Source organism: Pseudomonas sp. JS425, assembly GCF_018223845.1.
Taxonomy (GTDB): Bacteria; Pseudomonadota; Gammaproteobacteria; order Pseudomonadales; family Pseudomonadaceae; genus Aquipseudomonas; species Aquipseudomonas asiatica.
Genome location: NZ_CP073661.1, coordinates 4,375,961 through 4,490,730 on the forward strand (window position 1 = coordinate 4,375,961; position 114,770 = coordinate 4,490,730).

Annotated in this window: 106 protein-coding genes and 1 pseudogene (2 of these 107 running past the window's edge); 31 read left to right on the forward strand and 76 right to left on the reverse strand. The window is 62.3% G+C overall.

The genetic code is table 11. The annotated features are described in order from the left end of the window. From xdhB to guaD, 3 genes are all read left to right on the forward strand, one after another. Positions 1–1,244, forward strand: the 3' portion of a protein-coding gene (gene xdhB, locus KDB76_RS20255; protein ID WP_038410025.1) for a xanthine dehydrogenase molybdopterin binding subunit. Its footprint begins 1,156 nt before the window's first position; the window shows 1,244 of its 2,400 coding nt (coding positions 1,157–2,400); its start codon lies beyond the left edge, outside the window; the stop codon is at positions 1,242–1,244. A 118-nt stretch (positions 1,245–1,362) separates the two neighbouring features. Continuing rightward, a complete protein-coding gene (xdhC, locus tag KDB76_RS20260) occupies positions 1,363–2,208 on the forward strand; it encodes a xanthine dehydrogenase accessory protein XdhC (RefSeq protein WP_038410026.1) in 846 nt (281 codons plus the stop codon). 10 nt (positions 2,209–2,218) lie between these two features. After that, positions 2,219–3,523 (forward strand): guanine deaminase, encoded by a 1,305-nt coding sequence (guaD, locus tag KDB76_RS20265; protein WP_038410027.1) that lies wholly within the window; start codon positions 2,219–2,221, stop codon positions 3,521–3,523. Here the strand turns inward: guaD and aqpZ are convergent. Both aqpZ and KDB76_RS20275 read right to left on the reverse strand, forming a co-directional pair. Continuing rightward, positions 3,520–4,218 (reverse strand): aquaporin Z, encoded by a 699-nt coding sequence (aqpZ, locus tag KDB76_RS20270; RefSeq protein WP_013973527.1) that lies wholly within the window; start codon positions 4,216–4,218, stop codon positions 3,520–3,522. The genes guaD and aqpZ overlap by 4 nt on opposite strands. A 232-nt stretch (positions 4,219–4,450) precedes the next feature. Further along, complete coding sequence (locus KDB76_RS20275) at positions 4,451–5,206, reverse strand: GntR family transcriptional regulator (RefSeq protein ID WP_003259493.1); 756 nt, start codon at positions 5,204–5,206, stop codon at positions 4,451–4,453. A gap of 312 nt (positions 5,207–5,518) precedes the next feature. On the opposite strand from KDB76_RS20275, the gene KDB76_RS20280 reads away from it, so the two are divergent. Next, on the forward strand, positions 5,519–6,838 hold the full coding sequence (locus KDB76_RS20280) for an NCS2 family permease (protein WP_153671158.1): 1,320 nt from the start codon (positions 5,519–5,521) through the stop codon (positions 6,836–6,838). A gap of 41 nt (positions 6,839–6,879) precedes the next feature. On the opposite strand, the gene KDB76_RS20285 is transcribed toward KDB76_RS20280, so the two are convergent. After that, on the reverse strand, positions 6,880–7,263 hold the full coding sequence (locus KDB76_RS20285) for a hypothetical protein (protein ID WP_200873961.1): 384 nt from the start codon (positions 7,261–7,263) through the stop codon (positions 6,880–6,882). Here KDB76_RS20285 and KDB76_RS20290 point away from each other — a divergent pair. Next, a complete protein-coding gene (locus KDB76_RS20290; RefSeq protein WP_038410028.1) occupies positions 7,262–8,242 on the forward strand; it encodes an IS5-like element ISPa16 family transposase in 981 nt (326 codons plus the stop codon). The genes KDB76_RS20285 and KDB76_RS20290 overlap by 2 nt on opposite strands. Before the next feature lie 283 nt (positions 8,243–8,525). Here KDB76_RS20290 and KDB76_RS29935 read toward each other — a convergent pair. After that, positions 8,526–8,762: pseudogene (locus tag KDB76_RS29935) on the reverse strand (RHS repeat-associated core domain-containing protein); the annotation flags it as partial. Between the two features lie 179 nt (positions 8,763–8,941). After that, complete coding sequence (gene uraH / locus KDB76_RS20300) at positions 8,942–9,295, reverse strand: hydroxyisourate hydrolase (RefSeq protein ID WP_003259496.1); 354 nt, start codon at positions 9,293–9,295, stop codon at positions 8,942–8,944. Between the two features lie 398 nt (positions 9,296–9,693). Here uraH and puuE point away from each other — a divergent pair, with 398 nt between their 5' ends. The 7 genes from puuE to KDB76_RS20335 all read left to right on the forward strand — a co-directional run bounded on the left by puuE (position 9,694) and on the right by KDB76_RS20335 (position 16,705). Then, a complete protein-coding gene (gene puuE, locus KDB76_RS20305; protein ID WP_013973531.1) occupies positions 9,694–10,620 on the forward strand; it encodes an allantoinase PuuE in 927 nt (308 codons plus the stop codon). Next, positions 10,620–11,135 carry a 2-oxo-4-hydroxy-4-carboxy-5-ureidoimidazoline decarboxylase gene (uraD, locus tag KDB76_RS20310; RefSeq protein WP_013973532.1) on the forward strand — a complete coding sequence of 172 codons (516 nt, stop codon included), beginning with the start codon at positions 10,620–10,622 and terminating at the stop codon, positions 11,133–11,135. Before puuE ends, uraD begins: the two co-directional genes overlap by 1 nt. Before the next feature lie 56 nt (positions 11,136–11,191). Beyond that, positions 11,192–11,695 carry an ureidoglycolate lyase gene (locus KDB76_RS20315; protein WP_003259500.1) on the forward strand — a complete coding sequence of 168 codons (504 nt, stop codon included), beginning with the start codon at positions 11,192–11,194 and terminating at the stop codon, positions 11,693–11,695. A gap of 59 nt (positions 11,696–11,754) precedes the next feature. Then, positions 11,755–13,083, forward strand: a complete 1,329-nt coding sequence (locus KDB76_RS20320; protein WP_013973534.1) for a urate hydroxylase PuuD — start codon at positions 11,755–11,757, stop codon at positions 13,081–13,083. Positions 13,084–13,292: 209 nt separating this feature from the next. Continuing rightward, on the forward strand, positions 13,293–14,648 hold the full coding sequence (locus KDB76_RS20325) for a nucleobase:cation symporter-2 family protein (protein ID WP_013973535.1): 1,356 nt from the start codon (positions 13,293–13,295) through the stop codon (positions 14,646–14,648). Between the two features lie 137 nt (positions 14,649–14,785). Further along, a complete protein-coding gene (locus tag KDB76_RS20330) occupies positions 14,786–15,571 on the forward strand; it encodes an outer membrane protein OmpK (RefSeq protein ID WP_013973536.1) in 786 nt (261 codons plus the stop codon). A 351-nt stretch (positions 15,572–15,922) separates the two neighbouring features. Continuing rightward, positions 15,923–16,705, forward strand: coding sequence for an outer membrane protein OmpK (locus KDB76_RS20335; RefSeq protein ID WP_003259506.1), 783 nt, complete (start codon positions 15,923–15,925; stop codon positions 16,703–16,705). A gap of 138 nt (positions 16,706–16,843) precedes the next feature. Here the strand turns inward: KDB76_RS20335 and KDB76_RS20340 are convergent, their stop codons facing one another. Continuing rightward, positions 16,844–17,758: a DUF808 domain-containing protein gene (locus KDB76_RS20340; RefSeq protein WP_038410029.1), complete on the reverse strand. Its 915-nt coding sequence runs from the start codon at positions 17,756–17,758 to the stop codon at positions 16,844–16,846. A 132-nt stretch (positions 17,759–17,890) separates the two neighbouring features. On the opposite strand from KDB76_RS20340, the gene KDB76_RS20345 reads away from it, so the two are divergent. Next, a complete protein-coding gene (locus tag KDB76_RS20345) occupies positions 17,891–18,502 on the forward strand; it encodes a TetR/AcrR family transcriptional regulator (RefSeq protein WP_013973538.1) in 612 nt (203 codons plus the stop codon). Positions 18,503–18,624: 122 nt separating this feature from the next. Here KDB76_RS20345 and KDB76_RS20350 read toward each other — a convergent pair whose 3' ends face one another. Further along, positions 18,625–19,065 carry a heme-binding protein gene (locus KDB76_RS20350; RefSeq protein WP_038410030.1) on the reverse strand — a complete coding sequence of 147 codons (441 nt, stop codon included), beginning with the start codon at positions 19,063–19,065 and terminating at the stop codon, positions 18,625–18,627. Positions 19,066–19,322: 257 nt separating this feature from the next. Between KDB76_RS20350 and gcl the strand changes: the two genes are divergently transcribed. The 8 genes from gcl to KDB76_RS20390 all read left to right on the forward strand — a co-directional run bounded on the left by gcl (position 19,323) and on the right by KDB76_RS20390 (position 29,099). Next, entirely contained in the window at positions 19,323–21,098 is a 1,776-nt protein-coding gene (gcl, locus tag KDB76_RS20355; RefSeq protein ID WP_015271168.1) for a glyoxylate carboligase, read from the forward strand. Positions 21,099–21,166: 68 nt separating this feature from the next. Further along, the gene (hyi, locus tag KDB76_RS20360) at positions 21,167–21,949 is read left to right on the forward strand and encodes a hydroxypyruvate isomerase (RefSeq protein ID WP_003259508.1); all 783 of its coding nucleotides are present in this window, start codon (positions 21,167–21,169) and stop codon (positions 21,947–21,949) included. Positions 21,950–22,129: 180 nt separating this feature from the next. After that, entirely contained in the window at positions 22,130–23,023 is an 894-nt protein-coding gene (locus KDB76_RS20365) for a 2-hydroxy-3-oxopropionate reductase (protein WP_003259509.1), read from the forward strand. A 243-nt stretch (positions 23,024–23,266) separates the two neighbouring features. Further along, positions 23,267–24,541, forward strand: coding sequence for a glycerate kinase (locus tag KDB76_RS20370; RefSeq protein WP_015271169.1), 1,275 nt, complete (start codon positions 23,267–23,269; stop codon positions 24,539–24,541). Further along, the gene (gene pyk / locus KDB76_RS20375) at positions 24,538–25,953 is read left to right on the forward strand and encodes a pyruvate kinase (RefSeq protein ID WP_013973542.1); all 1,416 of its coding nucleotides are present in this window, start codon (positions 24,538–24,540) and stop codon (positions 25,951–25,953) included. The genes KDB76_RS20370 and pyk overlap by 4 nt, the downstream gene beginning before the upstream one ends. A 187-nt stretch (positions 25,954–26,140) precedes the next feature. Beyond that, positions 26,141–27,013, forward strand: coding sequence for an urea transporter (locus KDB76_RS20380; protein WP_013973543.1), 873 nt, complete (start codon positions 26,141–26,143; stop codon positions 27,011–27,013). 45 nt (positions 27,014–27,058) lie between these two features. Then, entirely contained in the window at positions 27,059–27,880 is an 822-nt protein-coding gene (locus KDB76_RS20385; RefSeq protein WP_013973544.1) for an ion transporter, read from the forward strand. 217 nt (positions 27,881–28,097) lie between these two features. Continuing rightward, positions 28,098–29,099: a sulfate ABC transporter substrate-binding protein gene (locus KDB76_RS20390; protein ID WP_013973545.1), complete on the forward strand. Its 1,002-nt coding sequence runs from the start codon at positions 28,098–28,100 to the stop codon at positions 29,097–29,099. A gap of 124 nt (positions 29,100–29,223) precedes the next feature. On the opposite strand, the gene KDB76_RS20395 is transcribed toward KDB76_RS20390, so the two are convergent. Together KDB76_RS20395 and KDB76_RS20400 are read right to left on the reverse strand one after the other, a co-directional pair. Continuing rightward, the gene (locus tag KDB76_RS20395; RefSeq protein ID WP_024087446.1) at positions 29,224–30,150 is read right to left on the reverse strand and encodes a class I SAM-dependent methyltransferase; all 927 of its coding nucleotides are present in this window, start codon (positions 30,148–30,150) and stop codon (positions 29,224–29,226) included. Positions 30,151–30,295: 145 nt separating this feature from the next. Next, positions 30,296–31,192, reverse strand: a complete 897-nt coding sequence (locus KDB76_RS20400; protein WP_024087447.1) for a DMT family transporter — start codon at positions 31,190–31,192, stop codon at positions 30,296–30,298. A 134-nt stretch (positions 31,193–31,326) separates the two neighbouring features. Here KDB76_RS20400 and KDB76_RS20405 point away from each other — a divergent pair, with 134 nt between their 5' ends. The 3 genes from KDB76_RS20405 to KDB76_RS20415 all read left to right on the forward strand — a co-directional run bounded on the left by KDB76_RS20405 (position 31,327) and on the right by KDB76_RS20415 (position 34,599). After that, positions 31,327–31,764 (forward strand): Lrp/AsnC family transcriptional regulator, encoded by a 438-nt coding sequence (locus tag KDB76_RS20405; RefSeq protein WP_003260363.1) that lies wholly within the window; start codon positions 31,327–31,329, stop codon positions 31,762–31,764. Between the two features lie 557 nt (positions 31,765–32,321). Next, on the forward strand, positions 32,322–33,854 hold the full coding sequence (locus KDB76_RS20410; RefSeq protein ID WP_013973549.1) for an NCS1 family nucleobase:cation symporter-1: 1,533 nt from the start codon (positions 32,322–32,324) through the stop codon (positions 33,852–33,854). 16 nt (positions 33,855–33,870) lie between these two features. Next, positions 33,871–34,599 (forward strand): aspartate/glutamate racemase family protein, encoded by a 729-nt coding sequence (locus KDB76_RS20415; RefSeq protein ID WP_013973550.1) that lies wholly within the window; start codon positions 33,871–33,873, stop codon positions 34,597–34,599. 203 nt (positions 34,600–34,802) lie between these two features. Here the strand turns inward: KDB76_RS20415 and KDB76_RS20420 are convergent, their stop codons facing one another. The 16 genes from KDB76_RS20420 to ccmA all read right to left on the reverse strand — a co-directional run bounded on the left by KDB76_RS20420 (position 34,803) and on the right by ccmA (position 47,392). Then, positions 34,803–35,462 carry a hypothetical protein gene (locus KDB76_RS20420; protein WP_013973551.1) on the reverse strand — a complete coding sequence of 220 codons (660 nt, stop codon included), beginning with the start codon at positions 35,460–35,462 and terminating at the stop codon, positions 34,803–34,805. Positions 35,463–35,700: 238 nt separating this feature from the next. Continuing rightward, the gene (locus KDB76_RS20425) at positions 35,701–36,207 is read right to left on the reverse strand and encodes a hypothetical protein (RefSeq protein WP_023661660.1); all 507 of its coding nucleotides are present in this window, start codon (positions 36,205–36,207) and stop codon (positions 35,701–35,703) included. A 289-nt stretch (positions 36,208–36,496) separates the two neighbouring features. Next, positions 36,497–36,835, reverse strand: a complete 339-nt coding sequence (locus tag KDB76_RS20430) for an FKBP-type peptidyl-prolyl cis-trans isomerase (protein ID WP_013973553.1) — start codon at positions 36,833–36,835, stop codon at positions 36,497–36,499. A gap of 112 nt (positions 36,836–36,947) precedes the next feature. Continuing rightward, positions 36,948–37,355, reverse strand: coding sequence for a GFA family protein (locus KDB76_RS20435; protein WP_024087448.1), 408 nt, complete (start codon positions 37,353–37,355; stop codon positions 36,948–36,950). 93 nt (positions 37,356–37,448) lie between these two features. Next, positions 37,449–38,237 (reverse strand): PhzF family phenazine biosynthesis protein, encoded by a 789-nt coding sequence (locus KDB76_RS20440; RefSeq protein ID WP_023661667.1) that lies wholly within the window; start codon positions 38,235–38,237, stop codon positions 37,449–37,451. A gap of 50 nt (positions 38,238–38,287) precedes the next feature. Continuing rightward, positions 38,288–39,226 (reverse strand): 2-hydroxyacid dehydrogenase, encoded by a 939-nt coding sequence (locus KDB76_RS20445; protein ID WP_038410031.1) that lies wholly within the window; start codon positions 39,224–39,226, stop codon positions 38,288–38,290. Positions 39,227–40,040: 814 nt separating this feature from the next. Further along, complete coding sequence (locus KDB76_RS20450; RefSeq protein WP_013973557.1) at positions 40,041–40,457, reverse strand: hypothetical protein; 417 nt, start codon at positions 40,455–40,457, stop codon at positions 40,041–40,043. A 12-nt stretch (positions 40,458–40,469) separates the two neighbouring features. Beyond that, positions 40,470–41,660, reverse strand: a complete 1,191-nt coding sequence (gene ccmI, locus KDB76_RS20455; protein ID WP_013973558.1) for a c-type cytochrome biogenesis protein CcmI — start codon at positions 41,658–41,660, stop codon at positions 40,470–40,472. Further along, positions 41,653–42,141 carry a cytochrome c-type biogenesis protein gene (locus KDB76_RS20460; RefSeq protein ID WP_003257333.1) on the reverse strand — a complete coding sequence of 163 codons (489 nt, stop codon included), beginning with the start codon at positions 42,139–42,141 and terminating at the stop codon, positions 41,653–41,655. The genes ccmI and KDB76_RS20460 overlap by 8 nt, the downstream gene beginning before the upstream one ends. Then, on the reverse strand, positions 42,138–42,674 hold the full coding sequence (locus KDB76_RS20465) for a DsbE family thiol:disulfide interchange protein (protein ID WP_013973559.1): 537 nt from the start codon (positions 42,672–42,674) through the stop codon (positions 42,138–42,140). The genes KDB76_RS20460 and KDB76_RS20465 overlap by 4 nt, the downstream gene beginning before the upstream one ends. Further along, positions 42,671–44,644: a heme lyase CcmF/NrfE family subunit gene (locus KDB76_RS20470; protein ID WP_015271186.1), complete on the reverse strand. Its 1,974-nt coding sequence runs from the start codon at positions 44,642–44,644 to the stop codon at positions 42,671–42,673. The genes KDB76_RS20465 and KDB76_RS20470 overlap by 4 nt, the downstream gene beginning before the upstream one ends. An 11-nt stretch (positions 44,645–44,655) precedes the next feature. Continuing rightward, the gene (gene ccmE, locus KDB76_RS20475) at positions 44,656–45,111 is read right to left on the reverse strand and encodes a cytochrome c maturation protein CcmE (protein ID WP_013973561.1); all 456 of its coding nucleotides are present in this window, start codon (positions 45,109–45,111) and stop codon (positions 44,656–44,658) included. Beyond that, complete coding sequence (ccmD, locus tag KDB76_RS20480) at positions 45,108–45,284, reverse strand: heme exporter protein CcmD (RefSeq protein ID WP_013973562.1); 177 nt, start codon at positions 45,282–45,284, stop codon at positions 45,108–45,110. The genes ccmE and ccmD overlap by 4 nt, the downstream gene beginning before the upstream one ends. Then, entirely contained in the window at positions 45,281–46,048 is a 768-nt protein-coding gene (locus KDB76_RS20485) for a heme ABC transporter permease (protein WP_012273476.1), read from the reverse strand. The genes ccmD and KDB76_RS20485 overlap by 4 nt, the downstream gene beginning before the upstream one ends. 46 nt (positions 46,049–46,094) lie before the next feature. After that, positions 46,095–46,763, reverse strand: coding sequence for a heme exporter protein CcmB (gene ccmB / locus KDB76_RS20490; RefSeq protein WP_012273477.1), 669 nt, complete (start codon positions 46,761–46,763; stop codon positions 46,095–46,097). Beyond that, on the reverse strand, positions 46,760–47,392 hold the full coding sequence (gene ccmA / locus KDB76_RS20495) for a cytochrome c biogenesis heme-transporting ATPase CcmA (RefSeq protein WP_013973564.1): 633 nt from the start codon (positions 47,390–47,392) through the stop codon (positions 46,760–46,762). Before ccmA ends, ccmB begins: the two co-directional genes overlap by 4 nt. Positions 47,393–47,799: 407 nt before the next feature. Here ccmA and KDB76_RS20500 point away from each other — a divergent pair, with 407 nt between their 5' ends. The 4 genes from KDB76_RS20500 (at position 47,800) to KDB76_RS20515 (ending at position 53,802) form a co-directional block, all read left to right on the forward strand. Further along, entirely contained in the window at positions 47,800–50,667 is a 2,868-nt protein-coding gene (locus KDB76_RS20500) for a DUF6543 domain-containing protein (RefSeq protein ID WP_024087450.1), read from the forward strand. A 177-nt stretch (positions 50,668–50,844) separates the two neighbouring features. Next, entirely contained in the window at positions 50,845–52,401 is a 1,557-nt protein-coding gene (locus KDB76_RS20505) for a flagellar hook-length control protein FliK (protein ID WP_013973566.1), read from the forward strand. Then, positions 52,398–52,739, forward strand: coding sequence for an EscU/YscU/HrcU family type III secretion system export apparatus switch protein (locus tag KDB76_RS20510; protein WP_013973567.1), 342 nt, complete (start codon positions 52,398–52,400; stop codon positions 52,737–52,739). Before KDB76_RS20505 ends, KDB76_RS20510 begins: the two co-directional genes overlap by 4 nt. A gap of 91 nt (positions 52,740–52,830) precedes the next feature. Further along, positions 52,831–53,802, forward strand: a complete 972-nt coding sequence (locus tag KDB76_RS20515; protein ID WP_023663289.1) for a helix-turn-helix domain-containing protein — start codon at positions 52,831–52,833, stop codon at positions 53,800–53,802. A 10-nt stretch (positions 53,803–53,812) separates the two neighbouring features. Here KDB76_RS20515 and KDB76_RS20520 read toward each other — a convergent pair whose 3' ends face one another. The 6 genes from KDB76_RS20520 to KDB76_RS20545 all read right to left on the reverse strand — a co-directional run bounded on the left by KDB76_RS20520 (position 53,813) and on the right by KDB76_RS20545 (position 58,973). After that, complete coding sequence (locus KDB76_RS20520) at positions 53,813–54,739, reverse strand: dienelactone hydrolase family protein (RefSeq protein ID WP_038410032.1); 927 nt, start codon at positions 54,737–54,739, stop codon at positions 53,813–53,815. 71 nt (positions 54,740–54,810) lie between these two features. Further along, the gene (locus tag KDB76_RS20525; RefSeq protein WP_023663288.1) at positions 54,811–55,038 is read right to left on the reverse strand and encodes a hypothetical protein; all 228 of its coding nucleotides are present in this window, start codon (positions 55,036–55,038) and stop codon (positions 54,811–54,813) included. Further along, positions 55,031–56,296, reverse strand: coding sequence for an aminotransferase class I/II-fold pyridoxal phosphate-dependent enzyme (locus tag KDB76_RS20530; RefSeq protein WP_023663287.1), 1,266 nt, complete (start codon positions 56,294–56,296; stop codon positions 55,031–55,033). Before KDB76_RS20530 ends, KDB76_RS20525 begins: the two co-directional genes overlap by 8 nt. A 50-nt stretch (positions 56,297–56,346) precedes the next feature. Next, positions 56,347–57,576: an MFS transporter gene (locus KDB76_RS20535; RefSeq protein ID WP_024087451.1), complete on the reverse strand. Its 1,230-nt coding sequence runs from the start codon at positions 57,574–57,576 to the stop codon at positions 56,347–56,349. A gap of 23 nt (positions 57,577–57,599) precedes the next feature. After that, complete coding sequence (locus KDB76_RS20540) at positions 57,600–58,322, reverse strand: iron-containing redox enzyme family protein (RefSeq protein WP_013973572.1); 723 nt, start codon at positions 58,320–58,322, stop codon at positions 57,600–57,602. A gap of 75 nt (positions 58,323–58,397) precedes the next feature. After that, positions 58,398–58,973 (reverse strand): GNAT family N-acetyltransferase, encoded by a 576-nt coding sequence (locus tag KDB76_RS20545; RefSeq protein ID WP_013973573.1) that lies wholly within the window; start codon positions 58,971–58,973, stop codon positions 58,398–58,400. 234 nt (positions 58,974–59,207) lie between these two features. Here KDB76_RS20545 and KDB76_RS20550 point away from each other — a divergent pair, with 234 nt between their 5' ends. Together KDB76_RS20550 and KDB76_RS20555 are read left to right on the forward strand one after the other, a co-directional pair. Beyond that, positions 59,208–61,961 (forward strand): DUF6543 domain-containing protein, encoded by a 2,754-nt coding sequence (locus KDB76_RS20550; protein WP_023663285.1) that lies wholly within the window; start codon positions 59,208–59,210, stop codon positions 61,959–61,961. Beyond that, positions 61,958–64,822, forward strand: a complete 2,865-nt coding sequence (locus KDB76_RS20555) for a DUF6543 domain-containing protein (protein WP_038410033.1) — start codon at positions 61,958–61,960, stop codon at positions 64,820–64,822. Before KDB76_RS20550 ends, KDB76_RS20555 begins: the two co-directional genes overlap by 4 nt. A 56-nt stretch (positions 64,823–64,878) precedes the next feature. Here KDB76_RS20555 and KDB76_RS20560 read toward each other — a convergent pair whose 3' ends face one another. The 34 genes from KDB76_RS20560 to KDB76_RS20725 all read right to left on the reverse strand — a co-directional run bounded on the left by KDB76_RS20560 (position 64,879) and on the right by KDB76_RS20725 (position 97,568). Next, a complete protein-coding gene (locus KDB76_RS20560; protein ID WP_015271199.1) occupies positions 64,879–65,274 on the reverse strand; it encodes a DUF2802 domain-containing protein in 396 nt (131 codons plus the stop codon). Between the two features lies 1 nt (position 65,275). Beyond that, positions 65,276–65,755: a chemotaxis protein CheW gene (locus KDB76_RS20565; RefSeq protein ID WP_003254393.1), complete on the reverse strand. Its 480-nt coding sequence runs from the start codon at positions 65,753–65,755 to the stop codon at positions 65,276–65,278. A gap of 41 nt (positions 65,756–65,796) precedes the next feature. After that, on the reverse strand, positions 65,797–66,690 hold the full coding sequence (locus KDB76_RS20570; protein WP_013973577.1) for a CheW domain-containing protein: 894 nt from the start codon (positions 66,688–66,690) through the stop codon (positions 65,797–65,799). After that, positions 66,690–67,478 carry a ParA family protein gene (locus KDB76_RS20575; RefSeq protein WP_013973578.1) on the reverse strand — a complete coding sequence of 263 codons (789 nt, stop codon included), beginning with the start codon at positions 67,476–67,478 and terminating at the stop codon, positions 66,690–66,692. The genes KDB76_RS20570 and KDB76_RS20575 overlap by 1 nt, the downstream gene beginning before the upstream one ends. A gap of 216 nt (positions 67,479–67,694) precedes the next feature. After that, positions 67,695–68,552 carry a flagellar motor protein MotD gene (gene motD / locus KDB76_RS20580; protein WP_013973579.1) on the reverse strand — a complete coding sequence of 286 codons (858 nt, stop codon included), beginning with the start codon at positions 68,550–68,552 and terminating at the stop codon, positions 67,695–67,697. A 3-nt stretch (positions 68,553–68,555) separates the two neighbouring features. Next, entirely contained in the window at positions 68,556–69,296 is a 741-nt protein-coding gene (locus tag KDB76_RS20585; RefSeq protein WP_013973580.1) for a flagellar motor protein, read from the reverse strand. Next, entirely contained in the window at positions 69,296–70,435 is a 1,140-nt protein-coding gene (locus tag KDB76_RS20590) for a chemotaxis response regulator protein-glutamate methylesterase (RefSeq protein ID WP_013973581.1), read from the reverse strand. Before KDB76_RS20590 ends, KDB76_RS20585 begins: the two co-directional genes overlap by 1 nt. 46 nt (positions 70,436–70,481) lie before the next feature. Next, complete coding sequence (locus KDB76_RS20595) at positions 70,482–72,719, reverse strand: chemotaxis protein CheA (RefSeq protein WP_038410034.1); 2,238 nt, start codon at positions 72,717–72,719, stop codon at positions 70,482–70,484. A gap of 12 nt (positions 72,720–72,731) precedes the next feature. Beyond that, a complete protein-coding gene (locus KDB76_RS20600) occupies positions 72,732–73,520 on the reverse strand; it encodes a protein phosphatase CheZ (protein ID WP_023663318.1) in 789 nt (262 codons plus the stop codon). 20 nt (positions 73,521–73,540) lie between these two features. Next, positions 73,541–73,915, reverse strand: a complete 375-nt coding sequence (locus tag KDB76_RS20605; RefSeq protein ID WP_023663319.1) for a chemotaxis response regulator CheY — start codon at positions 73,913–73,915, stop codon at positions 73,541–73,543. A gap of 103 nt (positions 73,916–74,018) precedes the next feature. Next, a complete protein-coding gene (fliA, locus tag KDB76_RS20610) occupies positions 74,019–74,759 on the reverse strand; it encodes an RNA polymerase sigma factor FliA (protein ID WP_013973585.1) in 741 nt (246 codons plus the stop codon). Then, positions 74,756–75,589 carry a flagellar synthesis regulator FleN gene (gene fleN / locus KDB76_RS20615; protein ID WP_038410035.1) on the reverse strand — a complete coding sequence of 278 codons (834 nt, stop codon included), beginning with the start codon at positions 75,587–75,589 and terminating at the stop codon, positions 74,756–74,758. Before fleN ends, fliA begins: the two co-directional genes overlap by 4 nt. A gap of 93 nt (positions 75,590–75,682) precedes the next feature. Further along, on the reverse strand, positions 75,683–76,993 hold the full coding sequence (gene flhF, locus KDB76_RS20620; protein WP_013973587.1) for a flagellar biosynthesis protein FlhF: 1,311 nt from the start codon (positions 76,991–76,993) through the stop codon (positions 75,683–75,685). An 11-nt stretch (positions 76,994–77,004) separates the two neighbouring features. Then, the gene (flhA, locus tag KDB76_RS20625; protein WP_013973588.1) at positions 77,005–79,134 is read right to left on the reverse strand and encodes a flagellar biosynthesis protein FlhA; all 2,130 of its coding nucleotides are present in this window, start codon (positions 79,132–79,134) and stop codon (positions 77,005–77,007) included. A 203-nt stretch (positions 79,135–79,337) separates the two neighbouring features. After that, positions 79,338–80,480: a flagellar biosynthesis protein FlhB gene (gene flhB / locus KDB76_RS20630; RefSeq protein WP_038410036.1), complete on the reverse strand. Its 1,143-nt coding sequence runs from the start codon at positions 80,478–80,480 to the stop codon at positions 79,338–79,340. A 2-nt stretch (positions 80,481–80,482) separates the two neighbouring features. Continuing rightward, entirely contained in the window at positions 80,483–81,259 is a 777-nt protein-coding gene (fliR, locus tag KDB76_RS20635; RefSeq protein ID WP_013973590.1) for a flagellar biosynthetic protein FliR, read from the reverse strand. A gap of 7 nt (positions 81,260–81,266) precedes the next feature. Beyond that, on the reverse strand, positions 81,267–81,536 hold the full coding sequence (gene fliQ / locus KDB76_RS20640; protein WP_013973591.1) for a flagellar biosynthesis protein FliQ: 270 nt from the start codon (positions 81,534–81,536) through the stop codon (positions 81,267–81,269). Positions 81,537–81,557: 21 nt separating this feature from the next. After that, complete coding sequence (gene fliP, locus KDB76_RS20645; RefSeq protein ID WP_038410037.1) at positions 81,558–82,313, reverse strand: flagellar type III secretion system pore protein FliP; 756 nt, start codon at positions 82,311–82,313, stop codon at positions 81,558–81,560. Continuing rightward, entirely contained in the window at positions 82,313–82,747 is a 435-nt protein-coding gene (gene fliO, locus KDB76_RS20650) for a flagellar biosynthetic protein FliO (protein ID WP_038410481.1), read from the reverse strand. The genes fliP and fliO overlap by 1 nt, the downstream gene beginning before the upstream one ends. Positions 82,748–82,759: 12 nt before the next feature. After that, a complete protein-coding gene (gene fliN / locus KDB76_RS20655) occupies positions 82,760–83,230 on the reverse strand; it encodes a flagellar motor switch protein FliN (protein ID WP_024087456.1) in 471 nt (156 codons plus the stop codon). A 47-nt stretch (positions 83,231–83,277) separates the two neighbouring features. Then, a complete protein-coding gene (gene fliM, locus KDB76_RS20660; protein ID WP_013973595.1) occupies positions 83,278–84,246 on the reverse strand; it encodes a flagellar motor switch protein FliM in 969 nt (322 codons plus the stop codon). A gap of 9 nt (positions 84,247–84,255) precedes the next feature. After that, positions 84,256–84,753, reverse strand: coding sequence for a flagellar basal body-associated protein FliL (gene fliL, locus KDB76_RS20665; RefSeq protein ID WP_013973596.1), 498 nt, complete (start codon positions 84,751–84,753; stop codon positions 84,256–84,258). 218 nt (positions 84,754–84,971) lie between these two features. Beyond that, positions 84,972–86,222, reverse strand: a complete 1,251-nt coding sequence (locus KDB76_RS20670) for a flagellar hook-length control protein FliK (RefSeq protein ID WP_038410038.1) — start codon at positions 86,220–86,222, stop codon at positions 84,972–84,974. Between the two features lie 72 nt (positions 86,223–86,294). Then, a complete protein-coding gene (locus KDB76_RS20675; protein ID WP_023661012.1) occupies positions 86,295–86,642 on the reverse strand; it encodes an Hpt domain-containing protein in 348 nt (115 codons plus the stop codon). A gap of 48 nt (positions 86,643–86,690) precedes the next feature. After that, positions 86,691–88,382, reverse strand: coding sequence for a fused response regulator/phosphatase (locus KDB76_RS20680; RefSeq protein ID WP_031324413.1), 1,692 nt, complete (start codon positions 88,380–88,382; stop codon positions 86,691–86,693). Between the two features lie 8 nt (positions 88,383–88,390). Then, complete coding sequence (locus KDB76_RS20685) at positions 88,391–88,696, reverse strand: STAS domain-containing protein (protein WP_038410039.1); 306 nt, start codon at positions 88,694–88,696, stop codon at positions 88,391–88,393. 191 nt (positions 88,697–88,887) lie between these two features. Continuing rightward, positions 88,888–89,340 carry a flagellar export protein FliJ gene (gene fliJ, locus KDB76_RS20690; protein ID WP_038410040.1) on the reverse strand — a complete coding sequence of 151 codons (453 nt, stop codon included), beginning with the start codon at positions 89,338–89,340 and terminating at the stop codon, positions 88,888–88,890. Positions 89,341–89,346: 6 nt separating this feature from the next. After that, positions 89,347–90,702: a flagellar protein export ATPase FliI gene (gene fliI / locus KDB76_RS20695; RefSeq protein ID WP_013973602.1), complete on the reverse strand. Its 1,356-nt coding sequence runs from the start codon at positions 90,700–90,702 to the stop codon at positions 89,347–89,349. Further along, a complete protein-coding gene (gene fliH, locus KDB76_RS20700; RefSeq protein ID WP_038410041.1) occupies positions 90,692–91,474 on the reverse strand; it encodes a flagellar assembly protein FliH in 783 nt (260 codons plus the stop codon). Before fliH ends, fliI begins: the two co-directional genes overlap by 11 nt. 161 nt (positions 91,475–91,635) lie before the next feature. Next, on the reverse strand, positions 91,636–92,655 hold the full coding sequence (gene fliG / locus KDB76_RS20705) for a flagellar motor switch protein FliG (protein ID WP_013973604.1): 1,020 nt from the start codon (positions 92,653–92,655) through the stop codon (positions 91,636–91,638). Continuing rightward, on the reverse strand, positions 92,648–94,426 hold the full coding sequence (gene fliF, locus KDB76_RS20710) for a flagellar basal-body MS-ring/collar protein FliF (RefSeq protein WP_038410042.1): 1,779 nt from the start codon (positions 94,424–94,426) through the stop codon (positions 92,648–92,650). Before fliF ends, fliG begins: the two co-directional genes overlap by 8 nt. A 15-nt stretch (positions 94,427–94,441) precedes the next feature. Next, positions 94,442–94,774: a flagellar hook-basal body complex protein FliE gene (fliE, locus tag KDB76_RS20715; protein WP_013973606.1), complete on the reverse strand. Its 333-nt coding sequence runs from the start codon at positions 94,772–94,774 to the stop codon at positions 94,442–94,444. Between the two features lie 221 nt (positions 94,775–94,995). Further along, the gene (locus KDB76_RS20720) at positions 94,996–96,351 is read right to left on the reverse strand and encodes a sigma-54 dependent transcriptional regulator (RefSeq protein WP_038410043.1); all 1,356 of its coding nucleotides are present in this window, start codon (positions 96,349–96,351) and stop codon (positions 94,996–94,998) included. Continuing rightward, on the reverse strand, positions 96,351–97,568 hold the full coding sequence (locus tag KDB76_RS20725; RefSeq protein ID WP_038410044.1) for an ATP-binding protein: 1,218 nt from the start codon (positions 97,566–97,568) through the stop codon (positions 96,351–96,353). The genes KDB76_RS20720 and KDB76_RS20725 overlap by 1 nt, the downstream gene beginning before the upstream one ends. A gap of 288 nt (positions 97,569–97,856) precedes the next feature. Here KDB76_RS20725 and KDB76_RS20730 point away from each other — a divergent pair, with 288 nt between their 5' ends. Continuing rightward, entirely contained in the window at positions 97,857–98,915 is a 1,059-nt protein-coding gene (locus KDB76_RS20730) for an IS110 family transposase (RefSeq protein ID WP_080708209.1), read from the forward strand. A gap of 387 nt (positions 98,916–99,302) precedes the next feature. Here KDB76_RS20730 and fleQ read toward each other — a convergent pair whose 3' ends face one another. The 11 genes from fleQ to flgK form a co-directional block, all read right to left on the reverse strand. Next, on the reverse strand, positions 99,303–100,778 hold the full coding sequence (gene fleQ, locus KDB76_RS20735; RefSeq protein ID WP_038410051.1) for a transcriptional regulator FleQ: 1,476 nt from the start codon (positions 100,776–100,778) through the stop codon (positions 99,303–99,305). 169 nt (positions 100,779–100,947) lie between these two features. After that, positions 100,948–101,241: a hypothetical protein gene (locus KDB76_RS20740; RefSeq protein WP_038410050.1), complete on the reverse strand. Its 294-nt coding sequence runs from the start codon at positions 101,239–101,241 to the stop codon at positions 100,948–100,950. 18 nt (positions 101,242–101,259) lie between these two features. Beyond that, positions 101,260–101,655 (reverse strand): flagellar export chaperone FliS, encoded by a 396-nt coding sequence (gene fliS / locus KDB76_RS20745; protein ID WP_038410049.1) that lies wholly within the window; start codon positions 101,653–101,655, stop codon positions 101,260–101,262. Positions 101,656–101,737: 82 nt separating this feature from the next. After that, positions 101,738–103,096, reverse strand: coding sequence for a flagellar filament capping protein FliD (gene fliD, locus KDB76_RS20750; protein WP_038410048.1), 1,359 nt, complete (start codon positions 103,094–103,096; stop codon positions 101,738–101,740). An 83-nt stretch (positions 103,097–103,179) separates the two neighbouring features. After that, positions 103,180–103,539, reverse strand: a complete 360-nt coding sequence (locus KDB76_RS20755) for a flagellar protein FlaG (protein ID WP_038410047.1) — start codon at positions 103,537–103,539, stop codon at positions 103,180–103,182. A gap of 74 nt (positions 103,540–103,613) precedes the next feature. Continuing rightward, entirely contained in the window at positions 103,614–105,728 is a 2,115-nt protein-coding gene (locus KDB76_RS20760; protein ID WP_038410046.1) for a flagellin, read from the reverse strand. An 840-nt stretch (positions 105,729–106,568) separates the two neighbouring features. Further along, positions 106,569–107,627 (reverse strand): IS110 family transposase, encoded by a 1,059-nt coding sequence (locus KDB76_RS20765; protein ID WP_080708209.1) that lies wholly within the window; start codon positions 107,625–107,627, stop codon positions 106,569–106,571. Positions 107,628–108,020: 393 nt separating this feature from the next. Then, entirely contained in the window at positions 108,021–109,442 is a 1,422-nt protein-coding gene (gene ltrA / locus KDB76_RS20770) for a group II intron reverse transcriptase/maturase (protein ID WP_038410052.1), read from the reverse strand. Between the two features lie 486 nt (positions 109,443–109,928). Further along, positions 109,929–110,858 (reverse strand): ketoacyl-ACP synthase III, encoded by a 930-nt coding sequence (locus KDB76_RS20775; RefSeq protein WP_038410053.1) that lies wholly within the window; start codon positions 110,856–110,858, stop codon positions 109,929–109,931. 404 nt (positions 110,859–111,262) lie between these two features. Continuing rightward, positions 111,263–112,828: a flagellar hook-associated protein 3 gene (locus tag KDB76_RS20780; protein WP_038410054.1), complete on the reverse strand. Its 1,566-nt coding sequence runs from the start codon at positions 112,826–112,828 to the stop codon at positions 111,263–111,265. Positions 112,829–112,841: 13 nt separating this feature from the next. Next, a protein-coding gene (flgK, locus tag KDB76_RS20785) for a flagellar hook-associated protein FlgK (RefSeq protein ID WP_038410055.1) crosses the window boundary here: on the reverse strand, positions 112,842–114,770 show its 3' portion. It continues 114 nt past the right edge of the window; 1,929 of the gene's 2,043 nt are visible here — the last part of the coding sequence; its start codon lies off the right edge, out of view — the gene reads right to left on this strand; it ends in the stop codon at positions 112,842–112,844.

Below are 114,770 nucleotides of genomic sequence, written 5' to 3' on the forward strand. Positions count from 1 at the left end.
TGGGCCGCGACCCGCTGGCGGTGCGCAAGGCCAACTACTACGGCAAGACCGAGCGCAACGTCACCCACTACTACCAGACCGTCGAGCACAACATGCTCGAAGAGATGACCGCCGAACTGGAAGCCAGCAGTGACTATGCCGAGCGCCGCGAGTCGATACGCCGCTTCAACGCCAACAGCCCGGTCCTGAAGAAGGGCCTGGCACTGACACCGGTCAAGTTCGGTATTTCGTTCACCGCCACCTTCCTCAACCAGGCCGGTGCGCTGATCCATATCTACACCGACGGCAGTATCCACCTGAACCATGGCGGCACCGAGATGGGCCAGGGCCTGAACACCAAGGTGGCACAGGTGGTGGCGCAGATCTTCCAGGTCGATTTCAGCCGTATCCAGATCACCGCCACCAATACTGACAAGGTGCCCAACACCTCACCGACCGCTGCCTCCAGTGGTGCCGACCTGAACGGCAAGGCAGCGCAGAACGCTGCGGAGATCCTCAAGAAACGCCTGACCGAGTTCGCCGCACGGCACTACCAGGTGACCGAGGAAGACGTCGAGTTCCGCAACGGCCATGTGCGCGTGCGCGACCAGATCGTCAGCTTCGAGCAGCTGGTGCAGCAGGCCTATTTTGCCCAAGTGTCGCTGTCCAGCACCGGTTTCTACCGCACGCCAAAGATCTACTACGACCGCAGCCAGGCACGTGGCCGGCCGTTCTACTACTTCGCCTTCGGCGCCGCCTGCGTGGAGGTGGTCGTCGACACCCTGACCGGCGAATACAAGATGCTGCGCGCCGACATCCTGCACGATGTGGGTGATTCGTTGAACCCGGCCATCGACATCGGCCAGGTGGAAGGCGGCTTCATCCAGGGCATGGGCTGGCTGACCACCGAAGAACTGGTGTGGAACGCCAAGGGCAAGCTGATGACCAACGGCCCGGCCAGCTACAAGATCCCGGCAGTGGCGGACATGCCGCTGGATTTGCGGGTAAAGCTGGTGGAAAACCGCAAGAACCCGGAGGACACGGTGTTCCATTCCAAGGCTGTGGGCGAACCACCGTTCATGCTCGGCATCGCCGCCTGGTGCGCGATCAAGGACGCCGTGGCCAGCATCGCCGACTACCGCGTGCAGCCACAGGTGGATGCGCCGGCGACGCCGGAGCGGGTGTTGTGGGGTTGCGAGCAGATGCGCAAGGCAGTGGCTGCAGCGCAACCTGCCGAGCCGGAGCTGGAAACCGTGTCTCACTGACAATGCAGGGCCCTGTGGGAGCGGGTTTACCCGCGAATGCGATAGTGGTTTCACCGCCGCATTCGCGGGTGAACCCGCTCCCACAGGGATCGCGACGCGACTATAGAGAGGTTGCATCATGCACCAATGGATCAACACCCTCGCCGACCATCAGTCCCGTGGCGAAGCCTGCGTGCTGGTTACCATCATCGAGGAGCGCGGCTCGACCCCGCGCAATGCCGGCTCGAAAATGGTCGTCAGCGCCAGCGGCCTGTTCGACACCATCGGCGGCGGCCACTTGGAATACAAGGCCCTGCACATCGCCCGGCAAATGCTCGAAGAGCACCGCACCACCCCGCATCTGGAGCGCTTCAGCCTCGGTGCCAGCCTTGGCCAGTGCTGCGGCGGCGTCACTGTGCTGCTGTTCGAACCCATGGCCGCGGTGCAGGCGCAGATCGCGGTGTTCGGCGCGGGCCATGTCGGCCGGGCTCTGGTACCCTTGCTCGCCGCGCTGCCCTGCCGGGTGCGCTGGATCGATTCGCGCGAGCAGGAATTCCCTGCCCTGATCCCCGACGGGGTGACCAAGGTGGTCAGCGAGGAGCCGGTCGACGAAGTGGCAGACCTGCCGCCAGGCTGCTACTGCATCGTCATGACCCACAACCACCAGCTCGACCTGGAATTGACCGCCGCCATTCTCAAGCGCAACGACTTCACCTGGTTCGGCCTGATCGGCTCGAAGACCAAACGGGTCAAGTTCGAACACCGCCTGCGCGAGCGCGGCTATGACGAGGCCGTGATGTCGCGCATGCGCTGCCCGATGGGCCTGGCCGAGGTCAAGGGCAAGCTGCCCATCGAGATCGCCGTGTCCATCGCCGGTGAAATCATTGCCACCTACAACGCCTGCTTCGGCCAGCACGACGCTGCCGCCAATGCCGGCCCCATTGCCCAGTTGCTGCCGCCCTCCCGGCGCAGCCAAGCCATTTGACGAGTGTGTTATGACCGTTACCCGCAAAGCCTACCGTGCCGCCATCCTGCACAGCATCGCCGACCCGGCCGAGGTGGGCCTGGAGGCTTCCCATGAATACTTCGAGGACGGCCTGCTGGTGGTCGACAATGGCCGCATCAGCGCCGTAGGCCACGCCGCCGAACTGTTGCCGACCCTGGATGCCGATATCCCGGTCGAGCACTACCAGGACGCACTGATCACCCCAGGCTTCATCGACACCCATATCCATTTCCCGCAGACCGGCATGATCGGCTCCTACGGCGAACAGTTGCTGGACTGGCTGAATACCTACACCTTCCCCTGCGAAAAACAGTTCGCCGACAAGGAACACGCCGACCAAGTGGCGAAAATCTTCCTCAAGGAACTGCTGCGCAACGGCACCACCACCGCCCTGGTGTTCGGCAGCGTGCACCCGGAATCGGTCAATGCCCTGTTCGAAGAAGCCGAACGCCTGGACCTGCGCCTGATCGCCGGCAAGGTGATGATGGACCGCAACGCCCCGGATTACCTGACCGACACCGCAGAGTCCGGCTATGCCGAAAGCAAGGCGCTGATCGAGCGCTGGCACGGCAAAGGCCGCCTGCATTATGCAGTCACCCCGCGCTTCGCCCCGACCAGTACGCCTGAACAGCTGGCGCTGGCGGGCCAACTGCTCAAGGAGCACCCGGGCGTGTACATGCACACGCACCTGTCGGAGAACCTCAAGGAAATCGAGTGGGTCAAGTCGCTGTTCCCCGAGCAGAAGGGTTACCTCGACGTCTACGACCACTTCGAGCTGCTGGTCGAACGCTCGGTATTCGCCCATGGCGTGCACCTGTGCGATGACGAATGCCAGCGCCTGGCCGAAACCGGCTCGGCGGTGGCCTTCTGCCCCACCTCCAACCTGTTCCTCGGCAGCGGCCTGTTCAACCTGCCCCAGGCCGAGCGCTTCAAGGTCAATGTGGGCCTGGGCACTGACGTTGGCGCCGGCACCAGCTTCTCGCTGCTCAACACCCTGAACGAAGCGTACAAGGTGATGCAACTGCAGGGCGCACGCCTGCACCCGTACAAGTCACTGTACCTGGCCACGCTCGGCGGCGCCCGCGCGCTGCGCCTGGACGACCGCATCGGCAGCCTACGCCCGGGTAACGATGCCGACTTCGTGGTGCTGGACTACAAGGCCACGCCACTGCTGGACTACCGCATCCAGCAGTCCAACAGCATCGAGGAAACCCTGTTCGTGCTGACCACCCTAGGCGACGACCGCACCGTGCGTGAAACCTACGCCGCTGGGCGTTGCGTGCACCAGCGCTAAGGTTCTTTTGCCAGGCCCCGGTACAGTGCGCCGCCGATCGCAGCACCAATCAGCGGCGCCACCCAGAACAGCCACAGCTGTTGCAGGGCCCAGCCACCGACGAACAAGGCCGGCCCCGTGCTACGCGCGGGGTTGACCGAAGTATTGGTCACCGGGATAGAGATCAGGTGGATCAGGGTCAAAGCCAAACCGATGGCGATCGGCGCAAAACCCGCTGGCGCCCGGGCGTCGGTAGCGCCCATGATCACCACCAGGAACATCGCCGTCATCACCACTTCACTGACAAAGCCCGCCCCGAGCGTGTAGCCGCCAGGCGAGTGGTCGGCGTAGCCGTTCGAAGCCAATCCCGCAGACAGCTCGAAACCTGACTTGCCGCTGGCGATGAGGTAGATCACACCTGCCGCCAGAATGGCGCCGATCACCTGGGCGATCACGTAGGGCAGCAGCTCTTTGGCCGGAAAGCGCCCGCCCACCACCAGCCCGAACGACACGGCGGGGTTGAGGTGACAGCCGGAGATATGGCCGATGGCGAAGGCCATGGTCAGCACGGTCAGGCCGAAGGCGAAGGCGACGCCAAGTACACCGATGCCGATGGGCGAGCTGGCGGCGAGTACCGCACTGCCGCAGCCGCCAAGCACCAGCCAGAAGGTGCCGACCAGCTCGGCCCCCATGCGTTTACCGAGGGACATGCTCATGAGTCCATTCCTCAAGAAGTTGAACGCAACGAATGCGCAAGCCCAACTGCTTGATGAAGGTTTGCTCACAAGAATTTAGCAGACCTTTGATCAATGACCAGAAATGGCCGTGCTTCTTGTGGGAGCGGGTTTACCCGCGAAGAAGGCGACACGGTGAATGGCACCGGCTGCGCCGGTGTTCGCGGGTGAACCCGCTCCCACAACGGCGCACTACGCTCACTTGAGCAAACGATCAACCCTTGACCGATACCTTGGGCTTTTTCAGCAAGTGCGAGAACACCGCATGCAGATCGTCCGAGGCACTCTCCTCGTCCAGGTTCAGCTTGCTGTCGATGTGGTCCATGTGGTGCATCATCAGGCTCACCGCCTGCTCGGCATCGCGTGCCTCGATGGCATCGATCAGCTGCATGTGTTCGTCATACGAGCAATGCGAGCGGTTGCCGCTTTCGTACTGGGCAATGATCAGCGAGGTCTGCGACACCAGGCTGCGCTGGAAGCTGACCAGCGGCGCATTGCCCGCAGCCTCGGCCAGCTTGAGGTGGAATTCGCCGGAAAGACGAATGCCGGCACCACGGTCACCACGCGAGAAGCTGTCGCGCTCCTCCCGCACCATCTGCCGCAGCTCGTTGAGCTGCTCGAGGGTAGCGTGCTGCACGGCCAGTTCGGTAATGGCCCGTTCGACCATGCGCCTGGAGAAGAACACCTGACGGGCTTCTTCCACCGTAGGGCTGGCCACCACTGCGCCGCGGTTCGGCCGCAATAGCACCACGCTTTCATGGGCCAGCCGCGACAACGCGCGGCGAATGATGGTGCGGCTGACGCCGAAGATCTCGCCCAGCGCTTCCTCGCTCAACTTGGTACCCGGTGCCAGACGCTGCTCGAGGATTGCCTCGAAAATATGCGCGTAGACGATGTCGTCCTGGGTACCACTGCGGCCAGCCTTGCCGGTACGCGCAGGTTTCTTCAGAGGTTGCAGCTGTTCGTTCATGGGCTCTCGAGGCACGAAGGAAAGTATGGCGCCATTGTACACAGGCTGAGCCGTTTCTGCAGGTGGCCTTTTACCTATATAGCCGTTGTACGACGTATTGCGCACACAAAAGATAAAACATTATTTGCTTTATTTGTACACAAAAGCATAATCCACCGAGCAACTTCTTGACCCATAAGTCAACAAACCGGTCAGACGTCTGCCTTCCCTCGCGGAGCCGCCAAGTGCATTGCGCAGGCCCATGGTTCCAGAACAACAAGAAAGACTTGAGGAGTACTCGCTGTGGAAAGCCGCAAATCCGAAGCCCCTACGCTGGATCTTGCTCCACCGCTCGAAACGAGCTGGCTGGAGCGGATTTTCAAACTCAAGCAGCACGGCAGCACCGTCAGAACCGAAATGATCGCCGGCGTGACCACCTTCATCACCATGGCCTACATCATCTTCGTCAACCCCAACATCATGGCCGACGCAGGCATCGACCACGGTGCCGCCTTTGTCGCCACCTGCATCGCCGCCGCGCTGGGCTGCCTGTTGATGGGCCTGTACGCCAACTGGCCGGTGGGCCTGGCGCCGGGCATGGGGTTGAATGCCTTCTTTACCTACACCGTGGTTGGCACCATGGGCTACAACTGGGAAACGGCGCTGGGGGCAGTCTTTGTCTCGGGTGTGCTGTTCATGTTCCTGACCTTGTCGAAAGTGCGCGAATGGTTGCTCAACAGCATCCCGGTCAGCCTGCGCCATGCCATGGGGGCCGGCGTCGGATTGTTTCTCGGGCTGATCGGCCTGAAGACCGCCGGCATCATCGTCGACAGCCCGGCCACCCTGATCAAGCTGGGCTCGCTGCATGAGCCGGGGCCACTGCTGGCGGCGGTGTGCTTCCTGTTGATTGCCATCCTCAGCTACAAGCGGGTATTCGGCGCGATCCTGATCAGCATCATCGGCGTCACCCTGGCCGGCTGGGGCCTGGGCCTGGTGAAATTCGGCGGGGTGATGTCGATGCCGCCGAGCCTGGCACCGACCTGGATGGCCATGGATGTGGCTGGCGTATTCAACGTCAGCATGATCAGCGTGGTGCTGGCCTTCCTGTTCGTGCACATGTTCGACACCGCCGGCACGCTAATGGGCGTGGCGCAGCGAGCCAACCTGGTGGCACCGGACGGGCGTATCGAGAACTTGTCGAAGGCGCTGAAGGCTGACAGCGCTTCGAGTGTGTTCGGTGCCGTGGTCGGTGTGCCGCCGGTGACCAGTTATGTGGAAAGTGCTGCCGGTGTGGCCGCTGGTGGCCGTACCGGCCTGACGGCGGTGGTGGTCGGCCTGCTGTTCATTGCCGCCATGTTCTTCGCGCCATTGGCCGGAATGATTCCGGCCTATGCCACCGCGGGCGCACTGATCTACGTGGCAATGCTGATGATGGGCAGCATGGCGCATATCCACTGGGACGAAGCTACCGACAGCATTCCGGCGATCGTCACGGTGATCATGATGCCGCTGACTTTCTCGGTGGCCGACGGTATTGCCCTGGGCTTCATCAGCTATGTGGCATTGAAGGCAGGTACCGGCAAGTACAAGGAAATCTCCGCCAGCCTGTGGGTGCTGTGCGCAATCTTCATTGCCAAGTTCGTGTTCCTCTGAACCCTCCACATCCAAAAAGGGCGCTCCGGCGCCCTTCTCTTTTATTTAGCCGGTGCTGGTTTTTTCGCGAAGATGCCCGTTCGAGGGAGTTCAGCTGGCGTCACGCCTGAAGGAACGGTTTCCCGCACGCTTACAACCTCAAATGCCGCCGGCAAGATCGCTACTACATAAAATACATCCTTTTTATAACCTACACCGGGGACCAGATTAAGATCCTTGCGCACGAGTACCGGCAGGACAACACCATCGTCGTAGGCATTAGCGTATGTTTTGGCGTGTTCAGGGGTTGGCGCGACATAGAAGCCTTGCCCTTGGGCTCGCCTATGAGGCTCTGAATACACTGGCGATAGCCCCTTAGGGAAGGTCTGAAAAAGACTTCCCGAATCTGGTGAAATACGCCGATCCCGCCAGCCGAGTTTTTCCATGAAGCAGATGACCTTCGCCGACGCCGAGTACGCCGGCAAGCGCAAGCAGACCCGTAAGGAATTGTTCCTGATCGAGATGGATCAGGTGGTGCCGTGGAAGGGATTGATTGCCCTGATCGAGCCACACTACCCAAAGGGTGAAGGTGGTCGTCCAGCCTATCCGCTGATGGCCATGTTACGTATCCATCTGATGCAGAACTGGTTCGGCTACAGCGACCCGGCCATGGAAGAAGCGCTCTACGAGACGACCATCCTGCGTCAGTTCGCCGGGCTGAGCCTGGAGCGCATTCCCGACGAAACCACCATCCTCAACTTCCGTCGTTTGCTGGAGAAACATGAGCTGGCAGCCGGCATCCTCGGCGTAATCAATGGCTACCTGGGGGATCGCGGCCTGTCGCTGCGCCAGGGCACTATCGTCGATGCCACACTGATCCACGCACCCAGCTCGACCAAGAACCAGGACGGCAAGCGCGACCCGGAAATGCACCAGAGCAAGAAAGGGAACCAGTATTACTTTGGCATGAAGGCGCACATCGGCGTGGATGATGAGTCGGGGCTGGTACACAGCGTGGTAGGCACGGCAGCCAACGTGGCGGATATCACCCAGGTCGACAAACTGCTGCACGGTAACGAGAACGTCGTCTGCGCCGATGCCGGCTACACCGGCGTCGAAAAGCGCCCCGAACATGCGGGCCGCGAAGTGATCTGGCAGGTCGCAGCACGCCGCAGCACCTACAAGAAGCTCGATAAACGCAGCGCCCTGTACAAAGCCAAGCGCAAGATCGAGAAGGCCAAGGCACAAGTGCGAGCGAAGGTCGAGCACCCGTTTCGAGTGATCAAGCGCCAGTTCGGTTACGTGAAGGTGCGCTTCCGTGGCCTGGCCAAGAACACCGCTCAGCTGGTGACGCTGTTCGCGCTGTCGAACCTATGGATGGCGCGCCGACATTTGCTGACTACCGCAGGACAGGTGCACCTGTAATGCGGAAAATGGCTGCTGCGAGGTGCTCGCGGCGGCCAAAAACGGAGAACTGAGCGGGTTACCTGGTCGATTTTGATCGACGGCCCGCTTTCAAAAGCAGCAAGGGCTGAAGTCGACCGGAAATACAGGGTTACTTCAGACCTTCCTTAGCCAATGAAGGAATATTTTTTCGGCTCGTCCCGTGCCAGCCAACCAGTTTTGTAAATCCCCCCTTGTTAGCAACTGCAGCCAGAACCTCTACTCGCTTGGGCGGCTTTGCAACCCCCATCAGCATTTTCCAAAGGCTATGACCGCTTGGATCCTGGTAATTCACTGGGTCCCCCTGGCAGTAGGCATACGCGTTCAAGCCACCTTGATCGAACGGACTCAAGCTGTCCGGGCTGTTGAACCGCATCAAAGAGGGATTGAATGCTCGATAACCATTACCCAAGTGGTAATGCTCGGTGACTGGGTCCAGTTGTTCACCGTTGAAGCCGAGTACACCCTGATCAGGCAGATGGTAGCCATAGGGCGCATACGCATTTTTTGTGTCCATCAGGCCGGCTCCTCAACTTGGTAGCTGATCATCCCAGATGAACCAAAAAGAGAGTACTGGCAGAAATGTGAGTGATTTGAACTGATATAAAAAACGCAGACGAAAAAAAGCCCGCCAGTGTGAGAGCGGGCCAAAGGACCTACGAAGATTCTTCTAGCGACCAACTAGCTTCCACGATAGGTCGAATAGCTGTACGGCGAGATCAGCAGCGGCACGTGGTAGTGCTCCTGCTGCTCGTCGATGCCAAAGCGCAGCACGACAACATCCAGAAACGCCTGGGCCGGCAGCTGTACACCGCGAGCGCGGTAGTAGTCACCAGCGCTGAACTGCAGCTGGTAGACGCCGGTACGGTAGTCGTCACCCTGCAGCAGCGGCGCATCGACGCGGCCATCGCTGTTGGTCAGGGCGGTGTTCACCAGCTCCAACTGCTGGCCTTCGACACGGTACAGCTCGACCTTGATCGAGCTGCCCGGGCAGCCATGCGCGGCATCCAGTACGTGTGTGGTCAAACGTCCCATTGCTTGTCGCCTCTTGTTCAATCTGTGGGCAAAAAATACTCAGCCGTCGCACCAGCATAGCGCCTGCGGCAGGCGGGAATGACGTCATTAAGACATTCCGAGCCAAGATTGTACACAATTTTTTCAACCCATCTGTCGCCCGCAGCAAATCTTGCCACTGAGCGACCCACCGATCGCAAAGACAGGCCTGGTAACGACACCAACATCATTAGCTGACCAATCAGGCAGGTTTCTTGCACTGTTTTTCCAGGTCGCTACGAGGCGACAAAAGGGAAGAAATGCGGAAAAACAGGCTTACAAAAGATTTCAGAAGTTGTATACAATCAGCCCATCCGGTGGTGCGACATCCCGACGCGGTCCGCCCACCCCCGCACAAACGCACAAGAAGGAAGACTGCAGTGAGCGCTGACTACCCTCGCGACCTGATCGGTTACGGCAACAACCCTCCTCACCCGCAATGGCCGGGCAACGCTCGCATCGCGCTGTCTTTCGTCCTCAACTACGAGGAAGGTGGCGAACGCAACATCCTGCACGGTGACAAGGAGTCCGAAGCGTTCCTCTCGGAAATGGTCGCCGCCCAGCCACTGCAGGGCGTGCGCAACATGAGCATGGAATCGCTGTACGAGTACGGTAGCCGTGCCGGCGTGTGGCGCCTGCTGAAGCTGTTCAAGGACAGCGGCGTGCCGTTGACCATCTTCGCCGTGGCCATGGCCGCCCAGCGCCACCCCGACGTGATCCGTGCCATGGCCGAGGCCGGTCATGAAATCTGCAGCCACGGTTACCGCTGGATCGACTACCAGTACATGGACGAGGCCCAGGAGCGCGAGCACATGCTCGAAGCCATCCGCATCCTCACCGAAATCACCGGCGAGCGCCCGCTGGGCTGGTACACCGGCCGCACCGGCCCGAACACCCGTCGCCTGGTGATGGAGGAAGGCGGCTTCCTGTATGACAGCGACACCTACGACGACGACCTGCCCTACTGGGAGCCGAACAACCCTACCGGCAAGCCGCACCTAGTGATCCCCTACACCCTCGACACCAACGACATGCGCTTCACCCAGGTACAGGGCTTCAACTGCGGCGAGCAGTTCTTCCAGTACCTGAAGGACGCCTTCGATGTGCTGTACGCCGAGGGCGCCGAAGCACCGAAAATGCTGTCCATCGGCCTGCACTGCCGCCTGGTCGGCCGCCCGGCGCGCCTGGCCGCACTGAAGCGTTTCGTCGATTACGCAAAAAGCCATGACCAGGTCTGGTTCGCCCGTCGCGTGGACATCGCCCGCCACTGGCACGCCACCCACCCGTACAAGAAAGAGAACGCCTGATGACCGCCTTCAAGACCCTCAAGCCATCCGCCCTGGACCGCGACGCCTTCGTGAAGGCCTTCGCCGACATCTACGAGCATTCGCCGTGGGTAGCCGAAAAAGCCTATGACCTGGGCCAACTGGGCGAACTGGACGAGATCGAGGCGCTGCACCAGCGCATGAGCGACATCCTGCTCAGCGCCAACCACGCCGACCAGTTGGCGCTGATCAACGCTCACCCGGACCTGGCCGGCAAGGCCGCCATCCAGGGCGAGCTGACCGAATCGAGCACCAACGAGCAGGCCGGCGCCGGTATTCACCAGTGCACCGCCGAAGAGTTCGCCCGTTTCACCGAACTGAACGACGCCTACAAGGCCAAGTTCCAGTTCCCGTTCATCATGGCGGTAAAAGGCAGCAACCGGCACCAGATCCTCGCCTCCTTCGAAAAACGCATCCACAACGATGCCGATGCCGAATTCAAGGAAGCCCTGGCGCAGATCAACCTGATCGCCCTGTTCCGCCTGCTGCAGCTGTAAAGCCGCCGCAACGCTTGAGCCTTATCCAGAACAACGAACATAGAAGAGATATCCGCATGCGCACCCTGATGATCGAGCCCCTGACCAAAGAAGCCTTCGCCCCCTTCGGAGACGTTATCGAAACCGACGGCAGCGACCACTTCATGATCAACAACGGCTCGACCATGCGCTTCCACAAGCTCGCCACGGTCGAAACCGCCGAGCCTGAAGACAAGGCGATCATCAGCATCTTCCGCGCCGACGCGCTGGACATGCCGCTGACCGTGCGCATGCTGGAACGCCATCCGCTGGGCAGCCAGGCTTTCATCCCGCTGCTCGGCAACCCCTTTCTGATCGTGGTCGCGCCAGTTGGCGATGCACCTGTATCAGGTTTGGTCCGAGCCTTCCGCAGTAATGGCAGGCAGGGCGTTAATTACCATCGCGGCGTCTGGCACCACCCGGTGCTGACGATCGAAAAGCGGGATGACTTCCTGGTGGTTGATCGCAGTGGTTCCGGCAACAACTGCGACGAGCATTACTTCACCGAGGAACAGATGCTGGTCCTCAATCCCCACCAATAAGAAAAGGTCGGTCATTCAAGGGCATTGCCCGAGCGGGTGACCGGCAAGAGGTACATACTGTGGAAGCACACCTTCACGAATGGCTGAACCTGAGCATTCGCTGGGTTCACATGATCACCGGTGTCGCCTGGATCGGTGCATCGTTCTACTTCGTCTGGCTGGAGAACCACCTGAACCGAAGCAACCCGCGCGATGGGTTGTCGGGTGATCTCTGGGCAATTCACGGCGGTGGTATCTACCACCTAGAGAAATACAAGCTCGCCCCCCCGAAAATGCCCGAGAACCTGCACTGGTTCAAATGGGAGGCCTACTTCACCTGGATGTCCGGTATTGCCCTGCTGTGCGTGGTGTTCTACTGGAACCCGACCCTGTACCTGCTGGCCCCTGGCAGCACCTTGAGCGGTGCCGAAGGCGTGGCCATCGGTATCGGCTCGCTGATCGCCGGCTGGTTCATCTACGACTTCCTGTGCGACTCGCCTCTGGGCAAGAAGCCAGCGCTGCTCGGTGCAGTACTGTTCGTGCTGATCATCGCCGCATGCTGGGGCTTCAGCCTGGTGTTCAGCGGCCGTGGTGCGTACCTGCACACCGGCGCGATCATCGGCACCATCATGGTCGGCAACGTGTTCCGCATCATCATGCCGGCCCAGCGCCAGCTGGTTGCGGCGATCGAGAACAACCAGACCCCAGACCCGGTACTGCCGGCCAAGGGCCTGCTGCGCTCGCGCCACAACAACTACTTCACCCTGCCGGTGCTGTTCATCATGATCAGCAACCACTTCCCGAGCACCTACGGTAGCCAGTACAACTGGCTGATCCTGGCCGGTATCGCAGTAGCCGCGGTCCTGATCCGCCACTACTTCAACACCCGCCACGACAGCAACAAGTACGCCTGGACCCTGCCGGTCGGCGCCCTGGCGATGATCTGCCTGGCCTATGTCACCGGTCCGAAACCGATGGCCGTCAGCCCGGAGCAAGCTGCGGCGAAGGTCGAGTACCAGCCACTGCCCGCGACCGCTGTAGGTGGCAAGACCGCCGCCGAGCAACGCGCCGAAGACGCCGCCAAGGCTGCCGCAGCGCCTGCCGCGCCGGCCGAAGCCCCTGCCCAGGCCACCGCCCAGGCTGGCGGCGAGAGCTTCGACAAGATCCACAATGTCATCCAGGAACGCTGCACCGTGTGCCACTCGTCCAAGCCGACCAGCCCACTGTTCAGCGCCGCCCCTGCCGGCGTGATGTTCGACACCCCGCAGCAGATCCAGGCCCAGGCCGCGCGCATCCAGGCGCAAGCGGTCGCCAGCCAGATCATGCCGCTGGGCAACATTACCCAGATGACCACCGAAGAGCGCAAGCTCGTCGGTGACTGGATCGCCAAAGGCGCCCCGGTCAACTGAAACACAATTGTCGGGATAACACCGCCCCCTGTGGGAGCGGGTTCACCCGCGAAGAGGCCGGCACTCCCGGCCTCTGTTTCAAGACATATGCAACAAGCAAGCATCGAGCGTTCAGCGTCAGGCGGGAACCCCAGGCTCTCTTCATAGCGAGCCTGCCGCCTGAGGCCGGCGCTTGGATCCGAGAATAAAAACAAAACTCGAGGTGCTGCATGTCCGAGTCACGCAAGGCGTACATCCCTGTTGCGCCGCCGCGCGAGCCCTTGCCCCTGTTCCAACTGATCCTGGTTGGCCTGCAACACGTTCTGCTGATGTACGGCGGCGCGATCGCCGTGCCGTTGATCATCGGCCAGGCCGCCGGGTTGTCCCGTGAAGAAGTCGCTTTCCTGATCAACGCCGACCTGCTGGTCGCTGGCGTCGCCACCATCATCCAGTCCTTCGGTATCGGCCCGGTGGGCATCCGCATGCCGGTGATGATGGGTGCCAGTTTCGCTGCCGTCGGCAGCATGGTGGCCATGGCCGGCATGCCCGGCGTGGGCCTGCAGGGGATCTTCGGCGCGACCATTGCCGCCGGGTTCTTCGGCATGCTGATCGCGCCGTTCATGTCCAAGGTCGTCCGCTTCTTCCCGCCTCTGGTTACCGGTACGGTGATCACCTCGATTGGCCTGTCGCTGTTCCCGGTGGCAGTCAACTGGGCCGGTGGTGGCCAACAGGCAGATACCTTCGGCTCGCCGATCTACCTGCTGGTGGCCGGCCTGGTACTGGCGGTAATCCTGCTGATCAACCGTTTCATGCGCGGTTTCTGGGTCAACGTGTCGGTGCTGGTGGGCATGGGCCTGGGCTACATCCTGGCCGGCTCCATCGGCATGGTCGACCTGTCGGGCCTGAACGACGCACCGTGGCTGCAAGTGGTCACCCCACTGCACTTCGGCATGCCGACCTTCAGCCTGGCGCCGATCCTGTCCATGTGCCTGGTGGTGGTGATCATCTTCGTCGAGTCCACCGGCATGTTCCTGGCCCTGGGCAAGGTGACCGATCGTGAAGTTACCCCAGGGATGCTGCGTCGCGGCCTGCTGTGCGATGCCGGTGCGTCGTTCATTGCCGGCTTCTTCAACACCTTCACTCACTCCTCGTTCGCCCAGAACATCGGCCTGGTGCAGATGACCGGGGTGCGCTGCCGCTATGTCACCATCGTGGCCGGTGCACTGCTGATCCTGCTCAGCCTGCTGCCCAAGGCGGCCTTCCTGATTGCCTCGATCCCGCCAGCGGTACTGGGCGGCGCGTCCATCGCCATGTTCGGCATGGTCACCGCCACCGGGATCAAGATTCTCCAGGAGGCGGACATCGGCGACCGTCGCAACCAGCTGCTGGTTGCAGTGAGCGTCGGCTTCGGGTTGATCCCCGTGGTACGTCCGGAGTTCTTCGCCCAGATGCCCCAGTGGATGGAGCCCATCACCCACAGTGGCATCGCCATGGCCACGGTCAGTGCCCTGGTGTTGAACGTGCTGTTCAACATCCTTGGTGGTGCCGACCGCGCGGTGCACAACGAAGCCTGTCACCAACATTGAGCAAAGGGGGGCGGCGCGCTGCCGCCCCGCCTCGAATTCGCCGTAAACGCTACACCGTCGGCCCGCCGGAATGGGCCGTCCGGGGCGCCTGCGCGCCAAAAAAACCAAACAAAAACAATAAGTCCGGGAACCACAACATGAAACGCATCACCTCGTCCCTCTTGCTGGGCAGCAGCCTGCTGGCCACCCTCCCCGCCCACGCTGGTGAATGGCTGCAGTGGCATGGCGAAAGCCTGACCTACCTGTACGGCAAGGATTTCAAGGTCAACCCACGCATCCAGCAGACGGTGACCTTCGAGCACGCCAACAAATGGAAGTACGGCGATACCTTCATGTTCGTCGACAAGGTCTTCTACAACGGCAAGCCCGACCCGGGCAAAGGCGTCACCTCCTACTACGGTGAATTCAGCCCGCGCCTGTCGTTCGGCAAGATCTTCGACCAGAAGCTGGCGTTCGGCCCGATCAAGGATGTGCTGCTGGCCATGACCTACGAGCGTGGCGAGGGCGACAACGAGGCCTACCTGATCGGGCCCGGCTTCGACCTGAACATTCCCGGCTTCAACTACTTCACCCTCAACTTCTACCTGCGCAACACCGAAGGCAGCCGCCCCGGTGACAACGTCTGGCAGATCACCCCGGCCTTCTCGTACACCATTCCGGTGGGCAAATCCGACATTTTGATCGACGGTTACATGGACTGGGTGGTCGACAACGACCAGACCCGCCGTGGCACCTACCACGCCAACCTGCAGTTCAACCCACAGGTCAAGTACGACCTGGGCAAAGCCCTGAACCTGGGCGCCAAGCAGCTGTACGTGGGCATCGAGTACAGCTACTGGAAGGACAAGTACGGCATCGACAGCCAAGGCAATATCGACAGTAACCAGAGCGTCACCAGTGCCCTGATCAAGGTGCACTTCTAGAAAGCTGACCAAACGCACAAGTTTGTTCCACTCTGCTCCAGGACGGAGCACTTGAGGCAAGGCGCGCAAGCCAGTAATCTGCGCGCCCCCTCGATCAGGGCAGAACGGATTCTGCCTGCGTTTACTGACCGCTCAGTCAATGAATTCGGGCGGTTGGCCAACGTGTTGCCAGCCTGAAAGACCCTTTTCATCCGTTCAGAACGAAGTCGAGCAGGAAGGTTTTGCCAGCCCAGGAAAGTTGGCTCAACCCTTGCCAGACAGCTGTGGCCTATCGAAAAAAGCTGACTCAAAAGACAAAAAGCGCCAATAACGAGCGCTGACAACAGATCAATCAAGGGAGCGACATTCGCAATGCGTACCATCAACAGCCTGATCCTCGCCGGCGGCCTGCTGGCCTGTGGCACCACCTTCGGCGGCGACCTGCTGCAATGGCAGAACAACAGCCTGACCTACCTGTGGGGCAAGAACTTCAAGGTCAACCCGTCGATCCAGCAAACCGTGACCTTCGAGCACGCTGATGGCTGGAAGTACGGCGATAACTTCATCTTTGTCGACAAGATCTTCTACCAGGGCCAGAAAGATGAGGGCAACGGCCCGAACACCTACTACGGCGAAATCAGCCCGCGCCTGTCGTTCGGCAAGATCTTCGACCAGAAGATCGGGTTTGGCCCGGTCAAGGACGTACTGCTGGCGATGACCTACGAGTTCGGTGAAGGTGATACCGAGTCGTACCTGATCGGCCCTGGCTTCGACCTGGACATCCCGGGCTTCGACTACTTCCAGCTGAACTTCTACAACCGCACCACCGACGGCAGCCGCGCCGGCGACAACGTGTGGCAGATCACCCCGGTGTGGTCGTACACCATTCCGGTCGGTTCGTCCGATGTACTGATCGACGGCTTCATGGACTGGGTGGTGGACAACGACGAGAACCGCCGCGGCACCTATCAGGCCAACCTGCACTTCAACCCGCAGATCAAGTATGACCTGGGCAAGGCCTTGCACCTGGGCGAGAAGCAGCTGTATGTGGGTGTGGAGTACGACTACTGGAAGAACAAGTACGGCATCAAGGATTCCGATGCCTTCACCACGGACCAGAACACCATGAGCTTCCTGCTCAAGGTTCACTTCTGATCTGAGTACAGGGGCCGCCTTGCGGCCCATTCGCGGGTAAACCCGCTCCTACAGGGTCCGCACCGGATTCATGGCAGACGCTATACATGTGGGAGCGGGTTCACCCGCGAACCGGGGCGAAGCCCCGGCCAGGCAGCATCAACTGGCCGGCCGAACCGCTCGCCACAGTTTCCCCGCAATGCCCACCACGGCCAGCACCACAGCACCGGCCACAACTCCCACACCGCCGTTCAGCAGTGCCACGGTCAACGCCCCGCCACGCCCTTCGCTGAATGCCTCGATCGCATGATGCAGAGGTGCGATGCCATGCACCAGGATCCCGCCACCAACCAGGAACATGGCTGCCGTGCCGATCACCGACAGGCTCTTCATCATGTATGGCGCGGCACGCAGAATGCCGTTACCCACCGCCCTGGCCAGGCGTGATGCCTTGCGGGTCATCCACAGCCCCAGGTCATCGAGCTTGACGATACCGCCCACCAGCCCGTAGACGCCGATGGTCATGACCACCGCAATACCCGACAGCACGACGATCTGCTGGGTCAACGGCGAGTCGGCAACGATGCCCAGGGTGATGGCGATGATCTCTGCCGACAGGATGAAGTCGGTACGTACCGCGCCCTTGATCTTGGCTTTCTCGAACGCCACCAGGTCAACATTGGCATCGGCCACCGCCTCCTTGAGCGCTTCGTGCTCGGCGTCAGTTTCGGCCTTGCTGTGCAGGAACTTGTGCGCCAGCTTCTCGAAGCCCTCGAAGCAAAGGTAGGCACCGCCCAGCATCAGCAACGGCGTCACCGCCCAGGGAATGAACGCACTGATCAGCAGCGCTGCCGGCACCAGGATGGCCTTGTTCACCATCGAGCCCTTGGCTACTGCCCACACCACAGGGATCTCGCGCTCGGCACGTACCCCGGTGACCTGCTGGGCATTCAGCGCCAGGTCATCGCCCAGCACGCCTGCGGTCTTTTTCGCCGCCACCTTGGTCATCACCGAGACGTCATCGAGCACAGTGGCGATGTCGTCGATCAGTACCAGTAGACTGCTTCCTGCCATGTTTGCCTGCATCCAGAAGAGTAAGTGTCCAGGATTCTAGCCCAAAGCCGCTGCCTTGAGCGCCCGTCGAGCCCGGTGCTACCATGCCCGATCCCTCTTAGAGGTGGCCAGACACGAGGAAGATCCCTGACCATGAGCACCATTCGCGAGCGCAACAAGGAACTGATCCTGCGCGCGGCCAGCGAGGAATTCGCCGACAAGGGCTTCGCCGCCACCAAGACCAGCGATATCGCGGCCAAGGCCGGCCTGCCCAAGCCGAACGTGTATTACTACTTCAAATCCAAGGACAACCTCTACCGCGAGGTCCTGGAAAGTATCATCGCGCCGATCATGCAGGCGTCTACCCCGTTCAATGCCGACGGTGACCCGAAGGAAGTGCTGAGTGCGTACATCCGCTCGAAGATCCGCATTTCGCGCGACCTGCCGCATGCGTCCAAGGTGTTCGCCAGCGAGATCATGCACGGTGCCCCGCACCTGTCGCCGAACCAGGTAGCGCAGTTGAACGAGCAGGCGCGACATAACATCGAGTGCATCCAGCGCTGGATCGACCGCGGGCAAATCGCCCATGTGGATGCGCATCACCTGATGTTCAGCATCTGGGCAGCGACCCAGACTTATGCCGATTTCGACTGGCAGATCTCTGCCGTGACCGGCAAGGCCAAGCTGGCCGACAGCGATTATGACGCGGCGGCGGAGACCATCATCCGCATGGTGCTCAAGGGCTGCGAGCCCGAGGTAGCCTGACCCCCGGCGCTGGCTTCTTCGCGGGTGAACCCGCTCCCACAGGGACACCACGAGCTTCAAGCCTGTGATGATCCTGTGGGAGCGGGTTCACCCGCGAATTGGCCGGAACAGACAACAGAGAATTAGGCTGCTACACCCGCATCCGCCTTCAACCCCACCTCCTCGATCGCACTGATCGCGCACTGCTCGTCGATATCCGACGTATCCCCGCTGATCCCTACCGCACCCAGCACCTTGCCGTCCTGATCACGCACCAGCACACCACCCGGCGCCGGCACCACCGGTCGCTCGCCCAACCCGTTCAGCGCGGCAAAAAATGCCGGCCGCTGCTGCGCGTCCAGCGCCAGCAGGCGCGACCCCTTGCCCAGGGCAATCGCCCCCCAGGCCTTGCCGGTAGCCACCTCCGGCCGGATCAGGCTGGCGCCATCCTCGCGCTGCAGCGCCAGCAAGTGGCCGCCGGCATCCAGCACCGCCACGGTCAGTGGCGCGGCGTTGATCTTGCGGCCCGCCGCCAGCGCGGCATTCACCAGGCTGACCGCGACTTTCAGGCTCAAAGCGTTCATGGAAAGGTCCTCTTCTTGTTGTGAGAAGCCCTGAGGGCAGGTGAAAAACCGATAGGCCAATAGAACACAGCTGAATCTTTTTTTGTATACAATAAATTGAAACGATCGTATGCGAGATTGCAAACGCTCGTTTTCACGGGCGCTTGAACGAAAGCGACCTCGTCCGACGAAAACCCGTTGACCTGAGCGGCCAGCCGTGAATACACTCTGGCACAAAGCAAGTTGTATACAATTACAAAATCGATGAGGCACAAACCATGAGCAAAATGAGAGCAATCGATGCAGCCGTTCTGGTCATGCGCCGTGAAGGTGTAGATACCGCGTTCGGCATCCCGGGGGCTGCCATCAACCCGTTGTACTCGGCCCTGAAGAAAGTCGGTGGCATCGATCACGTCCTCGCTCGTCACGTCGAAGGCGCCTCGCACATGGCCGAGGGTTACACCCGTGCCAACCCAGGCAACATCGGCGTGTGCATCGGCACCTCCGGCCCAGCCGGCACCGACATGGTCACCGGCCTGTACAGTGCCTCCGCCGACTCCATCCCGATCCTCTGCATCACCGGCCAGGCCCCACGTGCCCGCCTGCACAAGGAAGACTTCCAGGCCGTCGACATCACCAACATCGTCAAGCCGGTCACCAAGTGGGCCACCACCGTTCTGGAGCCAGGCCAGGTGCCTTACGCCTTCCAGAAGGCCTTCTATGAAATGCGCACCGGCCGCCCAGGCCCGGTACTGATCGACCTGCCGTTCGACGTGCAGATGGCCGAAATCGAATTCGACATCGACGCCTACGAACCGCTGCCAGTGCACAAGCCGTCCGCTACCCGCGTACAGGCCGAAAAAGCCCTGGCCCTGCTCAATGACGCCGAACGCCCGCTGCTGGTAGCCGGTGGCGGCATCATCAACGCCGACGCCAGCGACAAGCTGGTCGAGTTCGCCGAACTGACCGGTGTACCAGTGATTCCAACCCTGATGGGCTGGGGCACCATCCCGGACGACCACGCACAGATGGTCGGCATGGTCGGCCTGCAGACTTCGCACCGTTATGGCAACGCCACCCTGCTGAAATCTGACCTGGTGTTCGGTATCGGTAACCGTTGGGCCAACCGCCACACCGGTTCCGTCGACGTCTACACCGAAGGCCGCAAGTTCGTGCACGTGGACATCGAGCCGACCCAGATCGGCCGCGTGTTCACCCCGGACCTGGGTATCGTTTCCGACGCTGGCAAGGCACTGGACGTGTTCCTCGAAGTGGCCCGCGAATGGAAAGCCGCTGGCAAGCTGAAGTGCCGCAAGGCCTGGCTGGAAGACTGCCAGGAGCGCAAGGCAACCCTGCAGCGCAAGACCCACTTCGACAACGTGCCGGTCAAGCCGCAGCGCGTCTACGAAGAAATGAACCAGGTATTCGGCAAGGACACCTGCTACGTCAGCACCATCGGCCTGTCGCAGATCGCCGGCGCGCAGTTCCTGCACGTGTACAAGCCACGCCACTGGATCAACTGCGGCCAGGCCGGCCCGCTGGGCTGGACCATCCCTGCCGCCCTCGGTGTGGTCAAGGCCGATCCGAAGCGCAAGGTGGTCGCGCTGTCGGGTGACTACGACTTCCAGTTCATGATCGAAGAGCTGGCGGTGGGCGCACAGTTCAACCTGCCGTACGTGCACGTGCTGGTGAACAACGCCTACCTGGGCCTGATCCGTCAGGCACAGCGTGGCTTCGACATGGATTACTGTGTACAACTGGCGTTCGAGAACATCAACTCGACCGACGCCGCCACCTACGGTGTCGACCATGTCGCCGTGGTCGAAGGCCTGGGCTGCAAGGCCATCCGTGTATTCGAGCCGGCCGAGATCGCCCCTGCCCTGCTCAAGGCACAGAAGATGGCCGAAGAGTTCCGCGTACCGGTGGTGGTCGAAGTGATTCTCGAACGTGTGACCAACATTTCCATGGGCACCGAGATCAACGCGGTCAACGAGTTCGAAGACCTGGCCCTGGTCGGCAACGACGCGCCAACCGCCATCTCGCTGCTGGACTGATCGCCTGACGCCCCCGTGCCGACCCCTACCTCAGGGCGCCGGGGGCCTTCATCGCTAGGAGACACAACATGCCTCGCTTCGCTGCCAACCTGTCCATGCTGTTTACCGAACAGGACTTCCTGGCCCGCTTCAAGGCTGCCGCCGATGCTGGTTTCAGCGGCGTAGAGTACCTCTTCCCGTACGATTTCAGCGCTGCCGAGATCAAGCAGCAGCTGGACGCCAACGGCCTGACCCAGGTGCTGTTCAACCTGCCGGCGGGCGATTGGGCCAAGGGTGAGCGCGGTATCACCTGCCACCCTGACCGCGTCGAGGAATTCCGCGCTGGTGTCGACAAGGCCATCGAATACGCCAAGGTGCTGGGCAACACCCAGGTCAACGCCCTGGCCGGCATTCGCCCACAAGGCCCGGACTGCGCCACCGTGCGCAAGACCTTCGTGGAAAACCTGCGCTACGCCGCCGACAAGCTGAAAGCCGCCGGGATCCGCCTGGTCATGGAAATGATCAACACCCGCGACATCCCAGGCTTCTACCTGAACACCACCAAACAGGCCCTGGAAATCCAGGCCGAGGTTGGCAGCGACAACCTGTTCCTGCAGTACGACATCTACCACATGCAGATCATGGAAGGTGACCTGGCTCGCACCATGGAAGCCAACCTGAAACTGATCAACCACATCCAGCTGGCCGACAACCCCGGCCGCAACGAGCCAGGCACCGGCGAGATCAACTACCGCTTCCTGTTCGAACACCTGGACCGCATCGGCTACCAGGGCTGGGTGGGCGCGGAGTACAAGCCGCTGACCACCACCGAAGCGGGCCTGGGCTGGCTGAAGACCCATAACGCAATCTAAGGCTGATCGGGTCCCGTGACACATGCCTGACCCTGTGGGAGCGGGTTCACCCGCGAATGCGATGTTGGCTTCACTGCCGCTTTCGCGGGTAAACCCGCTCCCACAGAGTTTTGTGTCCAACAATGGGGCCTGTGCAGCCTGCTCCATCGAGATTCAACAAATACAACGAGGTAATCTCTCATGGCTAAAATCGGTTTCATCGGCACCGGCATCATGGGCAAGCCCATGGCTCAGAACCTGCAGAAAGCAGGTCACAGCATCTTCATTTCCACCCACCACGACGCTGCTCCGGCCGACCTGATCGCCGCCGGTGCCGTGGCCCTGGCCAACCCGAAGGAAGTTGCCCAGGAAGCCGAGTTCATCATCGTCATGGTCCCCGACACCCCGCAGGTCGAGAGCGTCCTGTTCGGTGACAACGGCGTGGCCGAAGGCGTGGGCCCGAACAAGGTCGTGATCGACATGAGCTCGATCTCCCCTACCGCTACCAAAGCCTTCGCAGAGAAGATCAAGGCTACCGGCGCCGCCTACCTGGACGCCCCGGTGTCCGGCGGCGAAGTCGGTGCCAAGGCCGCGACCCTGAGCATCATGGTCGGTGGCTGCCCGAAAGCCTTCGAGCGCACCCTGCCGCTGTTCGAAGCCATGGGCAAGAACATCACCCGCGTCGGTGGCAATGGCGACGGCCAGACCGCCAAGGTGGCCAACCAGATCATCGTTGCCCTGAACATCCAGGCCGTTGCCGAAGCCCTGCTGTTCGCCGCCAAGAACGGCGCCGACCCCGCCAAGGTACGTGAAGCCCTGATGGGCGGCTTCGCCTCGTCGAAGATCCTCGAAGTGCACGCCGAGCGCATGATCAAGGGCACCTTCGACCCAGGCTTCCGCATCAACCTGCACCAGAAGGACCTGAACCTGGCCCTGCAGGGTGCCAAGGAACTGGGCATCAACCTGCCCAACACCTCCAATGCCCAGCAAGTGTTCAACACCTGCCAGGCCCTGGGCGGCGGCAACTGGGACCACTCGGCGCTGATCAAAGGCCTGGAGCACATGGCCAACTTCTCGATCCGCGACGACAAGTAAGTAATTTTTAGCCTTCACCGGCCTCTTCGCGGGTGAACCCGCTCCCACAGGATTTACGCCGTCTTCAGCCTCTGTGAAGTCCCTGTGGGAGCGGGTTTACCCGCGAAGAAGCCAACACCGTTGAACCTGCGACCACAGCTTCAAAGGTGGCACCGAGCAACACCCGCCCCTGGTTCGGCCTGCACGGAGGCAGTTCCAGGGGCGTTTTTGATTCTGCAGAACAACAATAATTGGGAGCCTGCCATGTCGGTCGATCCGCAAAAACTTCTCCGCGAGCTGTTCGACACAGCCATCGCCGCCGCCCACCCCCGTCAAGTCCTCGAACCCTACCTGCCCGCCGACCGCAGCGGCCGGGTCATCGTCATCGGTGCCGGCAAGGCCGCAGCCGCCATGGCCGAAGTGGTCGAGAAGTGCTGGCAGGGCGAAGTCTCCGGGCTTGTTGTCACACGGTACGGTCACGGTGCCAACTGCCAGAAGATCGAGGTGGTCGAAGCCGCCCACCCGGTCCCCGATGCCGCCGGCCTGGCCGTGGCAAAACGCGTGTTGGAACTGGTCAGCAACCTCAGTGAAGACGACCGCGTCATCTTCTTGCTGTCCGGCGGTGGCTCAGCGCTGCTGGCCCTGCCCGCCGAAGGCCTGACCCTGGCCGACAAGCAGCAGATCAACAAGGCGCTGCTGAAATCCGGCGCCACCATCGGCGAGATGAACTGCGTGCGCAAGCACCTCTCGGCGATCAAGGGCGGCCGCCTGGCCAAGGCCTGCTGGCCGGCCACGGTGTACACCTATGCCATTTCCGATGTCCCGGGCGACCTCGCCACGGTGATCGCCTCCGGCCCTACCGTGGCCGACCCGAGCACCTCGGCCGATGCCCTGGCCATCCTCAAGCGCTACAACATCGAAGCGCCCAAGGCGGTTATCGACTGGCTCAACAACCCCGCCTCGGAAACCGTCAAGGCCGATGACCCAGCCCTGGCCCGCAGCCACTTCCAGCTGATCGCCAAGCCCCAGCAGTCGCTCGAAGCCGCCGCGGTCAAAGCCCGCCAGGCCGGGTTCAGCCCGCTGATCCTCGGCGACCTGGAAGGCGAATCACGCGAAGTGGCCAAGGTGCACGCCGGTATCGCCCGGCAGATCGTCCAGCACGGCCAGCCGCTGAAAGCGCCCTGCGTGATCCTGTCCGGCGGCGAAACCACCGTGACCGTGCGCGGCAATGGCCGTGGCGGGCGCAACGCCGAATTCCTGCTCAGCCTCACCGAAAGCCTGAAAGGCCTGCCGGGCGTGTACGCCCTGGCCGGTGACACCGACGGTATCGATGGCTCGGAAGAGAACGCCGGCGCCTTCATGACCCCCGCCAGCTACGCCCGCGCCGAAGCCTTGGGCCTGTCGGCCAGCGACGAACTGGACAACAACAACGGCTACGGCTATTTCGCCGCCCTGGATGCGCTGATCGTCACCGAGCCGACCCGCACCAACGTCAACGACTTCCGCGCCATCCTGATCCTCGAGACTGCCCAATCATGACGCCTGATAAAAAAGTAAAGATCCTCGCCACCCTCGGCCCTGCGATCAAAGGCATCGACGACATCCGCCAACTGGTAGAAGCCGGCGTGAACATCTTCCGCCTCAACTTCAGCCACGGCGAGCACGCCGACCACGCCCTGCGCTACCAGTGGATCCGCGAAGTCGAGCAGCAACTGAACTACCCGCTGGGTATCCTCATGGACCTGCAGGGGCCGAAGCTGCGCGTCGGCCGCTTTGCCGACGGCAAGGTGCAGCTGCAACGCGGCCAGGCCCTGCGCCTGGACCTGGACAACACCCCGGGCGACAGCCGCCGGGTCAACCTGCCGCACCCCGAGATCATCGCCGCCCTCGAGCCGGGCATGGACCTGCTGCTGGACGACGGCAAGCTGCGCCTGCGCGTCACCGCCAAGCACAGCGACGCCATCGACACCGAAGTGCTGGCCGGTGGCGAGCTGTCCGATCGCAAGGGTGTCAACGTGCCGCAAGCGGTGCTCGACCTCTCCCCGCTCACCGAGAAAGACCGCCGCGACCTGGCCTTCGGCCTGGAACTGGGCGTGGACTGGGTGGCCCTGTCGTTCGTGCAGCGCCCCGAAGACATCACCGAAGCACGCCAGCTGATCGGTGACCGTGCCTATCTGATGGCGAAGATCGAAAAGCCATCGGCGGTCGAACAGTTGCAAGCCATCGCGGAACTTGCGGATGCAATCATGGTGGCCCGTGGCGACCTGGGCGTGGAAGTGCCGGCCGAAAGCGTGCCGCAAATCCAGAAACGCATCATCGGCACCTGCCGCCAACTGGGCAAACCGGTGGTGGTGGCCACGCAGATGCTCGAATCCATGCGTTTCTCGCCAGCGCCGACCCGCGCCGAAGTCACCGACGTGGCCAACGCCGTGGCCGAAGGTGCCGATGCGGTGATGCTGTCGGCCGAGACTGCCTCGGGTGAGTACCCGCTGGAAGCCGTGCAGATGATGAGCAAGATCATCCGCCAGGTGGAGAACGGCCCGGACTACCAGGCCCAGCTCGACGTTGGCCGGCCGAAGGCCGAGGCCACCGTATCGGACGCCATCAGCTGCGCCATCCGCCGTATCAGCGGCATTCTGCCGGTGGCGGTGCTGGTCAACTACAGCGAGTCGGGCGCCTCGACCCTGCGCGCGGCACGCGAGCGGCCACGGGCACCGATCCTCAACCTCACCCCGAACCTGGCCACCGCGCGTCGCCTGAGCGTGGCGTGGGGCGTGCACTCGGTGGTCAACGACCGCCTGCGCCAGGTGGACGAAGTTGTATCCACCGCACTGGAAATTGCCCAGGCACAAGGCATGGCCAGCCGTGGCGACACGCTGCTGATCACCGCCGGTGTGCCTTTCGGCAAACCAGGGTCGACTAACACGCTGCGGATCGAGACCTTGATCTAAACCACCGCATCTCTCCTGTGGGAGCGGGCGTGCCCGCGAAGAGGCCAGCAGGGACAACGACGTTGCCTGAGCTGACGCATTCGCGGGCACGCCCGCTCCCACAGGGTCGGTGGTGTCACACACAACTGCGGAAAACCCGAGGCCCAAAGAGGCCCACCGCGCCCCATCAACCTCACTGACTGCCCCGATGTACACCAAAAATTTCGTCAACCCGTGCCCCGACTGGGCCACGGCGTTACTCAACGGCTTCAGCCAGGTGCTGCTGCTGCGCAACCCCCTGTGCGGCCTGTGCTGCCTGCTGGCCATCCTGCTGACCGCCCCCGGCCTGGTCGGTGGCGCCCTGCTCGGCGCCCTGGCCGGCCTGCTCACCGCCCAGGCTCGCGGCTACGACCGTGCCGACCGCCAAGCCGGCCTGTACAGCTACAACGGCGTGCTGATCGGCATCCTGATCAGCGCCGTGCTGCCCTGGTCGGTCATCCTGCCGCCACTGATCATCGCCGCTGGCGGCCTGTCCAGCATCATCACCCACCAGTGGCGCAAGCGCGGCGGCAAGCTGCTGATCGCCTACACCGCACCCTTCGTCCTGCTTGGCTGGGCCGTATTGCTGATCGCCAGCCCCTCGCCCAGCGGCTTCGTCGAAGCCCAGCCGCTGTACGCGTTGGCGCGCGGCGTGGGCCAGATCTTCCTGCTCGACCAGCCCCTGGCCGGCCTGCTGATCGTCATCGGCATGTTCATCGCAAACCCTTATGCCGCAATGTGGGCGGTGATCGGCTCGGCCATCGGGGGCGGCGTAGCGCTGCTCGCGGACCAGGCACAGGCAGCGTGGATGGGCCTTTACGGTTTCAACGCTGCGCTGGCGGCACTCGCGTTCAGTAGACAAGGTGAAAAGCCGTGGCTGACAGTGCTGGCCATCACCCTGGCCCTGCTACTGCAACCACTGTTCAAGCTGCTACCGGTGCCCGGCCTGACCGCGCCCTTCGTCGCCGCCTGCTGGCTGATGCACCTGGGCAACCACCTGGCCCAGCCCGGGCAGCGTGACGCCAGCCGCTTGCACAGCTGAAGTGCAGCCCCTAGGCTCAGCCCATCGCTTTTGTGGAACGAGCCAATGAACAACCCTGCGAGCCTGCGCGAGCAGCTCTACATCATCGTCTTCCAGACCGATACCGTGGCTGGAAGACGCTTCGACAAGATCCTCCTGCTGATCATCCTGGCCAGCCTGGTGACGGTGATACTCGACAGCATCGACGAAGTGCACCAGGGCTACGCCGGCCTGCTGGCCGGCATCGAGTGGGGCTTTACCGCGATCTTCCTGGCCGAGTACCTCACCCGCCTGTACTGCTCGCCCAAGCCTTTGCGCTACGCATTCAGCTTTTATGGCCTGGTCGATCTGCTGGCGATCGTGCCGGGGATCATCGCGCTGTACTACAGCGACGCCCAGTACCTGCTGATCATCCGCGTGATACGGATGCTGCGGATCTTCCGTGTGCTCAAGCTCAGCCCCTACCTCAAGCAGGCCCATTACCTGATGGAGGCGCTGCGCGGCAGCAAGCAGAAGATCATCGTGTTCCTGGTGACGGTATCGACCCTGGTGACGGTGTTCGGCACCTTGATGTATGTGATCGAAGGGCCGGAGCATGGCTTCACCAGCATTCCCAAGGGCATCTACTGGGCCATCGTTACCCTGACTACGGTAGGCTTTGGCGACATCGTGCCGAAGACCCCGCTGGGGCAGGTGCTGTCGTCGCTGGTGATGATTACCGGTTATTCGATCATCGCCGTACCGACCGGGATCTTTACCGCCGAGCTGGCCAATGCCATGCGCGGGGAGCAGCTGCAGCATGATTGCCCGACTTGCAGCAAGAAAAGCCATGAGCATGGCGCGGCGTTCTGTTCGCGGTGCGGGAATGTGCTGTTTCCCAAACAATGATTCCGCCTGTTCCGGCCCTATCGCCGACAAGCCCGCCCCCACAGGATCACCACAGGCCCAAACCCTGCGCGGTCCCTGTAGGAGCGGGCTTGCCCGCGAAGAGGCCAGCACAGGCAGGAGCATAAACAAAGTCGTTTTTGTTCTTTAACCCGCGCAAACCCACCCGCTATAGTCGCTGGCAATCTGCCCCAATAACCTTCAAGAACAAGGAAGCAACGTGAAAAAACTCTTCACCGCCTCGCTGCTCGCCGCAGGCCTTACCTTGGGCAATTTCGCCCAGGCTGCCCCCACCCTGCTCAACGTTTCCTACGACGTGATGCGCGACTTCTACAAGGATTACAACCCGGCCTTCCAGAAGCACTGGGAAGCAGAGCACAACGAGAAGGTCAACGTGCAGATGTCCTTCGGCGGCTCGAGCAAGCAGGCGCGAGCGGTGATCGATGGCCTGCCGGCCGATGTCATCACCATGAACATGGCCACCGACATCAACGCCCTGGCCGACAACGGCAAGCTGGTGCCGGACAACTGGGTAACCCGCCTGCCGAACAACAGCGCGCCGTTCACCTCGGCCACTGTGTTCATCGTGCGCAAGGGTAACCCCAAGGCGTTGAAAGACTGGCCCGACCTGCTCAAGGATGGCGTGCAGGTAATCGTGCCCAACCCAAAGACCTCGGGTAACGGCCGCTACACCTACCTGTCGGCCTGGGGCTATGTGCTCAAGCAAGGCGGTGATGAAAACAAGGCCAAGGACTTTGTCGGCAAGCTGTTCAAGCAGGCGCCGGTGCTGGACACCGGTGGCCGCGCCGCCACCACCACCTTCATGACCAACCAGATCGGCGACGTGCTGGTGACCTTCGAGAACGAAGCCGAAATGATCGCCCGCGAGTTCGGCCGCGACCAGTTCGAAGTGGTCTACCCGAGCGTGTCGGCCGAAGCCGAGCCACCGGTCACCGTGGTCGACAAGGTAGTGGCGAAGAAAGGCACCCAGGCCGCGGCCGAGGAATACCTGAAGTACCTGTGGTCGCCAGCCGCCCAGGAAATCGCCGCACAGAACTACCTGCGCCCGCGCGATGCGACGGTACTGGCCAAGTACACCGACCGCTTCCCGAAAGTGGACTTCCTGTCGGTGGAGAAGACCTTCGGTGACTGGCGCACCGTGCAGAAGACCCACTTCAATGATGGTGGGGTGTTTGACCAGATCTACACCAACAATCAGTAATTGATGTAAGCCTTACCTGCCTCTTCGCGGCTAAAGCCGCTCCCACAGGAACCCCACAGCCCTCAGGTTTTGCGCTGTACTTGTGGGAGCGGGTTTACCCGCGAAGAGGCCAGCAAGGGCAACATCAGGCCTGACGGAATACCAGGGCCTTCAAGCCCCCCGCCGGGTCCACGTCAGGAAACTCCGGTGGGTTCTCCAGCCGCTCGACGAATTTCAGCGACGGCGCCTGCTCCGCCATCCCCTCGATCAGAAACTCTGGCCCGATGCCCGGGTCGTTCACGCATGCCAGCACCGTCCCGCCCTCACTCAACAACTCCGGCAAGCGCCGCAGGATCTTCGCGTAATCCTGGGTCAGCACAAAGCTGCCGCGCTGGAAGGTCGGCGGGTCGATGATGATCAGGTCATAAGGCCCGTACTTGCGCACCTTGCCCCACGACTTGAACAGCTCGTGCCCCAGGTACGCCACCCGCGACGCATCGTGGCCATTGAGGCGGTGGTTGTCGCGGCCCCGGGACAACGCCGACTTGGCCATGTCCAGGTTCACCACCTGCTCGGCGCCACCGGCAATCGCCGCCACCGAGAAACCGCAGGTGTAGGCGAACAGGTTCAGCACGCGCTTGCCCGCCGCCTGCTCGCGCACCCAGCGCCGACCATAGCGCATGTCGAGGAAAAGGCCATTGTTCTGCCGCACGCCCAGGTCCAGCAGGTAGGTCAGCCCATCCTCGACCACCTCGCGCTGCTGGCACGGTTCGCCCAGCAGCCACTGGCCCGGGCTGTCGGGCAGGTAGCGATGCTGGAGAAGGATGGCTTGACCAGTCCACTGTGGACGCTCGGCGAGAGTACGCAGCATGGCCTCCAGTTCGGCCAGCTGGCCTTGCGCCGGCTCGCGAAACAGGGCGACCGACAGCACGCCTTGCAGCCAGTCCACGGTGACCTGCTCCAGGCCCGCCCAGCAGCGGCCGCGGCCGTGGAACAGGCGGCGGGTTTCCTGCGGGGCAGGGTCGAGGGCGGCGAGCAGGTGTTGCTCCAGAGTCTGGATCGGCGAAGTCATCATGGGTCGCAAGCTGGTAAAAGCGGCATTCTACCTTGCGGGCCCTTTCGCGGGTAAACCCGCTCCCACAGGATCACCACAGGCCCGAACCGTGTGCAGCACCTGTGGGAGCGGGTTTACCCGCGAAAGGGCCCGCAAGACCACCTCATTCCTCTGCCACAACCCGCGCTGGCCGGAACCACCACCCCTGCTGCATCCCCGCCGCCGCCAGCAGGATCAACGCCACCCCCAGCCACTGCAAGGGTGCCAGTCGGTGCCCGAACGCCACCCAGTCCACCAGAATCGCCGCAATCGGGTAGATGAACGACAGTGCCCCGGTCAGCGCCGTGGGCAAGCGCTGGATGGCGCTGTACAGCAACACATACATCAACCCGGTGTGCACCATGCCCAAGGTCACCAGGCTGGCCAGCGCCGGCACTTCACCCGGCAACCCGCCAAGCTTGACCCACGGCGCCAGCAACAGCACACCCGTGGCCACCTGGATCAGCGCGATCAGGTGCGGTGGCGTGCCACTCAGGCGCTTGATGATCAACGCCGCGATGGCATACAGGAAGGCCGCCCCCAGCGCCAGCGCAATGCCCAGCAAATAGTCCTCACCGCCACCCTGCCCCGCGCCATGGGCACTGACAATGGCCAGCATGCCGAGGAACGCCACGCTCAGCCAGGTAACTTTGGCCAGGGTGATCTTCTCGCCCAGGAACACCGCCGCCAGCCCCACCAACATGAACGGCTGTACGTTGTACACCGCCGTGCCGATGGCAATCGACGCCCGCGAGTAGGAGGCGAACAGCAGCACCCAGTTGCCGACAATGGCCACACCGCTGGCAATCGCCAGCAGGAACGCCGTGCGGCTGATCACGCCCGGCCGCAGGAAGCCGAACCCCGCGCAGATCGCCAGCAAGGTCACGGCACCGAACACGCAGCGCCAGAACACCACTTCGAGCACCGGCTGGCCTGACACCAGCACGAACCAGCCGATGGTCCCGGAAATCAGCATGGCGGCAACCATTTCCAGCGAGCCACGACGCAATGAACTGTCCATCTCAAACCTCCTGTTGACGATGGCAACAGTATGCAAAGGTTGCTGCCCGGCCTTCCAGCGCATAACGAAGGAAGATTGGCCAGTTTGCCTTTACTATCAAGGCAAATCACGCGAATAACCTGATTGAGGTGACCATGACCGATGCCATCGACCAACTGCTGATCAACGCGCTGATGGAAGACTCGCGCCGCTCGCTCAAGGCCCTGGCGCAAATCAGCGGGCTGTCTTCACCCAGCGTCAGCGAACGCCTTCGCCGGCTGGAGGAACGCGGCGTGTTGCGCGGCTACACCGTAGAGGTCGACCCGCGTGCCTTTGGCTACCAGCTGCAGGCCATCGTGCGCATCCGCCCGCTACCCGGGAAGCTGCAGGAGGTGGAACGGCAGATCATCGCCATTCCCGAATTCACCGAGTGCGACAAGGTAATCGGCGAAGACTGCTTCATTGCCCGCCTGCATGTTCGCTCGATGGAGCAACTGGACACCCTGCTCGACCGCCTCTATACGGTGGCCGAAACCAATACGGCGATCATCAAGAAGACACCGGTCAAGCGGCGGTTGCCGCCGATGGATTGAATCTGCCTGTGCGGGCCTCTTCGCGGGTAAACCCGCTTCCACAGGATTTCGACCGACCTGAATGCTACGGGGTACTTGTAGGAGCGGGTTCACCCGCGAAGAGGCCAGCACAGAAAAAAGCTGACTAATTTTTGTACACAAGAATGTCACCTTAAGTGCCATTTTTGTGTGCACTTTCCAAGATTGCGCCCCAATAGGTTACACACTTCCCACAAATTATTCTGACCAAACGATCAACTAAGTTACCTTCGCGAAATTTAAATCTGTTCATTTGGTCAACTTATACTCTCTTCATTTCATGAAGTTACAACTCAAAAATATAAGTTCAAAATGATGGCCAACTAAAGTTTGCTTTTTCCTTGGCATGGAACTCGCTTTTGTGTGTTCGTGTTTTGTATACAAACTAAGCAAAACATAAATACACAAGAACCCGCGACGCCGACCCAACATCGGCCGCCGCGCCCCAAACCCTGAGATGCCAACGCTGCACCGACGAGATGGCGAGCCCGTGCGCATGCCCGCTCATCGCAGTCCACGTGCATCAGGAGCCCGCCGGAATGAGTACCAGCTTCGACCTTGCCCCTGAACTATCCGTCGCCAGCACCCACCCCGCGTCCACTCTCGCCGGCAGCCAGCCGGAACTTGCCCTGAGCCCGCGCCTGCATAACCGCGACCTCGCTCCGACGCGCATCGAAGGCCGCCGCTGGGGCGGCTACAGCATCTTTGCGCTGTGGACCAACGATGTGCACAACATCGCCAACTACTCGTTCGCCATGGGTTTGTTCGCCCTCGGCCTGGGTGGCTGGCAGATCCTGCTGTCGCTGGCCATCGGCGCGGCGCTGGTGTACTTCTTCATGAACCTGTCCGGCTATATGGGGCAGAAGACCGGCGTACCGTTCCCAGTCATCAGCCGCATCGCCTTCGGCATCCATGGTGCGCAGATTCCGGCGCTGATTCGTGCGGTCATCGCCATCGCCTGGTTCGGCATCCAGACCTACCTGGCTTCGGTGGTGCTGCGCGTGCTGCTCACCGCTGTATGGCCGCAAATGGCAGCCTACGACCACGACAGCATCCTCGGCCTGTCGAGCCTGGGCTGGGTGTGCTTCGTGTCGATCTGGCTGGTACAGCTGGTGATCCTGGCCTATGGCATGGAGATGGTGCGCCGCTACGAGGCCTTTGCCGGCCCGGTGATCCTGCTGACCGTCGCCGCCCTGGCGGTGTTCATGTACTTCAAGGCCGACGCCCGCATCGCCTGGTCGGTTGCCGAACCGCTGACCGGCTACGAGATGTGGCGCAACATATTTGCCGGCGGCGCGCTGTGGCTGGCGATCTACGGCACCCTGGTGCTGAACTTCTGTGACTTCGCCCGCTCCTCGCCATGCCGCAAGACCATCCGCGTCGGCAACTTCTGGGGCCTGCCGGTGAACATCCTGGTATTCGCCGTGATCACCGTGGTGCTGTGCGGCGCGCAGTTCCAGATCAACGGCCAGATCATCGACAGCCCTACCCAGATCGTCGCCGCCATCCCCAGCACAGCGTACCTGGTACTGGGCTGCCTGGCCTTCCTGATCGTCACCGTGGCGGTGAACATCATGGCCAACTTCGTCGCCCCGGCCTTCGTCCTCAGCAACCTGGCACCGCGTCACCTGAACTTCCGCCGCGCCGGGCTGATCAGCGCCACCCTGGCAGTGCTGATCCTGCCGTGGAACCTGTACAACAGCCCGCTGGTGATCGTGTATTTCCTGTCCGGCCTGGGTGCCCTGCTCGGCCCGCTGTACGGGGTGATCATGTCCGACTACTGGTTGCTGCGCAAAGGCTGCATCAACGTGCCGCAGCTTTACAGCGAAGACCCGGCCGGCGCCTACCACTACACCAAGGGCATCAACCTGCGCGCGGTGGCCGCCTTCGTGCCGGCCGCACTGCTGGCCATCGTCCTGGCCCTGGTGCCCAACTTCCATGGCGTGGCGCCGTTCTCCTGGCTGATCGGTGCCGGCATCGCCGCCGCCCTGTACCTGCTGATCGCCCCACGCAAACGCCAATACCACGACGTCAGCGGCGAATGCATCGCCGTTGACCACAGCAGCCATTGACCAGGGAGGACTACCCATGCGCATTCTGATCGCCAACGTCAACACCACAGAAGCCATCACCGAAGCCATTGCCGAACAGGCCCGTGCGGTGGCAGCGCCCGGCACGGAAATCATCGGCCTCACCCCATGGTTCGGTGCCGAGTCGGTGGAAGGCAACTTCGAAAGCTACCTGGCCGCCATCGCGGTGATGGACCGGGTGCTGGCCTACGAAGGCCCTTATGATGCCGTGATACAGGCGGGTTACGGCGAACATGGCCGCGAAGGCTTGCAGGAACTGCTGAACGTGCCGGTGGTGGACATCACCGATGCAGCCGCCAGCACGGCGATGTACCTGGGCCATGCCTACTCGGTGGTGACCACCCTGGACCGCACCGTGCCGCTGATCGAAGACCGCCTGAAGCTCTCCGGCCTGTATGACCGCTGCGCATCGGTGCGGGCCAGCGGGCTGGCGGTGCTGGAGCTTGAAGCCGACCCACAGCGCGCCGTGGAGGCGATTGTCGAGCAGGCGGAACGCGCGGTGGCTGACGACAAGGCCGAGGTGATCTGCCTGGGTTGCGGCGGCATGGCCGGGCTGGACGAGCAGATCCGCCAGCGCACCGGCGTGCCGGTGGTCGACGGCGTGAGCGCGGCGGTAACCATGGCCGAATCGCTGGTGCGCATGGGCTTGAGTACCTCCAAGGTCCGTACCTATGCCACGCCACGGGTGAAGAAAGTGGTGGGTTGGCCGATGCGGTTCGGGCGTTAGGAGTCTTTCGCCTGTCCTGGCCTCTTCGCGGGTAAACCCGCTCCCACAGGGACCGCATTGCTCTCAAGGCCTGCGCAGTACTTGTGGGAGCGGGTTTACCCGCGAAGAGGCCGGTCCTGTCGAAGCATCATTCTGGTCAACCGCTGTGTACACAACTTCATCGTCACTCTGTACAGGCTTCCCGGCAGAACAGTACCAGCGGATCAGGTCGGGCAGCTATGCGCACCATCATTCAGGCCCTGACGCACATTGCGGCTGAGCAGGCTGGCCTTGCCGTCGTGCCAGGTCAGGGTCAGGACGTAGAGGGTGTCGAAGTCGTCGCCGCTCCAGTCCTCGGTGATCACCCGCTTTTCACCGAGGGCCTTGCCAGCCACGGCATTGATCAGGTCAGGGAGGTAGCCATGCGACCAGGCGGTGTACACGGTCGCGTTACGGTACTTGTCGCGCAGCAGCTCTTCGGCCAGCGCGTCGGTGTCGTTGGCGCCATAGTCGATGTTTACCGGCAGGCCCAGGCGAATGGCGCTGGGTGTGATGGTCATCAGCGGGCGAATGTAGCTGTAGCTTTGGTCCTTGCTGCCTTCCTCGACATGCCGCGAGGGGTTGGCAGCGAACACGTAGTCGGCCTTGCCAAAGCGCTCGGGCAGCACGGTAGCCAGGTCCAACGCACGGTTGAGGCCCTGGCAGTTCAACTGGCCCAGCCCCTCGCCCGGCTTCTCGGCGTGGCGCAGGAACACAAGGGTCTGGGTGCCATCCACCGGTTGCGCCCGGCTTTCGACAACTTCCAGCGCCAGCGGTACGGCTATGGTTGCAAGCGTCAGGCTCAGCAACCAGTGACGACGACGGAAGAATGTTGGCAACTTCATCAAAACAGGCCCATGTGGCAGAAAGAATCGGGTAGACCCGCCACATCACCCCGCCAACAGCACCGCGGGGCATCCTTGTAGTGAATGCCGTCCTTGGCAACGAGTCAGGGTGAGAGTGCCCTGAACCCGTTTGGTTCCTCCCTGGAGGTGGATGCCGTTCCCTAGGCAAGGCTTAGATTAGAGGATGGGTGTTGCTGAAATGTGTCCGTTCGTTACTCGTTGCTCTCGCTGATTACCGTTACGGTGGCCCGGCTGCTTGTTCCATAGAGACAGAGTCGAGAATGGTTACATCAAATACCTGCTCGATAACCTGCTTTGGGCCTTGATTCAGACTCCAGGTGAAGAACACCAGAAAGCCCAGCAAAAACACGAAGAGAATCGAGCCCACGAGACTTTGTGCCAAACCCAACCAAAATCCTGGCTTGGCCTGCCTGACTTCGCTGCTTGCTTTATCGAAATAGTACTGTTCAAGCTCCACTGCTTGCGCCGCGATCGAGGCATCAAGAAAGCCCTGAGCAAGCTGGCTGGCCTGATTGCGGTAGCTCTCGATCTGCGAGGGGCTGTTGCTGACATCATGGAAAGGGGCCAAGTCTTCATCCTTCGGCTCCCGGTCATGCTTTATCTTGAAAGCCTGGATAAACTCGATTTTCTGCCTCTTGTACAACGAATAGGCAATGATACCGAGTGTATCTTGCTCATTCTCCACAAGCACCGAGTATATGTGGTTGTAACAGCCATCGGCCATATGGCTCTTACCCTTTGCGCAGGCGGGAATACGCAGCCTCGAATGCTGCCTTCAGTTCCGAACGGGTCTTTCGGGAGTTGGTAACCACACTCGCCAGTTCGCGTGGTAACGAGATTTCCATTCGCGCGCCTGATGCCACCAACAGCGCGTTCGCTTTGCGTACCACCCGTGAGGAAAAATGCGATTTCATGGATAGGCTACCCTCTTCACTCAGTGAGTCTGCAAGGTTAGCCATACCCGGGCGGCACCTCAATCAGACACTGGCCGACAGCGCGTGTAGTCCTTTTCCTCAATCCTCCCGTGTCAGCACTTCCAGCAATTCGATCTCGAAGGTCAAATCCGAATTCGGCGGAATCGCCCCCACGCTGCGTTCGCCATAGCCCAGGTGCGCCGGTACCAGCAACTTGCGCTTGCCGCCAACGCGCATACCCATCAGGCCTTGATCCCACCCCTTGATTACCCGACCAGTGCCGATCACGCACTGGAACGGCTTGCCGCGCGACCAGGACGAGTCGAACTCGCTGCCGTCGGCCAGCCAGCCGGTGTACTGGGTGGTGATCAGGGCGCCTTTGACGGCGGCTTTGCCATCCCCCTCCACAAGGTCGATGATCTGCAGTTCTTGGCTCACGGGGCATACTCCAACGCTGGAAACAAAGCCGCCCTTTTCTCAGGAATGCACCGGTTTGGCAAGTTCGCGTGGCGTTTCGTGCTGGCGCATCGATCACAGCACGCCGCCTGAATCAGCCGAGCTGCTCGAAGGCTTCCTGGCCAGTCAGTTCCTTGGTCTGGTTGGCGAAGCAATACCAGGCGGGTTTCTGTTCGACGAAGATCTGCAAGTCGAAATGCCATTCCTGGTCGCCGTCGAGCAGGCCGACCGGCACGGCGTGGAAGTCATTGGCCTTGAGCCGGTAGTACAGGTGCGTGCCGCACTGGCCGCAGAAGCCGCGCTGGGCCCAATCGGAAGACTCATAGACGCTGGGTGCGCGCCCTTCGATCACCGGTGGCTGGCTACAATGCACCACCAGCAATGGGCCGCCGGTCCATTTGCGGCACATGCTGCAGTGGCAGGCGCTGATATCGGTATTGTCGACGGTGACCTTGAGCCGGGTGGCGCCGCACAGGCAGGTGCCGTGTTTTTCCAGGGTCATGGCTGGCTCCTTCAGCGGAAGATGGGCCAGCAAGTATAGATGCCTGTACCGGCCTCATCGCCGGCACAGGCAGCACAAGACAGTTGCCCGAGGTCAGATGTACACCGTACCGCGCAGGTACAACGCCGCCCGCCCGCTGATGATCACCCGGCCATTACCCGGCACTTCGCACTGCAGCTGCCCTTTGCGCCCCCCACCCTGCTCGCAGCTCAGCACGCTCCTACCCAGCCGCTCTGCCCATATCGGCGCCAGCGAGGTGTGCGCCGAGCCAGTCACCGGGTCTTCGTTCACGCCGACCCGTGGGCCGAACCAGCGGGTGACGAAATCAAAGCCACGGCCTGCTGCGGTAACGGCGATACCGCGCACATCGAAAGCCGACAGGGCAACGAAATCCGGCTTCAGGGTGTCGAGCAACAGGGCGTCATCGATCACCACCACATAGTCGTCACTGCGGTACAGCGCCTGTGCCTGGCCAAGGCCCAGCGCCTGCAACAGGCCCGGCAGCATGTCCACGGCGACCGGCTGCTTGGCCGGGAAGTCCATGGCCAGCAGCCCGTCGGCGTTACGGCTGACCCGCAGCTCGCCACTGCGGGTGTTGAAACGCAGCACCTGCACCTGCTCGCCCAGCTGTTCGAACAGCACATAGGCCGAGGCCAGGGTGGCATGGCCGCACAGGTCGACTTCCACGGTCGGGGTGAACCAGCGCAGGTCGAAGGTTTCGCCGTTGCGCACGAAGTAGGCGGTTTCCGACAGGTTGTTCTCTTCGGCAATGCGCTGCAGCACGTCGTCCGGCAGCCAGCTTTGCAGCGGGATCACTGCCGCCGGGTTGCCCCCGAACGGTTCGGCGGAAAACGCATCGACCTGGAAGATTTCAAGTTGCATGCACACACTCCTTGTTGCCCGATCGCTGCCAGGCAGATGTATGAAAATGGTTACTGGCGTACCGGGGTCAACACGGCTTCGCCGGCAAAGAACGCCTGCAGGTTGCGCAGCACCAGGGTCACCGTGTCGCGCGCCGCCTCCGGCGACTGGCCGGCCACGTGGGGGGTGAGCACGGTGTTGCCAAGGGCCTTGAGGGCATCGGGTACAGCCGGCTCGTCGTCGAACACATCCAGTGCCGCACCAGCCAGTTGGCCATGCTGCAGCGCGGCCACCAGGGCCTGGGTGTCGACCACGCTGGCACGGGCGATGTTCACCAGGTAGCTCTCGGCCCCCAGGGCCTCGAGCACCTGCGCATCGACCAGATGGCGAGTATTGGCACCGCCGGGGGTGGCCACAACCAGGATGTCGACGGCATCGGCCAGGTGCTGCGGGCTGTCGTACCAGGTGTACGGCACATCCTGGCGCCGCGTGCGGCTGTGGTAGCTGACGGGCATGGCGAAGCCCAGATGGGCGCGCCTGGCGATGGCCAGGCCCACCGCACCAAGGCCGAGAATGCCCAGGCGCTTGCCACTCACCGAGGGGCTGATCACCCGGTTCCATTCGCCCCGGCGGATACTGGCATCGGCGCGGGGAATGTCGCGCAACAGCGCCAGCAGCAGGGCGAGGGTGTGGTCGGCGACTGCCTCGGCATTGGCCCCAGCGCCGTTGGTAACCGTGATGCCGCGCGCAGCGGCGGCGGCCAGGTCGACCTGCTCGTAGCCGGCACCGATCACGCAGATGATCTGCAGTTTGGACAGCGTGTGGATTTCGCTGGCAGTCAGGCCCAGCGGGCCGCGGGTGAGCACGGCATCGATTTCATGGCCATGGCGCTGGATGGCCTGGGCCCGCAGTTGCGGCGAAGGGGCGCGGATCAAACGGTAGCCGGCCTGCTCCAGCATGGGCAGGTAATCATCGACGGTTTCCACCAGCACCAGGACTGTCTTGTGCATGCCACCTCCGGGTCAGTTCGAGGCGACATTATGCGGAGTCACCGGCCAGTACAGTCAACCGAAATAAAGAAGTGAAACTGCACTGTTCTGTTCTGCTCTGCACTGTTCTGCACTGTTCTGCTCTTGATCTTGATCTTGATCTTCGCGACTTCAGGAGGCCGAGCAGAGGTCTTGTGGAGGGAGGTGACGGGCATGGATGCCCGTCAAGCGCTGAGGCCCCATGGATGGGGCCTGCAGCGCGTACTCCCGGGAGCAAGACCGGCGCGAGGGAACCCCGGAGCGCAGCGCAGGGGCCGGATGATGGGAGCGCAGCGTTTTTTGGTTACTTTTTGCCGCGTTTGGCAAAAAGTGACTCGCCGTAAGGGCGAAAAGGTGAGTAAGCGTCGCCATCGTAAATGGACTATGCGCGATATCAAGACCAGTACTTTTCCGCTCTTCGCTCTTCGCTCTTCGCTCTTCGCTCTTCGCTTTCAAGCGTGGGCATCAACAACAAGGTCAACATTCATTTTCGAAGGTGGCGCTTATTCACCTTTCCGCCCTTACGGCGGGTCACTTTTTGTCAAACGCGACAAAAAGTAACCAAAAAACGCTGGCTCCTATCATCCGGCCCCTACGCTGCGCTCCGGGGTCCCCTCGCTACGGGCCTGCTCCCGGGAGTACGCGCTGCAGGCCCCATCCATGGGGCCTCAGCGCTTGACGGGCATCCATGCCCGTCACCTCCCTCCGCAGTCCCTTCGCTCGGCCTCCTGAAGTCGCAATCGGCGGCGCCTGGACTACCGCGCGCTTAAAAGCAACGGCAACGGCAACGTTGCAATTATTGGGCGAACGCACGCCCCAGACCACCCGGCACACCGCTGCTGTCAGTCTCCTGCCACGGTCCATCCGGGCTCAGCGACCAGCTCCAGCCGTTGTTGAAGCGGTAGTAGGTCCGCTGGCGGTAGAAGGTATTGGGCTTCTTCTCCAGCACATACACACCCAGCTTAGGGTCCCAATGGCTTGCCCCGCCAGGCGGCGGCGCGAAGCTGGCCGAGGTGCGAGGCATCGGCTTGGGCGTGGCCGCAGGCTTGCTCGGCGCGGGGGCCGGCTGCCTGTCCGGCAAGGGCTTGACCGCCGGCCCCGGCGGCGGCAGGCGCTCGATCGGTGGTTCGGGCTGCTCGTACGGCTCATGCACCGTACACGCAGACAAACCCAGGGCCAGGGTGATCAGGGTCAGGCGGACGATGCTGTGCATGGCATTGCTCTCTTACGGGTCGGGGCTGTCGATGGTCAGGTGCTGGATGGCCTGGGTGGCGCTGGGCAATGGCGTGCCCTGGCCAATCCACTCGCCATGGGTTGGCTGGCCAGCGCGTGATACACGTGCAACGAGTTGGACTTCGGCAAAGTCCGACAGTTTCATCTGCGGCATCATGGCGTCAGCATCGGACAATTCCACCTCGATCGGCAACTGCGCCACGGTCACCCGCTTGGCCGCCAGCGGCATGGGTGGGCCATTGCTGGCGCGGGCGAAGATGAATACCGTGTCGTCCGCCTTGACCTTGTCCTTCAACGCCGCCGCCAGTTCCACGCGCACCTTCAAGCGAGCCGCCACGGGCGCCGCAGACTGCCCCGGCGAACCACCCAGGCGCTCGGCGGCGCGGTCGATGCCGCCCTGCAGCGCCGCACGCGAGGTATCACCTTCCGGCAGCTGCGCCAGCAGGCGCTTCCAGTAATCGATGGCTTCCTGGTAACGCTCGCCCTCGAAGGCAGCGATACCACGCAGCCCCAGGCTGGTCACTTCGTTGGGGTCGGCTTTCAGCGCCTCGTCAGTCAGCGCCTGCAGCTGCGGGCTCCATTTCTTGTCGGCGGCGAAGTACAGCGCCTGTGCCCATTGCCCGAGCAATTCGGGCTGGCGACCGGCCAGGGCCACGGCGCGCTCGAAGGTACGCGCGGCATCGGCGGGGCGCTGCTCGGCCATGTAGGCTCGGCCCAGGAAGTACACGGCCTCGGCCGAATCCGGCTGGGCCTGCACCACCCGCTCCAGGCGGGCAGTCATTTCTTCCATCGATTTGGGCGCTTCGGCAAACTCCTGGGTCAGCTCAACCTTGTCGGCCGCGCCGAAATGCAGGTACAGCCCCAATGCCAGCAGCGGCACCAGCAGCGCCGCCAGCAACGGCAGGGCCTTGCCCAGGTGCCCCTGGCGCGGGGCCTCGGCACCTTCGGTATCCGCCAGCAGCTCACGGGCGGCCTCGTCACGGCCCTTGGCCATCTGCGGCTCGTCGAGCACGCCAGCGGCCTGCTGGGCAACCAGTTCGGCGACGCGCTCCTGGTACAGTGCCACGTTCAGGGCGGTGCGGTCTTCTTCCTGCTGGCGGCCACGGCCACGCAGGATCGGGATCAGCAGGAAGCTGAGGGCAGCGAGCAGCAGCAGGCCCGCGCTAAGCCAGAATTCAATCATGGGTCTGTTCTTTTTCCAGCAATTTGGCGAGACGCTCGCGTTCTTCGGCGGACAACTCATTGGCGCCCTGCACGGCCGCACTGCGGCGCCGGCGCACGATCAGCGCCAGCACCACGAAACCACCGGCCAGCAAAATCCCCGGGCCGAACCACAGCAGCCAGGTACGCCCGCTGAGCGCCGGCTTGTAGCGCACGAAGTCGCCATAGCGGTCGACCATGAAGTCGACGATCTGCTGGTTGCTCTTGCCCTCGCCGAGCATGCGGAAGATTTCCCGACGCAGGTCGGCGGCAATCGGCGCGTTGGAGTCGGCGATGTCCTGGTTCTGGCACTTGGGGCAGCGCAGCTCTTTGGTCAGCTGCTGGTAGCGCTCACGCTCGGCATCGTCGCGGAACTGGTAGGTGTCGATGGCCGCCTTGGCCACGCCTGCCAGGCTCAATCCCATGAAGAGCCCCAGCACGGCAGCTGCCAGCCCCCGCTTCATGGCCTGGCCTCGTCGACCAGGCCCTGGTACAGCGGCGCCAGCTGCTCACGCCAGACCGTGGCATCGACCACGCCCACGTGCTTGTAGCGGATGATGCCCTTGGCATCGATCAGGAAGGTTTCCGGCGCGCCATACACGCCCAGGTCCAGGCCCAGGCTGCCCTGCTCGTCACGAATGTCCAGCTGGTACGGGTTGTGGAACTCGGCCAGCCACTTCAGGGCCGCCGCATTGTCGTCCTTGTAGTTGACGCCGTGGATCACCACGCCCTGCTGGGCCAGCTGGTTCAGGTACGGGTGCTCTACCTTGCACGACGGGCACCAGGTGGCCCACACGTTGACCAGTGCCGGGCGGCCACGCAAGTCGCCCTCGGTCAGGGTACGGTCGCCCTGGGTCGAGGCCAGGGAAAACGCCGGGAACGGCTTGCCGATCATTGCCGAGGGCAGCTCGTCGGGCTTGAGGAACAGCCCTTTGTAGAGGAACACCGCCACCAGCAGGAATACCGCTAGGGGGACTACCATGATCCAACGCTTCATGCAGCTGCTCCAGACACGCCCAGGGCATCACGCACCCGGGTCTTGACCTTGACGCGATAGCGCCGGTCGAGGGCCGCCAGCAACCCGCCCAGGCCGGTCAGCAGACCGCCCAGCCAGATCCAGCGGACGTAAGGCTTGATATGCACACGTACTGCCCAGGCGCCGTTCTCCAGCGGCTCGCCGAGGGCGACGTACAGGTCGCGGGTAAAGCCGGCGTCGATGCCGGCTTCGGTCATCATCGACTGCTGCACGGTGTACAGGCGCTTCTCCGGGTGCAGGGTGGTCACTTCACGGCCATCGCGGCTGACCACCACGGTGCCCTTGTCGGAGATGAAGTTCGGCCCTTCGAAGTGCCGGGCCCCCTGGAACAGGAAGTGGTAACCGCCCAGCTCCACGCTCTCGCCCGGTGCCATGCGCAGGTCGCGTTCGGCGCTGTTGTTGCTCGACAGCACCACGCCCAGCGCGCACACCGCCAGGCCCAGGTGCGCCAGCTGCATGCCCCAGTAGCTGCGACCCAGGCCAGGCAGGCCCTTGAGCAGGCCTTTGTGACGGGTCTTGTCGAGAATGTCGCGCAGCCCGCCAAGCACCACCCAGGCGGCCAGGGCGAAGGCGGTCAGGGTCGGCCAGTCGAAGTCGTCGACGATAAAGCCTGCCACCGGCGCGAGGATGGCGCTGCCGAGCAGCACCGGGGTCATCATGCTGGCCAGCCATTTGCCGGGGGTGTCTTTCCAGCGCACCACCACGCCCACGCCCAGCACCACCATCAGCAGTGCCATCAGCGGCAGGAACAAGGCGTCGAAATACGGTGGGCCGACCGACAGCTTGGCACCGGTCAACGCATCGAGCACCAGCGGGTAGAGGGTGCCGAGCAGAATCATCGAGGCCGCCACTACCAGCACCAGGTTGTTGGCCAGCAGCAGCGTCTCGCGCGACCACAGGGCAAAGCCGACCTGGCTCTTGACCACCGGTGCGCGCAAGGCGAACAGAGTGAGCGAACCACCGACCACGAACAGCAGGAAGATCAGGATGAAAATGCCCCGCGACGGGTCGGCGGCAAACGCATGCACCGAGGTCAGGACACCGGAGCGCACCAGGAAGGTACCCAGCAGGCTCAGCGAGAACGCGGCAATCGCCAGCAGCACGGTCCAGCTCTTGAATACCCCGCGCTTCTCGGTCACCGCCAGCGAGTGGATCAGCGCCGTACCCACCAGCCAAGGCATGAACGAGGCGTTTTCCACAGGGTCCCAGAACCACCAGCCACCCCAGCCCAGTTCATAGTAGGCCCACCACGAACCCAGGGTAATGCCGACACCGAGGAAGGCCCAGGCAACGATGGTCCAGGGCCGCGACCAGCGCGCCCAGGCGGCGTCCAGGCGGCCACCGAGCAAGGCGGCGATGGCGAAGGCGAAGGCCACCGAGAACCCGACGTAGCCCATGTACAGCATCGGCGGGTGGACGATCAGGCCAAAGTCCTGCAACAGCGGGTTGAGGTCGCGGCCATCGGTCGGCACCTGCGGCAGCAGGCGCTGGAACGGGTTGGAGGTGATGATCAGGAAGCTCAGGAAGCCCACGCTGATCATGCCCATTACCGCCAGCACGCGGGCCAGCATCACCTGCGGCAACTGCCGCGAGAACACCGATACGGCGAAGGTCCAGCCGCCGAGGATCAGCGCCCACAGCAACAGCGAACCTTCGTGCGCCCCCCACACGGCACTGAACTTGTAGTACCAGGGCAAGGCGCTGTTGGAGTTGCTGGCCACATAGGCGACCGAGAAGTTGTCGGTCATGAAGGCATGGGTCAGGCAGGCGAAGGCAAAGGCCAGGAAGGCGAACTGCCCCCAGGCCGCCGGCCGCGCCAGGCTCATCCACAGGCTGTCGCCACGCCAGGCGCCGAGCAGCGGCACGCTAGCCTGCACGGCAGCAAAGCAGATGGCCAGGATCATCGCCAGCTGGCCGAGTTCGGGGATCACCAGCGCCGCGTTCATGGCCTGGCCTCCCCGCCGCTGGCGGCCTGGCCGCTTTCCTTCAGGGCCTTGGTAACCTCGGGCGGCATGTACTTCTCGTCGTGCTTGGCCAGTACTTCATCGGCCACCACCACGCCATCGGCGTTGAGCTTGCCGAGGGCGACGATGCCCTGCCCTTCGCGGAACAGGTCGGGGAGGATGCCACGGTAGGTGATCGGCACCGACTTGTTGAAGTCGGTGACCACGAAGCGCACGTCCAGCGAATCGGACGAACGCTGCACCGAACCTTTCTCGACCATGCCGCCGGCGCGGATGCGGGTGTCCAGCGGCGCTTCGCCGTTGGCGATCTGGGTCGGGGTGTAGAACAGGTTGATGTTCTGCTGCAATGCGCTCAAGGCAAAGCCGACGGCAACCCCGACGCCGACCAGCAGGCCGACGATGAGCAACAGGCGTTTCTTGCGCTGCGGATTCACTGGTTGTTCTCCCGGCGCAAACGGCGCGCCTCATCTTGCAGGTAGCGACGGCGGGCCAGCACGGGCGCGGCGACATTCAGCGCCAGCACTGCCAGGCAGATGCCATAGGCCGTCCACACGTACAGGCCATGGTGGCCCATGGCGAGAAAGTCACCGAAAGTGGCGAAACTCATTGTGCGGCCCTCCGCCCCAGGCTGTTCAATACTTCGTCCTTGACCCAACTGGCGCGCGCTTCGCGCTTGAGCACTTCAAGGCGCATGCGCAGCAACAGCACCGCGCCAAAGAAGCAGTAGAAGCCCAGCGCCGTGCACAGCAGCGGCAACCACATTTCTGCGGGCATCGCCGGCTTTTCGGTGAGGGTGAAAGTGGCGCCCTGGTGCAGGGTGTTCCACCACTCCACCGAGTACTTGATGATCGGGATGTTCACCACGCCGACGATCGCCAGTACCGCACAGGCCTTGGCTGCACTGTCACGATTACTGATTGCCTGGCCCAGCGCAATAATGCCGAAGTACAGGAACAACAGGATGAGCATGGACGTCAGTCGGGCATCCCAGACCCACCAGCTTCCCCAGGTGGGCTTGCCCCAGATGGCCCCGGTGACCAGCGCCACCGCGGTCATCCAGGCGCCGATGGGGGCGGCGCATTGCAAGGCGACGTCGGCCAGTTTCATCTTCCATACCAGCCCCACCACCCCGGCCACTGCCAGCAGCACGTAGCAGGACTGCGCCAGCATCGCCGCCGGCACGTGGATGTAGATGATGCGGAAGCTGTTGCCTTGCTGGTAGTCCTGGGGGGCGAAGGCCAGGCCCCAGGTGATGCCGACCAGCAGCAGGAGCACGGCAGCGCCGGCAAGCCACGGCAGCATGCGGCCGCTGATGGCATAGAACCATTTGGGGGAGCCCAGCTTGTGGAACCACGTCCAGCTTATTTTCATCAGGGTACATCCAGGGTATTGGCCGGGCTTGAAAGCCCGGGACTCGTTATTCGCCGACGCTGATCTTCAGGCCGGCCGCTATCGCAAAGGGTGCCAGGGTCACGGCCAGGGCCGTCAGGCTGGCGAGCCAGAGCAGGTGGCCGGTTGCCGGCATATTCTGCAACGCCGCTTGCAACGCACCACTGCCCAGGATCAATACAGGGATATACAACGGCAGAATCAGCAATGCCAGCAGCAAACCGCCGCGTTTCAGACCGACTGTCAGCGCCGCGCCCACCGCCCCCAGCAGGCTCAGCACCGGCGTGCCCAGCAGCAGGGAACCGAGCAGCACCGGCAGGCAATGGCTCGGCAGCCCCAGCATCAGTGCCAGCAGCGGCGCCAACAATACCAGCGCCAGCCCGGAAAAGATCCAGTGCGCCAGCACCTTGGCCAGCACCAGCAGCGCCAACGGGTGCGGCGACAGCACCCACTGTTCCAGCGAGCCGTCCTCGAAATCGCTGCGGAACAGGCCGTCCAGCGACAACAGCACCGCCAGCAGTGCCGCCACCCAGACCAGGCCTGGCGACAAGGTTTGCAACAATTGGCTTTCCGGGCCGACTGCCAGCGGGAACAGTGCAACCACTATGGCGAAGAACACCAACGGGTTGGCCAGCTCGGCCGGGCGGCGGAACAGCAGGCGCGCTTCGCGGCGCAACAACAGGATGAATACGCTCATGCCGCCCATTGCCCCAGGTTCAGTTCACGGTAACCGGAGGGCTTGCGTTCCAGCGTGTGGTGGGTGGTCAGCACTACCGTGCCGCCCTGCTCGCAGTGGGCCGCCAGGTGCGCCTCGAGCTGCGCCACGCCCTGCTTGTCGAGGGCGGTGAAGGGTTCGTCGAGGATCCACAGCGGCGGGCTGGCCAGGTACAGCCGGGCCAGGGCCACGCGGCGCTGCTGGCCGGCAGACAGGGTGTGGCAGGGCACGTCTTCGAAACCACGCAGGCCGACGGCCGCCAGTGCCGCCCAGATCGCCTCGCGGCTGGCCGGCTGGTGCAGGGCGCACAGCCAGGTGAGGTTCTCCTCGGCGGTGAGCAGGTCCTTGATGCCCGCTGCATGGCCGATCCACAACAGGATGCTGGCCAGGGCGTGGCGCTGTTCGGCCAGTGGCTTGCCGCCCAGCAGGATCTGCCCGGCCGTCGGCTGCATCAGGCCGGCCAGCAAGCGCAGCAGGCTGGTCTTGCCGCTGCCGTTGGGGCCGCTGATCTGCAGCATGTCGCCGGGCCGCAGCTCGAAAGCGAGGTGCTCGAACAGCAGGCGCCAGTCGCGCTCGCAGGCCAGGCCCGCGGCTTGGAGGTGAAGGGTCACGGTTTCGCCTTATCTTTGTAGGGCTAGAGGTCGGCGTCGCCTGCTTCGCGGGTAAACCCGCTCCCACAGGTTCAACGCAGGGTTTGAAAGCTGCGCAAACCCTTGTAGGAGCGGGTTCACCCGCGAAGCAGGCGACGCCAACCTCTAGCCCTGTATCTCAAGTCGCCCCCTCGCTGCCGTTATACTGGCAACGACGGACGGCCGGCATTATTACACGCGCCGCCGCGCTGCCAAGAGGGCGGGTTCGACAGGTTGTATACAATCATGACTGAAATCAATAGTCTCGCCGCACAATCCCTCGCGGCGAGCATGCCCGGTGTACTGTCTCCCGGCCAATAAATACATACCTCCAGATCTGTCGCCCCGGGCTCGACCATGCCAACTCCTTCACATGGCAGGTCCAAGACATGACAACTCATTTGCACCCATCAGCGGCCCAACACACGCGCAAATACCTCACCCTGATTCCTCGTCCAGATCGAGTCGCCGCCGAAAAAATAAGGCAGTGGTACAAGACTCAGGAAACCGATCTCGATCCCGACACCACATTGGCAGTTACCTTGCACTACAAGCCCAACCCCGAGGGGGGCTGGCTAGCCCAAGTGGTTGAGCAAATTCCGCTCAGTCAGGCCCTGTTGTCCAAATGGCAAGATCAATCCAATAGCGTGGAGAACATTTCACTTGCCCCCCTTCTCCGCCCCACGGCCCTAGTCGCCCTTGACCTCATAGGCCTTTTCAAGGAATGGAGCCTTACGCAGGAAAGCTGGTCTCAGGCCTTTTCCGATGGTCACGTGCATATCGTCGATCGACTCCCCCCAGGCGGCCTCTTTGGCGAGATCGAAGACCATTTGGTGTATCAAGGGCTCTTCCGGAAGACCGAGCCCATGCAATACAACCGCCAGACGCAGATCATCACCGACACGCAAGCGTTTCAACAATTCATCTGGAATTTGAGCTTTCATGACGAGTTCATCACCCAATTGAACGACTATTGGCTGCACCAATTTGACGATTTCGCCATGCTGGCACGCGTAAACTTCATCGCCGCCTGCAACAAGCAGGTCGAGGAAGGTAGCCTGAGCCAAGCGGGGTGCGAGCTGGCCTGGCGCTCGGCCGGTATCGCCAACGACGATGACTCGCAAACCGCGCATGACGGCCAGGTTGAGGCACGCATGCTCAACTTCTATGGCTATGTCGCTACGGATATTCCTTGCCTCACTGATCGGGCCTCAGGCCTGACCCTGCTCTATATACCTGGCAACTCTTCGCCAGTGCATGAGTTTGCCAACCAGGGCGCAATGAAAATCTGGTTGGTAGAGCAGTGCAAGGATGCCGAAAAGTGCAAGGCGTTGATGGCGCATTTCCGTCTCGAAGACCTGCAAAGCGGGCTTAGCTACTCAGGGTTGCAAGCCACGCTCGAAGGGTTGGGCAATTACCAGGGCACGCGCTACCTGTACATTGACAATCTGATCGTGCCAGCGCGCGGCTGGTCCCCCCAGTACATCAACTACAAGGTCGAGACCTACAGCCCGGTGATAGCGGGCAGCCTGTTCGACCATATCGCCTTGCGGCACAAACAGCGCAGCTACGAAGATGCACAGTTTTTGATCACCAGCAATAGCGACCTCATCAAGGCCAAATGGCGAGGTTATCTCAACCTTACGCTGACTCTGCTCGCGCCCCTGTCGCTTCTGGTGCCCGGGCTGGGATGGCTGGTTGCTGTTGGTGGCATCGCGCAGTTCGGCGTTGGGCTTGATGAAGTGATCAATGGCAGGAACCTGCAAGAGAAACTGGATGGCGTCACCAACATTGCATTCGGTGCACTGTGTGCCGCGCCGCTGCTCGGAGAGCTGAGAGCCGGCAGCCAACAACTGTTCCGGGCACAATACGACGGTTTTGTTGCCCCTCGCAGGATAAATGGCCAGATCGGCTACCCGCTCAGCCCAACCCGGCCACCAAGACCCCGCTGGGGTGGTAGAAACTTTCAGGCGTACTTCGAGCAGCCGGTGCCGGTCGAACCGCTCCCCCCTCATGCAGGCGAAACAGTAATCCGCCGGCAAACCACCCATGCGGGCATGGACACGCTGATAGATGTGCATAATCCGGAAACGGACTTTGTCTACGACCTGAATGCCGACGCGTTTGTCAGGTCAAGCGATGTGGGTGAAGCTGCACCCACCCGCTTCATCGCCGAGAACGCTAGGTTGCGCACATACCAACCGGCATTCAACGGCCCTCGCGACGTTAGCAACGCCATGCGCGAAAGCACGCTGCGCAGTCTCGGTATAGAACTCCCGCTCCCCGTCGAAGTGCCGAGGGTCACCCACGTAAATCAGCTGCCTATCCCCAAGAGAGTGATCCATCTATGGCCCAGCGGTGATCCCATCTCGCCGGCGTCGCTCGCGCATGTCAGCCGCAATTCCAGGCTGCTCAACGAGAGCGGCTTTGCTCATGTTCTTTACCTGTCCAACGCAAACTATGACGCCTTCGTCATGAATAGCCGCGCCTTGGCCCGCGTCGCTCCCGACCTGCAGGTATTGCCCCTCGAACACCAAGGTTTCTACCGCGAAATGGGGTACTCCAAGCGCTATTACGATGCCGCCATGGAGGGACCGGAGCGCGGGTCCTCACACATAACCGCAGCCAATGACATATTGAAATACCATGCGCTCTATCACGAAGGCGGCTTGTACATGGATATCAACAATGACATGCTGGCACCGTCTGATCATCCTGCGGCGGCAGGTATCGTCAATGCCCACGCACCCAGCGACTGGATCGGCAATGTGCCGTTGGAGGCATCGCCCGAGGGCCTATTGCTCGAGCAGCCGAGCTCCAACCCATTCAGAGGCGCGCATCAGCAATACAATACCAGCGTAATTGGCAGCCATCCCCGCAACCCGTCCTTGCGCAGGGTCATAGACGAAATGGAACGTCGGCTGGACACCCGCCCAGGATTCTTCAGCCAGAAACAGAACTGGCCGGCCCAAGGAGCCCGGGGCGCCAAGTACGCCACCTATGCCAAGGCGCTGAGTAACTTGACCGGTATTGAAATGTTCAATCACGTCGTTGACCGGGCCTTGCCTGCTTATCGGCAAATGAAACAGATATACAAGCTGCTCAGCTGCCCGCTGCTGGAGACACCTACGCTGCTGGGCGCGGACCTGAGGCCAGTGTCTGATGAAGAGCTGCAAGCCAGCCTCCAGTCACTGTTCCGCGTGAACCGAGTTGTGCGAGTGAACAACGGGTTCGCCTGGAGGAACCTGAATCACTGAGACAACGCTGGACGTGTGCCGGCCTGGGGCTCATAGCTCCAGGCCGGCACGCTTTCCGGGCTCCCGCCTCAAGTCGCTGTCAGCGCTGCCGTTATACTGGCAACAACGGGCGGACTGCATGACGACACGCAGCGCCACGCTGCGAACCAGGCGAGCTCGAAAGGTTGTAGACCCTACATGAGTGAAATCAACAGTCTCGGCGCACAAACCGCGATCAGCCCCCAGGCCATCAAGGCGGGCATGACCGGCGAACTGCTGCGCCTGACGCAACCGCAGCCCGGCTTGATGGCCCCCGGCGAGACCGCGCAGGCCGAGGTCATGTCGTTGCGCCAGGTGGGCCAGGACTTTCAGCTGGTGCTGCGGCTGATGCAGGCCAACGGCACCCAGACCCAGCTGCAAGCCAGCGCCAGCCAGCCCCTGCCCCAGGGTAGCCAGGTTACGGTCAGCCAGACCGAAAGCAACCGCCTGGCGATCATGCTGCAGCAGGCCAGCGCCAGCCAGGTCGCCACCCTCACTCAGCTGGACACCAGCAAGGTGCCGGTCGGCACCCTGCTGCAGGGCAAGGTCCTGACCAACCAGGCGCTGGCCCAGGCGCCCGGCCAGCCCGCCGTCTACCGGGCGCTGGTCAGCCTGCTGAACAGTGCCCAGGCCGGCGCAACCCTGAGCGTGGAAAGCCCGCGACCGCTGGCCGTCGGTAGCCTGCTCAGCGCGCTGGTGCAGGGCGACCAGTCGCTGCGTTTCGTACCGCTCAGCGGCCGCCAGGACCAGCTCAGCATTGCCCAACAGCTGCTGACCCAGCAAAACCGCCAGGCTTCGCTGCCCGGCCTGCTCAATGCCTTGCAACAGGTGGCCCACGACCCGGGCGCCGATGGCGAACTGCGAGCCAGCGCCGAACGCCTGCTGGCGGGCCTGCCAGAAGCCCGGCAACTGGGTGATGCCAAGGCAGTGGCCCAAGCCCTGAACAACAGCGGTACCTTTCTCGAAGCCAAACTGCTGGGCGGTCTCCCGGCCAGCGTCGCCACCGACCTCAAGGCGCACTTGCTGCGGCTGATCACCGTCGCGCCGGCCAGCATACCCGGGGCGCCCAACCTGGCGCCCGCCAGCCTGGCCGTAACCATGCCGGCCCTGGCCCGCAGCGCGCTGGGCATGCTCGAACGGGTCAGCCCCAAGCCGCAGCCGGGCGCATTCCCGCTGCCGTCGCGCCTGCTCAAGGCCATGGAAGACGAAGGCGACCTGCAACAACTGCTGCGCCTGGCCGCCGCTGCCGTGTCGCGCCTGCAAAGCCACGCCATGAGCAGCCTGCAACAAACCGGTACCCTGGAAAACGGCAACCTGCAGACCACCTGGCAAACCGAAGTGCCGATCCGTCACGGCCAGGAGTTCATCCCGTTGCAGGTCAAGCTGCAACGCGAGGAAACGCCACAACAGCAAGCCGACCGCCAGCAGGAATCAGCCGACCCGCTGCAAGCCCTGTGGCGTATCGAGCTGGCTTTCGACCTCTCGCCCCTTGGCCCGGTGCAGGTCCAGGCACAACTGAGCCAAGGCCGCCTGGGTGGCCAGCTTTGGGCGGAACGCGAGGCGACAGCCCGGCTGATCGACAGCCAGCTCGGCAGCTTGCGCGAACGCCTGTTGGCGCGGGGCCTGGATGTGGGTGATCTGGAATGCCATCCTGGTATCCCGCCACAAGGCCCGCGTACGCGGGTTGAACAACGCTGGGTGGATGAGAACGCATGACGCACCAACCTGCACGGCAGGCGATTGCCCTGTTCTACGACGGGCAGCAAGCCCCTACCCTCACCGCCAAGGGCGACGATGCGCTGGCCGAGGTCATCCTGGCATTGGCCCGCGAGCACGAGGTGCCGATCTACGAAAATGCCGAGCTGGTGCGCCTGCTGGCGCGCCTGGAGCTGGGGGACCAGATACCGGAGGCGCTGTACCTGACCATTGCCGAAATCATCGCCTTTGCCTGGCACCTGCGGGGCAAAGTGCCTGCGGGCTTCGATGACGAACCTGCCGCCCCAGGGCCTACCCCACCGCTGCTCGGAAGGCTGCCCGGAGGCGAAGGCGCCTGACCGCCATGGTATCCATGCAAATTGCCTTTTTGCGCCATGTTGGTAACGTGCCGTTCAAGGTCAGGCGCTTGGCGATGTAAGGAATACTGTAATGCGTACCATCTGGTTCTTGCTGCTCCCGGGCACCCACATCCTTGATCTAGGCGGCCCGCTACAAATCATGGCGAGCCTCGAAGAACTCCAGCTGGCACCGGTCAACGTACGTTGCATAGCCGCCAGACAACAGGTCAGCAGTTTTCAGGGCGTGACACTGAGTGGCCTGCACCAGTTGCCTGAGCGGCTCGCACCGCAGGACTTGCTGTTCGTGGTGGGCAACAAGCTCTCTGCGACACCCGCCGAAACAGCGATATTGACCGCCACCGCCCTGTGGCTGGCGAAGGTGGTCAGGCAAACGCCGGATATAAAGCTGTGCTCCATATGCACCGGTGCGTTCCTGCTGGGCGAAGCTGGCTTGCTGGATGGCCGACAGTGCACCACGCACCATCGTTACGTCGATTTGCTTCGAATGCGCTACCCAGCAGCCAAGGTGCTGGAGAACCGCCTGTTCGTCGAGGACGATGGCGTGTTCACCTCGGCAGGCGTGTCCAGCGGAACTGACCTGGCACTGCACATCGTCAGCCTGGAATTTGGCAAGGTCGTGGCCAACCAGGTGGCGCAGGAGCTGGTCATCTACCGGCGCCGCGCTGGCGAAGATGTGCAGCTGCGCGCGGCAGACCTGGCGCGCAATCACATCCACCCGTTGGTGCATGCGGCCCAGGACTACATCGATGCACACCTGGGCACCCACTTCAGCTTCGAACAACTGGCCAGCCAGTTCAATGTCAGCTACCGGCACCTGGCGCGACTGTTCCGCGACAATACCGGTCAAACGCTGCAGAGCTACCTGCGCACCCAACGCATCGACCTGGCCCGTGAGCTTTTGCGCAGCAGCCACCTCAACGTGGAACAGATTGCCGAACGTTGCGGCTACGGCAGCAGCCATGCCTTTCGCTTGGCATGGCGCCAGGAAATGCCGCAACCGCCCCTGCAGTTTCGCCACGCTCTCGCCCACGAGCGCGCCTAGATTTCGACTGCTACCGCTCGCTTATCGCAGTCGGGGCGAAGCTTTCGGTGAAAAACTTCACCACGGCCTGGCGCGAAGCGTCGCGCGCCGCCGGGTCAGGTGCCGAACGCCCCACGCCGCCCTGACCACGGTGCAGGAACGGGTCCTGATACTCCTGGGCGGCCTCCAGCCCGTTGAAACCGTGCTCTGCGCCGGGGTAAACCAGCACCTGCGCACGCGCCTGATCTTCGCTGGGCAGGTTTGAAATCAGCGCCGGGCAGGCACGCGGGTCATCGTCATACTGGTCGTTTTCGCCTACCAGCACCAGCAAGCGAGCCCGGGCCAGATGCTTGAAGGTATAACCTGGCACATGGTTGTAACCCCAGCACACGGGGTAAAACGCTGCCATCGAGATGGGGCGAATACCTGAGGCTTGCTCCAGCTCGTCGTTGATGGGCGCAGAGGCGGCGAGCATGGCCTGTACGCCCCCCCAGGAAAACCCGAGCACTCCCACGCGCTGGCCGTCGACGCCAGGCTGCTTGGCCAGGTAAGCCAGGGCGCCTGCCAGGTCCGGCAGGGTATCGTGCACGCGTGGCGGCCGCCCTTGTGCACCGCCAGTGAGCCTGCGCGCGCCCCACATGTCCAACTCCAGCGTTGCGATGCCGCGGGCATTGAGGTCACCGCCATGCAAGGGACCACGCGAATCCATACCCGCCGAGCCATGCAGGATGATCACAGCCGGTACCGGGCCCGCGGCCTTGGCCGGCAACGACAACACCGCCGGAACCCGAATCGGTATCGCCTTGCCGGCGGATGGCAGTGGCTGACTATAGAAAGAGACGAGCCGTTTGCTGACCGTGGCAACGGTGCCGCTATTGGTGGCAGCGACCTCAGCCCGGGCCGTTGCGAACTGAAGGGCACAGCCCAGCACCAAGCTGATGGTCATTACTTTGAACATCTGGTTACCCCTGAACGTCATGAGCGGGTGTTGAACCGGCACCCGATATAGAAAATTGGCGGCGCCCGGCATCAGCCACACATCGCCATTACTGCCAGGCCGTCGACATGCCATTGGGGGAATGCCAACGGGTCGAGCATCGCCATGCCCGCCATCACGCAACTCGCCAGCGCGAAAGCCACGGCATAGAAACGCACTTCCTTCGCGCAGGCCGTGCCATACACCGCGATCAATGCAAGGATCTGCACGCCCACGGCGAACACGCCAATGCCGAATCCTGAAGCGAGCAGTTCAGCCATTGAATACCGCGTTCCGGTTATGGCCGATCGGCGCTGCCATGGATGTTTGCAAGGACACGGCCTGGAAAGCCTGTTGCAGGTCGGCCTTGATATCGTCCACACGCTCCAGTCCGACGCACAACCTGATCAAACCATCCGAGATACCCGCCTGATGCCGCGCCTGTGCGTCCAGCCGCCCGTGTGTAGTTGTAGCTGGATGCGTGACCATGCTGCGGGTGTCGCCAATGTTGGTACAGCGCGCCACGCAACGCAGTTGGTCAATCCATTGCCAAGCTGCGGCCTGGCCCCCGACGATCTCGAAAGCCAACAGTCCGCCATGGCCGTCCTGCTGGCGGCATGCCAATGCATGCTGGGGGTGGTGCTCCAGGCCGGTGTAATGCACCGCGGTCACCAGCTCCTGATGGCTAAGCCAGCGGGCCAGCTCGAAGGCGCTCTGCTGTGCCCGCATCATCCTGACTTCGAGGGTTTCCAGGCTTTTGAGCAGCAGCCAGGCGTTGAACGGGCTGCAAGAAATGCCCAAGGTACGCAGAACACCCCGCAACACCTGCATCAGGCTTTGCGACCCCGTCACGACGCCCGCCAATGCACGCCCTTGGCCATCCATGTACTTGCCAGCGGAGTGGATGACCAAATCCGCTCCCAGTGTGTGTGGCCGCTGAAAAACCGGGGTCAGCAAGGTGTTGTCCACCACCAGCAACGCCCCTTTTTCATGTGCCAGCGAGCTTACCGCGCGGATATCACCGATTTTCAGCAGCGGATTGGAGGGCGACTCCAACACCACCAGACGGGTCCTGCCGTCGATTGCCGACTTCCACTGCGCCAGGTCTGTCAAATCGACGAACCGGGCCTCGATCCCGAAACGGGCCATGTAGTAGCTGAAGGCATTGACGGTAGTGCCGAACACGTCACGGCTGCAGACGATGTTGTCGCCTTGCTGGAGAAAGGCGTGACAAAGCGCGGTGAAAGCGCCCATGCCGGAAGCGAACGCCACTGCGCTTTCAGCGTTTTCCAACGCTGCCACACGGCTTTCAAACGCTTGAACGGTCGGGTTGGTGAAGCGGCTGTATACATTGCCCTGCTGTTGCCCGCTGAAGCGCTCGCAAGCCTCTTTCGCTGAAGCGAAGGTGTAGGCGGACGTCATGGCCAACGGCTCGCAGAACACATCGGTCAGGTCGCTGACCCGGTTAGCATGCAGTGCCCCAGTTGCATTGAAATCAGTTGCGTTGAAATCATCCAGGCCAATCACGGTCGATTGCATGGTTTTGCGCCTCCTTGTTTGCATTGAACAATGCGCAATTGATTGGTGGACTATTCAGGTTCAGCGAGTTGAGCAGCCAGGGTTTCGCTTGATGGGCGAACCGCTATCAGCCACAACGATGCCAGGGCAGCCACCGCCGTGGCCGTGGCCAGGCCGGCCAAGGTCAGCTGATAGCTTTGATGCCGGTCGAAATCCAGTGCGCCCAGCTGCGTGGCCACCAACGCGCCAAGTTGATGTACCAGGAACAGCATCCCGAACACCTTGCCTTTGATTTCGGCGCCATACAGCGCGAAGCAGAAGGCAGATGTGAGCACCACCGTTCCAAGGTAACTGGCGCCAAACAGCACAGCGAACACGTACGTTCCGAGGGGCCCGGGCGTGGTCAGCAGCACGATGACCGCAGCGGTTCGCAGCAGGTAAAACATCATCAGCAGCAGGCCCTTGTTGTAGCGGGTAGCCAACCAACCCGCGAGCAGGCCGCTGACCAGCTCCAGCACACCTAACAGGCTCAGGCCGCTGGCCTGCACCGAACTGGGCAGCGCCTCACCCTGCCAGAACGACACCAGATGAACATCGATGAACGCCATGGTGGCACCACAACTGGCGAAACTGAGGGCCAGCACGAAGAAGCGCGGGTCACGCAGCAGAAACATCACCGGATGCCTGACCTTTGCCGCCTGCGGGTCGGGCTTCAACGGCACGGTGCGGGATACCCAATACAGCGCCAGGCTCAAAGGCACCAGAAAGATCAGGCCAACCCAGGAGAACACCGACTGCCAGGGCACGCTCTGCTGCAGCATGATCCACAACGGCGACAGCACGATGAAGCCAATGGAGGTGCCGTTGGTGACGAATGCGAAAGCGAAGGCCTTGAACCGTTCAGCGACCAGGCGATCGACCAGAATACCCATGGGTACATAGGTCATCGCAGCGAGGGCAAAGGCGCCGAGCAGGCCGTACAACAGGGTGAACACCAGCAGGTGCGTGCCTGCGAATGTCACGCCCAGCAGCACCACCCCGCCGCTGACACTGCCCAGGGCCACCGTGCTCAAGGGCCCAACCCTGTCGCTCAGCCACCCCACCACGGGCGATACCAGGCCAATGGTCAGGACGAACAGCGATCCTGCGGTAGCCAAGGCTGCGCGCCCCTCGCCAAAGTGGGAGGCCAGGTCGACGAAGTAGACTTGGTACAACCCCTTCAAGGCGCTGGACAGAAACATCACCACGAAGCCGACGACCAGCACCGAGACGATCAAGGTAGAGCTGAATTTCTGTTTCATGGCCAATCCTTATCGTGTGGGCATTACACCGCCTCGGCTTGCGGAGCTCGGCAATACGCCTGGTACATGTTTTCGTACATCGCGTAGAACAGCTGGCAGGTGTGGTCTACAGCCTGCAACGCCTCTTCTTGCATCTGCGCCGTGCTGCACAACTGCGAGACAAGGTCCAAGCCTTCATTGACGTGGCCCACGTCTTCCTTCTGGTGCACCGAGAAGAACAGCAAGTCTTGTTCGGCCAGGCCATAGGCACGCCCCAGCAACACATGCCGTGCATCTCCAGCGACGGTCTCGAGGTTTTGCCCTTCGCTGGCGATCATCACTGCTGCCGCACCAATGTGATAACGCGCCGGGTCACGTACCGCCTGCAGGCGGAAATCGATCAGTTCCCAGGTGGCTGGCAGCGGCTGCTCGGCATCACGCTCGGCATCGCTGATGCCGAGCGCCCTCAGGAAATTCTGCATGAGCACGACATGGTTGTCGGTGCGGGAAAGCCGGCCGGTTTCTTCTTCGAAACAATTGGTGATCAGTGCCCGCTTGTGGGCAGGCAACGGGCAATGAAAGAACAAGTGCTCGACATAGGTCAGGAAGTACTTGGTGAGCTGATAGCCTTGCAACGCGACCTTGCGCAGCAGCGGCCTGTTGCCCTCAGGCGCAAGCAGTTCCTTGAATATCGGGTGGGACAGGGTCAGATGGTGGTGCAGTTTCTGCTCCAGCTGATCGCGAAAGGCTGCAGTAGATAAGGCCATTCAGGGTGTTCCTTGGGTGAGAGAGACAGGTGCCGTTGACCGCGATGGCCACAGGCAGAGTCGACGAAGGGCAACTCAGTCCAGGTTGAGTCGCAGCGCAAGGCTTTCCACGGGCTGGGCCATGTAATGGCCGCGATGCTTCACGCCATCGACACGTGCGTAGTCGTCCAGCACGCCGTAGGTCTGGAAGCCGAAGGTTTGCCATAACCGGTGTGCACGGGTGCCCTCGCGTACATCCAGGGTCAACAGCTCGATACCTTGGGCCTGGCACAGGCGCACGACTTCGCTGAAAGCCCGTGCCACCAGGCCGGTCCCGCGATAGGCCGGGTGCACCACGCCCTTGCTCAGGTCGGCAATATGCCGGCAGTTCGGCATGCTGCTGCGCGAAACAATGACCAGGCAGGCCGGCCCCGCCATTGCCTGGCCGAGCAGGACATGGGTATTGCCGCCATGGATGCGCTCTTGCAACGAGGCCGTGAATTCGACGCTCTGCCCGGCAGACATCTCATGCTCGTAACCCAGAACACCGCCATCGCCAACCGTGCTGTTGATCAGTTGCATGATGGCCGGCGCGGTATCGCTGTCGGCCTGACGCAACCACTGCAACTGTGGCTCGCCAGGGGCCACCTGCTTTGAAGAGAGGGTGTTCATTGCGTAAATCCCTTGTGCGTACAAGCTGGGATTTAAACGTTTAAGTGCGATGCCGGGTAAGAAGGGAACCGGACAGGAAGCGGAAGGATAGTGACATCCACGACCAAAATGCCATCAGCACCCGAGGGCCAGGGGGTGACGAGATCGGCCAGGCGCCGTACCGACATATCTACCACCGTCTTTTCGTGCCCCTGCTTCAACCTTGCCGGCTTCATCTCAGCGCAAGGTACCCCCATGCATTCGACTCGCATCAACGTGATGGGCACGCATTACGTTATAGACCACCTCGGCCATGTGCCTCGCCCCGATCGTGAAGCCAACCGCGCCATCCGCCAATGGCTCGCAAAGCAAGGCCATGACCTGGACCCGGACCAGCTCGACGTCGTTACCCTTCACTATTGCCCGGACGGCGCAGGTGGCCATCTGGCCGCAATCAGCCAGCGCACCAGCCTGACTCAGGCACTGCTGGGCAACTGGCAGGGTGAGTCTGCCAGTGACATGTTCGGCAAGCTGCTGCAAGCACCGTGGGCCGGTGCGTTACCCGCAGGCCCGATACGATTGGTGGGAACCCTCCCGCAACCCGTCTTCAATCACTACGGGGCGCCCTTCGAAGTATTCAACGGCCTATTTCGGCGCACTACCCCGCAACGCTACGACGCTTCCACCCATTTGCCGGTAAGCGCCGAAGCCTTCCAGCAGTTCATCAGCAACCTGGACTTCCAGCAGCCTTTCAAGGCGGCGCTGGATGTGTACTGGCGTGACCATCTGCACAGTCACAGGCTGGCGCTTAAGCTCAACTTCATCGCAGCCTGCAACAGACAGGTCAGCGAGGGCAGCCTCAGCGAGCCTGCACGGCAACTGGTCTGGCAAGCGGCCGGGCTGATGCCACGGCGTAACAGGCTGCGATGCAGTACCTTGAGCATCTACGGCTATGCAGCGACCGACCTGCTGTACCTGAACGACCCCGCCACCGACCTGACGGTGCTGTACGTACCTGGCAACAGCTCACCGTTGCTGACGTTCAGCAGCGAACGAGAATTGAAGGCCTGGGTTGGCGAACAATGCAAAGACCCGAACAAACGCCAGGCCCTGAAACAGCATTTTCGCCTGGCAGATTGCCCGCAAGGCCTCGACTTCAGCGGCCTGGACACTGCCATGGAGGGGCTGGGCGCCTACCCTGAACGGCACCTGCTGCCTCCCGAACACGGCTATTTCAACGACGACGGCACCTGGCCGCCGCAGACCTATGTCAACTATCGACCTACCAGGTACAACCCAAGGATCAAGGGCGACCTTTTCCAGGCATTGGCCGAGCGCCAGCGTCAGCGCAGCTACGACGACGCCGCGTTTCTGATCACGGCTGACAGCGAAGTCATCAAGGCCAGGTGGCGTGGCTACCTGGCCACTACGCTCAACCTGCTGGCGCCACTGTGCCTGGTGGTACCCGGCCTGGGGCCGCTGCTGGCCATCGGTGGCATCGCCCAGCTTGGCCTGGGGCTCGACCAGGCAATCAACGGCAAGTCACTGCAGCAACAGCAAGAAGGTATCGGCAACATCACCTGGGGCCTGTTCAACGCCTTGCCCCTGGCAGCAGGCGCTGCCGCAAGGGGCAAGGCACTGTTCGAATTCAAGGTCGAGGGTTTCGCGCCGCCGACGCGGCTGAATGAACAGATCGGCTACCCTCTGAGCCCACTCTCGCCACCGCGCTTTCCCGAGCCCGAGGGCGCAAGCTACTTCCATATCACCGACCCGATAGAGCCACTGCCTGACTGTGACCAGGCGGTTGCCGACGCAGTCATTCGTACGCCCCAGTACGATGGTGAGCCAGACACCCTGGCAGCGAACATCAAGGGCTACAACGCCAGAATGATCTACGACATGGAGCGGGATGTTTTCATTCGGGCCGAAGACCTGAACCAGGTCGACCCTGTAGGCTTCGTGGCGGTACCCGACAGCCGGAACCTGAGCCCCGCGCCGCAAGGGCGCGTGGTTACCCATGCAATGCGCAACCGCACCCTGCGGGCGCTGGGCGTGGACCTGCCATTGCCGCTACAGGTACCTGCCAGAGCGCCGGGCAGTTGGCCAATACCCAAACGCATCTCCTGCATCTGGGTCGGTGACCGGGTCATCGGCCCGGAGCTGCTGGCCAATCTGGGCCAGAACGCAGCGCAGTTGCAAGACAGCGAATACAGCATACGGTTGTTCCTTTCCAGCACTGCCCGGCACGCCTATGCCGAAAACCTGGAGCTGCTGGCCAGTCATGCTCCGGGCTTGCAAGTTCTGCCGCTGGAGGAGCAGGCCTTCTTCAGGGCTTTTCGACAAAGCAGATACTACGCGCAGTACGACGCTGCCCTGGATGGCAACGGCGGCGTTGCCAGCAACTATGCATCGGCATGCGATGTGCTGCGCTACCCGATGCTGCACCACGAAGGTGGCTTGTACATGGATGTCGATGACACCTTGCTCGCGCCAGGCGAGTACTCATTGATCATCGACGGGCAACCGGTAGGTCCCGCCGGTGAACCCATCGATCAGGTCGAACTGAGCACGGACGCCACAGGGCTGCTGCTGGTACCGCCCATGTCCAATGAAAAGATGAGCATGAACAGCCTCTACAATTCCAGCCTTATCGGCAGCCACCCCGGCAACCCCACGCTGGAGGCCATTTCCGAAGAGATGTGCGCACGCTACCAGCTCAATCGCGACTTCTACGACAGCAAGCCCAGCCTGGCTGAAGACCCGGGGAATTTCTATGAGTATGCCAGGCGCCTGAGCTACCTCACCGGCCCTGCCCTGCTCAGCGACGTGGTCGATCGGCAACTGCCGAGCCTGCGCATCCTGCGACAGCTCACCAATCTCTATGGGATGCCGCGCATCAATGCCTACCGGTTCGTCGATCTGCCACGCATGCGCGATTCCGTGCGTACGCTCCTGCCCCTGAACCGCTTCGCCACTGTCGGTGGCAACCATTCCTGGAGCCGAACATGAACCCGCGCCAACCTGTGGTCGGCGCAGCCGGCCAAGACTACGTCAAGGCAATGCTGGGTTCCGTGCCTCGCCCTGACCGCAGTGCCAGTGCAGCCATCCGCGAATGGGCCAGCCAGCAGCGGCTGGACGTGGAACCCGACAACACGCTTGCAGTGACCTTGCATTGCAAATTCGTTCCCAAGCGGGGCTGGCTGGCCAAGATCGTCCAACAAATGAGCCTGACCGAAGCGCTACTTGGCAACTGGCAGCAAAGCGGCTACTCCAAGGTTGCCGAGCAAACCGCGCAGTTGCTGCTAAGAGGCGGGACGGCCACCGTCGACCTGCTTGGTGTACTGCCAGAGCTTTCCCTGCCACACGGTCGAGCGCCCTGGGCCCAGGCCTTCAGCAATGGTCAGGTGACGATCGTCGATGAATTGCCAGGAAGTGGCCTGGACCACGACATCGATGTGCACACCGAATTCCATGGCCTTTTCCGCCAGACCGCACCCATGCGCTACGACGCCAGCACTTATGTGCAGTTCGACGCCGCGACCTTCCAGTCCTTCATCTGGCAACTCGACTTCCAGGGTGTATTCAAACGCCAGCTCGATGACTTCTGGGCCCATGCCGCCAGCCAGTACAGCGTCAGCGCGTGCATCGCATTCCTCGCTGCCTGCAACCGGCAGGCATTGCGGGGCAACCTCAGTGAACAGGGGCGCAGCCTGGCGTGGCGGGCGGCAGGCGTGGAACGCTGGCACCACGGCGCCAGCCTCAGTGCCAACGGGGTAGACGCCAGGCTGCTGAACATCAATGGCTACCCATCAAGCGACATCCTTTGCCTGAGCGATATGCGCAGCCGCCTGACCTTGCTGTACCTACCGGGCAATGCGGCGCCGTTGCATGAGTTCGCCAACCCGGGCGCGATGCGTGCGTGGCTTGCCAGGCAGTGCCGCGACGCCGACAAACGGGCGGCCCTGCTTGCCCACTTCCGGGCCTGCGATATTCCGGACAGGATTGGCCGGTCGGGGTTGCGTCGGGTACTTCAGGGCATGGGCGATTTCCCACCCCGCCAGATCATCCTGCCTGCAACCAGCGTGTATCGCCTGGCCAGGGTATGGAACCCGCATACCCTGATCAACTACAAGGCGGACACCTTCAGCCCGCGCATCGAATACAACCTGTTCGAGGCATTTACGGTGGCACAACGTCAACGCAGCCAGGCTGACGCCGACTTCCTGATCACGCGGGACAGTGAAGTGACCAAGGCCGCATGGCGCCGCTATTTCTACCTGACCATGAACCTCGCCGCACCGTTTCTGCTGGTGGTCCCCGGACTGCTACCGCTGGCTGCTGTGGCGGGGGTCGCCCAATTTACAGTGGGCTTGGACCAGGCGCTGCACGCCAAGGATCCGGACCAACAGCTCGAAGGCGCCGAGCAAGCCGTGTTCGGTCTGCTGAACGCAGCCCCGGGGCTGGCGCGCGGGGTCAAGGCGACCAAGGCGCTGTTCGGCCGACGCCCTATTGGCTTCATCAAACCGGTGAGGCTCAACGGCCGCACAGGCTACCCGCTGAGCCCGGTTTCGCCGCCGCGCTGGCCTGGGCCTGCGATGACACCCTATTTCCAGGACTTGGCAGTAGCGGGTGACCAAGTGGCCACCACCTTGCCCGGCGCGGACTCACACGTTGCCCGCTGCGTAACGCGGCGCAAGGCATTCGGCACAGGTGACGAACTGATCGGCGATGCGGGGAATGGCCCACACCCGCTGTACTACGACGCCCGACAGGACAGTTTCGTGCTCAAGTACCCCAACGGCACACGCGGCGCCCAGCACTATGTGGCCAGCGCCGATCCGCTGCAGTCCTCGATCAGCCGACTGCTGCCCGATACGGACCCGTTGCGGGAAATCAGCCCGACATCGCGCTCGCGCACGCTGCGGGCACTGGGTATCGATCTGCAGCTGCCCGTCGACCTCGATGCACTGGGGACTGCACCAGGCATACCCGTCCCCAGACAGGTATTACACATCTGGCTGGGTGACAGGATGATCGCCGGTGATTACCTGGCTGCGCTCGACAACAACGTGCAGGCACTGCGCAACAGCGATTTCACGCTCAAACTCTACCTGTCCAACGCCAACCCTCAGGCATTCGAACGTAACATGACCCTGCTGCAGCCCCGCATCGACAGGGGATTGAAGGTTGCAGTACTGGAGCAGCAGACTTTCTATCATCAATTCGCGGCAAGTGAATACTTCGACCAGTACCAGGCTGCGCTGGAAGGGAATGGCGGTGTGGCGAGCAACTTCTCCTCGGCCTCGGACATCTTGCGCTACCGCGTCCTGCACAGCGAAGGCGGCATCTACCTGGATATTGACGACCATCTGCTGGTCGAGCCGGACGCAACCGGGCAGCTGCGGGCAAAGATCGACAGCGTACCGCTCACCACGCCCCTCGACGGGCTGCTGTTGAGGAGCCCGGTGTGCAATGCGCAATTGGGCATGTATACAAGCTACAACACCAGCATGATTGGTAGCCGCGCTGGTAATCCGGTGCTGAACGCCATTTCCGACGAGATCCTGGCGCGCTACCTCACCCCGGAGGGCCAGGCGTTCTACAAAGTCCCCAAACCTCCGCGACAGCATGCGGCGGCATTCCAGGCCTATACCGAAAGACTCAACAGACTAACCGGGCCCGCGGTGCTCAACCATGTGATCGACCAACGTCTACCTGAGCTCTACACCTTCAGGCAGGTGGCGGACCTGGCAAACATGCACACCCTGAACTACGACGCGCTGCTGGATGAAGCAGCACAACGGCGTGCAGAGCTGCGGTTGCTACCCCTGGAAGAGGTCGCAATGGCCGGAAACGCTCAGGGTTACTGACGGCCGGACGGGCTTGCGCGGCCGCTGTGCCTGGGGCCGCACAAGACTCATGGCAATCAGTTGCCGCGATGCAGCTTGCTCATCAGCTCTGCCTCGGCTTGGGTCAGGCCGCAGCTTTCGGTCAGCTCGGCCACGCTGGCGCCCATGCCCACCAGCTTGGCCGCCTGGGTGAAGGTGACGTTGTGCGGGTCGCGCTGTTCCAGTTGCTGGATCTTGTCGGGCAGCGGCGCAACCGCCACGCGCAAGTCATGCAGCGCCTCGCCCATGCGCACGGTACCGTTCTGGTAATCATCCAGGCGCTTGGCCAGGTCCTTGATGCGCTGGTCACGCAGCGCGTCACCCGCTGCCTGCTGCGCAGCCAGCTCGCGCTGGCGCTTGCTGTAGTTGAGGAAAAACCACAGGCTCAGCGCCCAGACCAGCGCCAGGAAGATGACAGCAACCTCGAGGATCAACTCAGATGTTCTCCAGCTCGGACCACTCTTCCTCGGTCATCATCTTGTCCAGCTCGACCAGGATCAGCAGTTCGCCGTTCTTGTTGCACACGCCCTGGATGAACTTGGCCGACTCTTCGTTACCCACGTTCGGCGCGGTCTCGATCTCGGACTGGCGCAGGTAGACCACCTCGGCCACGCTGTCGACCAGGATACCGACCACTTGCTTGTCGGCCTCGATGATGACGATACGGGTGTTGTCGGTGACTTCAGTCGGCATAAGGCCAAAGCGCTGGCGGGTGTCGATCACGGTCACCACGTTGCCGCGCAGGTTGATGATGCCCAGCACGTAGCTTGGTGCACCCGGCACCGGGGCGATCTCGGTGTAGCGCAACACTTCCTGCACCTGCATCACGTTGATGCCGTAGGACTCATTGTCCAGACGGAAGGTAACCCATTGCAGGATCGGATCTTCGGAACCTTGTGCAGACGACTTTTTCATTCCCCTACCCTCAAAATCCGCCATAGGCGGTGTGTTCGGTTTCATTTCTGTTTGGCGTGCATCTGCTTGACCGCACCACTGGCGATCAGCTCGGCCAGTGCAGCGACGTCGAGCAGCGCACACATGTGTTCAATAACCGTGCCGGCCAGCCACGGGCGCTGGCCACGCTGGCTGCGCCACTTGATCTCGGACGGGTCCAGGCGCAGCGAGCGGCTGACCTGGTGTACGGCCAGCCCCCATTCGTAGCCCTGCACGGAAATCACGTACTGCAGGCCCTGGCGAAAATCATCGCGGTAGCGATCGGGCATCACCCAGCGCGCGGTGTCCAGCACCTTCAGGTTGCCGGCCTGGCAGGTCAGGATGCCGAGAAACCAATCCGGCTGGCCGAATAGTGGTGTCAGTTCCTGGCCGGCCAGGGTGTAGATCGAGCCCAGGCACACCAGCGGCACCGCCAGGGTCAGGCCCGCCACGTCGAACAGCAGGCATTCGAACGGCTCGGCGGCCCAGACCGGGCGGCCATCGACCGTGGCCGGGGGCACGGGTACCTGCGGCGCCGGCAGGTGTACGTCCACCAGCGGCACGGCCGCCTCCACGGTCTGCTCCTCGACCAGCACCGGGATGCTGGCCTCGGCCACCACCTCGCGCTCGACCACCGTCACTACCGGTGCCTCCACCGGCATCACCTGTGGCAGCACCGCCAGCCTGGGCTCGGCGAACGGCCGTGGTGCGGGGCTGACGGTTGCTTCGGCTGACGCCGGCCTGGCTTGCTGCAAGGCATCACGCACCTGCTCTTCGCGCACCGCTTCGGCGAACTCGTCCGCCGCCGCTGGCGCCTCGAACAGGTCTTCGGCTTCGGTGGCTTCCTGCAGCAGGCCGTCGAGGTACGACTGTAGGGCCATCTGTGGCCGCGTACTGGTTTGCCGGGTCTGGGTCATCAGGCCACCTGCGCTGCAGTCTTGTAGGTCAGCAGGTGCTTGAGCAGCGCCCTGTAGGCAACCAGCCCGCGGCTCTTGCTGTCGAATTGCGAGGGCGTGACGCCCTTGCGGCTGGCATCGCGCAGGCGCGTATCCACCGGGATGTAGCCCTGCCACACATGCTGGCCGTAGGTGTCACGCAGCAGCTTGAGCGTGGCCAGCGAGGCCTGGGTGCGGCGGTCGAACAAGGTCGGCACTATCTGGTACGGCAGCGCCTGCTTGCGCGAGCGGTTGACCATGGCCAGGGTCCCGACCATGCGCTCCAGGCCCTTGACCGCGAGAAATTCGGTTTGCACCGGAATCACCAGCTGCTGGCTGGCTGCCAGGGCATTGACCATCAGCACACCGAGCAAGGGTGGGCTGTCGATCAGGGCATAGTCGAAATCCTGCCACAGCTGCGCCAGACTCTTGGCGATTACCAGGCCCAGGCCGTTCTGCCCCGGTGACTGGCGCTCCAGCACTGCCAGCGCGGTACTCGACGGCAACAGCGAGATGCGTTCGTCACTGGTGGGCAGCAGCAGTTGCCCCGGTAGGCCCTCGGGCACCGCGCCCTTGTGCAGGAACAGGTCGTAGCAGCTGTGCTCCAGGGCATCGGGGTTGTGCCCGAAATAGCTGGTCATCGAGCCGTGCGGGTCGAGGTCGACGACGACCACGCGCTTGCCGGCCTCGGCCAGCAGGCCGGCCAGGGCGATGGTAGTGGTGGTCTTGCCGACGCCACCTTTTTGATTGGCTACTGCCCAGACTCTCATCAAGCAAACTCTATCTATTGATTTGGCAGGGACACTGCTGGGGCAACTGTCTTGCTCAACATCGGAAAGCTGGCGCGATCCCTGTGGGAGCGGGTTTACCCGCGAACACAGGCGCAGCCGGTGCCATGCACCGTGTCACCTTCTTCGCGGGTGAACCCGCTCCCACAGAGGACCGCGCTACATTCAACTACTTGGCAGCGTCGGGGAATTGACGAATCACTGCCCCGCCACCGTTGCTGGCGTTGCCGGTGCACTTTGTGTGCCAGCCCGGCGCAATGCAGCATCCGGCGTGGCATTGGCACTGCCCGAGCCAGTCAGGCTGCGGCGCACTTCGAGGTTGCGCGAAATCACCAGCACCACGCGTCGATTGCGCGCACGGCCTTCGGCAGTGTCGTTGCTGGCAACCGGCTGGTACTCGCCATAGCCGACCGAGGCCATGCGTGCCGGGTTGACCCCTTCCATGGCCAGCAGGCGCACGATGCTTGCCGCCCGAGCCGAAGACAGCTCCCAGTTGGTCGGGTACTGCGCAGTGCGGATTGGCAGGTTGTCGGTAAAGCCTTCGACGTGCACCGGGTTGGCGAACGGTTTGAGAATGCCGGCCACCTTCTCGATGATCGCAAATGCCTTGTCGCTGGGCATGGCATCGCCACTGCCGAACAGCAACGAGGAATTGAGCTCGATCTCGATCCACAGCTCATTGCCACGCACAGTCATCTGGTCGCTTTTGATCAGGTCGCCAAAGGCATCGCGCACGTCATCGCTGATGGTTTTCAGTGGGTCGATACTGGTCGCCCCAAGGCCGGCATCGGTCTGCTCGCTGTCCTTCACCAACGGCTCGGCCGGGCGCACGCTCAGCGGCCGCTCTTCACCGATGGGGATCGGCTTCATGCTGCGCTCGGGGTCGTTGAACACCCCGAGCAAGGCCTGGGAAATGACCTTGTACTTGCCCTCGTTGATCGAGGAAATCGAGTACATCACCACGAAAAAGGCGAACAGCAGAGTAATGAAGTCAGCGTACGACACCAGCCAGCGTTCGTGGTTTTCGTGCTCCTCGGTATGACGACGGCGACGCATGGGTTACTCCATGAAGCCTTGCAGCTTCAGCTCGATCGAGCGCGGGTTCTCACCCTCGGCAATCGACAGCAGGCCCTCGAGCAGCATCTCGCGGTAGCGCGACTGGCGCATGACGATGGCCTTGAGCTTGCTGGCGATCGGCAGCAGCACCAGGTTGGCGCTGGCCACGCCGTAGATGGTCGCGACAAAGGCCACGGCAATGCCGTTGCCCAACTGCGACGGGTCGGCCAGGTTGCCCATCACGTGAATCAGGCCCATCACCGCACCGATGATGCCGATTGTCGGCGCGTAGCCGCCCATGCTCTCGAACACCTTCGCGGCCTGGATATCACGGCTTTCCTGGGTCAGGAAGTCGACTTCGAGGATGCTGCGGATGGCCTCCGGCTCGGCACCATCCACCAGCAGCTGCAGGCCCTTGCGCGCATAAGGGTCAGGCTCGCTGTCAGCCACCCCTTCCAGGCCCAGCAGGCCTTCCTTGCGCGCGGTCAGGCTCCAGTTGACGACGCGGTCGATCCCGCCCGCCAGGTCGACCCGTGGCGGAAACAGGATCCAGCGCAGAATCTGCAAGGCACGCTTGAACGACGACAGCGGCGACTGCAGCAAGGCCGCCGCCAGGGTGCCGCCCAGCACGATCAGTGCCGCCGGGCCATTGATCAGGGCGCCGACATGGCCGCCTTCGAGGAAGTTGCCACCGACGATGGCGACAAACGCGAGGATCAGGCCGATCAGGCTGAGCACGTCCATCAGACGCACGCCTCCACCAGGTGCTTGCCGATTTCGTCCAGGCTGTACACCGCGTCGGCCAGGTTGGCCTTGACGATGGCCATGGGCATGCCATAGATCACGCAGCTGGCTTCATCCTGGGCCCAGACCGTGCTGCCGCCCTGCTTGAGCAGGCGCGCCCCTTCACGACCATCGGCACCCATGCCGGTAAGCACCACCGACAGCACCTTGTCGCCATACGACTTGGCCGCCGAGCCGAAGGTGATGTCCACGCACGGTTTGTAGTTCAGACGCTCGTCACCGGGCAGGATTTTCACCGCGCCACGGCCGTCGATCATCATCTGCTTGCCACCTGGGGCCAGCAGGGCCAGGCCCGGGCGCAGCATGTCGCCGTCCTCGGCTTCCTTGACGCTGATGCGGCACAGCTTGTCCAGGCGCTCGGCAAAGGCCTTGGTGAACGCCGCCGGCATGTGCTGGATCAGTACGATCGGCGCCGGGAAGTTGGCCGGCAGCTGGGTCAGCACCCGCTGCAGGGCGACCGGGCCGCCCGTGGAGGTACCGATGGCCACCAGTTTGTATGGCTTGCGCTTGGGTGCCGGCGAATGCGCTGGCGCCGCTGCCGGGGCCGCTGCACGGGCAGGCGCAGGCGTGCGCGCCGCTGCCGGGCTGGCGAAACTGCTGGCAGCTGCGTGACCGCTGCCTGCTGGCGCGGGTACGGGTGCGGCAACCGGCGCATGGCTGGCGTAGCTGCCAAAACGGCGGTTGCTGCGGGAAATGGTATGCACCTTCTCGCACAGCAGTTGCTTGACCTTGTCGGGGTTGCGCGAGATGTCCTCGAAGTTCTTCGGCAGGTAATCCACCGCACCGGCATCCAGCGCATCGAGGGTGACACGGGCGCCTTCATGGGTCAGCGACGAGAACATCAACACCGGCGTCGGGCAGCGCTGCATGATGTGCCGCACCGCGGTGATGCCGTCCATCATGGGCATTTCGTAGTCCATGGTGATGACATCGGGCTTCAGCGCCAGCGCCTGGTCGATTGCTTCCTTGCCGTTGGTCGCGGTACCCACTACCTGGATCGTCGGATCCGCCGAGAGGATTTCCGAGACGCGGCGGCGGAAGAAACCGGAATCATCCACCACCAGGACCTTGACTGCCATAAACACTCCATTAGGCGGCGCAACCCGCCAGGGTGCGCCACCGAAATCAAATACGCCGCGCGGCGTAACGCTTGAGCATGCTCGGGACGTCGAGAATCAACGCGATGCGACCGTCGCCGGTGATGGTGGCCCCGGACATGCCCGGGGTGCCCTGCAGCATCTTGCCCAGCGGCTTGATTACCACTTCTTCCTGGCCAACCAGTTGATCGACGACAAAGCCGATGCGCTGGGTGCCGACCGACAGGATCACCACGTGGCCCTCGTGCTGCTCTTCGTGCACCTGGCCCTGGACCAGCCAGCGCTTGAGGTAGAACAGCGGCAGCGCCTTGTCGCGTACGATCACCACTTCCTGGCCGTCGACCACGTTGGTGCGCGACAGGTCGAGGTGGAAGATCTCGTTGACGTTGACCAGCGGGAAGGCAAACGCCTGGTTGCCCAGCATCACCATCAGGGTGGGCATGATCGCCAGGGTCAGCGGCACTTTGATGACGATCTTCGAGCCTTGGCCCTTGGCCGAGAAGATGTTGATCGAGCCGTTGAGCTGGGAGATCTTGGTCTTCACCACGTCCATGCCCACACCACGACCGGACACGTCGGAAATCTCGGTCTTGGTCGAGAAGCCCGGGGCGAAGATCAGGTTGTAGCAGTCCGACTCGCTCAGGCGCTCGGCGGCATCCTTGTCCATCAAGCCCTTTTCCACGGCCTTGGCGCGCAGGATGTTGGGGTCCATGCCCTTGCCGTCGTCAGAGATCGACAACAGGATGTGGTCGCCTTCCTGCTCGGCCGACAGCACCACGCGGCCGGTACGCGCCTTGCCGGAGGCTTCACGCTCCTCGGGCATCTCCACGCCATGGTCGACGGCGTTGCGCACCAGGTGCACCAACGGGTCGGCCAGCGCCTCGACCAGGTTCTTGTCGAGGTCGGTCTCTTCGCCGACCAGCTCCAGGTTGATTTCTTTCTTGAGCTGGCGGGCCAGGTCGCGCACCAGGCGCGGGAAGCGGCCGAAGACTTTCTTGATCGGCTGCATGCGGGTTTTCATCACCGCAGTCTGCAGGTCGGCAGTGACCACATCGAGGTTGGACACGGCCTTGGACATGGCCTCGTCACCGCTGTTAAGGCCCAGGCGCACCAGACGGTTACGCACCAGCACCAGCTCGCCGACCATGTTCATGATCTCGTCCAGGCGCGCGGTATCAACCCGCACAGTGGTTTCCGCTTCGCTGGCGCCATGCTTGTCGGCGGCCGGGGCCGGGGCGCGGGGTGCTGCGGCAGGTTTGCTGGCAGGCGCCGGCGCCGGTGCCGGAGCAGCAGCTGCTGGCTTGGCCACGGGCGGGCTGTCGGCCTTGGCCGCAGCCGGCGCTTGCACCTTGGTTGCAGCCGGGGCTTCGACGGCGGCCACATCGCCGCCAAACTTGCCTTTGCCGTGCAACTGGTCCAGCAGCGCCTCGAACTCGTGCTCGCTGATTTCATCGCTGGCTGCACTGGTGTCAGTTGCAGCAGGCGCCGGCGCCTTGGCAGCGGGCAAGGCATCGGCCTGGAAGGTACCCTTGCCATGCAACTGGTCCAGCAGTGATTCGAATTCGGCGTCGGTAATTTCGTCGCTGGCCACTTCCGGCGCGCTGGCAACCGGCTGCGCGGCAACCTCGGCGCTGAACTGGCCTTTGCCGTGCAACTGGTCGAGCAGCGACTCGAACTCGGCGTCGGTGATTTCGTCACCTTCACCGCTCACGGTCTCGCCCTGCATCTGCTCGTCGGCCGCAGCTTGCGCCTTGACCGCATCGAGCGAATCGAGCAGCTGTTCGAACTCGCTGTCGGTGATGTCCTGCTCCTCGGCAGGCGCTTCGGCAACCGGTGCCGGTGCTGCGGCGGCAGGCGCTTCAACGGCCACGGCGCCCCCCGGCTCGGCCAGGCGCGACAGCGCCGCCAAAAGCTCGGGGGTAGCCGGGGTCACTTCGGTGCGCTCGCGCACCTGGCCAAACATGCTGTTGACCGTATCCAGTGCCTCGAGCACCACATCCATCAGTTCCGCGTCGACCCGGCGCTCACCTTTGCGCAGGACATCGAACACGTTCTCGGCGATATGGCAGCACTCCACCAGCTCGTTCAGCTGAAGGAAGCCGGCGCCCCCTTTTACAGTGTGGAAACCGCGAAAGATCGCATTGAGCAGGTCGGCATCGTCGGGCCGGCTTTCCAGCTCGACCAGTTGCTCGGACAGTTGCTCAAGAATTTCGCCGGCTTCTACCAGGAAATCCTGGAGGATTTCTTCATCGGCGCCGAAGCTCATCAAACGTGCTCCTTAAAAACCCAGGCTGGACAGCAGATCATCGACATCGTCCTGACCGGACACAACGTCTTCACGCTTATCGGCATGAATCTGCGGACCTTCACCCCGAGTCGGATGTTTTTCTCGATCTTTTTCTGCGCGCAGCTGATCGTGGTCATGCTGGATGCCCGCGAAGCGGTCGACCTGGCTGGCCATCAGCACCAGTTTGAGCAGGTTGCTTTCCACCTCGGTGACCAGGGTGGTGACGCGCTTGATCACCTGGCCGGTCAGGTCCTGATAGTCCTGGGCCAGCAGAATGTCGTTGAGGTGCCCGGCGACCTTGCGGTTGCCCTCGGCGCTGTGCGTCAGGAAACTGTCGATGCGTTTGACCAGGTCACGGAACTCCGGCGCAGCCACTTCACGGCGCATGAAACGCTGCCAGTCGGCGCTCAGTGCATGTGCCTCGCTGGCCAAATCGTTGAGCACCGGGGTGCTTTCCTCGACCAGGTCCATGGTGCGGTTGGCCGCGCCCTCGGTAAGCCTGACCACGTAAGACAGGCGCTCGGTGGCGTCGGTAATCTGCGACACCTCCTCGGCCTGCGGCATGGTCGGGTCGATCTGGAAACTGACGATGGCACTGTGCAGCTCGCGGGTCAGCTTGCCGACTTCCTGGTACAGGCCGCGGTCGCGGGTCTGGTTCAGCTCATGAATCAGCTGCACCGCCTCGCCGAAACGGCCCCGCTCCAGGCTTTCGACCAGCTCCTGGGCATGCTTCTTCAGGGTCGATTCGAACTCGCCCAAAGACGTTTGTGATGAATCCATGGCGCGCCCCCTGACGTGACTCAGCCGTTGACGCGTTCGAAGATCTTCTCGATCTTTTCTTTGAGCACCTGGGCGGTGAACGGCTTGACCACGTAACCATTGACGCCGGCCTGGGCCGCTTCGATGATCTGGTCGCGCTTGGCTTCGGCGGTCACCATCAGTACCGGCATGCTCTTCAGCTTGTCGCTGGCACGCACTTTACGCAGCAGGTCGATGCCGGACATGCCAGGCATGTTCCAGTCGGTCACCAGGAAGTCGTAGTGGCCGTTCTCCAGCATCGGCAGCGCCGTGGTGCCGTCATCGGCTTCTTCGGTGTTGGTGAAGCCCAGGTCACGCAACAGGTTCTTGATGATCCGCCGCATCGTCGAAAAGTCGTCAACGATGAGGATTTTCATGTCTTTGTTCAAGTAGACCTCCAAGCAGTCTCAAACGCGCTCGGCCCCGAGCGCGCATTCACAATTCGGTACAACGTAGAAAACGACTGCAACGACAGCGGGCTCAACGCGCCCGCCATTCCCCCAGGCGGCTGCGCAGGCGCGCGGCACACTGGCTGTGCAACTGGCTGACCCGCGACTCGCTGACCCCCAGCACCTCACCGATTTCCTTGAGGTTCAGCTCTTCGTCGTAGTACAGCGCCAGCACCAGGCGCTCACGCTCCGGCAGGTTGGCGATGGCCTCGGTCAGGGCGACCTGGAAGCGCTCGTCCTCCAGGCCACGCGCAGGTTCTACCTGGCCACTGGCACCATCCTCATGCAGCCCTTCGTGCTCGCCGTCCTGCAACAGGTCGTCGAAGCTGAACAGGCGGCTGCCCAAGGTATCGTTCAAGATCCCGTAGTAATCATCGAGACTCAATTGGAGTTCGGCAGCAACTTCATGATCTTTAGCGTCACGTCCGGTTCTGGCTTCAACCGCACGCATCGCGTCGCTGACCATGCGGGTGTTGCGGTGCACCGAACGCGGTGCCCAGTCGCCCTTGCGCACTTCATCGAGCATGGCCCCGCGAATGCGGATGCCGGCGTAGGTTTCAAAGCTGGCGCCCTTGCTGGCGTCGTATTTGTTGGCTACTTCCAGCAGGCCGATCATGCCGGCCTGGATCAGGTCCTCGACCTGCACGTTGGCCGGCAACCGCGCCAGCAGGTGGTAGGCAATGCGCTTGACCAGCGGGGCGTAGCGTTCGATCAGCTCGTACTGGGCGTCTTTCGACGCTCGGCTGTACATCTTGAAACCGCTGGCGTTCATAGCACTGGACCCGCGCTGGTGGGTTGCACCAGACGCTCGACAAAGAACTCCAGATTGCCACGCGGGTTGGCCGGCAGCGGCCAGCTGTCGACCTTCTGGGCTATCGCCTTGAAGGCCAGCGCGCACTTGGACCGTGGGAAAGCTTCGTACACGGCACGCTGCTTCTGCACCGCCTTGCGCACGCACTCGTCATACGGCACAGCACCCACATACTGCAGGGCAACGTCGAGGAAACGGTCGGTGACCTTGGTCAGCTTGGCGAACAGGTTACGGCCTTCCTGCGGGCTCTGCGCCATGTTGGCCAGCACGCGGAAACGGTTCATGCCGTAGTCGCGGTTGAGCAGCTTGATCAGGGCGTAGGCGTCGGTGATCGAGGTGGGTTCGTCGCATACCACCAGCAGCACCTCCTGTGCCGCGCGGACGAAGCTGACCACCGAATCACCGATACCCGCCGCGGTGTCGATCACCAGCACGTCGAGGTTGTCGCCAATTTCGCTGAACGCCTGGATCAGCCCGGCATGCTGGGCCGGGGCCAGGTGCACCATGCTCTGCGTGCCCGAGGCAGCCGGTACGATGCGCACACCACCGGGGCCCTGCAACATCACGTCGCGCAATTCGCAGCGCCCTTCGATGACATCGGCCAGGGTCCGCTTGGGGGTAAGGCCCAGCAGCACGTCGACATTGGCCAGGCCCAGGTCGGCGTCGAGCAGCATGACCCTGCGGCCAAGCTCGGCCAGCGCCAGGGACAGGTTCACTGAAACGTTAGTCTTGCCGACGCCACCTTTGCCACCGGTCACGGCGATCACCTGTACGGGATGCATGCTACCCATGTCTGTTCTTTACCTTGTCTCGCTGGGACTCAGGCCACACGTAGGGCAATTCTGCGTACCCTTTGGCATAGCTACCTTGCACACACTTCATCATCAACCCGCTCGCCGTGGGTTGTGATAGAGATCAGCGAACATGTCGGCCATGGCCTCTTCGCTGGGCTCGTCCTGCTGCTGCACATTGACCGCGCGGGTGACCAACTGGTGCCCCCGAGGCAGGTGCAGGTCGTCAGGAATGCGCGGCCCATCGGTCAGGTAGGCCACTGGCAGTTCATGACTGATGGCAAGGCTCAGCACATCGCCAAGGCTCGCCGTTTCATCGAGTTTGGTCAGGATGCAACCAGCCAGGCCGCAGCGCTTGTAGCTGTGGTAGGCAGCAGTCAGCACCTGCTTCTGGCTGGTGGTGGCCAGCACCAGGTAGTTCTTCGCGGCAATGCCACGCCCGGCCAGGGTTTCAAGTTGCATGCGCAGGGCCGGGTCACTGGCCTGCAGGCCAGCGGTATCGATCAGCACCACGCGCTTGCGCAGCAGCGGCTCCAGCGCCGCGGCCAGCGACTGGCCCGGGTCGACGTAGGTCACAGGCACGTTAAGGATGCGGCCCAGGGTCTTGAGCTGCTCCTGGGCGCCGATGCGGAAGCTGTCCATGCTCACCAGCGCCAGGTTCTGCGCGCCGTACTTGAGCACGTAGCGGGCGGCCAGCTTGGCCAGGGTGGTGGTCTTGCCCATGCCGGCCGGGCCGACCATGGCGATCACCCCACCCTCTTCGATCGGCTCGACCTCGGGGATTTCGATCATCCGCGCCAGATGCGCCAGCAACATGCGCCAGGCCTGACGTGGCTCGTCGATCTCGGCGGTCAGGTCCAGCAGCTCACGGGCGATCGGCCCGGACAGACCGATGCGCTGCAGCCGGCGCCAGACGGTGGCCTGCTGCGGCTTGCTGCCTTGCAGCTGGTTCCAGGCCAGCGAGCCGAGCTGCACTTCCAGCAGCTCGCGCAGGCCCGAAAGCTCGGAGCGCATGGCATCGAACAGGCGCGGATCGACCGGCGCCGACGCAGGGGCTGGCGCAGCGGCCTCGGGCGCATCGATGTGCGGTTCGACCAACGGCTCGGCGGCGGTCAGCGACTGCCCGGCGAACAATTGGCGGTTGTTGTCGCTGCTGTCCTGACGATGATCCAGTTCGGCCTGGGCAGTGGCGATGCGCGTATGGGTCTTGCGCAGCTCTTCTTCCAGTTCGGCGTTGGGCACACGCGGGGCCAGGGCAGACAGCTTGTAGTCCAGCGCGGCCGTCAGTTCGACACCGCCGGCGATGCGACGGTTGCCGATGATGGCGGCATCGGCGCCCAGCTCATCACGGACCAGCTTCATGGCCTGACGCATATCGGCGGCGAAAAATCGCTTAACTTGCATTATCCCCTACCTCAGCCGTTAGGGCCCACGGTGGCAACGATGGTGACTTGCTTGTTGTCCGGTATTTCCTGATACGCCAGAACATGCAAATTCGGTACAGCCAGACGACCGAAACGCGACAGCATGGCGCGGATCGGGCCGGCGACCAGGAGGATGGCCGGTTGGCCCTGCATTTCCTGGCGCTGGGCCGCCTCGATCAACGAACGCTGCAGCTTCTCGGCCATGCTCGGTTCCAGAAGAACACCGTCTTCCTGACCTTGCCCGGCCCTTTGCAGACTATTGAGCAAAATCTGTTCCAACCTTGGCTCCAGGGTAATCACTGGCAGCTCCGACTCAACGCCGACAATGCTTTGCACGATGGCGCGACACAATCCGACGCGCACCGCCGCCACCAGCGCGGCGGTATCTTGACTCTTGCCGGCGTTGTTAGCGATCGCCTCGGCGATACTGCGGATATCGCGTACGGGCACCTGTTCCGACAACAGCGCCTGCAGCACCTTGAGCAGGCCCGACAACGAAATGACACCCGGCACCAGCTCTTCTGCAAGTTTAGGCGATGCCTTGGCCAACACCTGCAGCAGTTGCTGGACCTCTTCATGGCCGATCAGTTCGTGGCAGTGCTTCTGCAGAATCTGGTTCAGGTGCGTAGCCACCACGGTACTGGCATCGACCACGGTGTAGCCCAGCGACTGCGCCTGGGAACGCTGGCCGACATCAATCCACACGGCCTCCAGGCCGAACGCCGGATCGCGTGCGGCAATGCCGTTGAGAGTACCGAACACCTGCCCCGGGTTGATTGCCAGTTCGCGATCCGGGTAGATCTCGGCTTCGGCCAGGATCACCCCCATCAGGGTCAGGCGATAGGCGCTGGGCTGCAGGTCAAGGTTGTCGCGGATGTGCACGGTGGGCATGAGGAAGCCCAGGTCCTGCGACAGCTTCTTGCGCACGCCCTTGATTCGCGCCAGCAATTGGCCACCCTGGTTGCGATCGACCAGCGGGATCAGCCGGTAGCCGACCTCCAGGCCAATCATGTCGATCGGCGTGACGTCATCCCAGCCCAGCTCCTTGGTTTCCAGCGCGCGTTGTGGCGATGGCAGCAGGTCCTGCTGGCGCTGCGCTTCCTGCAGCGCCTGCGCCTTGGCCTTCTGCTGCTTCTTCCACACCAGGTACGCGCCACCACCGGCCAGCAGGCCAAGGCTGAGGAAGGCCACGTGCGGCATGCCCGGCACCAGGCCCATGACGATCATCAGCGCGCCGGACACCGCCAGAGCCTTGGGCGAATCGAACATCTGCCGGTTGATCAGCTTGCCCATGTCCTCGGAGCCCGAGGCGCGGGTAACCATGATCGCGGCAGCGGTCGACAGCAGCAGTGATGGCAATTGCGCCACCAAACCGTCACCGATGGTCAGCAAGGCGTACACCTTGCCGGCATCGCCAAAGCTCATGCCGTGCTGCAGCATGCCGATCAGCATGCCGCCGATCAGGTTGATGAACAGGATCAGCAAACCGGCGATGGCGTCACCGCGAACGAACTTGCTGGCACCGTCCATCGAACCGTAGAACTCGGCCTCCTGCGCCACTTCGGCACGACGGTGCTTGGCCTGGGCCTGGTCGATCAGGCCGGCGTTGAGATCGGCGTCGATGGCCATCTGCTTGCCGGGCATGGCGTCGAGGGTGAAACGCGCGCTCACCTCCGAGATACGCCCGGCACCCTTGGTCACCACCACGAAGTTGATGATCATGAGGATGGCGAACACCACGGCACCGACCACGTAGTTACCGCCGATCACCACCTCGCCGAAGGCCTGGATCACCTTGCCGGCGGCGCCATGGCCCTCCTGGCCATGCAGCATCACCACCCGGGTGGAAGCCACGTTCAGGGCCAGGCGCAACAGCGTGGCCACCAGCAGGATGGTAGGGAACGCAGCGAAGTCGAGCGGGCGCAGGGCGTAGACGCAGACCAGCAGGACCACGATCGACAGGGCGATGTTGAAAGTGAAGAACACATCGAGCAGGAACGGCGGTATCGGCAACATCATCATTGCCAACATCACCAGCAGCAACAGCGGTACACCCAGGTTGCCCCGACCGAGCCCGGCCAGGTTGTTACGGGCGTTGCTGATTAACTGAGTGCGATCCACCGCGAGTCCTCTTGATGCAAAACTTTGACGCACAGGGGGCGCCTGGCGCTGGCTTTGCAAGAAGCTTTCCAACTTTGCTCGATGGGGGATTTATGTTGCCTGTTCCGGCCTCTTCGCGGGTGAACCCGCTCCCACAGGGACCGCAGCAGAGGACCTGTGGGAGCGGGTTCACCCGCGAAAGGGCCAGAAGCCCTGACACAAGGTCAACTGTCGCGGCGCAGGTCCGGCGGAATCGGCAGGTCGTCCTTAAGCGGCTCTGGCCGCTTGCCCTTGCCAGCCCGGTACTGGCGGATCTGGAACACGTAGGCCAGCACCTGCGCCACCGCCAGGTAAAGCCCGGCAGGGATTTCCTGTTCGAGCTCGGTGGAGTAGTAGATCGCCCGCGCCAATGCCGGTGATTCGAGGATCTGGACCTTGTGCTCCACACCGATCTCGCGAATCTTCAAGGCAATGAAATCCGTCCCCTTGGCAAGCAGCAACGGCGCTGCCCCACCTTTTTCCGGGTCGTACTGCAAGGCCACCGCATAATGCGTCGGGTTGGTGATGATCACGTCGGCCTGCGGCACAGCCGCCATCATGCGCCGCTGCGATACCTCGCGCTGCAGCTGGCGAATACGCTGCTTGACCTCAGGCTTGCCTTCGCTGTCCTTGTACTCGTCGCGCACTTCCTGCTTGGTCATCTTCATTTTCTTGTGGGTCTGCCACAGCTGGAACGGCACGTCCGCCGCCGCGATCAGCAGCAGCCCGGCCGACATCCACAACGCACTCCAGCCCACTACCTGCAAGCTGTGGATGATCGCCTGCTCCAGCGGCTCGTTGGCGATCGACAGCAAGGCCTGGCGATCGCTGACCAGCACCACCACCGCCACCACCAGGATCACGAAGAACTTGGCCAGCGCCTTGAGCAGCTCGGTCAGGGCGTGCATCGAGAACATGCGTTTGATACCCGACAGCGGGTTCATGCGGCTGAACTTGGGCTGCAGCAGGCTGCTGGAGAACAGGAAACCGCTCAGTGCGATGGGTGCCACGAAGGAGATCACGAAGAGCAGGATCAGCACCGGCTGCGTCGCCCAAATCGCCATCTTGCCCGAGGCCAACAGGAAGGCGCTCATAGCCCGCTCGTCGACGATGATGTCGCGGGTCAGGCTGAAGTTCATGCGCATCATCTCCAGCAGCGTCTCGGCCAGGTGGCCGCCGAAGGCCAGCAGGCCACCGGCGCCGGCCAGGGTCACCGCCACCGTGTTCAGCTCCTTGGAGCGCGCGATCTCGCCTTTCTCGCGAGCATCGCGCTTGCGCTTTTCGGTGGGGTCTTCTGTCTTGTCCTGACCGCTCTCGCTTTCCGCCATGCTCAGCGCGCCCTCGCCAGTTCACGCAGCCATTGCAGCGCTTCGCTGGCCAATGCCTGGTAGTGGGACAGCACATCGGCCAGGCCGACCCAGAAAATGAACATGCCCATGACCAGGGTCAGCGGGAAACCGATGGAGAAAATGTTCAGTTGCGGCGCGGCGCGGGTCATCACACCAAAGGCAATGTTCACGACCAACAGCGCGGCGATCACCGGCAGAATCAGCAGCAGGCCTGCGGCAAATACCCAGCCCAGGCGCCCGGCCAGCTCCCAGAAATGGTTGACTACCAGTGCGTTGCCCACCGGCAAGGTGGTGAAGCTTTCGGTCAGCACCTCGAACACCACCAGGTGGCCATTCATCAGCAGGAACAACACACTTACCAGCATGGTCATGAACTGGCTGATCACCGTGACGTTGACCCCGTTGGCTGGGTCGACCATCGAAGCGAAGGCCATACCCATCTGCACCGCGACGATCTGCCCGGCAATCACGAACACCTGGAACAGCAACTGCAAAGCCAGGCCGAACAGCGCGCCGACAATGATCTGCTCGGCACACAGCAGCAAACCGCGCAGGCTCAGCGGGTCGAACTCAGGCAGGGGGGGCAGTGCCGGGACGATTACCACGGTAATAGCCACCGCCACGTACAGGCGCACCCGCGCCGGCAGCATGCGAGTGCCGAGGATGGGCATGGTCATCAGCACCGCCGTCACCCGGAACAACGGCAGGATGAAGGTCGCGACCCAGGTGCCGATTTGCGTGTCGGTCAGCTCCAGCATCGGCGCGTCAACCGATCAGCTGCGGGATGTTGGTGTAGAGACTGGTGATGTACTCCATGAACTTCTGCACCAGCCACGGCCCGGCGATGATCAACGTCACCAGCATCACCAACAGGCGCGGCAGGAAACTCAGGGTCTGTTCGTTGATCTGCGTGGCGGCCTGGAACATCGCCACCACCAGGCCCACCAGCAGGCTCGGCACCACCAGCACGGCAACCATCAGCGTGGTAAGCCATAACGCATCACGGAACAGGTCGACAGCGACTTCAGGTGTCATCGGCGGCTCTCCTTGACGGCGTCAGACGCCGCCGAAACTACTGGCCAGGGTACCCATGATCAGCGCCCAGCCATCGACCAGCACGAACAGCATGATCTTGAACGGCAGCGAGATGATCAGCGGCGACAGCATCATCATACCCATGGCCATCAGCACGCTGGCCACCACCATGTCGATGATCAGGAACGGGATGAAAATCATGAAACCGATCTGGAACGCGGTCTTCAGCTCGGAGGTGACGAACGCCGGCACCAGGATCGTCAGCGGCACCTGGTCCGGGCCGGCGATGTCTGTACGCTTGGACAGGCGCATGAACAGGTCGAGGTCGCTTTGCCGGGTTTGTGCCAGCATGAAGTCCTTGAGCGGCCCCTGGGCCTTGTCGATGGCCTGCTGGGCGGTCATCTGCTCCTTCAGGTACGGCTGCAGGGCGTCCTGGTTCACCCGGTCGAACACCGGCGCCATGATGAACATGGTCAGGAACAGCGCCATGCCGGTCAGCAACTGGTTCGACGGCGTCTGCTGCAGGCCCAAGGCCTGACGCAGGATCGAGAACACGATGATGATGCGGGTGAAGCTGGTCATCAGGATGACGAACGCCGGGATGAAGCTGAGCGCAGTCATGATCAGCAGGATCTGCAGGCTGACCGAATATTCCTGCTGCCCGTCCGGGGTATTGGACAGGGTAATGGCCGGGATCGACAGCGGGTCGGCACCCAGGGCCAGCGGCGCAGCCAGCAGCAGCGCCAGAGTCAACAACACACGCAGCGCGCCACTCATCACTTCTTGTCCTTAGGGTCCTTGCCCATCAGCTCCATCAGCCGCTGGGCAAACTCCGGCGTCGCCTGGCGGGCGTTTTCCGGCACTTCCACGGGATCGGCCAGCACATGCAGGGCCTCGATGCTGCCAGGGGTATGGCCGATCAGGATCTGCTCCTTGCCCACCTGCACCAGCAGCAGGCGGTCACGCGGGCCGATGGCCCGGCTGCCGACGATCTCGATCACCTGCCCGCCCTTCACCGCCGTGCTTTGCAGACGCCGCAGCAACCAGGCCAGGAAGAAGATCAGGCCGACCACCAGCAGCAGGCCGAAAACCATCTGCGCCAGCTGCCCACCGAGGCTGCCAGGTGCGGTTGCCGGTGTGGCCGCAGGTGTGGCCGCGGCCAGGCAAGCCTGGCTGGCGAGCAGCGCGGCAGCCGCCGCGATGGCGCGCATCGTGCCCTTCACTCAGCGCAGCTTCTTGATACGTTCGCTGGGGCTGATCACGTCGGTCAGGCGGATGCCGAACTTCTCGTTGACCACCACTACCTCGCCATGGGCGATCAGCGTGCCGTTGACCAGCACGTCGAGCGGTTCGCCGGCCAGGCGGTCGAGCTCGATCACCGAGCCCTGGTTGAGCTGCAGCAGGTTGCGGATGTTGATCTCGGTGCTGCCCACTTCCATGGAAATGTTCACCGGGATATCCAGGATCACGTCCAGGTTCGGGCCTTCGAGGCTGACGTTTTCGTTCGGCTTCGGCGAGCTGGCGAACTCCTCCATCGGCAGGCGTCCCGGCCCGCTGGTGCTGCTGCCGGTGTCACCACCCAGCAGTGCATCAATGTCGGCCTGGCCGGCTGCACCGGTTTCTTCCAGTGCCGCAGCCCACTCATCGGCCAGTGCCTGGTCCTCTGCGGAGGTAATCTCGTTTTCGTTAGCCATGGTTTCCTCGACAGGCATTCAATTCGTTATGTGCGATCGGCACGCCGTCAGCGGCGTTCGATCGGGTCGATGATCTGCAGCGCCAGGTTGCCCTTGTGCGAACCCAGGCGCGCCTTGAACGACGGCACGCCGTTGGCACGCAGCACAAGGTGCTCGGGCAGCTCCACCGGGATCACGTCGCCAGGCTGCATGTGCAGGATGTCGCGCAGCTTCAACTGGCGACGGGCTACGGTGGCGGTCAGCGGCACGGCAACATCCAGCACGTCCTCGCGCAGGGCCTTGACCCAGCGCTCGTCCTGGTCGTCCAGGTCGGACTGGAAACCGGCGTCGAGCATTTCCCGCACCGGCTCGATCATCGAGTACGGCATGGTCACGTGCAGGTCGCCGCCACCGCCGTCCAGTTCGATGTGGAAAGTGGACACCACCACCGCCTCGCTGGGGCCGACAATGTTGGCCATGGCCGGGTTGACCTCGGAGTTCATGTACTCGAAGGTGACCGGCATGATTGCCTGCCAGGCTTCCTTGAGGTCGACGAAGCACTGGTCCAGCACCATGCGCACCACGCGCAACTCGGTGGGGGTGAACTCGCGGCCTTCGATCTTGGCATGGCGGCCATCGCCGCCGAAGAAGTTGTCCACCAGCTTGAACACCAGCTTGGCATCGAGGATGAACAGCGAAGTGCCGCGCAGCGGCTTGATCTTGACCAGGTTGAGGCTGGTCGGCACGTACAGCGAGTGCACGTATTCGCCAAACTTCATCACCTGCACGCCACCCACCGCCACGTCGGCGGAGCGGCGCAGCAGGTTGAACATGCTGATACGGGTGTAGCGGGCGAAGCGCTCGTTGATCATTTCCAGGGTCGGCATGCGACCCCGCACGATACGGTCCTGACTGGTCAGGTCGTAGCTTTTGATGCTGCCAGGCTCGGATGCGCTCTCGGTCTGCACCAGCCCGTCGTCGACGCCATGCAACAGGGCATCGATTTCATCCTGGGACAGCAGGTCCTGTACGGCCATTGCGGACTCCTACTGCAATACGAAATTGGTGAACAGCAACTGGTCGACGACCGGCTTGCCGACTTCCTTCTGCGCCACTTCCTGGACCACTGCGGTGGCCTTCTGACGCAGCATTTCCTGCCCCACCGGGCTGCCGGCCAGGGTGTCGAAGCCTTGCCCGGAGAACATCATCACCAGGTTGTTGCGGATCACCGGCATGTGCACCTTGAGCGCATCCAGGTCGGCCTGGTTGCGCGCTTGCAGGGTGATGCTCACCTGCATGTAGCGCTGGCGACCGTTCTGGTTGAAGTTGACCACGAAGGCCGGGGTCAGTGCTTCGTAGATAGCCGCTGGCTTGACGTTGCTGGCTGCAGGATCGGCGGCCGGGGCCGGCTCGCTCTTGTGCATGATGAACCAGGTAGCGCCCACCGACAGGCCGATCGCCAGCAACAGGCCCACTACTGCCAGCAGGATCAGCTTGAGTTTGCCTTTAGTGGCGGGGTCTTTGACTGCTTCGCTCTTCGCCATGCCAATAATCCGTCGTCCATCGGGGGTTCAAGGGAGGATGGCTTGGCTTGAGCAAGTGTTATGCCAGATTTTGCAGAAGGGAGATTTCAGCAGGGACAACCGGGCTGGCTTCTTCGCGGGTGAACCCGCTCCCACAGGACCTCCACAGGCTTCGAACCCTGCGCTGTACTTGTGGGAGCGGGTTTACCCGCGAAGAGGCCAGTACAGGCAATCGGGATCTACGCGTAATAATCGACCGCACTGTCGCCAACAACCACCTGCTGCTCCACAGGCCGGGCGCTATCGACTGCCTCTGCCCCGCCCTGCTCGGCCCGGCGCGCCGCCACCCCGGACAGGTTGCTGCCCTGCGCCTGACCCTGCTGCTGTTGCTGCTGCCCGCGCGACTGGTCGGCCACGTTGACATCCGGCTGTGCCAGCCCCTGCTGGGCGAACAGCTCGCGCAGGCGGTGTACCTGGCTGTCGAGGGCGTCACGCACCCCGGCGTGGCCGCTGATGAAGGTGACCTGGGTAGACTGGTCCGTCGCAACATTGACGCGAATGTCCAGGCGGCCCAGTTCAGCCGGCTCCAGCTGGATATCCGCCGACTTCAGGTTCTGGCTGGACAGGTACATGACCCGGTTGACCAGGCCCTCGGCCCAGGCGTTCTGGTTCATCGGCAGCGGTTGGTGCAACGGGCTGGCGTTGGCAGGCACGGCATTGGCGGTCTTGGCCGTGGCGGCCTGGGTCAGGTTGGCCAGGCGGTTGGCGAAATCGTCGATGCGCGTATCGCTGCCAGCGCCCTTGGTGTCCTTCAGGCCATCTTCGAGCAAGGCAGCAAAGGCCTTGTCGCCGGGCTCGCCCGCTTCACCTTCGGCATTCTCGACCAGATTCGCCAAGGTATTGACGGCCATCTGCCCCTCCTCGCCCTGAGCCTGCGAAGCGTCCAGGGCATGTGTCGAAGTCGCCCCTTTGGCCTGGGCGCTTTGCTCCAGCGCCAGACGCAAGGTCGGCAGGTTGGCCAGAGGGTCGGCGTCAGGATCGAAGGTTTCCTCGGCGGCAGACTCCTCGGGCAGCACGGCCGTGACCTGCGCGGTGGCGGCCTGCAACACCGGCGCCACCGCCTCGGCCTGCGCCTGGATCAGTTGAGCGCCAGGCTGGGCGTCGGTTACCTGGCCGGCCACCAGGCTGGCATCGCGCAAGCCGGTGTCAGCCTTGGCCTGGTCGTCGGCTGGCAATTGTTTGCCGTCATCGGCAACTGCGGGTTTGTCGGCAGCGGCTTTCTTGCCGCCCTGCGCCGCCTCTGGCTTGGCCTGGGCGACCTTGTCGTCCTGCCCTGCGGCCTTGTCGCGGCCCTGCCTGGCCATCACCTGGCCGAAGCCGTCGCCCTTGTCGCCCGGCGCCTGCAGCGGCTTGTCGGCCTGTGCGGAGGCCGAACGCGAGGTATTGGCAACGGCGTTACCTTGCAGCAATGGGTTGGGTGCGACAGGCATCGAGCGGTCTCCGCGCCAGAAACAAAAAAATCATCCAGCCAGTGACAGGCAAGACTCGCGCCAAGTCGTGTATCAACCCGCCGAAATGCGTTGTTGCTCACCTCGGTAGAAGCGCTGTACCTCGAGGAACTCCAGGTCGATGCGGTTGATCAGGTCCTCGATGCCATACAGCGGAGGCCGCCGCGCGCGCTCCTCCAGTTGCTGGCACAGGCTGGCCAGTGCAACCGCGCCCATATTGCTGCTACTGCCCTTGAAACTATGGGCCGCAGAACCGAGCTCTTCAGCATTTTTGGCCGCATGCAACTGGCCCAGGCGCCGCTCGGAGTCGTCAAGAAAGGTTTGCACCAACTGCAGGTAGCCATCTTCCATGACCTCACGCAGGTCGCTGAGTACCTTGTGGTCAATATGCATGTCAGTCACTTGTTCACTCCTTGATCAAGCCAGATTATGCCCGAGCCAACCCGTGGCTCACCAGACGAACTCCACATGCGCGCAACGCCCGCCTTCACTCCAGCACGCGCTGCTGGCCAGCCGCCGAACCAGATTCAGGCCACGCCCGCTCAGCCCCTGCTCCAGCGTGGGCCGCGACAGCACGCCCTGCACATCGAACCCGGCACCACTGTCACGGACCTCGATCATCAGACGCCCGCCGTCGGCATGCGGTTCAACCTTGAAATCGATGCGCACGTAACCGTCGGTCAACACCCCGAGGCGCCGGGCGCGCTCTTGATAATAGTCTGCAAAGCCTTGGCCATCGCGCTTGAGCTGCGAATCCAGGCCCAGCACGCCATGCTCCAGCGCGTTTGAATAAAGCTCGCTGAGCACACTGTGCAGGTTGCCGGTGCGCGCACGCAGGCCGTGAATCTCCTGCAACAACTGCACCAGGTACGGCACCGGGTTGAAGCGTTTGAGGCTCTCGCCACGCACCTCGAACCCCAGCGACCAGTCCAGCGGGCTGGAGCGGCCGCTATCAGAGTAGATCATCGGCGCCGGCACCCGCTCCTCGGCACAGAACATACGAATGTCGCACAAGCTGATGTCATCGCGCGGGCGCCCGCCAAAGCGCTCCAGGGCCTGCATCACCTCGTCGAACAGCCGCGCCGGGTCACGATTGTCGGCCAGCACCCTGCGCAGGCGCTGCACGCCGAACAGGCGCTCCTGGTCGTCGGCCGTGTCGAGCACGCCGTCCGAAAGCAGCAGCAGGCGCTCACCCGGCGCCAGCGGCAGCACTTCGGTACTGTCATCGAAACGCTCGGCGTCCAGGATGCCCAGCGGCAGGTGTCGCGAACCCAGCGCCGACAGCACCTGGCCATCCACTGCCAGGCGATAGCCATCAGGCATACCGCCGTTCCATACCTCCACCGAACCGCGCTGCATGCTTAGGTTGAGCAGCAGCGCACAACAGAACATGTCCACCGGCAAGATGCGCTTGAGCTTGGCGTTCATCTCGCGCAGGACCTGCGCCATGCCGTAGCCCTTGGCAGTCATGCCGTAGAACACTTCGGCCAGCGGCATCGCCCCTACCGCCGCCGGCAGGCCGTGGCCGGTAAAGTCGCCGAGCAGCACACGCATGTCGCCGGACGGGGTGAACGCGGCCAGCATCAGGTCGCCATTGAACAGCGCATAGGGCGATTGCAGGTAGCGGATGTTAGGCGCGGCAAGGCAGCCGGAGTGGGCCACCTTGTCGAACACCGCCTTGGCCACCCGCTGCTCGTTGAGCAGGTGGTGGTGGTGCCGGGCAATCTGGTCACGCTGCTCCAGCACGGTGGCCTGCAGCCGGCGCAGTCGGTCCATGGCGCGGATCTTGGCACCAAGGATCACCGCACTGTAGGGCTTGGCCATGAAGTCGTCGCCCCCTGCCTCCAGGCAGCGCACCAGGCCTTCCTCCTCGTTCAATGAAGTCAGGAAAATGATCGGCACCAGCGCTTCGCCGGCCAGGGCCTTGATCTGTCGCGCCGCCTCGAAGCCATCCATCACCGGCATCAGCGCATCCAGCAGCACCAGTTGCGGGCGCCGCTCGACGAACAACGCCACCGCCTGCTCGCCGTTTTCCGCGGTAAATACCTGATGACCCTGACGGCGCACGATCTGCGCCAGCAGCAGGCGGTCGGCGGCACCGTCTTCGGCCACCAGCACGGTCAACGCCTGTTCGGCCGGCATGTCGGCGCTCAACTGATATCGAAGAGTTTTTCGAAATTGGAGATGGCGAGTATCTTGCGCACGTCGGAGCTGGCATGCACCACTCGCACATCCGACTCATCGCCGCCTGCATGGTCACGCAGCAACAGCAGCATGCCGAGCGCGGAACTGTCGAGGTAGGTGGTGTCCTTCAGGTCGACGACCACCGAATCTGGCCGGCTGGACTGGCGTTCGTAGGCGTCGCGAAATTCCTGGTGCTTGCCGAAATCGAAGCGCCCCTTGATCTTTATCGTCAGCTTTTTCCCGTCCTGCGAAAAATCAGTCTCGACTGCCATGCTAGCGATTCCTTCGATGATGGCGGATGCAACTCCATAAAGGTTTAGCAGGCGATGGCGGGGGTGGCAAGCATGTGGGCTGCCTGTCCCGGCCTCTTCGCGGGTAAACCCGCTCCCACAGGACCTTCACAAATTCGAATCCTGCGCCGTGCCTGTGGGAGCGGGTTTACCCGCGAAGAGGCCAGTACAGGCTATAGGTGACTCTGCCGCGGCAGGCGTTGTGACAGCTCGTCGAGCAGGCGCTGCTCGCGCTTGTCTTCGGCCCGCCGGGCTTCCTCCAGATAGCGCTGTACCAGCTTGCGCAGGCCTTCCACCCGGGCATAGGCCTGCTGCCAGGTGCCGCGGGCGTTGTTGAGGTTGTTCTGGTGCCAGACCAGGCTCTGGCGCTGCTGAGTCATGGCCGTTTCCAGCTGCCCGAGGAAGCGCTGGTAATTGACCAGCCAGCTACCGTTTACCCCCCGCCCGCCGCGGTTGATCCACTGCAGCTGGTAATCCTCGCGAAACCGCTCGAGCTCGGCCAGCTTGGCCTGGGCAGTGGCCACCTGCTGCTGGAACTGCCCAAGGCGCTGCGCCGCCTTGCGCTCGGCCTCTTCGGCCATGTCCACCACCGGCGCCAGGCGCGCGGCACGTCCAGGCAGCGCCATGGCTTATCAGCCTGCCGGGGGCGTGAAGATCGCCCCCAGCTGGTCGCGGCTTTGCGCCATGCCCACGTTCTCGCGCAGGCCCTGGCGCAGAAACTCCACCAGCTTCGACTGCAGGGCAATGGCCAGATCGGTTTCCGGGTCGCCACCCGCCACGTAGGCACCCACACTGATCAGGTCACGGCTTTGCGACAGGCGCGACCACAGCTGCTTGAACTTTTGCGCCTGGCGCAAATGGTCTGCATCGACCACCTGAGGCATGACCCGACTGATCGAGGCTTCGATGTCGATAGCCGGGTAATGGCCTTCCTCGGCCAACCGCCGCGACAGCACGAAGTGGCCATCGAGCACACCACGCGCCGAGTCGGCAATCGGGTCCTGCTGGTCGTCACCCTCGGACAACACAGTGTAGAACGCGGTGATCGAACCACCGCCTGGCTCGCCGTTGCCGGCCCGCTCCACCAGCTTGGGCAGCTTGGCGAACACCGACGGCGGGTAACCCCGGGTGGCCGGCGGTTCGCCGATGGCGAGGGCAATTTCACGCTGGGCCTGGGCGAAACGAGTCAGCGAGTCCATCAGCAACAGCACGTTCTTGCCCTTGTCGCGGAAGTACTCGGCGATACGTGTGCAGTACATGGCAGCGCGCAGGCGCATCAGCGGCGCATCGTCGGCTGGCGAAGCGACCACAACCGAGCGCTTGAGGCCTTCCTCACCAAGGATATGCTCGATGAATTCCTTGACCTCGCGGCCCCGCTCACCGATCAGGCCGACGACGATGATTTCGGCTTCGGTGAAGCGGGTCATCATGCCCAGCAACACCGACTTGCCCACGCCGGTACCGGCGAACAAGCCCAGGCGCTGGCCGCGACCGACGGTGAGCAGACCATTGATGCTGCGGATACCCACATCCAGCGGTTTGCTGATGGGGTCGCGGTTCAACGGGTTGATCACCGGGCCGTCCATCGGCACCCAGTCCTCGGCCTTCATCCCGCCCTTGCCATCCAGCGCACGGCCGGCGCCGTCGAGCACCCGGCCGAGCATGCTCATGCCCATGGGCAGGCGGCCGCCGTCATCCAGCGGCACCACCCGGGCGCCGGGAGCGATGCCGACGATGCTGCCGACCGGCATGAGGAATACCTTGGGCCCGGCAAAACCCATGACTTCGGCTTCCACCTGCACCGGGTGATAACTGTCGTCGTTGATTACCAGGCAGCGGCTGCCGACTGCAGCGCGCAGGCCTTCGGCTTCCAGGGTGAGGCCAACCATGCGCAGCAGGCGGCCTTCGACGATGGGCTGGGCCGGCAGTTCGATGGCCTCGGCATAACTGCCCAGGCGTTTGCCGAAGCTGGTGCGTTCAAGGTGCATCCGGGGTATCCACCAGGCTGTCCAGATCAATGGACATATCCGCTGCCGCCGGATGCAGCGAATGGTCGTGCAACTGATCGAACAGTTGCGCCACGGCTTTCTCGATGCGGGTTTCCATGGTCGCGTCGATGCGGCTGTGCGCGGTCTCGATACGGCAGCCGCCTGGTAGCAGCGCGCTGTCCTCGAGCAGCCGCCAGCTTTCCTCATGGCGCTCGCGCAGGGCCTTGGCCAGCTCGAAATCCTGCGGGTTGAGATGGATGCGGATATTGTCCGCGCCCATGGGCAGCAGCTTGAGCGCTTCGCGCAGTACCTGGGTGATCTGGCTGGAATCACTCCGCAGTTCGCGACCGATTACCTGACGGGTCATGTGAGCAACCAGGTGGACCAGGGCCTTCTCGATCTGCGTGTCTTGCTCGGCGATCGGCTCCATCAGGTTGGTCATCAGCCGGTCGAGGCTTTCCAGCTTGGTCTTCAGGGCCTCTTCGGCTTCCTGGCGGACCTTGAGCTGCGTGCTATGGAAGCCCTCGCGCTCACCGGTGGCAAAGCCTTCGTTGTAGGCTTCCTGGCGGATGGCCTCGAGTTCTTCCAGGGTCAGTGGCTGGACTTCTTCCAGCGGCACTTCCTCGACTTCTTCCTCGACTACCTCGGGCTCCGGCTCCGGTTCGGGCTCAGGCTCGGGTTCCGGGTCGAAGCTGGGCAGCGCCCATACGTCCACGCCTTCGAGGTCGCGGGCGCGGATCAGGTCGCTGGGGTGATGTTCTTTGGTGGGCATGCTGTCATGTTCTCAAACCATGTTCAGCCGACACGGTCCCTGTGGGAGCGGGTTCACCCGCGAATGCGTCGGCAGCGACAACCTCTATCGCCAGGTCCGACGCCTTCGCGGGTAAACCCGCTCCCACAAGGGGCGGCGTCGGCCTTCAGATCGCGAAGACCTTAGATCATTTCCTCGGCACCCTTGCCGCCGAGCACGATCTCGCCGGCCTCGGCCATGCGGCGGGCGATGGTGAGGATTTCCTTCTGCGCCGTTTCCACGTCGCTGACCCGCACCGGCCCCTTGGCCTCCAGGTCGTCGCGCAACAGCTCCGAGGCACGTTTGGACATGTTCTTGAAGATCTTGTCCTTGACCCGCTCGTCGGCGCCCTTGAGCGATACCACCAGCACGTCGGACGAGACTTCGCGCAGCAGCGCCTGGATGCCACGGTCGTCGACATCGGCCAGGTTGTTGAAGACGAACATCAGGTCTTCGATCTGCTCCGACAGGTCGCTGTCGATCTCGCGGATCGCGTCCATCAGCGCACCTTCCACCGAGCTGTCGAGGAAGTTCATGATGTCGGCGGCGCGCTTGATGCCACCCAAGGTGGTACGTGCCGCATTGGAATTGCCCGAGAACTGCTTCTCGAGGATCTGGTTCAGCTCCTTCAACGCCGCCGGTTGCACAGTGTTCAGCGACGACACGCGCAGGACGATGTCCAGGCGCACCTTGTGGTCGAAGTTGCTCAGCACTTCGCCGGCCTGGTCGGGGTCGAGGTAGGCGACCACGATGGCCTGGATCTGCGGGTGCTCGTAGCGGATCACATCGGCAACGGCGCGCGGCTCCATCCACTTGAGGCTGTCCAGGCCACTGGTGTTGCCACCGAGCAGGATGCGGTCGACCAGGCCGTTGGCCTTGTCCTCGCCCAGTGCCTGGTTGAGCATCTTGCGGATGTAGGCATCGGAGCCCACGCCCAGGCTGGTCTGGTCGCCGACGATTTCGACGAACTCGCTCATCACCTGCTCGACCTGGTCACGGTGCACATTGCCCATCTGGGCCATGGCCACACCCACCCGCTGTACTTCCTTTGGCCCCATGTGCCGCAGCACCTGGGCCGCGTCGGTCTCGCCCAAAGAAAGCAGGAGGATTGCCGCCTTGTCGACGCGGCTCAGCTTGGCGGTAACGGCTCGGTTGTCACTCATCGGCGTTGATCCACTCTTTCACGACCTGGGCAACGCGGCCCGGGTCTTCGGCCACCAGGCCTTTGATTGCGTTGAGCTGTGCCTCGTAACCCTCGCTGGGGCTAGGCAGCAGAATGCTTGTCGGGCCACCCAGAGTGACGCGGTCGTTGGCCAGTTCGCCATCCAGACCCATCATGCCGCCCAGCTCCATGTCGCTGTCCGGGGCAGCCTGCTTGCCGCCCCCTGTAATATTGTTCAGTACCGGCCGCAACACACCGAATACCAGTACCAGGATGAACACCACGCCCAGCACCTGCTTGACGATGTCCCAGAACCACGGCTGCTGGTAGAAGGCGATATCGGCGATCTCTTCGCCACGGTCGGCGGCGAACGGCACGTTGATCACCGTCACGCTGTCGCCACGGCTGGCATCGAAGCCGACCGCGTCCTGTACCAGGCGCGTGAAGCGTGCCAGGTCCTCGGCGCCCCAAGGCGCACGGGTGGTGTCGCCGGTGGCCGGGTCGATCTTGACCTGATCGTCCACCACTACCGCCACCGACAGGCGGGTCATGCGCCCCTGCTGCTGGCGGGTATGGCTGATGGAGCGGTCGAGCTCGAAGTTCTTGGTACTCTGCTGACGTTTATCCGACGGATACGGCGCAAGCATAGGCTGGCCGGTGGCCGGGTCCATGATCTGCTGACCATTGGCATCCACCAGCGGCTGGCCTGGCTGGATGGCAGCAGCCGGCGTGGCGGCGCCACCGGTTGTCTGCGGTGCCGATGCAGCGCCTGGCGGCTGGTTGCTCAGCGCGCCAGGCACACCTTGTGGGCCTTGGCTGCTGGCACGTTGTTCGTCGACCGATTGCTCGCTGCGCAGCGCCGGCTGGTCGGGGTTGAACTGCTCCGAGGTGGACTCGACCGCGCTGAAGTCCAGGTCGGCAGACACTTCGGCCTTGTAGCGGTCATTGCCCAGCACCGGCTGCAGGATGTTGTGTACCCGCTGGGTGAGCATGCTTTCTACCCGGCGGCTGTAGTCGAACTGCTTGCCTGCCTGGGTCAGGGCGGTGTCCTGGATCTGCTCGGACAGCAGGTTGCCCTTCTGGTCGACTACTGTGACCTGGGACTTGTCCAGTTCCGGCACGCTGGTGGCGACCAGGTTGACGATGGCCATCACCTGCCCTGCTTCCAGGGCACGGCCCGGGTACAGTTCGACCAGTACCGAGGCGCTGGGCTTGCGTTCGTCACGCACGAACACCGAGCTTTTCGGAATGGCCAGGTGCACGCGCGCGCCCTTGACGTTGTTCAGGCTGGACACGGTACGCGCCAGCTCGCCTTCCAGGCTGCGGCGGTAGCGAGTGGCTTCCATGAACTGGCTGGTGCCCAGCCCCTGCTCCTTGTCGAGCAGTTCGAAACCGACATTGCCATCGCTGGGCGCCACGCCGGCGGCCGCCAGTTTCAGGCGCGCACGGGAGAGGTCGTCGGCCTTGACCAGCAGAGCACCGGAGTTGGGCTCAACGTTATAGGGGATATCAGCAGCACCCAGGGTGTCCATGACCTGCTTGGTGTCCATGCCCGACAGGCTGCCGTACAGCGGACGGTAATCGGGTTGTTGCGACCACAGCACCACGGCAAAGCCGATTGCCACGCTGGCCGCCAGGCCGACCATGAGGCCGATCTGACGCAGCATGGGCATCTGCGCGATGTTTTCCAGAAACGCCATGCCGAACAGCGGCGGCTTGGCCGCTGGCGGGCCGCTTTTGGCAGGGGCGTTATCGACGACTGCTTCAGCCATGGTTTACGTCCGTCCTCAAACCGGCATCTGCATGATGTCCTGGTACGCCTGGACCAGCTTGTTGCGTACCTGGGTCAGGGCCTGCATCGACACGCTGGCCTTTTGCGAAGCGATCATCACGTCGGTCAGGTCGACGCCACTCTTGCCGATCTCGAAGGCGTTGGCCAACTGGGTCGAAGCTTGCTGCGTCTCATGCACCTTGCCGATGGCCTGGCCGAGCATGTCGGCAAAGGTACTTTGCCCCGGTGCCAACTCGGGAGCGGCGGCCACCTTTGGCAGCGACATGGCGTCGGCCTGCATGGCCCGCATGTCCAGCATCAGACGATTGAATTCAACACCTTGGCTCATGACCCTTCTCTCTCCTGCGGCCGCATTTTTTTGACAGTGATGCGGCGGATAGCCAACCTAAAGCAACAAAGGTGCCAGCCTACAGGGTTCAGGCAACATAGCCCTGTGGGAGCGGGTTCACCCGCGAAGAATGCGACACGGTGTATGGCACCGGCTTCGCCGGTGTTCGCGGGTAAACCCGCTCCCACAAGGGGCGCACGCGCAGCAGGATTCGGTGTCAATCAGCCGAACAGGCTGGCCTCGACGTCAAACCCGGCATCGCGCATCTGCGCCAGCTTGTAGCGCAGGGTACGCGGGCTTATCCCCAGGCGTTTGGCGGCCTCTTTGCGGCGGCCGCGCTCGGCGCGCAGGGTGTCGATGATCATCTGGTACTCATGGCGACGCATGTCATCGCCCAGCCCGCCGGGCTCGGCCACCACCTCAGATGATGGCTCTATGCCAGCTGACAATGGAATGGCGCCTGCCAGACAGAAATCCGCCGCCTCGATCACCCCACCCTGCTGCAGGATCAGCGCCCGCTGAAGCGCGTTGTCCAGTTCACGCACGTTACCCGGCCAGGCATAGGCCTGCAGGCAGGCCAGGGCCTGCGGCGACAGGCGCACCGGGGCGTGTTTCATCTTCACCGCGTTGCGGGCCAGCAGGCGCTCGGCCAGTTGCAGAATGTCACCTGGCCGTTCGCGCAGCGGCCGACAGGCCAGGGGGAACACCGACAGGCGGTAATACAGGTCTTCACGGAAGCGCCCGGCCGCCACCTCGCCAGCCAGGTCACGGTTGGTGGTGGCCAGCACGCGGATGTCCAGGCTGATCGGCTTGCGCCCACCTACCCGCTCCACCTCACGCTCTTGCAGCACGCGCAGCAACTTGGCCTGCAAGGCCAGCGGCATCTCCGAGATTTCGTCGAGCAGCAAGGTGCCGCCTTCGGCCTGCTCGAACTTGCCGGCCTGGGCGGCGATGGCGCCGGTGAAGGCGCCCTTCTCGTGGCCGAACAGGGTCGCCTCGAGCATGTTGTCGGGGATGGCCGCGCAGTTGATCGCCACGAACGGCTGCGCCGCCCTTGGCGACTGCTGGTGAATGTAGCGCGCCAACACTTCCTTGCCGGTACCGGATTCGCCGGAAATCAGCACGGTCGAATCGCTGCGCGCCACGCGGGCGGCCAGCTCCAGCAACTGGCGACTGGCCGGCTCGCAGGCCACCGGCCCCTCTTCGCCGGTCACACGCCCGGTGGCATGCCGCTCCACGAGGCTGAGCAGCGCCTTGGGCTCGAACGGCTTGACCAAATAGTCGGCGGCGCCCTGGCGCATGGCCTCGACCGCACGCTCGACGGCGGCATGCGCCGTCATCAACAGCACCGGCAGCTGTGGCTGCTGGCGACGCAACTGACCTAGCAACTGGTGCCCGTCCATGCCAGGCATGTTCACGTCACTGACCACCAGGCTAAAGGCATCATCCAGCACGGCCTCCAGCGCTTCTTCGGCACTGCCCACCGCCTGGTAGGCGAAACCGCCGATTTCCAGGGTATCGCCCAGCGCCTGGCGCAATACGCGGTCATCCTCGACCAGCAGCACCTTGATCGCCATTACACAACCTCCGCCAACTGCCCGTCGATCAACGGCAGCTCTACCCGCACGCAGGTGCCACGGCCGACCTTCGAGCGCAGGCAGAGCGCTCCCTGGTGCGCACGCACCACGGCCTTGACCACGGCCAGGCCCAGGCCGGTGCCGGCGGCCTTGGTGGTCAGAAACGGCTCGCCCAAGCGGCCGAGCAAATCGGCGTCGATGCCACTACCGGCATCGCTAACGCACAGGTGCAAGGTGCGCCCGCGACGGAACAGATGCACCTTCAGCCGCGCCGGGCCATCGCTGGCCTGCAGGGCATTTTCGATCAGGTTGAGCAAGGCACCGACCAGGGTGTCGCGGTTGCATAGCAGCTCACCGAGGTGGCTATCGCACTGCCAGCGCACGGTGTGCCCCTGCACATGAGCCTGGGCCGCTTGCTGCAGTGCCTGGAACAAGGCCTTCGGCGTGAGGCGATCACCCAACGGCAGCTCGCCACGGGCGAACACCAGCATGTCGCGTACTTGGTGCTCCAACTCGTGCAGGCGCTCCTTGAGGGTGCCAGCGAAGCGCTGACGGGTTTCCGTGCTCAGGTCTTGTTCGGGGTCGGCCAGGTGACTGGCGTAGAGCATGGCCGCCGACAGTGGCGTGCGGATCTGGTGCGCCAGCGAGGCGACCATGCGCCCCAGCGACGACAGCCGCTCGTGCCGGGCCAACTGGTCTTGCAAGCGCCGGGTTTCGGTCAGGTCGTTGAGCAGCACCAGCTGGCCGGGCTCGGCATCCAGCGAGCGGGTGGCGATGGATAGGCGGCGGCCGTCGCGCAGCGAGACTTCGTGGCCGTCATCCTTGCGCGGGGCGAAGCTGCGGGCAATCACTTGGCGCCACAACTGGCCGATCAGCGGTTCGCCGAGCAGTTCGCAGGCGGCCGGGTTGGCTTCACGCACCAAGCCTTGGCCATCGATCACGATCACCCCGCCGGGCAGCAGGGCCAACAGGTTCTGCAGGCGATTGGCCAGGCGTTCCTTTTCGCTGAGTTCGTCGATGCGCTGGGCACTGACCACGGCCAGTTCGCCCTTGAGCTCGCTGACCCGGGCTTCGAGCAGGCTGTAGGACTGGCTCAGCTGGCTGGACACCTGATTGAACAAGGCGAAGGCCTGGTCGATGCCCTGACGGCTTTCCTGCTCGACCGGGGCATGCCCCTGCGGATTGGGGGCTCGGGATACGTGGGCGGCCTGGGGCATCTTGCTCTCTCGCGTGGCTGACCGTCATAAAAACGGTGTGGTGCCAGCGGTGTAGCAATAGGCGTGCCGGAGATGGGGTTTTGTGTTGCCTGCACCGGCCTCTTCGCGGGCATGCCCGCTCCTACAAGTACAGTGCAGAATTCAAGCCCTGCGCGGCAACTGTAATCGATGGACTCGCCCCCGCCGAGGCATCACAGTGCCACGGTGGCGTTCTAAGAAGCCAACGGCAGCGAGGGCGAGACCATGAAAAAGCATAGTTCCAAGCAAGGTTCCCCGTCGTCCACTGATGTGGAGCTTTGCACAACCATCTGTGTAGACCTGGCCAAGCAGGTCTTTCAGTTAGCAGGCGAGGATGCTACCGGTCGGGTGATCTACGAAGATCGCATCAAATCCCGTCAGGCCTTTCATGATTTCCTGCTCAGGTTGCCAGCGACAGTGACCGTCTTGAGGGAGTGCGGTCCAGGTGCGCAAGCCTGGGCAAGGCTGCTGCAGGCTAAAGGTAATGCGGTTCGCATCCTGCCTGCGCAACGAGTCGCCGAACACCGCAGCGGCGCGAAAAATGACCGTAACGACACCCATGCCATTTTGCGTGCCGGTCGCGATACCAGTATTGCCTCGATATCGATCAAGAGCACCACAGCACTGGCTATTCAAGCACTGCACCGTATCCGCCGCGGCAATATCAAGCGGCATACCGCGCTGGGTAATCAGATACGTGGTTTGCTGCTTGAGCATGGCGTATCCATGCCACAGGGCGACGCTGCGATTAGTAAGCATGTGCCGCGGTCTCTTGAGGATGCCTCTTTACCTTTGCCCGACCTGTTGCGTGAGTTGCTCGATGAGCTGTTGACGGACTGGTTGTCTTTGGGGGAACGCATTGCGGGGCTCAGCAGACGGCTCGAAACGACAGCCCAGCAGGATAAAGTTGCACAGCGACTGATCACCATTCGTGGCGTAGGCCCTATCATCGCCACGGCGATCGTGGCGAAACAGACCGAGCCCAGCCGCTTCGCCAGTGGCCGAATGTATTCCGCCTTCTTCGGTATCGTGCCCGATCAGCACAGCAGTGGAAACAAAGTCAGATTGGGCAGGATGAGCAAGCGAGGTGACGGCTACATACGTAGCCTGATGATCCAGGGCGCACATGCTGTCTTGAGTCAGCTAAGGCCTGATTCCGATCAGCCAGACGATCGCCGCCTCTTGCGCTGGCTATCCCGCCTTGGGCGCAAGGAAGCGGCGATTAGACTGGCTAATCGAAATCTGCGCATTATCTGGGCCCTGTTACAAAACGATCAGGTCTATCAACACAAACCGAACAGCAACTCGGAGGCTGCCATGAGCCTCTGACCAACCGAGTAATGCCACAGGGGCGCTAAGCGCTCCAACCCCTGCTAGTGAACATTGACCCCTGGTAAGACCGTCGCAGACTGATGCCTCCGCTCCTACAGGCCCGATGCAGTGGCCTCAATGTAAACGGCACGCTGCGAGCTCACCACGATGTTGGCCAGAAGCAAAAAGCTTCCTCGAACAGGCCTGATACATAGATGCAACCGGGTTCCTATGTTCAAAAGTAGCTAGACAGTGTGGGCGAGTCCATACATAGGAGCGGGTTTACCCGCGAAGAGGCCAGCACAGGCAACCCTCATCCATAGGCACTGCGCAGGCTCGAACCATGCGCCGCACCTGTGGGAGCGGGTTTACCCGCGAAGGGCCGGTACAGGCGACCGCCAGGCGTCAATCCTCCGCCTGTTCCTCGCCACCCTGGCGGCTCATGCCGTACTTGCGCATCTTCTCGACCAGGGTGGTACGGCGAATACGCAAACGTTCAGCCGCACGCGCAACGATACCGTTGGCATCGTCCAGCGCCTGCTGGATCAGGCCCTGCTCCAGGCTACCGAGGTAATCCTTCAGGTCCAGGCCTTCAGGCGGCAGCATGGCGTGGTTGCCGAAATTCGGCGCATGGCCGTTGATCGCCACGCGCTCTTCCAGGTCGCTGCGCAGGCTGTCGACCATCTGCTCGTCTTCGTCATCGACGTAGCGGAATTTCTTCGGCAACTCGGACACGCCAATCACCCCATACGGGTGCATGATCGCCATGCGCTCGACCAGGTTGGCCAGCTCGCGCACGTTGCCCGGCCAGCCGTGGCGGCACAGCGACATGATGGAGGCAGAGTTGAAACGGATGGAACCACGCTTCTCGTGCTCCATGCGCGAGATCAGCTCGTTCATCAGCAGCGGGATGTCTTCCACCCGCTCACGCAGCGGCGCCATTTCGATGGGGAACACGTTCAGGCGGTAGTACAGGTCTTCGCGGAACGTGCCCTCCTCGATCATGGTCTCGAGGTTCTTGTGGGTCGCGGCGATGATGCGCACATCGATGCTCTGGGTCTTGTTGCTACCCACGCGCTCGAAGGTACGCTCCTGCAACACGCGCAGCAGTTTGACCTGCATCGGCAGCGGCATGTCGCCGATTTCGTCGAGGAACAGGGTACCGCCGTTGGCCAGCTCGAAACGCCCGGCACGGCTGGTGATCGCCCCAGTGAAGGCGCCCTTCTCGTGGCCGAACAGTTCGCTTTCCAGAAGCTCGGCCGGGATCGCGCCGCAGTTGACCGGCACGAACGGCGCTTCGCGGCGCTTGGAATGGTAGTGCAGGTTGCGCGCCACCACTTCCTTGCCGGTGCCGGACTCACCCAGGATCAGCACGCTAGCGTCGGTGTCGGCCACCTGCTGCATCATCTGCCGCACGTGCTGGATGGCACGGCTGGTGCCGACCAGGCTGCGGAACAGGTTGGGCTCGCGCTGGCGCCCGCGCTCTCGCGCCTGGTCGTACATCTCGCGATAGACCTGGGCACGGTGCAGCGAATCCAGCAGCTGGCTGTAGCTTGGCGGCACTTCCAGGTTGGAAAGCACGCGGCGGCGAAGGTCTTCCGGGAACTCCGCAGAAGAAATTTCACCTAAAAGCAGCATCGGAAGGAACTCATCCCACCCAGCCACTGTCTTAACGAGCCCAAGGAGGTTGCCCGGAGCGTTCACGGTGCCGATGAGCACGCACAGCACTTCGCGACTCGAAGACAACGGCTCGACCATTTGCTGCCATTCCTGGCTGGAGCAAGCGAGGTTTTCTTCGCCGAGAAAGTTCAGCACCACCGCCAAGTCGCGGCGGCGCGCGCTGTCGTCATCGATCAGCAGAATCTTGGTTTCACGCCACATGCAATAGCAACTTCCCTAGTCATATCGGCGCCTCGTGGGCGTGCTCGACATCATTCCGACTGAAGTGGTCAGTGTTCGGACGTCAAAAATTCGAAAACAGCTGCTAGTAAAGTCAAAAACTTCAAGTCAGTCAAATTTATGGCGCCGCGCTTTGCTATTTCGCTCAGCGTCAGCTGAACAAATGGTATACCTTTGTGGCCTGTTTGGCTTGGTTGATATTGGTCATTTGAGCGACCAACGATTGACGCTCGTCACTTGCAACGTCGATTAGCTGACGATAGACCGCCATCAAGGCCTCGAGGTTTGACCGCACAGCGGCTTCGTCCTCCAGCTCGCTCTGCAGCAAATCTTCCATCTGCTCTCTGCACGCGAGGTCCAGCGCCCCGATAGCCCCCCAGTCGCGCGCCTGCAGGGCCTCGCTCAGGGCCAGGCGGGTATCTTCGATTCGCTGCAATGCGCTCATGGGGTAACTCCTTGGGGTCTATTGCTCGGCCGAAGCGATGGCGTCCCAGCCGCTTTTCACGGTGATCATCAGCTGGGCGACTTCGTCGATCATGGCCGGGTCGCTGTGCAGGTTGGCCTGGGTCAGGCGACGGGCCATGTAGTCGTACAGGCTGTCGAGGCGGTCCAGCTCGTCCGGGTTGTCGGTCTTTTCCTTGTCCAGCCCTTCGCGCAGGCCGCCGATGATATCGATGGCCTTGCCCAGCATCACGCCCTTCTGAGCCACGTCGCCACGCGCGATCGCACCCTTGGCCTGGGCCATACGGTCAAGCGAGCCTTCCATCAGCAACTGCACTAGGCGGTGCGGAGTAGCTTCGGAAATCTGGGCGTGGGAATTGACCTTCTGGTACTGGCGAAGGGCTCTCATCGGGTGCATGGGGGATCCTCTTTGAACGGGGCTATACAGGGACTACATGCCTAAGTGATCGGCTTAGCCCCAAAGATCTTTAATACGACCATCAGTCGTCGTTATTGGCCTTGTTCATCGCGTTCAGGGTCGTCATCACGCTAGAACTCGTGGCATTTAGCTTGGCAACGAGGGTATCCATCGCGTTGTATTTGGCTGTCAGCGTGGCCCTCAACGTCTCAATACGACGATCGAGTGCCTCTTGCTGCTTGGTGAGCTCAGTTAGGTTGTCGTTGAGGGTCTTTGTCCGCGTCGCCAGGATTCCGGTCGTGCCAGTGTACGCATCCGTGGCCACAGTCAGGCGTTTGATCAGACCCTTGTCACCGGTGAACACCGCCGCGATATCGGCGGCACCCTTGGCAACTGCCTTGTCCCACTTGGTGTCGTCCAGCACCAGCAGGCCCGTCTGCTGATCGGTATTGATTCCCATCTGCGAGAGCATGGAGATGCTTCCCGACCCGGTGCTCTTCACCAGCTCGTTACGCACTGTCGAGACCAGAGCGCGCATCGTCGCATCCCCGGTCAACGCTCCGGCGGTGGTAGTACTAGCATCGCCAGTCGCCGTGACTTTGGTCTGCGTGTTGATCGCCGTGATCAGCGCGTTATACGCACTGACAAAAGACTGTACTGAGGTTTTCAGCGTACTGGTATTGGTCGCAACGCTCAGTCTTGACTTGCCCTCCGCCAACAGTTCGAAGTTGACACCACTGATGGCACCAGTGACGGTATTGCTCTTGGATTCAAGCTCCAGACCGTCGATCTTGTACTTCGCATTTTGAGCGGGCTCGCCGGGCGTGGCATTCTGGACCAGAGTGGAATCACCGCTCAAGGTGATATCGGAACCTTCTCCGGTCGTCGAAGAACTCATTACCAACCGCGAGCCGTTGGCATCCGTCAGGATGTTGGCGTTGATGCCTTGTGAGCCTAGCTGCTTATTGATCAGGTCGCGAACCTGCTGCAACGTCGCCCCATCCGGAATCGTGACATCATAATCCGCACCGGATTGCGAAATGGTTAAGGCCTGCGGATCACCGCTGTTGTTCACGACGGAAGAAGCCCCACCCGCGAAGACATCTGTGATGATCTTCGAAGACGTGGCGAGCTGAGTGACCTCCAAGGCGTAATTACCCGCAGACGCGGATGCGGTCACGGTTGCCTTGGCGACTTTTTCATCGGAAGACGTGCCCGCAAGCCCCGTGAAAGACGTGGACGTATTGAGCTTGGCAATCGCAGAGCGGAAAGTATCCAATGCATTCTTAATCATGCCCACGGCAGACACTTGTGTAGTCGTGGTCTTTTGCTGAGCCGTGATCTGCTGTTGCTTGGGCGCCTTTTCGGCATCGGCCAGAGCTTTGACAATCGACTGGGTATCGACACCGGAGCCGATACCACTGACTGTTGTACTTGTCATTGCTTTATATCCCTGATCAGCGAATGCCAATTGCTTGACGATAAATGAGCCAGACACATACCGAGTCAAGACTCATGCCAACATCACACATTGTCATCCAGTAAAAAACCGTTACCCTCCGCCAGACTCCGGGCCAGGCTCAGGGCCGCTTCACTTGGAAGCTGTCGAATGACTTCGCCGCTGCCGGTCGCGATCACCTTGACCACCAGCGTGCCCGTGGAATCGTCCACAGAAAACGCCAACTGACGCTGCGAAGCTTTTACGTATTCTTGTATGTCGCTTACTGCTTTCTCGAGCTCCGGTCGCTGGATTTCCTTGGTCGGCGCGTCGGGCAAGCCGACGGTCAACTTGCTCGAGGAGTGCGCGCTCTTGGCTTCCTGAATCTTAGCTTCCTGAGCGGCAGGCGCAGGGAGAACAGAGCTCAGCTTGACACTCATATCCATGATGCTTCCCTCATAGAATCAAAAAACGAAAGGGCACGTTGCCGCACCCTTTCGCGATTCATCACTGACTTGAATTAGCCGAGCAGCTTCAGTACGGACGACGGCAGCTGGTTCGCCTGCGACAGGATAGCGGTGGAAGCTTGCTGCAGGGTTTGCTGTTTGCTCAGCTCAGCGGTTTCGGCAGCGAAGTCGGCATCTTGGATACGGCTACGGGCAGCGGTGGAGTTCTCCGAGATCGACTGCAGATTGGCAACAGTGCTGTCGAAACGGTTCTGCACAGCACCCAACTGGGAACGCTGGGAGTCCAACGACTGCATGGCACCGTCCAAGACTTGGATAGCCTGCTGGGCGCTTTGCGCGTCGAGGATGTTCAGATTGGAAACGGTAGACTCCATCTCTACGGCAGAGGTCTTGCCTGCAACAGCAGTCAGACCCAACGCGGCCAGACCGGTACCATTGCTGCCATCAGCAACGTTGATGTCCTGATCAGCGAATAGCGACAGCGTGCTGCTGCCGTCTTTAACCACAACGCTGGCGTTGACACCAGTGCTAGCGGCGTTGATGGACGCCGCGATGGTATCCATGTCATCGCCTTTCTTGAACTTGACTTCTACGCCGTTCAGAGAGATCGAGGTATCAGCAACCAAGCCAGCCTTGGTAGTGCCCGAGTTCAGACCTACGGCAGCCAGTGCCCCTTGACCAGCTACGCCAGAGCCATTGTCCAGTTTGATGTCCTGACCATTGGCCGAAGTCAGCACCAGACGTCCGTTATCATTCTTGGCAGTGACGCCAGTCAGGGCAGTACCCGAACCGACAGCGCCTGCGCCGTTGTTGTTGATGTTGGCAACGATCGAATCCAAGTCATCGCCAGCTTTAAAGCTAAACCCCTTACCGTTGATGGAGATGTCTGTGTCAGCGCTCAGACCTGTGGATTGAGGAGCAACTGCGACAATCCCACCGTTAGTAGCAGCGGCGGTTACTGCATCGGTCAGCCCGAGGTTAGCGATGGCAGTACCTGAGAGCTTAAAGCCCGCAGCTGAACTCAATTTTAGCTGGCCAGTAGCGCTATCAACAGATGCACTAACACCGGTAGCGCCAGATTGTCCATTGACCTTGTTTACCACGCTCGAAAGCGTATCCGCCGTGGTCAGGTTGATGGTGGTATCACCCAGAATCAGGGTACCGTCTGCAGCCAACTTACCATCACGGAGGTTCTCAGTTCCGGTTTTGGTTAGCTGATTGCCGCCGCCTGTGGCAAGGCCCAAACCAGTAGCAACACCTGCAGTAGTATCTGTAGCATCAACTGTGAATGCCTGCGTACCAGTAAGCTTCAGACCTCCAGTTGCGCTGTCAATACTGGCGGTAATACCTGTATTCGCGGTCTGGGCATTGATTTTCGCAAGGATACTCGAAGCATCTTTAGCGGCTTGAGTCGCGCCAAAGCCATTAAGGGTATCTGTGGTGGCGAGAGTGATAGTGGTTTTGGTAGTACCGACGTTAAGGACCAGATCACCAGAGGTGCCGACAGCTGGATCGGCAAACACGGTTGCGCTGGTTTTGCCGGTTGCAGTGGCGAAGTTGGCGCCAGTAGCGTCAGTACCAAACTTGCCAGCTGCGCCAGTAACGCTAGCTTGAAGGGTAGCAACGCCGCCGGCAACGCTGGCTTCGTTGTAGTTGCCCTTCATGGCGGTAGCGCTGACATCTTTCATGCCGAACGAAATGCTTTCGTTGGAGTTCGCCCCGACCTGGAAGCTGCTACCGGAGAAGGTGCCATCGAGCAGGTTACGGCCACCGAAGGTGGTGGTGTTAGCAATACGGGTCAGTTCACCCGACAGCGCGGTAAACTCCTGCTGCATCGAGGCACGGTCGTCATCGCTGTTCGAACCGTTAGCCGATTGCAGGGCCAGTTCACGCATACGCTGCATGATGTTGCCAGAAGTCGCCATGGCGCCTTCAGCAGTTTGTGCGATGGAGATGCCATCGTTGGCGTTCTTGACCGCAACGCTCAGACCTTTGATTTGAGTGGTCAGACGGTTGGAGATCTGCAGGCCTGCGGCGTCGTCTTTGGCACTGTTGATTTTCAGGCCAGAGGACAGACGACCCATGGTGGTGCCCAAGGCGTCGGACGACTTGTTCAGGTTCTTCTGAACACTCATAGAGGTGATGTTGGTGTTAACGGTCAAAGCCATGACGAATTCCTCGTTGTATGGATACTGCGGCTTCCGGCCCTGGCGACAGCCGGGTGTGGCCTAGAGAACCTTCGTAATGGTTATCGTCGGGTACGCGGGTTGCTTGAGGGGTATTTCGAAAAAAAAATACTGGCATGGGGCCAGCCCTGAGAAATCAAGGGGTTAAGGGCGGTTTATTGGCGTCAAAATCCGCTCTAAAGCAGGCCAGATAACCATACAGCACTGACACCGCCTTTCCCGTGAAGATCACACAGCCCTTTGGGCTGCGCTGTCGCGCAGAGAACAGAGCCTTAGCAAGCGCCGCGTTACCCTGTAGGAGCGGGTTTACCCGCGAAGCATGCGACGCGGTGCATGGCACCGGCTGCGCCGGTGTTCGCGGCTAAAGCCGTTCCTACAGGGGGCCTGCTGAATCAGTGAGTTATGGGGTGTTCTATGAGAGATCGCCCAGCCCGGGGGCTGCGCTGTCGCGCAGTGAACAGAACCTCAGCAAGCGCCGCGTTACCTTGTGGGAGCGGGCGTGCCCGCGAAGCATGCGACGCGATGCATGGCACCGGCTTCGCCGGTGTTCGCGGCTAAAGCCGCTCCTATGTATGGACTCGCCCACACTGTCTAGCTACTTTTGAACATAGGAACCCGGTTGCATCTATGTATCAGGCCTGTTCGAGGAAGCTTTTTGCTTCTGGCCAACATCGTGGTGAGCTCGCAGCGTGCCGTTTACATTGAGGCCACTGCATCGGGCCTGTAGGAGCGGAGGCATCAGTCTGCGACGGTCTTACCAGGGGTCAATGTTCACTAGCAGGGGTTGGAGCGCTTAGCGCCCCTGTGGCATTACTCGGTTGGTCAGAGGCTCATGGCAGCCTCCGAGTTGCTGTTCGGTTTGTGTTGATAGACCTGATCGTTTTGTAACAGGGCCCAGATAATGCGCAGATTTCGATTAGCCAGTCTAATCGCCGCTTCCTTGCGCCCAAGGCGGGATAGCCAGCGCAAGAGGCGGCGATCGTCTGGCTGATCGGAATCAGGCCTTAGCTGACTCAAGACAGCATGTGCGCCCTGGATCATCAGGCTACGTATGTAGCCGTCACCTCGCTTGCTCATCCTGCCCAATCTGACTTTGTTTCCACTGCTGTGCTGATCGGGCACGATACCGAAGAAGGCGGAATACATTCGGCCACTGGCGAAGCGGCTGGGCTCGGTCTGTTTCGCCACGATCGCCGTGGCGATGATAGGGCCTACGCCACGAATGGTGATCAGTCGCTGTGCAACTTTATCCTGCTGGGCTGTCGTTTCGAGCCGTCTGCTGAGCCCCGCAATGCGTTCCCCCAAAGACAACCAGTCCGTCAACAGCTCATCGAGCAACTCACGCAACAGGTCGGGCAAAGGTAAAGAGGCATCCTCAAGAGACCGCGGCACATGCTTACTAATCGCAGCGTCGCCCTGTGGCATGGATACGCCATGCTCAAGCAGCAAACCACGTATCTGATTACCCAGCGCGGTATGCCGCTTGATATTGCCGCGGCGGATACGGTGCAGTGCTTGAATAGCCAGTGCTGTGGTGCTCTTGATCGATATCGAGGCAATACTGGTATCGCGACCGGCACGCAAAATGGCATGGGTGTCGTTACGGTCATTTTTCGCGCCGCTGCGGTGTTCGGCGACTCGTTGCGCAGGCAGGATGCGAACCGCATTACCTTTAGCCTGCAGCAGCCTTGCCCAGGCTTGCGCACCTGGACCGCACTCCCTCAAGACGGTCACTGTCGCTGGCAACCTGAGCAGGAAATCATGAAAGGCCTGACGGGATTTGATGCGATCTTCGTAGATCACCCGACCGGTAGCATCCTCGCCTGCTAACTGAAAGACCTGCTTGGCCAGGTCTACACAGATGGTTGTGCAAAGCTCCACATCAGTGGACGACGGGGAACCTTGCTTGGAACTATGCTTTTTCATGGTCTCGCCCTCGCTGCCGTTGGCTTCTTAGAACGCCACCGTGGCACTGTGATGCCTCGGCGGGGGCGAGTCCATCGATTACAGGGGGCCTGCTGAATCAGTGAGTTATAGGGTGTTCTATGAGAGATCACCCAGCCCGAGGGCTGCGCTGTCGTGCAGAGAACGGTGGCAGCCTATCAGGTATGTATTGCCAGTAAAATCCTGGGGCTGCTTCGCAGCCCTTCGCGGGTGAACCCGCTCCTACAGGGGCCATGCCAGGCCATAGAATTTTTCCGGGATCGAGTAGGAGGCGGGCTCTAGCCCGCCGTCCTCTCACACCACCGTGCGTACGGTTCCGTACACGGCGGTTCAGGTTATGCGGCTAAACCGGTTGATCGTATCCAGTATCGAGACAAGTCCGAGTCGGTCCCATAGCTTCTTTGGCAGCGCCTGATTCACATGAGGTGCCCCCGAGTTCCACCATGGGCCTCGGCCATTTGAGGCCGATCTACAGGCACGTTCTTCGCTGAGCCCTAGACGCATCAGGTTACGAGCCCTCGTTGAGGGCTGTTTCCATTGGCGCCAGATGACACACCGAAGTTTGTGCCTGATCCACCCGTCCAACTCCTCAAGTGGGCGCTTGCTCTTACTGAGCTTGAAGTAGCCAGCCCAGCCGCGTAGCACTGGGTTCAGCCGCTCGATAATGTTGCCCATCTTGCAACCTCTCGCCCCACGCAGTAGCTCTCGGAGCCGGTCACGCAGGCGCTTGAGACTCATCACTGCCACTCTCAATCTTGGCTGCCGGTGGCGGCTCATCCCATACCCTAGATAGTCGCAACTCCAAGCCCTCGCCACTTGGCTCTTGTTCCGATTTACCGTCAGTTTCAGACGGCGCTTCAGGAAACGTTCGATACTCGCCAGTACACGTTCGCCCGCCCTCTGGCTGCGCACATAGATGTTCGCATCATCGGCATAGCGCACGAAGCGATGACCCCGCCGTTCCAGCTCCCGATCAAATTCGTCGAGCAGGATGTTCGACAGCAACGGCGAGAGCGGGCCGCCTTGCGGCGTCCCTTCCTGCCGGGGACTGACGACACCGCCCGACATGACCCCAGCTTCAAGGTAGCGGCGGATAAGCCTGAGCATGCATTTGTCTTCGACCCGACGCTCGATACAAGCCATGAGGATGTCGTGGTTAATTCGGTCGAAGAACTTCTCCAAATCGAGTTCCACACACCAGCGATACCCCGAAGCCACATGGGCTCGGGCCATCTCAACGGCTTGATGGGCGCTTTTGCCCGGGCGAAAGCCGTAGCTATAGTCCGAAAACAGCGGATCGAAGATTGGCGTGAGCTGTTGGTGCAATGCTTGCTGGATCAGACGATCCACGACGCCGGGGATACCCAATTGCCGTGTGCCGCCCTGCGGCTTGGAAATTTCAACCGCTCGCACTGCCTGGGGATGGTATTCGCCGGCTAGCAACCTGTGTTTGAGGATTGGCCAGTACTGTTTCACGTAGCCAGCCAAGTCCGCGACCGTCATGCCATCGGCACCCGGCGCTCCCTTGTTGCTGACCACACGTTGATACGCACGCTTGAGGTTGGCCGGTGCAAGCACCCGCTCCATCAGCGTGTCCGACTCCGCGTTCGTCCACGTCACAGACGCCGTCGATGCCTGCGCGCTGCCAGCCGTCGCCCTCGGATTCTGTCCGGAACTTGGGGTCACAGTTCTCCCTCGGAGAAATTCCTGCTTTTCGGCATTCGACGAGACTCTGACGCCTACTGGCGGCATAACCTGTTCGGCCCTTGGTGGCGCGGTTAATCGCCACTTACTACGGCTTCGGCTGACTTCTGCAGGCTCATCCCGTCGCCTCTCGACGCTCGGTAGCACAAAGGCAAGCGTGCAGATCTCCCAGGGTAATTCGCGTGACCTTCCTGCTTATGCCTGTCGGATCTACGTCACGGCGCTCTGTGCAAGTATTGGGCTTTGATGATCATGGCCACCTTACCCACGCCGTCCCGCCTCATATCCGCTTCCTGTTCGTCAGGCCAGCATTTTGCCTCGGGCTTCCTTCAGATTCGCAGTCGCCCGCGACACCCTTGCTTCTGGCTAACACTTCCCCTTGCCGGGTGTGTAGAGGACTTTCACCTCCAAGTCACCCACTCGGCCACCACAGCCAAGCAGGTTGCGCTTACGCGCAACGCGCCATGCCTGGCGCACCATGAAAAAAGCGCCGGGCGTTGGCCGCCGGGCGCTTTTTTGGGACCTGCGGAAGGATCAGTCGCGATACAAAATAGCCGAACCCCACGACAGCCCCACACCAAAGCCGCTGATCGCCACGCGCTTCCAGCTACCATCGAGCATGTGCTTCTGCAGCAGCAGCGGCACGCTGGAGGACACTGTGTTGCCGGTCTCCAGCATGTCCTTGACGAACTTCTCGGGGTTATTTTCCTCGAAGCGCCGGGCCACGGCATCGACAATCGCCGCACTGCCCTGATGGATACAGAACGCATCGATATCCGACGACTTCAAGCCACTGGCAGCAAGCAGCTCATGCAGGTGCGCTGGCACCTTCACCAAAGCGAAGTTGAACACCTGGCGGCCGTTCATGAAGAACTTGCCATCGCTGACCTTCAGGTGCTCGGCACCGGAACCGTCGGTGCCGAAACGCGCCTCGCCCAACTGCCACACCGCATCCTCACCCATCCAGGTGGCCGTGGCGGCGTCGCCGAACAGCATGGTGGTGTTGCGGTCTTCCGGGTCGACGATCTTCGAATACGGGTCGGCGGTGATCAACAGGCCGTTCTTCAGCCCTGCCGCTTCCATGAAGCCCTTGATCGCGTACAGGCCGTACACATAGCCGGAGCAACCCAGCGACACGTCGAACGCCGCCACACGGGTGGACAGGCCGAGTTTGCTCTGGACGATGGCGGCGGTATGCGGCAGGCCTTCTTCGTCGCCGTTCTGGGTGACCACGATCAGCGCATCGATCGACTGCGGGTCGAGGTCGGGGTTGCTGGCGAACAGCGCCTGGGCGGCTTCTACGCACAGGTCGGAGGTTTCTTGCTCCTCGGCCTTGCGCGGCAGGAACGACGCGCCGATCTTGCCGAACATGAACTCTTCGTCCTTGCCGAACTTCGCACCCTGGACGTAGTTGTCCAGGCCAGCGGTGGGCACGTAACTCGCGATGCTTTTGATGCCAATCATTCTGGCTTCCCAATGAAAACAGCCAAAGACCACCACTCGATGAATTGAGGGCGCCAAATACCGGAGCGTCACCGCTGGGGGTTCAAGGCAGTGCTCGCCTGCACACCGGTAACAAAATGCTGCAACAGCTGCTGCATAGAATACAGGGAAGATGACCGTTTTGACTCATTGGTCACATTGAAATGCTACGAAAGCCTTGGGCGAGGTATGGGGACCGGGGGATTCGGGGAATGACCAGGCAGCCACAAACCCGTGTAGGAGCGGCCTTGTGTCGCGAAAGGGCCGCAGCGCGGCCCCGGGGCTTCAGCATTCCGGCGAACATCGCTGGGGCCGCTTTGCGGCTCTTTCGCGACACAAGGCCGCTCCTACAGGGTTCTCGCCTGCCTGCTAGAACGGCGCCTTGATCAGATCTTGTCGAACAGGCTCAACTGCGAAATGCGCGCGAACGCCAGCTGCGAGGCTTCGAGCATGGCCTGCTGCAAGGTCAGCTGGATGGTCGCCGAAGCCATGTCGGTATCGCCGATAGCGCTTTGGGTGCTTTTGTTGGCCAAGCCCAGGCTTTCGTTCTCCTGCGCCTGAATTTCCAGCGAGTTGGCCCGCGCACCGATGGAGCCACGGGTAATGTCAATGCGATCGCGGGCACTGGCCAGGTTGGAGATCGCCGAGTCGGTGGCAGTTTTCAGCGCAGCCTGCGCCTCCGGCGAGTCCACGGGCTTTTCCAGGGCACTACGCAGCTGGCCCAGGGTGTCCAGCACGTTTTGCGAACGGTGGGTATTGGCATTGACCGAGAACTGGTCACCCTGTGCCGGTGCACTGTCGAACTGGTAGGTAACGCCGGCCACCGTAACCGCATTGCCCGCCCCTACCGTACCGGTAGCAATCGGCTTGCTATCGGCAGTGTACGGCTGCGCATACAGCGAATATTCCGTATCACTGGTGAAGCGGATCACCGCACCGTTGCTGGGGAAGGTGCTGCGGTAGCCATCAGGGTCGGTGATGCTGGTGCCGGTCACCTGCGCAGTCGATGGGTTGCCAGCGCTGCGGGTGGCAGTCAAGGTGTCTGGCTTGGCTTCGAGGGTGAAAACGTGGCCAGCCACCACGGCGTCGGCATCATCGCCCTCTGCCAGCTTCAGGTTGATTTCGAAGTCGACACCCCGCAGCGAAATCATCTTGCCGCCTTCGGCGTTGACGTCGAACTTGCCCTTGCCCGCCGTTTCGGTGGTGATGTCGTTGCCGGCTGCGTCCTTCACGTTGTACTCGGTGGCACTGGTGAATGTGACGGTATAAGGCTGGCCAGCAGCAAACTGGTTGCTGTAGGTGGTGGCCGACGTCAGCAGGCCGCCAGAGAGCAGCACCTTGCCATCATCCGGCGACGGTGCCACCAGGTTCGACTGGGTGCGGCTGTTGTTGGTGGCCTGGTCGAAAATGCTGTAGCCGGTGTCGTTGGTCGCCAGGCGCAGGGTGTCGGACACCTGCAGGCTCAGCTGGGTCTGGTCGCCCTGGTAGCTGTAGGTGCCGTCGGCGTTGCGCACATAGGGTGGGGTCGACGACTTGGAGCCGCCGAACATGTAGTCGCCGTTGGCGTCGCGCGAGTTCAGCAGACCGAAGACGTTGGCTTCGATTTCCTTGATCTCACTGGCAATCGAGGTACGGTCGGCATCGCTCAGGCCACCGTTGCCGGCCTGAAGCGCCAGCTCGCTGGCGCGCTGCAGGGCATCGTTGATGGTCGACAGCACGCTCTCTTCCTGCAACAGGGCGTTTTTGACCGTGGTCATGTTGCCGCTGTACTGGTCCAGCAAGGCGCTCTGTTGCTGCAACACCAGCAGGCGCGCAGCGCCGACCGGGTCGTCCCCGGCCGACTGGATGCGAGACTTGGAGGTAACCTGTTCGGTGATCTTGGCCAGGTTGGAGTAGTTCTGCGAGTAGCTGGTGGCGCTGGTCTCGTAGAACTGAGCAGTGGAAATGCGCACGGTAGTCTACTCCTTACAAGGCATTGATCAGGGTGCTGAAGGTTTCTTGCGCCGCCTTGATGATCTGCGACGACGCCGTGTAGTAGTGCTGGAACTTCACCAGGCTGGCCGCCTCGTCATCGAGGTTGACGCCCGACACCGCACTTCGGCTTTCGGCGGCGGACTTGAACACCGCTTGGGTCGCCGTGGTATCGATGGCGGCCTGGCTAGCCTTGGCCCCTACCCGCTCGACCAGCGAGGCGTAGGCCGAGGTGAAGCTGGTGCCGGTGCCGGAGTTGGTGCCCACGGTCGACTTGGTCTGCAGGTCCAGCAGCGCGTTGGCGTTGCGGTTGTCGGCCTTGCCGTCGGCATTGAACGACAGAGTGAAGCTGTCGTTGGTAGCCGGGCTGCCGCCAATGGTGGTTTCGACGGCAAAGGTACGCGGATTGCCGCTGCTATCGAGAATCGGGTTACCGGACGCATCACGCATCGGCACGGCGATCGACAGCTTGTTGTCCTGCCCTGGCACCACGCTGCCGGTACCAATCTGGGTGCCCTTGGCGTCGTACAGCTTGTAACCCTGGGAGCCCCCGCTGGCGGCGTCGAACACCACGCGCACCGGCATCGAATCCCGTATCGCCTGCTGCACCAGCGCGGTATCGGCACCGCCATAGATGTCCAGCGATTCGCCCAGCGTTGGCTGGGTGATGGTACCGGTGCCGCTGTTGCCGCTGCCCGCCGCGGCACTGATCGGCCCGGCGAAGGCCAGCTTGTTGGCATCGGTGAGGGTGGTGGTGATGCTGCCAGCTGCCGAACGGGTGGGGATCACCTTGAAGCTGTCCCCTGCCGCCAGGCCGCCGCCATTCAGCGACAGGCTGAAGCCATCGATCACCGGTGCCGGGTCGGCGCTGAGGTCGAAGGTGCCCATGTCGGTACCGTCGGAGCGGCGCACGCTGTACTGGTTGGCGCTGGTGAACTTCACCTCGTAGTCGTAGGTGGTCAACTTGCCACTGTCGGCAATGGTCACGTTGAGGTTGCCAGAGCCGGAGCTGTTGTTCGACGAGGCCAGGCTGCGCTGGGCAATGGCGGTAGCGCTGTTGATGCTGGAGAAAAGAGAGCTGCCGAACTGACCATTGGCATCCAGGCCCTGGCCCAGCTGGCTGTTGATGCTGTCGGCGACCACCAGGGCAACGCGGCCCAACTCGTTCATCGACGGCATCAGGACGTCCTGGCGATAGCGCAACAGGCCGCCGATCGCGCCACCGCTCACCACCGAGGTCACGTCCGAGCTGAAAGAATCGTAGTTGATGCGCAGGCTGGCTTGGCTCTTGTCGGCAACACCAGGCTCGACCGACAGCGTGTTGGCCTTGTTACCGGTGACAAGCGACTGGCCACTGCCCAGGTACACGTCATAGTTGCCGTCACGCTCCTGCACGGTCACGCCGACCAGGTCGTTGAGCTGGCGCACTGCTTCGCTGCGTGCATCCAGCAGGCTGTTGGGAGTGCTGCCCGTGCCGCTGGCGGCAGCGATCTGCTTGTTGTACTCGGCAATGCTGGCGGTCAGCTTGTTGACCTGGCCGGCCATGGTGTCGAGCTGGGTGTTGATCGTGGCGTTCTGCTGGGTCAGCTGGCTGCTTACCGCGTTGAAACGGTTGCTCAGGGTTTGCGCCTGAGTCAGCAGCAGCTGGCGCGAGGCGACGTCACCAGGCTTGGCCGCTGCGGTCTGCAGCGCCGAGAAGAATGCGGTTAGAACCGAGCTGATGCCGGTGTCACGGTCGGCCAGCAGCTTGTCGACGCTGGTGATCTGGTCCTGAAAGGCAACTGCGTCTGCCTGCAACGAGGTAGCAGTCTGCAGCTGGTTGTCCAGGTACGAGCTGTAGATACGGCGCACATCCGCCAGGGTGGTCCCAGTACCGAGGAACCCTGCGCCGATGTTGTGCGAAGGCCCCGCCGCCTGGATCGC

What these genes read in the sequence shown, in the direction of transcription:
- xdhC (WP_038410026.1), top strand. Translation starts at nt 1,363, where the DNA reads ATGCACCAATGGATCAACACCCTCGCCGACCATCAGTCCCGTGGCGAA.
- guaD (WP_038410027.1), top strand. Translation starts at nt 2,219, where the DNA reads ATGACCGTTACCCGCAAAGCCTACCGTGCCGCCATCCTGCACAGCATC.
- aqpZ (WP_013973527.1), bottom strand. Translation starts at nt 4,218, where the DNA reads ATGAGCATGTCCCTCGGTAAACGCATGGGGGCCGAGCTGGTCGGCACC.
- KDB76_RS20275 (WP_003259493.1), bottom strand. Translation starts at nt 5,206, where the DNA reads ATGAACGAACAGCTGCAACCTCTGAAGAAACCTGCGCGTACCGGCAAG.
- KDB76_RS20290 (WP_038410028.1), top strand. Translation starts at nt 7,262, where the DNA reads ATGAAGCAGATGACCTTCGCCGACGCCGAGTACGCCGGCAAGCGCAAG.
- KDB76_RS20285 (WP_200873961.1), bottom strand. Translation starts at nt 7,263, where the DNA reads ATGGAAAAACTCGGCTGGCGGGATCGGCGTATTTCACCAGATTCGGGA.
- uraH (WP_003259496.1), bottom strand. Translation starts at nt 9,295, where the DNA reads ATGGGACGTTTGACCACACACGTACTGGATGCCGCGCATGGCTGCCCG.
- uraD (WP_013973532.1), top strand. Translation starts at nt 10,620, where the DNA reads ATGACCGCCTTCAAGACCCTCAAGCCATCCGCCCTGGACCGCGACGCC.
- KDB76_RS20315 (WP_003259500.1), top strand. Translation starts at nt 11,192, where the DNA reads ATGCGCACCCTGATGATCGAGCCCCTGACCAAAGAAGCCTTCGCCCCC.
- KDB76_RS20325 (WP_013973535.1), top strand. Translation starts at nt 13,293, where the DNA reads ATGTCCGAGTCACGCAAGGCGTACATCCCTGTTGCGCCGCCGCGCGAG.
- KDB76_RS20330 (WP_013973536.1), top strand. Translation starts at nt 14,786, where the DNA reads ATGAAACGCATCACCTCGTCCCTCTTGCTGGGCAGCAGCCTGCTGGCC.
- KDB76_RS20335 (WP_003259506.1), top strand. Translation starts at nt 15,923, where the DNA reads ATGCGTACCATCAACAGCCTGATCCTCGCCGGCGGCCTGCTGGCCTGT.
- KDB76_RS20340 (WP_038410029.1), bottom strand. Translation starts at nt 17,758, where the DNA reads ATGGCAGGAAGCAGTCTACTGGTACTGATCGACGACATCGCCACTGTG.
- KDB76_RS20345 (WP_013973538.1), top strand. Translation starts at nt 17,891, where the DNA reads ATGAGCACCATTCGCGAGCGCAACAAGGAACTGATCCTGCGCGCGGCC.
- KDB76_RS20350 (WP_038410030.1), bottom strand. Translation starts at nt 19,065, where the DNA reads ATGAACGCTTTGAGCCTGAAAGTCGCGGTCAGCCTGGTGAATGCCGCG.
- gcl (WP_015271168.1), top strand. Translation starts at nt 19,323, where the DNA reads ATGAGCAAAATGAGAGCAATCGATGCAGCCGTTCTGGTCATGCGCCGT.
- hyi (WP_003259508.1), top strand. Translation starts at nt 21,167, where the DNA reads ATGCCTCGCTTCGCTGCCAACCTGTCCATGCTGTTTACCGAACAGGAC.
- KDB76_RS20365 (WP_003259509.1), top strand. Translation starts at nt 22,130, where the DNA reads ATGGCTAAAATCGGTTTCATCGGCACCGGCATCATGGGCAAGCCCATG.
- KDB76_RS20370 (WP_015271169.1), top strand. Translation starts at nt 23,267, where the DNA reads ATGTCGGTCGATCCGCAAAAACTTCTCCGCGAGCTGTTCGACACAGCC.
- pyk (WP_013973542.1), top strand. Translation starts at nt 24,538, where the DNA reads ATGACGCCTGATAAAAAAGTAAAGATCCTCGCCACCCTCGGCCCTGCG.
- KDB76_RS20380 (WP_013973543.1), top strand. Translation starts at nt 26,141, where the DNA reads ATGTACACCAAAAATTTCGTCAACCCGTGCCCCGACTGGGCCACGGCG.
- KDB76_RS20385 (WP_013973544.1), top strand. Translation starts at nt 27,059, where the DNA reads ATGAACAACCCTGCGAGCCTGCGCGAGCAGCTCTACATCATCGTCTTC.
- KDB76_RS20395 (WP_024087446.1), bottom strand. Translation starts at nt 30,150, where the DNA reads ATGACTTCGCCGATCCAGACTCTGGAGCAACACCTGCTCGCCGCCCTC.
- KDB76_RS20400 (WP_024087447.1), bottom strand. Translation starts at nt 31,192, where the DNA reads ATGGACAGTTCATTGCGTCGTGGCTCGCTGGAAATGGTTGCCGCCATG.
- KDB76_RS20405 (WP_003260363.1), top strand. Translation starts at nt 31,327, where the DNA reads ATGACCGATGCCATCGACCAACTGCTGATCAACGCGCTGATGGAAGAC.
- KDB76_RS20410 (WP_013973549.1), top strand. Translation starts at nt 32,322, where the DNA reads ATGAGTACCAGCTTCGACCTTGCCCCTGAACTATCCGTCGCCAGCACC.
- KDB76_RS20415 (WP_013973550.1), top strand. Translation starts at nt 33,871, where the DNA reads ATGCGCATTCTGATCGCCAACGTCAACACCACAGAAGCCATCACCGAA.
- KDB76_RS20420 (WP_013973551.1), bottom strand. Translation starts at nt 35,462, where the DNA reads ATGAAGTTGCCAACATTCTTCCGTCGTCGTCACTGGTTGCTGAGCCTG.
- KDB76_RS20425 (WP_023661660.1), bottom strand. Translation starts at nt 36,207, where the DNA reads ATGGCCGATGGCTGTTACAACCACATATACTCGGTGCTTGTGGAGAAT.
- KDB76_RS20435 (WP_024087448.1), bottom strand. Translation starts at nt 37,355, where the DNA reads ATGACCCTGGAAAAACACGGCACCTGCCTGTGCGGCGCCACCCGGCTC.
- KDB76_RS20440 (WP_023661667.1), bottom strand. Translation starts at nt 38,237, where the DNA reads ATGCAACTTGAAATCTTCCAGGTCGATGCGTTTTCCGCCGAACCGTTC.
- KDB76_RS20445 (WP_038410031.1), bottom strand. Translation starts at nt 39,226, where the DNA reads ATGCACAAGACAGTCCTGGTGCTGGTGGAAACCGTCGATGATTACCTG.
- KDB76_RS20450 (WP_013973557.1), bottom strand. Translation starts at nt 40,457, where the DNA reads ATGCACAGCATCGTCCGCCTGACCCTGATCACCCTGGCCCTGGGTTTG.
- ccmI (WP_013973558.1), bottom strand. Translation starts at nt 41,660, where the DNA reads ATGATTGAATTCTGGCTTAGCGCGGGCCTGCTGCTGCTCGCTGCCCTC.
- KDB76_RS20460 (WP_003257333.1), bottom strand. Translation starts at nt 42,141, where the DNA reads ATGAAGCGGGGGCTGGCAGCTGCCGTGCTGGGGCTCTTCATGGGATTG.
- KDB76_RS20465 (WP_013973559.1), bottom strand. Translation starts at nt 42,674, where the DNA reads ATGAAGCGTTGGATCATGGTAGTCCCCCTAGCGGTATTCCTGCTGGTG.
- ccmD (WP_013973562.1), bottom strand. Translation starts at nt 45,284, where the DNA reads ATGAGTTTCGCCACTTTCGGTGACTTTCTCGCCATGGGCCACCATGGC.
- KDB76_RS20485 (WP_012273476.1), bottom strand. Translation starts at nt 46,048, where the DNA reads ATGAAAATAAGCTGGACGTGGTTCCACAAGCTGGGCTCCCCCAAATGG.
- ccmB (WP_012273477.1), bottom strand. Translation starts at nt 46,763, where the DNA reads ATGAGCGTATTCATCCTGTTGTTGCGCCGCGAAGCGCGCCTGCTGTTC.
- KDB76_RS20500 (WP_024087450.1), top strand. Translation starts at nt 47,800, where the DNA reads ATGACAACTCATTTGCACCCATCAGCGGCCCAACACACGCGCAAATAC.
- KDB76_RS20505 (WP_013973566.1), top strand. Translation starts at nt 50,845, where the DNA reads ATGAGTGAAATCAACAGTCTCGGCGCACAAACCGCGATCAGCCCCCAG.
- KDB76_RS20510 (WP_013973567.1), top strand. Translation starts at nt 52,398, where the DNA reads ATGACGCACCAACCTGCACGGCAGGCGATTGCCCTGTTCTACGACGGG.
- KDB76_RS20515 (WP_023663289.1), top strand. Translation starts at nt 52,831, where the DNA reads ATGCGTACCATCTGGTTCTTGCTGCTCCCGGGCACCCACATCCTTGAT.
- KDB76_RS20520 (WP_038410032.1), bottom strand. Translation starts at nt 54,739, where the DNA reads ATGTTCAAAGTAATGACCATCAGCTTGGTGCTGGGCTGTGCCCTTCAG.
- KDB76_RS20525 (WP_023663288.1), bottom strand. Translation starts at nt 55,038, where the DNA reads ATGGCTGAACTGCTCGCTTCAGGATTCGGCATTGGCGTGTTCGCCGTG.
- KDB76_RS20530 (WP_023663287.1), bottom strand. Translation starts at nt 56,296, where the DNA reads ATGCAATCGACCGTGATTGGCCTGGATGATTTCAACGCAACTGATTTC.
- KDB76_RS20535 (WP_024087451.1), bottom strand. Translation starts at nt 57,576, where the DNA reads ATGAAACAGAAATTCAGCTCTACCTTGATCGTCTCGGTGCTGGTCGTC.
- KDB76_RS20540 (WP_013973572.1), bottom strand. Translation starts at nt 58,322, where the DNA reads ATGGCCTTATCTACTGCAGCCTTTCGCGATCAGCTGGAGCAGAAACTG.
- KDB76_RS20545 (WP_013973573.1), bottom strand. Translation starts at nt 58,973, where the DNA reads ATGAACACCCTCTCTTCAAAGCAGGTGGCCCCTGGCGAGCCACAGTTG.
- KDB76_RS20550 (WP_023663285.1), top strand. Translation starts at nt 59,208, where the DNA reads ATGCATTCGACTCGCATCAACGTGATGGGCACGCATTACGTTATAGAC.
- KDB76_RS20555 (WP_038410033.1), top strand. Translation starts at nt 61,958, where the DNA reads ATGAACCCGCGCCAACCTGTGGTCGGCGCAGCCGGCCAAGACTACGTC.
- KDB76_RS20565 (WP_003254393.1), bottom strand. Translation starts at nt 65,755, where the DNA reads ATGAAAAAGTCGTCTGCACAAGGTTCCGAAGATCCGATCCTGCAATGG.
- KDB76_RS20570 (WP_013973577.1), bottom strand. Translation starts at nt 66,690, where the DNA reads ATGACCCAGACCCGGCAAACCAGTACGCGGCCACAGATGGCCCTACAG.
- KDB76_RS20575 (WP_013973578.1), bottom strand. Translation starts at nt 67,478, where the DNA reads ATGAGAGTCTGGGCAGTAGCCAATCAAAAAGGTGGCGTCGGCAAGACC.
- motD (WP_013973579.1), bottom strand. Translation starts at nt 68,552, where the DNA reads ATGCGTCGCCGTCGTCATACCGAGGAGCACGAAAACCACGAACGCTGG.
- KDB76_RS20585 (WP_013973580.1), bottom strand. Translation starts at nt 69,296, where the DNA reads ATGGACGTGCTCAGCCTGATCGGCCTGATCCTCGCGTTTGTCGCCATC.
- KDB76_RS20590 (WP_013973581.1), bottom strand. Translation starts at nt 70,435, where the DNA reads ATGGCAGTCAAGGTCCTGGTGGTGGATGATTCCGGTTTCTTCCGCCGC.
- KDB76_RS20595 (WP_038410034.1), bottom strand. Translation starts at nt 72,719, where the DNA reads ATGAGCTTCGGCGCCGATGAAGAAATCCTCCAGGATTTCCTGGTAGAA.
- KDB76_RS20600 (WP_023663318.1), bottom strand. Translation starts at nt 73,520, where the DNA reads ATGGATTCATCACAAACGTCTTTGGGCGAGTTCGAATCGACCCTGAAG.
- KDB76_RS20605 (WP_023663319.1), bottom strand. Translation starts at nt 73,915, where the DNA reads ATGAAAATCCTCATCGTTGACGACTTTTCGACGATGCGGCGGATCATC.
- fliA (WP_013973585.1), bottom strand. Translation starts at nt 74,759, where the DNA reads ATGAACGCCAGCGGTTTCAAGATGTACAGCCGAGCGTCGAAAGACGCC.
- fleN (WP_038410035.1), bottom strand. Translation starts at nt 75,589, where the DNA reads ATGGGTAGCATGCATCCCGTACAGGTGATCGCCGTGACCGGTGGCAAA.
- flhF (WP_013973587.1), bottom strand. Translation starts at nt 76,993, where the DNA reads ATGCAAGTTAAGCGATTTTTCGCCGCCGATATGCGTCAGGCCATGAAG.
- flhB (WP_038410036.1), bottom strand. Translation starts at nt 80,480, where the DNA reads ATGGCGGAAAGCGAGAGCGGTCAGGACAAGACAGAAGACCCCACCGAA.
- fliR (WP_013973590.1), bottom strand. Translation starts at nt 81,259, where the DNA reads ATGCTGGAGCTGACCGACACGCAAATCGGCACCTGGGTCGCGACCTTC.
- fliQ (WP_013973591.1), bottom strand. Translation starts at nt 81,536, where the DNA reads ATGACACCTGAAGTCGCTGTCGACCTGTTCCGTGATGCGTTATGGCTT.
- fliP (WP_038410037.1), bottom strand. Translation starts at nt 82,313, where the DNA reads ATGAGTGGCGCGCTGCGTGTGTTGTTGACTCTGGCGCTGCTGCTGGCT.
- fliO (WP_038410481.1), bottom strand. Translation starts at nt 82,747, where the DNA reads ATGCGCGCCATCGCGGCGGCTGCCGCGCTGCTCGCCAGCCAGGCTTGC.
- fliN (WP_024087456.1), bottom strand. Translation starts at nt 83,230, where the DNA reads ATGGCTAACGAAAACGAGATTACCTCCGCAGAGGACCAGGCACTGGCC.
- fliM (WP_013973595.1), bottom strand. Translation starts at nt 84,246, where the DNA reads ATGGCCGTACAGGACCTGCTGTCCCAGGATGAAATCGATGCCCTGTTG.
- fliL (WP_013973596.1), bottom strand. Translation starts at nt 84,753, where the DNA reads ATGGCGAAGAGCGAAGCAGTCAAAGACCCCGCCACTAAAGGCAAACTC.
- KDB76_RS20670 (WP_038410038.1), bottom strand. Translation starts at nt 86,222, where the DNA reads ATGCCTGTCGCACCCAACCCATTGCTGCAAGGTAACGCCGTTGCCAAT.
- KDB76_RS20680 (WP_031324413.1), bottom strand. Translation starts at nt 88,382, where the DNA reads ATGCCGGCCGAACAGGCGTTGACCGTGCTGGTGGCCGAAGACGGTGCC.
- KDB76_RS20685 (WP_038410039.1), bottom strand. Translation starts at nt 88,696, where the DNA reads ATGGCAGTCGAGACTGATTTTTCGCAGGACGGGAAAAAGCTGACGATA.
- fliJ (WP_038410040.1), bottom strand. Translation starts at nt 89,340, where the DNA reads ATGGCGCTGCCTGGACGTGCCGCGCGCCTGGCGCCGGTGGTGGACATG.
- fliI (WP_013973602.1), bottom strand. Translation starts at nt 90,702, where the DNA reads ATGCACCTTGAACGCACCAGCTTCGGCAAACGCCTGGGCAGTTATGCC.
- fliH (WP_038410041.1), bottom strand. Translation starts at nt 91,474, where the DNA reads ATGCCCACCAAAGAACATCACCCCAGCGACCTGATCCGCGCCCGCGAC.
- fliG (WP_013973604.1), bottom strand. Translation starts at nt 92,655, where the DNA reads ATGAGTGACAACCGAGCCGTTACCGCCAAGCTGAGCCGCGTCGACAAG.
- fliF (WP_038410042.1), bottom strand. Translation starts at nt 94,426, where the DNA reads ATGGCTGAAGCAGTCGTCGATAACGCCCCTGCCAAAAGCGGCCCGCCA.
- fliE (WP_013973606.1), bottom strand. Translation starts at nt 94,774, where the DNA reads ATGAGCCAAGGTGTTGAATTCAATCGTCTGATGCTGGACATGCGGGCC.
- KDB76_RS20720 (WP_038410043.1), bottom strand. Translation starts at nt 96,351, where the DNA reads ATGGCGATCAAGGTGCTGCTGGTCGAGGATGACCGCGTATTGCGCCAG.
- KDB76_RS20725 (WP_038410044.1), bottom strand. Translation starts at nt 97,568, where the DNA reads ATGCCCCAGGCCGCCCACGTATCCCGAGCCCCCAATCCGCAGGGGCAT.
- fleQ (WP_038410051.1), bottom strand. Translation starts at nt 100,778, where the DNA reads ATGTGGCGTGAAACCAAGATTCTGCTGATCGATGACGACAGCGCGCGC.
- KDB76_RS20740 (WP_038410050.1), bottom strand. Translation starts at nt 101,241, where the DNA reads ATGAGCGCATTGCAGCGAATCGAAGATACCCGCCTGGCCCTGAGCGAG.
- fliS (WP_038410049.1), bottom strand. Translation starts at nt 101,655, where the DNA reads ATGCACCCGATGAGAGCCCTTCGCCAGTACCAGAAGGTCAATTCCCAC.
- fliD (WP_038410048.1), bottom strand. Translation starts at nt 103,096, where the DNA reads ATGACAAGTACAACAGTCAGTGGTATCGGCTCCGGTGTCGATACCCAG.
- KDB76_RS20755 (WP_038410047.1), bottom strand. Translation starts at nt 103,539, where the DNA reads ATGGATATGAGTGTCAAGCTGAGCTCTGTTCTCCCTGCGCCTGCCGCT.
- KDB76_RS20760 (WP_038410046.1), bottom strand. Translation starts at nt 105,728, where the DNA reads ATGGCTTTGACCGTTAACACCAACATCACCTCTATGAGTGTTCAGAAG.
- ltrA (WP_038410052.1), bottom strand. Translation starts at nt 109,442, where the DNA reads ATGCCGCCAGTAGGCGTCAGAGTCTCGTCGAATGCCGAAAAGCAGGAA.
- KDB76_RS20775 (WP_038410053.1), bottom strand. Translation starts at nt 110,858, where the DNA reads ATGATTGGCATCAAAAGCATCGCGAGTTACGTGCCCACCGCTGGCCTG.